The sequence below is a fragment of the Rhodococcus sp. FG69 genome (assembly GCF_057808915.1).
Window position 1 is genome coordinate 1 of sequence record NZ_JBMDIX010000002.1, and the last position, 115,343, is coordinate 115,343.

The window sequence follows — 115,343 nt, forward strand, 5'->3', positions numbered from 1 at the left end:
CCAGACAAACGACCCACCGGGGTCCGAGCCCCAGCCACGATCACCGACGTAGTCACTTTATTCCTCCACAGATTCTCGAAGATGTTGTGCTTGATTCAACGCGTGTCGACGGTGCCGTCCAACCCATCGGCCCAAACTGCTCGAGCATAGACACATTCAGCGCATGCGCGTTCACTCAGTGAACGCTTTCGCTTGTGCGCTCACCCCGAGCGCTCCGACAGTCATCTCCCGCAACACGGTTCGAGTGCTGCGCGATGGACTTCGGCCAGCACTGTAGGGCGTGGAGTTGATGAGGCCGAACACCGCGTGAGCCTTCGTCCTCGCATCGGAGTCACTCAGCGATTCGTCCGCGGCGCACAGTGTCGTCACCCACAACTCCACGTACTCGCGCTGCATACGCCGCACCTTGCGTCGCGCAGCATCGGGCAGGCTGTGCAAGTCACGGTCCTGGATCCGAATCAACGCCGGGGACCCGACAGCGAAGTCCAGATGAAATTCGATCAGATCGAACAACGCATCGAGGCCGGCCGGCCGCTGATCCACCACGCGCCTGCCGCCGTCGAGCAGAAAGACCGAAATCTCGACCAACAGCTCGGTCAGCACCGCTTCCTTGTTGGGAAAGTGGCGATACACCGCCGGACCACTGATTCCGACGGCTGCGCCCAAGTCTTCGAGTCGCACCGATGCGAATCCGCGTTCGGCGAACAGCGCTGCCGCTGCCGCCAATAATTGCGCTCGCCGTTCGGCTTTCCGCTGGTCTCGCAGAGTCCCCGATTTCGACTCCTGCACAGTCATCGCACTCCCCCTTCCGCACTCCACCCTGGACAACTCAGTTAATCATAGTTTACTATTTGCTGAGTTATTCCTCGTTAACTCAAATTCAGCTGATCCGCAGGATGAGACCGAAGGCGCGCATCACATGGCAATCGATACAACGGTCAACAGGGCAGCGCACGAGCACCTGACCCGCGACCTTTCCGCCCGGCTCGCTCGCGCCGCGCTCGGCGGTAGCGAGAAGTCGCGAGAGCGACACGTCGCCCGCGGCAAGCTCCTCCCGCGGGACCGGGTGAACGAACTGCTGGATCCGGGGAGTCCGTTCCTCGAGATTGCCCCGTTGGCAGCGAACGGTTTGTACGACGACGAATGCCCGGGGGCCGGAGTCATTGCCGGGATCGGCCGAGTCTCCGGACGCGAGTGCGTCATCGTCGCCAACGACGCCACCGTCAAGGGCGGCACCTACTACCCGATGACCGTCAAGAAGCACCTGCGCGCGCAAGAGATCGCGCTGCAGAACATGTTGCCGTGCATCTACCTCGTCGACTCGGGCGGTGCGTTCTTGCCGCGCCAGGACGAGGTTTTCCCTGACCGTGACCACTTCGGACGCATCTTCTACAACCAGGCGACGATGAGCGCCAAGGGAATTGCACAGATCGCGGCAGTGATGGGCTCGTGCACCGCAGGCGGCGCCTATGTTCCCGCGATGAGCGACGAGGCCATCATCGTCAAGGATCAGGGCACGATCTTCCTCGGCGGCCCGCCGCTGGTCAAAGCGGCCACCGGCGAAATCGTCACGGCCGAGGAACTCGGTGGCGGCGACCTGCACTCGAAGATCTCCGGCGTCACCGACCACCTCGCCGACGATGATCGCGACGCGCTGAAACGAGTCCGCACCATCGTCTCCACGCTCGGGCCGCGCAGTCCGCGGCCATGGGACGTCGTCGCGACTCGCGAACCCATTGCCGCGCAGACCGAGTTGTACGACGTCGTGCCGACCGACCCCCGCACCCCGTACGACGCTCGCGAGGTCATCACCCGCGTCGTCGACGGCGGCGAGTTCGACGAATTCAAAGCCGAGTACGGCAAGACTCTCGTCACGGGGTTCGCCCATGTACACGGGCACCCCGTCGGCATCATCGCCAACAACGGCGTCTTGTTCTCCGAATCGGCAATGAAGGGTGCGCATTTCATCGAACTGTGCGACAAGCGCAGCATCCCGCTGGTATTTCTGCAGAATCTGTCCGGCTTCATGGTCGGGCGAGACTACGAGGCCGGCGGGATCGCGAAGCACGGCGCCAAGATGGTCACCGCCGTCGCATGTGCCCGGGTACCGAAGATCACCATCGTGATCGGCGGTTCCTACGGGGCCGGCAACTACTCGATGTGCGGCCGCGCCTACTCCCCTAGGTTCCTGTTCATGTGGCCCAACGCCCGGATCTCCGTCATGGGCGGCGAACAGGCGGCGTCGGTGCTGGCCACCGTCCGCAGCGATCAGCAGGACGCCGCGGGCACACCCTGGTCGGACGAGGATCAGGAATCGTTCAAGGCCCCGATCCGCGAGCAGTACGAAACTCAGGGCAACCCCTACTATTCGACGGCTCGATTGTGGGACGACGGCATCATCGATCCCGCTGACACCAGACAGGTTCTCGGACTTGCCCTCTCCGCGTGCGCCAACGCGCCGCTCGAGCAGGTCTCCTACGGCGTTTTCAGAATGTGACTGACATGAATAAGCAGATCGACACCGTCCTGATCGCGAACCGTGGCGAGATCGCTGTGCGCGTGGCACGAACGCTGCGCCGCATGGGTATTCGGTCAGTTGCCGTCTACAGCGACGCCGATGCGGGCGCGCGCCACGTCGCCGAGGCCGACACCGCAGTCCGCCTGGGACCGGCCAACGCCCGCGACAGCTACCTGTCCATACCCAAGGTCATCGAGGCCGCACAGCGCACCGGAGCCCAGGCCATTCACCCGGGATACGGGTTCCTGTCCGAGAACGCCGAGTTCGCGGCTGCGTGCGCCGCTGCCGACATTGCCTTCCTCGGTCCACCGGCCCGGGCGATCGAGGTCATGGGTGACAAGATCGCAGCCAAGGCCGCCGTGTCCGAGTTCGGCGTTCCGGTCGTGCCGGGGATCTCGCGTCCGGGCCTGACCGACGCCGATCTCATCGCCGGCGCTGAAGACGTCGGGTTCCCTGTGCTCGTCAAACCGTCTGCAGGCGGCGGCGGCAAGGGTATGCGGCTGGTCGAACGAACCGAGGACCTCCCCTCAGCACTGGCGAGTGCACGTCGCGAAGCGGCATCCTCGTTCGGCGACGACACGCTCTTCCTCGAACGATTCGTGTTGCGTCCCCGCCACATCGAGGTTCAGATTCTGGCCGACGAGCACGGGAACGTCATCCACCTCGGCGAACGTGAATGCAGCCTGCAGCGACGCCACCAGAAGGTCATCGAGGAAGCTCCCTCACCTCTGCTCGACGAGGCGACCCGCGCGCGAATCGGTGCCGCGGCCTGCAACACGGCTCGCAGCGTCGACTATGCCGGCGCGGGAACAGTGGAGTTCATCGTCTCCGCCGACAGTCCGGACGAGTTCTTCTTCATGGAAATGAACACACGCCTGCAGGTCGAGCACCCCGTCACCGAGCTGGTGACCGGGCTCGACCTCGTCGAGTGGCAGGTCCGTGTCGCGGCGGGTGAAGCACTGACGATCGCTCAGGACGACATCACGCTCACCGGCCACGCGATCGAGGCTCGCGTGTACGCGGAGGATCCCGGCCGCGGGTTCCTGCCCACCGGCGGCACCGTCGTCGGACTTCGCGAACCCGTCGGCGACGGCATCCGCGTCGACTCCGGCCTAGCCGTCGGCACCGAGGTCGGCAGCAACTACGACCCGATGCTCTCGAAGGTCATCGCGTACGGCCCGGACCGTAGTAGCGCGTTGCGTACTCTCGACCGCGCCTTGTCGCAGACGGCAGTCCTCGGCGTCGTCACCAACATCGAATTCGCTCGTTTTCTGCTCGCCGACAACGATGTTCGGGCGGGACGGCTCGACACCGGTCTGCTCGATCGCCGAGTCGAGGACTTCACTGCATCGGCTGCCACCGACGAGGCGCTGATCGCGGCCGCCGCGGTCGAGTGGACTCAGACGTGGCAGAACGCGGGCAACGACATATGGGCGATGCCGTCGGGATGGCGTGTGGGCGCCCAGGCACCGTTCGTTCGCCGCCTCACCACCGGAGACAGGTCGGTGCACGTCGCCATTGTCGGAACACCCGACGCGGCGACGGTCGCGATCGACGATCAGACTACATGCACTCTTCACGCGCACACGACCGGCGACACGATCACCGTCGTCGTCGATGGCCGTCGCGAAACCATGACGTTCGCACGAAGCGATTCGGCAACCTGGATATCGAGTGCACAGGGAACGTGGCAACTGCGCACGGTTGCCGAGCCGAGTGTCCGCGACGACGACGCGCACTCGGGGGACGCCGAGATCCTCTCCCCCATGCCGGGTTCGGTTATCGCGGTCGGAACGAGCACCGGCGAGCTGATCACCGCAGGCACTGCGGTGATCGTCGTCGAGGCGATGAAGATGGAACACACACTCACCACCCCGATCGACGGCACCGTGGAACTAGTTGTCACAGTCGGAGATCAAGTCCGCGTCGACCAACTGCTGGCGCGAATCGTCCCCAAAGAAGACAAGGATCAGTCATGACCGATTACCTGTCGTCGGCGAACCTGCCCGATGAGTACCAGCAACTTGCCAAGTCGGTCGCCGATTTCGCGCGTACCGTCGTCGCACCGGTCTCTGCGAAGCACGACGAAGAGCACTCGTTCCCCTACGAGGTCGTGCGCGGTATGGCGGATATGGGCCTGTTCGGACTGCCGTTCCCCGAAGAGTACGGCGGCATGGGCGGTGACTACTTCGCCCTGTGCCTGGCGCTGGAGGAACTCGGTAAGGTCGATCAGAGTGTCGCGATGACCTTGGAGGCAGGGGTTTCGCTCGGCGCGATGCCGGTGTATCGCTTCGGCAACGACGCCCAGAAGCATGAGTGGCTTCCGAAGCTGACCTCGGGACAGGCTTTGGCCGCGTTCGGTTTGACCGAGCCCGGCGCCGGCAGCGATGCGGGGGGCACCAAGACCACCGCCAAGCGTGACGGCGGCGACTGGATCATCAACGGCAGCAAGCAGTTCATCACCAACTCGGGCACCGACATCACCGAGCTGGTGACCGTCACCGCAGTGACCGGCGTCGACGAGGCCACCGGCCGCAAGCAGATCTCGTCGATCCTGGTGCCCACCAATACTCCCGGCTTCGTTGCCGAACCGGCATACAACAAGGTCGGCTGGAACGCCTCCGACACACACCCGTTGAGCTTCACCGACGTACGGGTGCCGCAGGAGAACCTCCTCGGCCAAGAGGGCCGCGGATACGCGAACTTCCTGCACATCCTCGACGAAGGTCGTATCGCTATTGCGGCGGTTTCGGTCGGCGCTGCTCAGGGATGCGTGGACGAAAGCGTCAAGTACTCGAAGGAGCGCGAAGCTTTCGGTCATCCGATCGGCCACAATCAGGCGATCTCGTTCAAGATCGCCCGCATGGAAGCACGCGCACACACCGCCCGTACCGCGTACTACGACGCGGCGGCTCTCATGCTGGCAGGCAAGCCGTTCAAGAAGGCAGCATCCATCGCCAAACTCGTCGCCTCCGAAGCTGCGATGGACAACGCACGAGATGCGACGCAGATCCACGGCGGCTACGGATTCATGAACGAATACGTCGTCGCTCGGCACTACCGCGACAGCAAGATCCTCGAAATCGGCGAAGGCACAACCGAAGTCCAGCTGATGCTCATCGCGAGGAGCCTCGGACTATGACGGACAAGCGAATTCGTCAGCGCGGACTATGGTTCGAAGAGATGGAACTCGGCGCCATCTACGAGCATCGACCCGGACGCACCATCACCGAGGCGGACAACACACTGTTCACCACCCAGACCATGAACACCCAGGCACTGCATCTCGACGCCGCATACAGCGAGACGACGCAGTTCGGGCAGCGTCTGGTCAACTCGATGTTCACCGTATCCACGCTCGTCGGATTGTCGGTCGCGCAGCTGACGCAGGGAACCATCGTCGCCAATCTGGGTTTCTCCGAGGTCTCGTTCCCGAAGCCGCTCTTCCACGGAGACACCCTGTACGCCGAGACGCTGATCTCCGACAAACGCGAGTCCAAGTCCCGTCCCGGCGAGGGCATCGTGACGTTCACTCACACCGGGCGCAACCAGCACGGTGACGTCGTGGCTCTCGCAGTTCGCAAGACCTTGGTGCGGCTCCGTCCTGCTGGGGATCTGTCATGAGCTGGGTTCCGCCGGGACCGGCATGGCTGTTCTGTCCTGCCGACCGACCGGAGAGGTTCGAGAAGGCTGCGGCGCGCGCAGACGTCGTCATCCTCGATCTCGAGGACGGAGTCGCCGCCGCGGACAAGGCCGCCGCACGCGAAGCCCTCGTGTCGACGCCCTTGGACCCGGCCAGGACCGTCGTCAGGATCAATCCGCACGGGACGCCGGACTGGACGGCCGACCTCGAGGCGCTGGACCGCACCGACTACACCGTCGTCATGATGCCGAAGTGCGAATCGGCAGCACAGATCGCGGCGGTGGCACCACGCAAGGTGATCGCATTGTTCGAATCCCCCGCAGGCGCGGTCGAATGTCATGCTTCACTCGGGGCCGACAACGCTGTGGGTGCCATGTGGGGAGCCGAGGACCTTGTTGCGGCCATGGGCGGAAACTCGAGCAGATTCGCCGACGGTCGCTACCGCGCTGTGGCACAGCACGTCCGGTCGCAGACACTGTTGGCGGCGAAGGCACGAGGACTGTTCGCGCTCGATTCCGTTTTCCTCGACATCCCGAATCTCGACGGAGTGCGCGAGGAAGCGGACGACGCCGTGGCCGTGGGCTTCGACGGCAAAGTCGCCATCCACCCCAGCCACATCCCGGTCATTCGTCAGGCCTACGCCCCGACCGACGACGAGATCGAATGGGCCAACAGCGTGCTCGACGCAGTCTCGAACAACCGTGGGGTCTTCACGTTGCGTGGGCAGATGGTCGATGCCCCGGTCATCGCGCATGCGCGTCGCATCATCGCTCGCTGTGGTTGACTTCTCGTTGGCCGAAGGGGGTCCCCACACCCCGATCTAGGAGTGACGTGCACGCAACTGTCGGATGGACCGAGGACGGGCAGCAACGCTCGGCGCTGTGGCGTTCGGAGAACAACGCGCCGCCGCCGAAGGCCGTCCACATCATCGGCGACAACATCTCCGCCGATGTTGCCTACAAGCGCGCCTCGATCGGCGAATACCTGCTGTGGCGCGGCGATTTCAACAATGCACGCCAGCTGATGAAGGCGATCACCAGACGAGCCCAGCCTCGGGCTCGAAAGCCGGCGGCCTCGCCGGCAGAGGACTTTCACCTGCACCGTCAGGACCAGGCTCGGCGGGCGCGCATCCTCGGAATGCTGCTCGTCGAACTCGACGCGAACTACGTTCTCGACTACCCACGAGCGCCCGATGTGAGACTCGCAGCCACCGAGGCGTACGGCGAGTCCTCCGAGCCATCGCTGCTGTCGCTTCGAGAGCTGCTCAGCCTCATCGGCGCTCACGAATGGCGTCGCACAGGGGTACACATCCCCGCCCTCGACGCCACCATCGAACCACACTTCGGGGTCTTCTCGCCGCTGCGTGGTGAGTACGTACAGCTCGTCGCCGACACTCCTCTCCCCTCTGGAACCACCACGGCATTCGACATCGGTACCGGCACAGGCGTTCTTGCCGCAGTGCTGGCGAAGCGCGGCGTCGCCCACGTCGTTGCGACGGACAAGGACCCGCGCGCAATCGCCTGCGCCACTGCCAATCTCGAAAGATTGGGGTTCGCCGACCAGGTCGAGGTACAGCTCGCCGACATCTTTCCGGCCGGACGCGCCTCGCTGGTGGTGTGCAATCCGCCGTGGATTCCCACCAAGCCGACGTCGGGTATCGAACACGCCATCTACGACCCCGGCAGCCGCATGCTCCGAGCCTTCCTCGACCGCCTCGGCAAGCATCTCGAACCCGGCGGCGAAGCCTGGTTGGTGATCTCCGATCTGGCAGAACTCCTGGGGCTCGCCACACGGGACGATCTCTTGGCCGCAATCGACCGGGCAGGCCTGCTGGTGCTCGACAGAACGGACACATCGCCGACGCACCCTCGGGCGCGCGACGCCGACGACCTCTTCCACGCTGCGCGATCACGCGAGACCACGTCTCTGTGGCGGTTGGCTCCGCGCTGACGTATGTCCGATTTACCCCCCAGTTGTGCGCGGCCAAGGGCTCTGAACGCACAACTCGGGGGTAAATTGCTAGTCACGGTTGCTCATCGTCGGCGAACTCGAGTGCGCCCGATTGGGGATCTACTTGTCGGGTGGGTGACTCTGCGCCAGTGCGATTCGTCGGTCGCCAGTATGGTCGAAGAATGACTGTGCGAGCGGGTGTGGTGGTCACGGGAACTGAAGTCCTGGCCGGTCGGGTCACCGACAGGAACGGCCCGTGGGTGGCCCAGCGACTCCTGGAGATGGGAGTGGACGTTGCACACATCACGATCTGCGGTGACCGGCCCGCTGACCTGACCGCACAGCTTCGATTCCTCGCGGATCAGCGCGTCGACTTGATCGTCACTACCGGAGGCTTGGGCCCGACCGCTGACGATCTCACCGTGGAGACCGTCGCCGCTCTGTACGGCCGCGAACTGTACCTCGACGACGAACTCGAGCAGCGCATCCACGCAATCGTGCAGCGATGGCGAAGCCGGATGAGTTCTGCACCCGACTCCGAGCCTCTGCGGGCAGGTCTTCGCAAGCAGGCAATGGTTCCGGAAGGCGCCCACTCCATTCCGCCAACCGGAACCGCCCCCGGTGTCGCGATACCCGCCAGCGGCTCCGGGACGCTGCCCGTCGTCCTGATACTGCCCGGCCCGCCTCGCGAGCTGCAGGCGATGTGGCCGGAGGCACTCGACAGCGCGCCGGTCGCCGAAGTCTTGGCCCGACGTGCACAGATTCGTCAGAGCACCATACGCGCCTACGGGCTGTCCGAGGCCGACCTCGCTGCAACACTACGGACCGCAGAGCGCCAAATCACGGGATTCCGCGATCTCGCGATCACCACCTGTCTGCGGCTCGGAGAGCTCGAAATCGTGACCCGCTATGCAGAATCTGCGGCAATGACGTACAGGGATCTCGCAGATCTTATCGACAAACAGCATGGCTCGCAGGTGTTTTCGACCGACGGATCCACCATCGACGACATCGTCGCGACTCGGTTGGCCGGTCATCGAATCGCCACCGCGGAGTCGTGCACAGGTGGCATGATCGCCGCACGTCTCACCGACCGCGCAGGCTCGTCGGCGTATGTCATCGGGGCGGTGGTGTCTTACGCGAACGAGGCGAAGACGGGTCTTCTCGACGTCTCGGCCGAGATCATCGAAGAACACGGCGCCGTCAGCGAACCGGTGGCAGCACTGATGGCAGAAGGCGCACTGAGCAGACTGGGCGTCGACATCGCGGTATCGACCAGTGGCATCGCAGGGCCCGGGGGCGGCACCGAACTCAAACCGGTCGGCACTGTCTGCTTCGGAATCGCCTCTACCAACCGACCGACCGTCACCCGTACCCTCCGGCTCCCCGGCGACCGCGCAAGCGTGCGTGCGCTTTCCACCACCGCGGCGATGCACATGCTCGCCGATGCGTTGGGTCCTGCCCGATAGACGCAGGGCGCGCCGTGTGCCAGTCCAGCATCACGACGGCATGCCATCCGCGATTTACTCCCCAGTTGTGCGCCGCGAAGGGCTCGAGGCGCACAACTGGGGAGTAAATCCGCGAAAAGCGATCTGACCCGGACAGCAAAAATCCCCGCCCGGCGAACCGGACGGGGATCGAACGCTCCCCCGGCTGGACTCGAACCAGCAACCGTCCGAATAACAGCCACATGCGGGCTACTTCCGTGCATCCAGGTGGAGCCACTGTAGTGCCTCTGAGCAGCATAGATTATGCAGTCAGTACCACCCGAGTCCACTCCCGTGCGCACCCACTTGTGACAACTGTGTGACAAGCGTCCGAGACAGCGGGTCGACGAAGGGCGCGGTAAGCGACGTTTCCGCACAGCTGGTACGCGGTGTTCGTGAAGAATCGTCATGGCTTGCATCGGACGGCTTCGACGTCATCCGGTCGGGTTCGGCTGCGGTCGCCGAAAAGGCCAACGTCGACACGTTCCACTACACGGTGTGCGCACCCCAGACAGCGATCTTGAACCAGTCGAAAATCTCGTTGCTCGGCCTGGAGGACTACTACTGGGGCATGCCCGTCAGTACGGCAGCGGCTGTCGGTGCTCTCCGGCTGCGTCTTCGCCGGGGACGATCCGGTGTGTCGGGGCGTGGCGATCCCGCACCGGTTCTTCAAAATCGCGGCCTGGGAACAAGGTTCAAGCTCGCGGCGACTGGCTACGTCCTCGACCAGACACCCTCTTTGGGCCCGATCCTCACCCGGCCGGCCCGCGTCGACACTACGCGGTGACCAAGACCGACGCTTTCTACGAACGACCAGACCTGATCGACGCACAACAACGCGACACCGGGATCACCGTTCTTCCTGTTCCTCCGTCGCTTTGACGCCATCGGCCTCGGATTGAAGAGTGTGAACGGTCTCCTCGCTGTCGCCTGAGCATCTGAGTGCCATACCTTCTGCCAGTCGGGGTGCTGCGGTAGCGCAGAGATCGCAATCGTGCTGGTGTTCTTCAATTCTGTGTAACTCGTGGGGCTTACTGTCTACGGACAAAGGCGTGGAGGATCCGTAGTCGGTCATCGGTTTGCCGCAAGCTGGATCGCAGTGCCTGTTGCGGTCGCAGTCGTTGCTGGTGGTGGCGTCTCGCCGAGGAACGATTCGCGTGTGCGCTGCCGAAGGCCCCCAGCTGAGACGGTGCAGAATCCCGGCGGGCAACTTGATAGTGGTGACCAGCCGGCCTGCGACAGTCCCTTACCAATCACCACATGGAGGCGGCGCCTGGATCACGTCCCACTTCTGTCGTCGTCTCTGATGATTTCGTCCAGCCGATCCAAGATGGAAGCAAAATTCCGAAAGGTATCTTTTTCCGATTGAGGGCCACACAAACTGTTGCATAGCTTCATCTTCCTCAGATTCCAAATTATATTCATGCGACCATATCCAGCGTCCCTTTCTTTCTTCTCATACATTTCTTCGGTGAAAACTTTCTCTGGAAGTAGATTCTCGATTCCCTTTTCGCATTTTGCGTCCGCCACTTGCTTTATGGTCAAAATATGTACTGTGTCAAATATCTCGTCATTTTTATTGGCGTCGCAGTCGTACAAGAATACTATTTTTCTTCCCGCTAGTTCCGGGTTAGCGCGGAACATTTCGACCGCATGATCCAGCGCTGAATCGCCGGTGAACTTTCCACCCCCAACCAAAGAATCTGCTCCTATCCAATTGAAATATTCACTGAGATGTGGTTTGTCGAGCAGCATCGCCGCGGTCTGAAAATATTTCAAATCAGTCTCTCCGGCAACATAGAATATTGGACTTAAGCCAGATTCTACCTTTTCCTTCACAACAGCGGAAAATGCCTTGGTATCTTGAAACGCGTCTAATGCTTTAGCAAATTCGCCATACGATTCCGCCGCTATGGGTTCTCCCTTTGGTAGCTCTACGATGCGAAGTCCTGCTGCGGTGAACTCTCTTTCCATGCCTAATACGAAAAACGGTAATGGCTAGAGATGATAAATTGTATTTTTGGAAAGTACTTTATCATTTTGGGCAATGTTCGAAGTTGAAGGTCAATGTGCATGTGAGCATCGAGCTCGTCGATTACGACAACGCCCTCAACTTGACCTGGCCCCTGCCCCATTTCATCCGCGTATCGTAAAATCGTCCCGAATGCTGCAAGCATGGTCGCCTGACCGCCGGAGAGGCTGGTCAAGCCTCTCAGGATCTTTCCATCAGGCCCGGTACTGATCGCTACCTTCCGAGAATCCCGGTGACCTGTCCATACGAATCTCGCACTAGCGTCGTCCAGGATGGACTTTAGCAAATAATCTGACCAAATCAATGGTTTCTGGCTCTCAAGATATGGTTCGAAGTCTAACTGCACCGTTACCTGTGGCGTTTGTATACTCTTGTCTTCACCAGTATATTCTGCAGCTAGAACATTCAGACGCGAGTCCGTGATTACCCCCAGCAGCCATTGCGAGAAGGTGTTTATGCCGCGTTCTACATACATTCTCCGTCCTAGGTTATTCGAAAATTTTGGAGCTATATCAAACTCGTCAGCGTGTATCGAGCCGGTATTGAACCAGTGCGGATCTTCCGAGCGACTGGTAGGAAAGAAGGCGTAGACACCGGATTGGTATATTTTTGTGGCTCTTTCCGTGTCCATCTCTATCGCTTTAGAAGAGTCAGACCCGCCCCAAGCGATGCCCGCCTGCAAAGATTCGGGCAACATATCATTTAGATCTTGTTTTTCCACGACTCCGAAGTTTTCGTGATAGAAGTACTGACCATCCTCATCACTGAAGCGAAGAACCGACAGTCCGTATTTTTCGTTGAATGTTATCAGCGAACCGCCAACAATTCGAAAATAACTCTGTCCTCCACCTTCTTGATGGGTAAGAACGTCTCTGAAAGACTTACTAGCACCCTGCATCAGAGAATCCGCGATTACGGATAGTAAGTTTGTCTTTCCGCTTCCATTCTTTCCTACCATAATGTGTGGGATCGGATCGTCTTCTGAATCAAAACTGAACTCAAGGTGCAGGTCTTTGATTGGACCGTTATTTCTCATGAAAACTTCACGTAAGTACAAGTACCCTCCAATGCCGCTGCAATCAACTAAGGATGCATCCTCCCATCTATCCGAGAACCGCGCCCGGGCGCCGCTCGATTGTGGTTATCGCTCGTGAGCGTTAGCTTGCGAAGGGAGAACCCCGAGACCTTCGCCTCAGGTGATGGTGTCGGATGTCGACTACCCGAATCCGCATATCCGGCCGTGGCCCTCGAAACGAACGATCGAGTCGCAGATCGAGTCGCTCGACGAGTTCGCGGGTGCTGCCGACGGCGTAGTCGTCCACCCCACTGCATCCGCCCTGGAGGGCGTGCGCGTTCCAGCACGCCTGAAGGGGCATCCATTCGGTGCGGCGATGGCGAAGGGGCGCGGCACGCTCGAACTCGCCTATTTAAGCTTCGGCGTACTTCAGCCCTACCGGAACGACCCGCGCTACCGATTCCGCTAATGGGACTTCGGTGTCGACATGGGCATCGGCGATGAGGCCTACCTCGACGAGACCGAACTTGACCGCGACAAAGCTTCGCTGGGTCATCTTGGGTTTGCCTACGACCTTTCCGGCTACAACCACACTGACGTGAACACGCCGGTCGTGCGCCGCGTCGCTGACTTCTACGGCGATCTCGCCAAGCCCACCCCGGAGCACCAGCAACGCTGGAAGTCGAATCAGGTAGTCGACGAGGTCTGGAGCCGCACCCTGCGTGGTGGATGGCACAGATGGTCACCTGGGCCGATGGCATCGGGCCGCTCGACCATCTGTTCATCGAGCTCGAGAACCTCAACGCGCCCTGGACTGGAGCTTTTTGTGCCGCGCACTTCAAGCACACTGATCGACCGCAGGACTTCGGGTGGCTTCTGCGTCCGTCGAAGCGTGAATGGGACGAGTTCATCGCGCAGCTCGACAAGGTGTTGTCGGACAATATCCGCCACGACGGGCTAGATGCTGCGGGCCCCCCGCAAGGACAAGAATGACCAGAACCTCGGCTGACTCACCCGCCTCGCTGCTTTCCTGGAGGACAACAGCATCGACACAGCTGCAGTGAAGGACTTAATGCAGCCGCTGCGAGAGATCCGTCAGGCAAGACAGAAGCCGACTCACGTCCTGCGCACCAACATCACGGATAAGACATTCGTCCATCGCATATTGTGATCATTCACGAACTAGGCCTGTCCGAGAAGATTCAGAGTAGTGCCATTGAGACAAACCAGTACATCAGCTATCTACACGCCAAGCAGATTTAGCAGGCAACGTCTTACGACCCCACGGTCGGGCCGAATGCGGATGGCCAGACCATCGCCCGTGAAGCCAACCTCCGGTCCCAACGCATTGGGCTCTATGGGGACTGCCGGCGGCGTCGAACTGGTCTCGACCGCCGTCTCAGCCTCCGAGGTCGAGACTGCGGTCGAGCCCGTTGAGCCACACCCAGCCACCACCATCACCACTGCTACTGAAGCGGGTCCACGCCAGGACCCGACATCAGATTGGTAGGGCTTTCTCACAAGCGCACTATATGGACCACCAAAGCAGAGACGCCGACGAAACGAACCGCGAGGTATTAGCGATAGTCATCCAAACCCTACGAACGTCGATTCTCAGCTGGATCGATGCCGAGACTCACTGTCGTGAATAGAGCACCCAATGAACAACAAAAACCTCGTCGCCTCCATCGGCGCAATAGCTACACTCGCCCTCGGCGCCTGCTCCACTTCACCGACCTCGCCGACCGCGGAGACAACCCTAAGCACAGTGCCGACCACAACGAGCACAGCGCCTCAGACCACCCCGCCTACATCCCCAGCTCCGGCCCCGGTTGAACCCGCAGCACTGCCGGCACCGATCACATTCGAGTGCGGCGACTTCTCTCTCTACCAATCCGGAACTGCCCTGTACTCCGATGGAACGACCGGATACGAAGCCAGCTGCGACACTTACCAAGCGCCCGTCGAGAAAGTCCTCTGGTATTGCGACTACCCCGAGACCGCCGTCTACACAGACGGAACATCATCAGGGACGGACCCCGCGTGCATCCACGACGACGAACCCGTGAACCCCGGCGGCGGCTACCCATACATCGCCTCCGAGGACCGCAACGGCGACGGAGTCGTCAACGGCTACGAACGCTGCGGCCTCGCCTGCGGCGAAGAACCCACCAGCGGAGACATACAAACCGAACACGGCTGCGAAGAGGGTTACATCACCGGCGAGTTGTGCAATCGATACAACTGATACGACAGCCTCATCCGAGCCGCGTCAGCCTCGTAACGCCGATGCCCACTCCGCAAAGTAAGCCCGCAACATCGGCACCTCTACCGCCACAACAGGAATCATGCGGTCCGGGAATCGATTCAAACTGTCGAGCATCGACGCGAATATCAGGCGGTCGAACCCCCGGTCCACCTCGGCAGCGCGCGAGAGCAGGGTTGCCTGATCGAACCGAGTTCGCATCGCGTAGACATCGGCGAAGTCCCTCGCCTCGGCACGATCGAACAGTGCAACCAACTTCCGCCCCGCCAACTCTTCGGGCGCAAACGTCGGTCCCACAATGCTCGCCGTCGGCGCCATCCCCGGCACGGAATCCAGCGCGAGATCGACCAACAGATCCTCATCACCGTGAATCAGCAACCGACAGAATGTTTCTGCGTCCTGGATGCGTTCCACTCGCCAATTCCGCTCGGCGGCTGCCGCCTCGAACCCGTCGCGGGCCGCGCCTACAGCCCCACCCGCCGAGCTAGTGAAGAAGGCGAGATCCTGCGTCGGACGCGTTGTCAGGCTCTGCGCCACCAACCGCCCCACCCGCGAGAAGAAACCCCTCACTAGCAGGCAACGAGAAGAACAACCTCGCAACTCGGACCTGAAAGGCAGTGAGCACTCCCGCTCCGGTGTCGTTCACGACCTACGCGGAAGTGCATCGACGACAGATTCCCACGCCGCCCGAAGATCACGCGGCACAACCAACTCCGGCCACAGCTCCACGAGCAGCACGCCGTCGATGTACCGAACCACATCCTCCGGACGACCCTCGCGCAGCACGATCTCGTACAACCTGGCCCGCTCCACACGGTCCGACAACCGAAACTCCTGACCGGGAGAAGACCAGTTCAATTCCAGCGGCAACACCACGGTTGCCAATGCATCGGCAATCGGCAACCGCGGCAACGACGTCGGCACCCGATACACCCGACCACGAGCACCCGGCACATCCACGAACTGACCACGAGGCACAGCCGCTACATCGAAGCCAGCCTCCCCCAGCAGACGCTCGAGGGTCTCCAAAGACGGTGACTTGCGGCCGTTCTCGTAGGCGGACAATGTCGGACGTGACGTATGTGCCCGACGCGCGAGCTCACCCTGCGTCAAACCAGCAGCACGACGCGCACGCTCAACGAGCCCATGTCCAGCCATGAACCGCTACCTCCTCACAGCACTACGTATCCAATCGGATACCTTACCCCGCGGGAGCGAACTCTGCCCAGCATGTGACGCCAACTGGAATCCGAGTCCCAGTGGGGCCGCTCCATAAGATGAGTTCCGAACGAGTTGTGACAAGCCGGCGAGCACAGACCGCAGACCCCTAGGTCGCGCTTTTGAGCGGACCGGGGTGGACACCTGGCCGTCCGACTCCGCCAATAGTGTTCTGATACGAAAAAGACCCCCTGTCCCGCACAGGAGTGCAGTTCAGAGGGTCTATTGCGCTCCCCCGGCTGGACTCGAACCAGCAACCGTCCGATTAACAGTCGGAAGCTCTGCCAATTGAGCTACAGGGGATTACCTCGGTGGCTTCGCACTCTCGTGCGGGCCGAAAGAAACAATAGCGCACACCCCCATGGGAGTACCAAATCGCCCTGTCCCGGCGGTGTCAGGCAGGATGGAGGGACCGCGCCCAGCTTCACTGAGAGGACTTTCATGATTCGTTTGGTTCTGGCTGCCGGGGCAGCCTACGTACTCGGAGCCAAGGCGGGTCGTGGGCGCTACGAGCAGATCCGTAAGACCGCTTCGGCCGTCGCGGGTAGCCCGGCTACCCGGAAGGTCATCGAGGTGGGCAGGCAGAAGCTGTCGGACTCGCTGAACACGCAGCCGAAGCTCGAGCCGATGAAGCCGATCGACGAGGACACGCAGCTCTACATCCCGCAGGATCAGCTCCGCAAGCGCTAACCGGCCTCGGAAGCGTCCTCGACGTTGCCGATGGCCTGTTCGAGCAGGCTGCGCCGGTACTGTTCGAGCGCTATGACGTCGCCCAACAGCGCGTAGTACTCGTCTGGATTGACCTGCGGTGACATGCGCTGCATCTTGGACTTCAGCTCGGCCACCTGTTCGCCCACCCACACCTCCTGTAGACGCGCCAGTACGCCGCCGATGTATCGCGTCAGCGCAATGTCCGCCACCGGGATGTGCTCGACGGCCAATTCCATCACCAGCGACTTCACGACAGGTGTCTCCGCACGCTTGGCGACGGCGTCGACCCACTCGCCCCCGCCCAAGCCCGCGGCGGTGCCCCCTGCCGCCGTCACGGCCTGACTGACAGCCGCGTACGCGGGATGAGTGAACGTCTCCGGCGGCAACGAGTCGAACACCGAACCCGCGATCGCCGGATTCTGCAGAGCGGACTTGAGGGCCTCTCGCTGCGGCCACAACGACGGATCCGTCGGCTGCGGACGCACCGGACCGGCAGGCACCTCGGGCGTCGGGGCCTGACGCTTCTCGAATGGGACACGCTTTCCCTTGGCGTCACCGCCGCCGCGGGCATTCTTCTTCGCTTCGTCCCGCACGCGGGCAAGCACCATCGCCGTGTCGTCCCAGCCGGTCCACCCGGCGAGCTGACGTGCGTACTCGTCGCGCAGGGAAGCGTCCTTGATACGGGCGACGACCGGTACCGTCCGACGAAGCGCCTCGACACGTCCCTCGGGTGTGTCGAGATCATGTTCGCTCAGAAGCGATTTGACGACGAACGCGAACATCGGGGTGCGTCGCGCAACCAGATCACGGACGGCGCCGTCACCGGACTTCTGCCGCAGCTCACATGGATCCATACCGTCGGGCGCAACTGCAACGAAAGTCTGCCCGGCAATCTTCTGATCACCTTCGAACGCCTTCATGGCGGCGGCCTGCCCTGCAGCATCACCGTCGAAGGTGTAGATGACTTCGCCGCGAAAGTAGCTGTCGTCCATCATCAGTCGCCGCAGCATCGCGAGGTGATCTTCACCGAATGCCGTACCGCACGACGCGACCGCGGTCTTGACGCCGGCAAGGTGCATCGCCATGACGTCGGTGTATCCCTCGACGATGACGGCCTGATGCGACTTGGCGATGTCCTTGCGCGCGAGATCGAGCCCGAACAGCACCTGAGACTTCTTGTACAGCATGGTTTCCGGCGTGTTGATGTACTTGCCGGGCATGGTGTCGTCGTCGAAGAGCTTGCGCGCACCGAACCCGATGACGTCCCCGCTCTGGCTTCTGATCGGCCACACGAGCCTGCGCCGGAACCTGTCGATCGGGGTGCCGCGCTTGCCCGGCGTCGCCAGGCCTGCGTCGATGATCTCCTTGGCCTCGAAGCCACTGGAGAGCAGATGCTTGGTGAGGGTGTCCCAGCCGTCGGGCGCGTATCCGCAGCCGTACGTCAGCGCTGCTTGGCCGTCGAAGTTGCGTTCGGTGAGGTAGTCGCGGGCTGTCTGCGCGTCTGGTTCGCGTAGTCGGGCAGCGTAGAACTCCTGTGCTGCGGAGTTCGCCGCGATCAGCCGCGCTCGTGTCCCTCGGTCACGTTGGACCGATGGCCCTCCGCCCTCGTAGGTGATCGAGTAGTTCAATCGGTCCGCGAGTTGCTCGACGGCCTCGACGAAGGAAATGTGTTCGATCTTCTGGAGGAAGGAGTAGGCATCACCACCTTCGCCGCAGCCGAAGCAGTGAAAATGCCCATGGTTGGGGCGAACGTGGAACGACGGCGACTTCTCGTCGTGGAACGGGCACAGGCCCTTCATCGAGTCGCCGCCCGCGCGCTTGAGAGAGACGTAGTCACCGACGACGTCTTCGATCCGTGTGCGTTCGCGAATGGCGGCTATGTCGCGTTCAGGAATTCGGCCGGCCACACGGGCAGTCTAGTACCGCCCACAGACTCTGGAGAATCAGATCAGCCCCAGCTGGCTTGAGCCCCGAGACTGCGCTTGTCGATCAGTTCGAGCCTGCTTTCGGTGTACGACGCGATCTGATCGACCACCACCCGTGTCCGCTGCCCGTCGCTGTCGGCTCGATTCCAGGCCGGGACGAATATCGGGTCCAACTCCCCCGGCGCCGACCTCTGCAGCCACTCCGCAACCCGATGAATTCGGTCACGCTGGCGCTCCTGTCGGATCTTGTGTCCGGCGTCGGACATCACGTACCGCAGCGCCATCGTCTTGAGCAGCGCTACCTCTGCGGCGACGATCGGCGGGATCACCAGGTCGGCGTCATATCTGGCCAGAGGCTCGGTTCCCCATCGACTGCGGGTGCCGTTGATCGCAGCGGTCGCGAACCTGCCGACGAGCTCACTCGTCAGATGCTTGAGCGCGACCGATGCCGTCAGGGTGCCGTCGAACTGGCCCACAGTCGTCACGACGGGCATCCGCGACAACCGGTCTGCCGCTTCGATGAGTTCGTTGACATCGAGGCCACGAAACTCTCGGACACCGAGTTCGGCCAGCTCGCGTTGCTCGGTGGGGGCGCCGAGCGACCTGAGAGCGATGCGTCCGTCGATGACGCCGTCCTCGACATCGTGCACCGAGTACGCGACGTCGTCGGCCCAGTCCATCGACTGCGCTTCGAGGCATTTACGACGCTCGGGCGCACCGTCACGAACCCAGTCGAGGATTGCGGCATCGTCGTCGTAGGCGCCGAACTTGGCACCGGGCGACGGACGTTGCCACGGATACTTCGTCGCCGCGTCGAGTGAGGCACGCGTCAAGTTGAGTCCGACGCTTCGACCGTCGGAGTCGAGGATCTTCGGTTCGAGCCCGGTGAGGATGCGCAGGTTCTGGGCGTTGCCTTCGAATCCGCCGCAGTCGACCGCGACCTCGTCGAGGGCCCGTTCACCGTTGTGACCGTAGGGAGGGTGACCGATATCGTGTGCAAGCCCGGCGAGGTCGACGAGGTCCGGATCGCTGCCGATTCCCTCGGCGATGCTCCGGCCGATCTGCGCGACCTCGAGCGAATGCGTCAGCCGGGTACGCGGAGTGTCCCCGTCGCGGGGCCCGGTCACCTGTGTCTTGTCGGCCAGACGTCGGAGCGCCGCACAGTGCAGGACCCGCGCGCGATCTCGCGCGAAAGCGCTACGGTGCGACGCGTTTTCCTGCGCACTGTTCAGCCCAGCGGTCTTCGGCGCCTCGGTGACGAAGCGCTGGACGTCGTGATCGTTGTAGGTACCCAACGTCATTGGCCTGCCGTGTATGCGAAATCAGCGGTGAAATGCGTCAATTGATACCACAGGAGCGCGCCGGTTTCGCGTGCGATGCCGTGCGCCTGGGACTCACGCGTGTACACCGCAGGACCGGTGCGTGTCGGGGACGTCCATGCGTCCAATCCGGCATCCCGTGCCATGGTGCGCGTGCGCAACGAGTGCCACGGATCGGACACGAGCACCACCGACGACTTGCCTTGTGCACGTAGGGTTTCGCTGACCGCTTCGATACTCTCCAGTGTGTCCGATCCCTGTTCGACGGCGGTGATCTGATCAGCCGGCACGCCCTGTTCGATGAGGAACATCTTCCCGGACGCTGCCTCGGTGTACAGATCGCCTTCCTGCTTGCCTCCGACTGTCACGATCTCGGGAGCCACGCCCTCCTCGAACAACGACGCTGCCTGAGACAACCGCGCCTCGAACACCGACGACGGGGTTCCGGAGTACTGCGCGGCACCGAGGACGACGATTGCGTCAGCCGTCGTCTTGTCGTCGATTCGGGCGACGTGCCACACCCGGACCGCGGTCCCTCCGACGACCAACAATCCCATCAGTACGACGCCCACGACGAGTCGCGTCGTCCACCGACCGAGCGTGCCGAAGAAACCGAGCCGCGGAGGTTCGGGTTCGGAATAGTCGTACGAATCCCCATAAGGGTCGCCGTACGGATCGCGGTCGAGAGTCGGGTTCACCCCTCGAGTTTGCCAGTCCACCCGCGCGGCCGACGCTCGGGCGCGCGGGCAACCGTCACAACCACCCTCGTTCCTCCGCCACCCGGACTGCTTCGGCGCGGGTCGTGGTGCCTGTTTTCCCGATGGCAGCGGACAGATGATTGCGGACCGTGCCCTCGGACAGATGCAGTGCGGCGGCCAACCGAGCGGCCGTCCCACCTGCCGCCGCAGCCCGAAGAACTTCGTGCTCGCGCGCGGTCAGCGGCGAGATTCCCTCGGTCAGCGTCTCGGTCGCAAGCGTCGGATCGACGACGCGCAGGCCCATGTGAACCCGGCGGACCGCGTCGGCCAATTGTCTCGCCGGGGTGTCCTTGACCACGAACCCGTCGGCGCCGGCGTCGATCGCACGACGCAGGTACCCGGGCCGCCCGAACGTGGTGACGATCATCACCCGGCAGCTCGGTACGTGCTTTCGCAACTCGGCGGTCGCCGCGATTCCGTCCAGTCCCGGCATTTCGACGTCGAGCAACGCGACGTCGGGACGGTGTTCGAGGGCAGCGGCGACGACCTCGTCGCCTCGTCCCACTTCTGCGACGACCTCGAGATCGGACTCGAGGTCCAGGAGTGCAGCCAGCGCTCCACGGACGAGGGCCTGATCGTCGGCCAACAACAACTTGATGCTCATCGGCACTCCACCTCGACTGTGAATCCCCCGGTCCTCGATCGTCCGAGGGTCAGCGTTCCGTTCGCGGCTTTCACGCGTTCGGCGAGTCCTCGAAGACCGTTCCCACTCTCATCGATACAGCCGCCGTCGTCGATACTGCCGCCGTCGTCGGAAATCTCGATCCGTGAGGCTTCCACGTCGACACGACAATGCCGCGCACCACTGTGCCGAATCACGTTGGTGACGGCTTCGCGAAGGGTCCACCCGAACAATTCGCGGTTGCGCAGTGGGACCACATCTGCGTCGGACGGCAGATCGGCGTCGATTCCGGCGGATGCGAGAGCGGTGCGCGCGTTCCCGAGTTCGACGGCGACGTCGACCTTGCGTAGTCCACCGACCGTCGATCGAACATCGCTCAGGGCTTCGCGGGCCAGCGCTTCCACTTCACCGATCTCGACGGCCGCGCGCGCTGGGTCGATCTCGATCAGTCGACCCGCCAATTCGGCTTTGACGGTGATGACGGTGAGCGAGTGGCCGAGTATGTCGTGGACGTCACGGCTGACGCGCTCACGTTCGGCCACGATCGCGAGGTCGGCCAGCTGCTGACGCGCGACAGCGAGTTCGTGGTTGCGCTTGAACACCTGCGTGACGCCCCACGCTGCAACTGCACTGATCACGAGTTGAAAGGCGAAGAACGACCCCGGATCCCAGTCGGGAACGATACGGGGAACGACCTCGATCACCACGACGAGAACGGCCACCAAGACCCATGCCTGACGCGTCGGCAGGGTCATCATTGCAAGGACGGCAATGTAGATCGTCGCCCCGAACGACTGGCTCCCGATCATGACGGCCAGGACCACGATCAACGAACCCATCACGATCAATCCGAACCACGCCCAGCGAACGTCGACTCTTCGTCCTGATCGATTGGCGGTCCGGAATCCCCAGATGACGATGAGGAACGTGGCGCCGAACGCGACGACAGCCGCGGATCCGAGAACCCGTTGCCACAGATGCGGAAGTGCCAGCACCTCCCCGAGCGGATACGCGAGATAGAACAGCCAGATCAAACCGAAGACCCAGCCGAAGCGGAACATCCGACCGATCCCCTCGGATGCACTCACCTCGACTGGGGTCACGGTGCTCACGCTAGTACCCCCTTCACACACGCTTCGTATCGCGGCGGAACAGGACTGCAGCACCGGCGATGAACAACCCTGCCCACACCACGAGATTGATCACGGCGACGACAAGCGTGCCGAACGAGGGCTCGGTGAACGGCGCCCTCGCAACGGTCGCGAGACCGTACAGCGGGGTGAACTTGGCGATAGCGGCAAACCAGCCACTGTCCGCGAGTGGCACGAAGAGTCCACCGGCGAAGGCCAGCACAGCAAGAACGGGTCCGAGGATCTGCATGACGTTCTCCGACGGCAGCAGGTATCCCATGAACAATCCGAACGCCGCGAACACCGAACTTCCGAGCCAGGCGATGATGCCGCTGGATACCCAGACCCAGATCGGCATGTCCGCCCCGAAGCCGGCGGCGACGGCGAACACGACGAGCACCGACGCGAGACCCATCGTCATCGCGACGATCATCTTCGTCACGATGTACGCGACGGGTCGCAATGGCGTCAGGCGAAGTTGTCGACTCCACCCCTGGGCACGCTCGACCGACACCATCGCACCGCCACTGGTAGCGGCGAGCATTGCGCCGTAGACGGCCATGCTGATGGCGACGAACGCCGTCACGTTTCCCTGCGCGAATGCGTAGTTACCGGTGAAGTCGGACTGGGTTCCGAAGATCACGAAGAACACCGGTGGCATCACCAGGGTGAACACGACCGTCCGACGGTTGCGGACCAGCCTCTTGATCTCGAGGCCGAGGAAGGTCGGACTGAAGCCGCCGAGGGCGAGCGAGGTGCGGTTGTGCGTCAGCGTGGTCATTTGGTGCTCCCTACGAGATCTGCCGAACAGTCGGTGGTCAGAGCGAGGAACGCGTCTTCGAGGTTCTTGGACACGATTTCGAGATCCACTGCTCCGTTGTTCAGCAGATACCGCGCAACGGCGTCGGAGTCACGGCCGTGGACGATGACCCGTTCACCGCGCATCTCGACCTGGTCGACGCCCGGCAGTCGTAGCAGCGCGGAGGTATCGATGGATGGGGCCGTGGCGGTGACGGTACGGCCGGACGCAAGGTTCTTGACCTCCGCGGCGCTCCCGTCGGCGACGATCCGTCCGTGCCGCAGCAGCACGATGCGATCGGCATAGGCGTCGGCCTCATCCAGGTAATGCGTAGCGAACAGAACGGTTCGGCCGCCACGCGCGTCGTGCCTGATCGCGTTCCAGAAGTCGCGCCGACCTTCGACGTCCATTCCGGTGGTCGGTTCGTCGAGGATCAGTAGGTCCGGTTCCGGCAACAGTGCCAACGCGAACTTGAGCCGTTGCTGTTCACCGCCAGAGCACTTCGCGACACTCCGGTCTGCGATCGCGGTGATGCCTGCGCGCTCCATGACGCTCTCGACCGGCTGTGTGTGCGGAAACAGGGCGGCGGTGAGACGGATCGTCTCGCGGACGGTCAAGTCTCGAATGAGCCCGCCCGACTGCATGACCGCCGAGATCCGCCCAGCGCTGATCGCGTCGGCCGGTGCGGATCCGAACACCTGAGCCGTACCCGAATCGGGCTTGGCCAGCCCGAGCATCATGTCGATGGTCGTCGTCTTGCCCGCGCCGTTGGGCCCGAGGAAGGCCACCACCTCGCCGGGTTCGATCGTCAGGCTCACGTCGGCCACGGCCTGCACCGACCCGTAGGACTTGCTCAGGTGCTCCAGATGCACTGCTGCTGTCGTTGTCATGAGAAGAACTTTGCTACTCGGCCAGCTCCGCGACCTCGTCCGAGCGTCACGATTCCGCCATGACAAGTGTCATGGGGAGTGATCACCCCTCCCCTCTGCCGGTAGATTCAGTTCTCATGGCAGTCGATCAGGCGAAGCACGGTCCCGTTGTCTCCAGAGTCCAGCGATTGCTCGCCCTCGCTGCTCTCGTCGCGATTGTCGCTCTTGCGGCACTTTTCGGCGCCGCGGGGACTGCGACGGCCGAGCCCCCATCGCGACTGGCAGGCCAGATAACCGACAACGTCGAGGCCCTCGACGACGGACAGCTCGCCGACGTGCAGGCCGCGATCGACGATGTGTACAACGCGGATCGTATCCGTCTCTGGATCGTCTACGTCGCCGATTTCGACAACCTCGAACCAAGCGAATGGGCCGACGCCACCGCCCAGGCCAGCAGTTTCGGAGACAGGGACGCATTGCTAGCGGTAGCGACCGTCGACCGGTCGTACGCAACATGGGTGTCCAACGGTCTCACCGAAATCACTCAATCGGAGATCGACGAGCTGCAGACGGACAACATCGAACCGGCTCTGCGCGAGGAAGACTGGGCAGGCGCGGCGATCGTCACCGCCGGAACACTGGGCGACGCCTATGCATCCTCCGGGTCCAGCGGATCCAGTACCCCCTGGCTCATCGGCGCAGGGGCCGTTCTCGCCGCGGGCGGCGGGGCGGTCGTCTATTCGTCGCGACGCAACAAGGCGCGTCAGAAGGCCGGAATCGAAGCTGCGAACAGCATCGATCCCACGGACACCGCGTCACTCTCCGCCTTGCCGCTCGACATCTTGGATGCCCGCGCACACTCCATGCTCATCGAGACCGACAATGCAGTGCGGGCAAGCGAGGAAGAGCTGGCGATTGCTCGATCGGAATTCGGCGACACCACCGCAGCGCCGTTCATCACCGCATTCGACGAAGCCAAGAAGGCACTCGGCTCGGCGTTCCAAATTCGGCAACGTCTCGACGACGCCATCCCCGAGACGCCGGATCAACGCCGCGCGATGCTGATTCAGATCATCTCGTCCTGCGGGCGCGCTGATCACGAACTCGATTCGCGTGTAGCCGAATTCGAGTCGATGCGCGATCTCTTGATCAATGCCGATGCGAAGCTCGATTCCCTGACGCAGGCTGTCGTCGAACTGACGGTCCGAGTACCGGAGTCGGAGAAGATTCTGGCCCAGCTGCAGACCGAGTTCGCGGCGCCTGCGCTCGCATCGATCTCGTCGAACATCGAGATGGCCCGCGAGGACATCGAACTCGCCGAAAGCAACATCGCAGTGGGCCGTGACACCGCTGCCAAACCTGCCGGCCAGCAAGGGCAACTCGTCTCGGCTGTACGGACCGCCGAAAAGGCAGTCGACCAGGCCCGCGCGCTGCTCGACGGAGTCGACCACGCGCAGAACGACATACGCAATGCGATCGCGACGCTTCCCGCCGCAATCGAGGAGGTCCGCCGAGACCTCGCGAGCGCGGATTCGTTGGCCAGGCATGGCGGTAGCGAGCTGCAGAGTGCACGCGCGGCTGCCGAGCAAGCGCTACGCAACGCCGAGGCGTCACAATCGTCGGATCCGCTCGGGGCCTACACCCAGCTCGTGGCGGCCGATCAGCATCTCGACGAGGTGATCGAGGACGCCACCGAAGCGAAGACTCGAGACGACCTGCAGCGCGCGCGTCTCGCACGTGACCTCGGCGGTGCCCAGTCGCAGATCACCGCCGCGAGGGACTACATCTCGACCCGCCGCGGTGGCGTCGGCGCCGAGGCAAGGACACGTCTCGCAGAAGCAGAGCGTCACTTCGAGGCTGCCCGAAAACTCGAGTCCACCGATCCCGCACAGGCCCTGCAACACGCCCAGGCCGCGGCGGGGCTGGCCGCGCAGGCATCGCAGACCGCGCAGGCCGACGTTGCCAGCTGGGAGGATAGCCGTCGGCCGCGTGGAGGTAGAGGCTCCGGAGGTGGCGCTGCAGGCGCAGTCCTCGGCGGCATCCTGATCGACAGCATGCTGCGCGGTAGCCGTGGGGGTGGCTTCGGGGGCTTCGGAGGCGGTGGCGGCTTCGGTGGAGGCGGCTTCGGTGGAGGCGGCGGGGGCGGCTTCGGTGGCGGTGGGCGCTCGGGCGGCGGCCGGTTCTAGGCGCGCATTTGGCGACTGTCGCGTGCGTCCACGCGGTGGGTCGTATGCGGTACGACTCCCGAGCTCGTACGCAAGTGTGCGCCCTGCCCGGGCACCGAACGACCCGTTCGGTGCCCGGGTCGGGTGACCGAATGAGACATTCGCTCACCTCAAGGTGACCCAGATAGACATTCGCTCACCTCAAGGTGACCCAGATAGACATTCGCTCACGCCAAGTGACCGAAACAGACATTCGCACACTCAGAGTGACTCAAACAGACATTCGCTCACACCAAGTGACCGAAACAGACATTCGGTCACCGAAGAAACGGAGTGTCAGGCCCCCAACAACCGCTGCCCCAGGTATGCCTCGACCTGATCGAGTGCGACCCGCTCCTGGGCCATGCTGTCCCGCTCACGGATTGTGACGGCGTGGTCGTCGAGGGTGTCGAAGTCGACGGTGATGCAGAACGGCGTTCCGATTTCGTCCTGGCGACGGTAGCGGCGGCCGATTGCTCCGGCGTCGTCGAATTCGACGTTCCAGTACTGACGCAGCTGCTGCGCGAGATCCTTGGCCTTCGGCGTCAGATCGGCGTTGCGGGAGAGCGGCAGCACCGCGACCTTGACGGGAGCGAGGCGACGATCGAGCTTGAGCACGACGCGCTTGTCCACGCCGCCCTTGGCGTTCGGAGCCTCGTCCTCGGTGTACGCGTCGACGAGGAACGCCATGAGCGAACGCGTCAGACCGGCCGCCGGTTCGATGACATACGGGGTGTACCGCGTGTCGGTGGCCTGCTCGTAGTAGCTCAGATCCTGGCCGGAGGCCTTGGAGTGCACCGACAGGTCGTAATCGGTGCGGTTGGCGACGCCTTCGAGCTCGCCCCATTCGCTGCCCTGGAACCGGAAGCGGTACTCGATGTCGACGGTCCGCTTGGAGTAGTGCGACAGCTTTTCCTTGGCGTGCTCATACAGCCGCAGGTTCTCGGGGTCGATGCCGAGGTCGGTGTACCACTTCATGCGGTAGTCGATCCAGTACTGATGCCACTCGTCGTCTTCGCCGGGCTTGACGAAGAATTCCATCTCCATCTGCTCGAACTCACGCGTGCGGAAGATGAAGTTTCCGGGTGTGATCTCGTTGCGGAAGCTCTTGCCGATCTGGCCGATGCCGAACGGGGGCTTCTTGCGTGAGGTAGTGAGGACGTTCGCGAAGTTGACGAAGATGCCCTGTGCGGTCTCGGGGCGCAGGTAGTGCAGGCCCTCTTCGTTGTCGACCGGTCCGAGGAAGGTCTTTAGCAGGCCGGAGAATGCACGCGGCTCGGTCCACTGGCCGGGATCGCCGGTTTCGGGATCACGGATGTCGGCGAGACCGTTCTCGGGGGGACGGCCGTGCTTCTCCTCGTACGCCTCAAGAAGATGATCGGCGCGGTAGCGCTTGTGCGTGATGAGGGACTCGACGAGCGGGTCGCTGAAGGTTTCGACGTGGCCCGAGGCCTCCCACACCTGACGCGGCAGGATGACCGACGAGTCGAGCCCGACGGTGTCCTCGCGCGTGGTGATCATGTTGCGCCACCACTGCTTCTTGATGTTCTCCTTGAGCTCGACGCCCAGCGGGCCGTAGTCCCAGGCCGACTTGGTACCGCCGTAGATCTCGCCACAGGGGTAGACGAGCCCTCGACGCTTGGCGAGGTTTGCGACGGTTTCGACTTTGGACTTGGGTGCCACTGGCGGAGCTCTCCATCTTGGTGTCTTGCGAGGGGGACTTTGACAGGCAGAAGCCTATCGGTCGAGGCACATATAACCGAACGCTCCCCACCGCGTTTGACATGCACAGTCGTGCATATCAAAATGGAAGTGGTTTGCATTAACACTCACTGGACTAGTCTGGTGTCCGGACCCGAGCACTGACCGAAGGAGAAATCTGTTGGCAATCCTGGAGACAGACCCTTCACACCTCGGCGATGACCACGCTGTGATCCCCGGTCATGCGCACAATCCGTTCGCAGCTACCCCACCTGCGCCGGTTCCTCCGAAAGAGACGCTGACCGCCGCGGGCGACATTCTGCGCGCATTGGCGGCCCCGGTGCGGATCGCAATCGTTCTGCAATTACGTGAATCCGAGCGCTGCGTCCACGAACTGGTCGGTGCACTCGGGGTTACCCAGCCGTTGATCAGCCAGCATCTCCGCGTCCTGAAGGCCGCCGGAGTTGTTCAAGGCGAGCGCAACGGACGTGAAGTTCTCTACCGACTCGTCGACGACCACCTCGCTCACATCGTCGTCGACGCTGTCGCACATGCCGAGGAAGGCTGATTTCGTGACCGACAAGACCACGACCGACACCGTCCGCCCCCGTAAGCCAGTCGCAGTCGGAGTACGCGCAACCAAGCAGCGCAGTGCCATCTCGGACCTACTGGACAACATCGAGGAGTTCCGCTCTGCGCAGGACCTGCACGACGAACTTCGCCGCCGCGGCGAAGGTATCGGTCTCACCACCGTCTACCGCACGCTGCAGACGCTCGCGGATGCCGGCACTGTCGACGTGCTGCGGATCGACACGGGAGAATCGGTCTATCGGCGCTGCTCGTCCGGACACCATCACCATCTCGTCTGTCGGGACTGCGGTTACACCGTCGAGGTCGAAGGACCGACCGTCGAGACGTGGTCTCAGAGCGTCGCCGAGGACAACGGTTTCACCAACGTCAGTCACACCATAGAGATCTTCGGCACCTGCAGCGAGTGCAAAGCCAAATAGCTCAGGGCAGCAAGCCCTCGCGGGCCTTCTCCACTCCACCGAGCACCAGCACCAGCATCGTCATGAGCGCCTCGTCGTCAAGCCCACTTGCCGGAAATGTGTACCGCAACAATACATCTGCCGACTTCTCGTGGACGTTGACCGAGATCGACCCGAACTGCGAGTCCGCGTTCCGGTCGGCGACCTTCTTGTGCAATGCAGCCTTGAGCGGCCGATCCCACGCAAGAACAGCCGTCAGGGACAGCACTTCCAGGCCCGGCGAGAGAGCTACCGAACGCAGCGAACACAAAGCCCCGGCATAGTCGAACCCGAGCGAACCCTCCTCGCCGACCACCACGGTGGCGAACTGCGCGAGCGCCAATTCAGCGCGGGACTGCAACGACAACTGCTCACTCATACTTGACTCCACCGAATCTGCGATCTCTGGAGGCGAATTCGACGCATGCTTCCCACAGATCCCGGCGGTCGAAGTCCGGAAAAAGCTTCTTCTGAAACACGAACTCCGCGTAGGCGGATTGCCATAGCAGAAAATTCGACGTCCGCTGCTCCCCCGACGGACGCAGGAACAGATCGACGTCCGGCATGTCGGGTTCGTCGAGGTATTTGGCGACGGTCGCTTCGGTGATCTTCTCCGGATCGAGCTTGCCTGCGGCAACCAATCGAGCGATTTCCTTTGTCGCATCCGCGATTTCGGCTCGGCCACCATAGTTGACGCACATCGTCAGGGTCATGACGGTGTTCTTCTTCGTCAGCTCCTCTGCGACTTCGAGTTCCTTGATCACGCTGCGCCACAGACGGGGTCGACGCCCGGCCCATCGCACCCGGACACCCATCTCGTTCATCTCGTCCCGGCGGCGCCTGATGACGTCGCGATTGAATCCCATCAGGAACTTGACCTCGTCGGGACTGCGCTTCCAGTTCTCGGTGGAGAACGCATAGGCCGACAGCCACTTCACTCCGATGTCGATGCAGCCGCACACCGTGTCCATGAGTACCGCTTCACCGCGTTCGTGACCCGCTGTTCTCGGCATCCCACGGTCCTGCGCCCACCGACCGTTGCCATCCATGACCAAGGCCACGTGACGTGGAATCAACTCCGGTTGGAGAATCGGTGGCCGTGCGCCGGACGGGTGCGGATCCGGTGGGCGTACCGCCGACACCTCGTCAGGCCGAGTACGCGGTTCGCGTCGCAGAATCACGGTCTTCATCCTGCCCGACGGCAGTTACCGGAACCGAAGCAGGCTCGGGGAGATGCGGCGCGGTCCGCTCGATGAGCGGCAACGTACGCAGCTGTCGTTCCAGATGCCACTGCAGATGGGCGGCCACCAACCCACTCGCCTGACTGCGCACTGCAGTGGACGTGGTCTGTGTGTAGTCCCATTCGCCACGTTCGAGGGCAACCATCAGATCGAGTACCCCGGTCATCGGCGTCGCCGATCCCGGTGGTCTGCAGTGCACGCAGACCGATCCGCCCGCAGCGACGTGGAATGCGCGATGCGGTCCGGGCGCTGCGCACCGAGCGCACTCCGTCAAGGACGGCGCCCACCCGGAGAAACCCATGGCGCGGAGCAGGAATGCGTCGAGAATCAGCTCCGGAGGACGTGCACGGTCACCGAGAGCACGCAATGCCCCGACGGTCAGCTGATGCAGCCGTTTGGCGGGCGCATGTTCTTCTCCTGCCAACCGTTCCGCAGTTTCGAGAATTGCGCATCCGGTGGTGTAGCAGCCGTAGTCGGTGACGATGTCACCACCGAACGCGTTGACGGTATGCACCTGCGTGACGATGTCGAGGTTGCGTCCGGGGTGGAGAAGAACGTCGACGTGAGCGAACGGCTCGAGCCTGGCACCGAACTTGGATTTGGTGCGGCGCACTCCCTTGGCGACGGCTCTGACGATGCCGTTGTCTCGGGTCAGGAGCGTGACAATACGGTCGGCCTCACCCAGCTTGTGCTGGCGCAGCACGACTGCGTTGTCCCGGTATAGCCTCACGCGTTCCAGTCTCCCACGTCATGGCTCCGGAAGACCTGCGCCACTCGCACCCGACGGGCACCGAACGTCAGAAGCCCAGCTTGCCCATCTGCTTGGGGTCCGTCTGCCAATCCTTGGCGATCTTGACGTGCAGATCCAGGTAGATGCGCGTGCCCAGCAGCTTCTCGATCTGCAACCGCGATGCGGTGCCGACCTCCTTGAGCCGCGATCCACCCTTGCCGATGACGATGGCCTTCTGGCTGGAACGTTCGACGTAGAGAATCGCGTGCACGTCGAGCATGTTGTCGTGGCCCTCGCGCGGTGTGACCTCCTCGATCACCACGGCCAAGGAGTGTGGCAGCTCGTCGCGGACGCCTTCGAGCGCCGCCTCGCGGATCAGTTCGGCCATCAGGATTTCTTCAGGCTCGTCGGTGAGCTCACCGTCCGGATAGAACGCCGGCCCTGGCGGAAGTTCCGACGCGAGCAGCTCGACGAGCTTCTCCACCTGCTCCCCCGACGCCGCCGACACCGGGATGACATGACTGTTCTCGCCGAGGAGCTTCGACAGCGACATGAGCTGCTGCACGACGCGTTCTTTCTTGACCTTGTCGATCTTGGTGATGATGCCGATCAACGTGGTCTTGGGCGCGATGTGCCGCACCTGCTCCAGAATCCAGCGGTCGCCCGGTCCGATCTTCTCGTCCGCCGGAATGCAGAGGCCGATGATGTCGACTTCGGAGTACGTGTCTTGCACCAGGTCGTTGAGCCGCTGCCCCAGCAGCGTTCTCGGGCGGTGCAATCCGGGCGTGTCGACGAGAATGAGCTGCGCGTTCTCGCGGTGGACGATGCCTCGAATCGTGTGACGCGTCGTTTGGGGGCGCGACGATGTGATGGCGATCTTGGAGCCGACGAGTGCATTGGTGAGTGTCGACTTTCCGGTGTTCGGCCGTCCGACGAAACAGACGAATCCGGATCGAAAAGTGTTCTCGCTCGAATCAGTCATCGAGCACCTCCCAGCTCTCCCTGCCGCGTCGGGCCGGGATGGTCGTCGTGGTATCGCCGGCACTACCGCGCATCGGCGTCCTGTGTCTGTGTGTCCTGCTCGTCGTCGGCATCTTCCGGGGTGGGCACTCGTTCCACCAGTACCGTCGTGACGCGCACGCGGCCCTTCTGATCCGACCCACCTTCACCGACGAGTATCAATCCGTGCGACTCGACGCGTGAACCAGGCAGCGGCACACGACCCAGTTCGTAGCCGAGCAGTCCGCCGACCGTGTCGACGTCCTCGGATTCGATGTCGATACCGAACAACTCGCCGACATCCTCCAACGGAACACGGGACGACACACGGTACCGCCCGTCGCCGAGCTCCTCGATAGGTGCTACCTCGTCCGAGTCGTACTCGTCGGCGATTTCCCCGACGATCTCTTCGAGGACGTCTTCGATGGTCACCAGCCCTGCCGTGCCGCCGTATTCGTCGACGAGAATCGCCATGTGGTTTCGGTCCAGCTGCATCTCGGACAGCAGAGAGTCGAGAGCCTTCGAGTCCGGTACGAACACCGCAGGACGCATCACCTGCTCGACACGGACACCCCGACCGCCGTCGGTCGAGTAATACGTTTGCTGGACAAGGTCTTTCAGGTAGACGACACCGACGATATCGTCGACGTTCTCCCCGATCACCGGGATACGCGAGTGCCCACTGCGGACCGCAAGCGAGGTAGCTTGCCCGGCAGACTTGTCGGACTCGATCCACACCATCTCGGGTCTGGGCACCATCACCTCACGCGCAGAGGTGTCACCGAGTTCGAAGACGGACTGGATCATTCGACGCTCGTCATCGGCGACCACTCCGCGTTCACGCGCCATGTCGACCAGTTCACGGAGTTCGATCTCGGACGCGAACGGTCCGTTGCGAAAGCCGCGCCCCGGAGTGATCGCGTTGCCGATCAGAATGAGCAATCGGCTGACCGGTCCGAGAATCCAACCGAGTGCCCGCAGCGCAAACGCCGTGGACAACGCTATCGAGTACGCGTGCTGCCTGCCGAGCGTTCGCGGACCGACGCCCACTGCGATGTAGCTGACCAGCACCATCACGATCGCGGTGACCGCGAGCGCAAGATTGTCCGACAGCAGATCCATCATCCCGCCGGCGAGCAGAACCGTTGCCGCAATCTCGCACAGAATGCGGAGCAGTACCGTCAGGTTCACGTAACGAGGCCGGTCCGCGACCAAGTTCAGCAGTCCGACGGCACCTGGTCGTTCGTCCTTGACCATGTCCTCGATGCGCGCACGTGAGACCGTGTTGAGGGCCGAATCGATGGCCGCGAACAGACCGGCAAGGGGCACCAGGACCACGGCGGAGACGATGAGTGCGGGCGCACTGCTCACAGGTTGTCGTCCCGGGCGAATCCGGTCTTGCCGAGCAGCCTGTTGTCTCGCGCGGCCTGCAGCTCGGCTTCCTCGGCGCGACGCAGATCCTCGTACCATTCTTCGAGGATGCGGTTCTGCAGACCGAACATCTCCTTCTCTTCGTCCGGCTCCGCATGGTCGTAGCCGAGGAGGTGGAGCACGCCGTGAACGGTCAGCAACGCCAGCTCGTGCTCGAGCGGATGGCCAGCCGCTGCCGCCTGATCTGCCGCAAACGAGGGGCACAGCACGATGTCACCGAGCATCGACGGGCCGGGCTCCGGGGCGTCGGGACGACCACCGGGCTCGAGCTCGTCCATCGGAAACGACATGACGTCCGTCGGCCCTGGCAGATCCATCCAGCGCATGTGCAGATCGGCCATCGTGGCCGAGTCGACGAGCACCATCGACAGTTCGGCGGCAGGATGGACGTCCATGCTCGCGATCGCGAATCGGGCCACGCTCACGAGTTCCGACTCGGAGACATCCATCCCCGATTCGTTGGACACCTCGATACTCATCTACCGCTCATTCTCTCTTTCGCACACAATTTCGCTTCAGTGGACACGGTGAGTCTATCGGCGAGCGGACCGTGGCCCACCCGAGCGTCGCGCAGCACGGTTTTCGATCGGCCCGTCGCCCCCACGCGTCGACTCGAACCGCTCGTAGGCGTCGACGATCTCCGAGACCAACTGGTGCCGCACCACATCGCTGCTGGTCAAATGCGCGAAATGGATATCTTCGACCTCGGTCAGGATTTCGGTCGCGGCGCGCAGACCCGAACGCGCACCTCCGGGTAGGTCGACCTGGGTGACATCGCCGGTCACGACGATCTTGGCGCCGAAACCGAGCCTGGTCAGAAACATCTTCATCTGCTCGGCAGTCGTATTCTGCGCTTCGTCGAGAATGATGAATGCGTCGTTGAGGGTGCGACCACGCATGTAGGCCAAGGGCGCTACCTCGATGACTCCCGCCTGCATGAGCTTGGGGATCGACTCGACGTCCATCATGTCGTGCAGTGCGTCGTGCAGCGGCCGAAGGTAGGGATCGATCTTCTCGTGCAGGGTCCCCGGGAGGAATCCGAGGCGCTCCCCGGCTTCGACGGCCGGTCTGGTGAGGATGATGCGGCTGACCTGCTTGGCCTGCAAAGCCTGCACTGCTTTCGCCATCGCAAGGTAGGTCTTGCCGGTACCGGCGGGACCGATTCCGAACACGATGGTGTTGGCGTCGATGGCATCGACGTAGCGCTTCTGGTTGAGAGTCTTCGGCCGAATGGTCTTGCCGCGACGCGACAGAATGTCCAGGCTCAGCACGTCTGCGGGCGATTCGGATACACCCTCGGTGAGCATCGCGACGGTACGCCGGACTGCGTCGGGAGAAAGCGGCTGTGCACGCTTCACAACGGCTGCCAGCTCGGAAATCACGCGCTCCGCCAGGGCAACATCGGCGACCTTGCCGGACAGAGTCACTGCGTTTCCCCGAACGTGGATGTCCGCGCTCAGCATCTGCTCCAGAGTCCGCAGATTCTCGTCCGACGCTCCGAGGAGCGGCAGCACCGCTTCGGGGGCCAATTCCATGCTTGACCGAACCTGACGTTCGGCAGGAAATTCGCTGTGTTCAGTCACGTGGTGGCCAATGCCTACTTTCGGGTGTCGCTGATGAAGGTGCCGATCTGATACGGACGTACTGATTAAAGTTTAACGCTCCGCAAGACCAGCGCATTCCAATTATTCCAGCACCGCGGCGAGCGTCTGCTTCCAGCACTCGCTCCCCGGCTGCAGGAACGCGAAGTGGTCCTCGCCGTCCACGATGGACAATCGTGCGTCGTCCCCGGCTTCGACTGCCGCCTCGACGTAGCGCTCGCTGTGCGAGGCCGCGACCTGCGCATCGGCCGCACCGTGGATGCAGTGCACCGGAATGCCAGTCGGCAACCGATGCAGCGGTGACGCGGAGCGATAGAGTTCCGGCGCTTGTTCGTAGCTCACACCGAGCAGTGCCTGCACTGCCGGGTTGACCGATTTGTTCGACGGCCCGACGGTCAGATCGAGCACTCCTGCCTGGGACACCACCCTCGACGGCCGAATGTCGGGCTCTTCCCGTCCTGCCAGCCAGACCGCGAGCTGGCCGCCTGCCGAGTGCCCGACGATCCGGACGTCGCCGCGATCGAGACGAAACGGCGAATTCTCCTGCACGACACCGCCGACGGCGTCCACAGCGTCGGATACGTCGCAGCTCACCTCCGGCCACGTTCCACCGGCACCGACTCGGCGGTATTCGATGTTCCATGCGGCGAACCCGGCTCGGGCGAACTCGATCGCGTACTGAGTTCCGAGATTGAGCGCGTATCGACCACTCCAGAATCCACCATGGATGACAACGACAACCGGAACGGGCACCGACGCAGCAGTTTCCGGGAGATACAGATGTCCGAACTGTTCGGAGTGCTCGCCGTAGGCAATTCGGATTCGATTCACTCGGGCGATCCGGAATCGAGCGGTGCCTGCGCCCACCGGTCGGTGATCGCACCGATCGCTCCAAGCGCGACAGCTGCTGCCGTCGATGTACGTAAGACTGTGGGCCCCAACATCACCGCTGTCGCACCTGCATCGGTCAGCCTGACGATTTCTTTGTCGTCGATCCCACCTTCGGGACCGACGACGAGCAACGCCTCCGACACATCACGGAACGGCAGCGAGGAGAACTCGGCAGTAGCGGCTTCGTGCAGCACCGCGACGATGCCGCCCCGAGCTACGACCGAGCGGACCAGTTCGACTACCCCTGCGGTGTCGTGCAGGTCGAGCACATCCGGAACGAAGGGGCGTCGAGACTGCTTCGACGCGGCCACCGCGACGGCTCGCCAACGGGTGACACCCTTGACGGCTTTCGCGCCCTCCCACCGGGCTACACACCGCGCGGACTGCCACGGAACGATCGAGTCGATGCCGGCTTCGGTAGCCAGTTCGACCGACAGTTCCGAGCGATCCGCCTTGGGCAGCGCCTGAACCAGACCGACGGTCGGGGCAGGTCGGGAAGCCTCGGATCGAGACGTCACCGCCATTTCCAGACGATCACGCTCGACCGATGTCACGACCGTATCCGCGAGTCCACCGGCGCCGTCGGACAACAGAATGCGCTCACCGACGCGTATTCGGCGCACCGTGGCAGCGTGGTGGCCCTCCTTGCCGTCGAGAACGGCTGTGCCGCCGACGTCGGGCAACGGGGTCAAGTAGAAGACGGTTGCCGCCATCGTCAGCGACCGCTGAACGCTTCCCGCAGCCTGGAGAACAACCCGCCGCTGTGCTGCGACCCGGTCGTCACCACTTCGGCTGCGTCACGATCGCGGAGCCGTTTGAGATCTTCGAGGAGCTGGCTCTGCTTGCTGTCGAGCCGTGACGGGACGACCACCTCGAGGTGTGCGTGCAGATCGCCGCGGACTCCGGAGCGCAGCTTCGGCATTCCGTGTCCTCGCAGCACAGCGACTGCCCCTGGCTGGGTTCCCTGGTCGATGGTGATGTCCGTTGGGCCGTCGATGATGGCGTCCACCGACACCGAGGTTCCCAGTGCCGCGTCGACCATCGGTACGCGGATGGTGCAATGCAGGTCGTCGCCGTCACGAACGAAGACCTCGTGCTGCTGCTCGACGATTTCGACGTACAAGTCTCCTGCAGGTCCTCCTCCGGGGCCGACTTCGCCCTGCGATGCAAGCCGGATACGCATCCCGTTGCTCACACCTACCGGAACCTTGACCGAGATGTCACGACGTGATCGCACACGGCCGTCGCCCGCGCACTTGCGGCACGGATCGGGGATGGTTTCGCCGGCACCGCGGCACGTCGGGCACGGCCGAGACGTCATGACCTGGCCGAGGAACGAACGCTGCACCGACTGGACCTCGCCGGCGCCGCCGCAGGTCTCACAACGAACGGGCTTAGAGTCACCGTTGGTACCCGAACCCGTGCACAGGTCGCACAAGATCGCGGTGTCGACGGTGATGTGCTTGGTGACGCCCGATGCGCACTCGTCGAGTGTCAGTTTCGTGCGCAGCAACGAGTCAGCTCCGGGCTGGACGCGACCACGAGGTCCGCGACCTCCGCCGCCGCCACTGCCGCCGAAGAAGGCCTCGAACACGTCACCGAGACCGCCACCGAAACCGGCTCCGCCGAACCCTCCGCCTCCGCCCCCACCCTGCTGGAGTGGGTCTCCGCCGAGGTCGACGATGCGACGCTTCTCCGGATCGGACAGCACCTCGTACGCGGTCGAGATTTCCTTGAACCGAGCCTGAGCGGCCTCGTCCGGGTTCACATCGGGGTGAAGTTCGCGAGCGAGCTTCCGATAGGCGCGCTTGATCTCCTGGTCGGTGGCCTTCTGACCGACTCCGAGCGTTCCGTAATAATCCCGTGCCACGTAAGTCTCTTTCGTCATGTAGTTCTCTTGGATCAGTTACTCGCCGCCCGCACCCCCATTGTGCGCGGCAGCGTGGAAGTCCTCAGCGTTCGGCGAGGACCTCGCCGATGTATCTCGCAACGGCCGCGACCGATGCAATTGTTCCTGGATAGTCCATCCGAGTGGGGCCCAGCACACCCATTCCTCCCAGCACCATGCCAGCCGAACCGTAGCCGGTGGAAATCACCGAGGTACCGCGCATCTCCTCGACCTGGGTTTCCTCGCCGATCCGCACCGTAACCGTCCGCGTGTCCTGCGTCACAGCAAGTAGTTTCAGCACCACGACCTGCTCTTCCAGAGCTTCGAGTACCGCGCGAAGCGAGCCCGGGAAACCTGCATCGCCGGCGAAGTCGGCCGCATTGCGGGTGAGATTCGCCGTCCCCCCGAGAACCAATCTCTCTTCGGGATGTTCGACGAGTGATTCGATCAACACGGTGGCCGACCTGATCATCGCGTCGCGCAGCGAGGCCGGTGCGTTCTCTGCCAGCTCGGCGACCGCAGCCGACGCCGCCGCCAAGCGCTTTCCTTCCAACGCGCCGCCGAGTAGGCGACGCAGCTGAGCTAGCTCGTCGTCGTCGATGACATCGCCGAGCTCGACGATCCGTTGGTCGACTCTTCCCGAATCGGTGATGAGAACCATCAGCAACCTGGCAGGGGTGAGCGCAACAATCTCCAGGTGCCGCACCGAAGACACCGACAGAGTCGGATATTGGACGACGGCAACCTGGCGAGTCAACTGCGCCAGCAGGCGCACCCCACGCCGGAGCACATCGTCGAGGTCGACCCCGTTCTCGAGGAATTCGAGAATCGCGCGACGCTCCGCAGGCGACAGCGGCTTCACATCGGCGATGCGATCGACGAACTGTCGGTAGCCCTTGTCCGTCGGAACACGTCCCGAGCTGGTGTGCGGCTGGGCGATGTATCCCTCGGCTTCGAGGACTGCCATGTCGTTTCGCACGGTGGCGCTGGATACACCGAGATTGTGGCGCTCAACCAGGGCACGTGAGCCGACAGGTTCCTGAGTGGAGACGTAGTCGGCGACGATGGCACGCAGTACTTCGAATCGTCTGTCGTCGGTGCTCGACACTTTCCACCCTCCGATCAGGTCTTGTTCGCGTAGCTCGTCGCTCGAGTCTAGTAGCCGCAGACACCTCGGCGCTCCAAGGCCTTACTGTGGTGCGGTGGCCTACTCGACTTCGACGACGTTCATCGCATGATCTTCAAAGGCGTGCGCGACGGCAAGCCGTACCCCGAGCACGGGCTTTCCCTGCGCGACTGGTCCAAGATCCCGCCTCGCCAACTTCGACTGGACGAGATCGTGACGACGACGAAAGTCCTCGAATTGGATCGACTGTTGTCCGAGGATTCGACGTTCTACGGCGATCTGTTCCCGCATGCCGTGCACTACCGCGGTGTGGTGTACCTCGAGGACGGGTTACACCGAGCCGTCCGGGCGGCGCTGCGGAACCGAACCGTGCTGCATGCCCGGGTGTTCGATTACGACCTGCTCGGGGCCTGAACAGTCCCGGGGAACGGACCTCACGCGGCAATGGTCCGGACCACGGCGTCGGCGAGCAGCCGTCCACGGTCGGTGAGCACGTAGCTGCCACCCTCGACCGCCATCAGACCGTCCGCGACGACCTGTTCAGCGGCCAGACGCTCAGCGGGCGCGAGGACATCTGCGGGCAACCCGGTCCTGAGCCGGATCTTGAGCATGAGCTCTTCGAGGTGGCGGTCCTCGGCGGTGAGCAGTTCGCTCCCCGCCACTGGCAAGACACCGGACGCCAATTGTTCCGAGTAGCGAGCCGGGTGCTTGACGTTCCAGAAGCGGGTGCCGCCGATGTGACTGTGGGCACCGGGACCAGCGCCCCACCAGTCGCCGCCGTCCCAGTATCCGACGTTGTGCTTGCATTCGGCGTCAGCGCCGGTGGCCCAGTTGGATACCTCGTACCAGTGCAGACCGGCGCCGGACAACACCGAATCGATGCGCTCGTACCGGCTGGCGAGCACGTCGTCGTCGGGCATGGGTAGTTCTCCTCGACGCACCTTGCGCGCCATGGCGGTCCCGTCCTCGACGATGAGCGCATACGCGGACACGTGATCGACACCGGCATCGAGCACGGACTCCAGCGAGGAATCCAGGTCGGCGTCGCGCTCGCCGGGTGTGCCGTAGATGAGGTCGAGGTTGACGTGGTCGAATCCGGCGCGGCGCGCTTCCTTCGCTGCTTCGACTGCGCGTCCAGGAGTGTGCGTGCGATCGAGCACTGCCAGCACGTGTGGAGCCGCCGACTGCATACCGAGGGACACTCTGGTGAACCCCCCGGCGCGAAGTCGTTCGAAGAATTCGGGCGACGTCGACTCGGGGTTGGATTCGGTAGTGACCTCGCCGCCGCTGGTCAGACCGAAACTCCCCCGCACCGCGGCCAGCACGTCGGACAGGCCGTCGCCGCCGAGCAACGACGGTGTCCCACCACCGACGAACACGGTGTCGGCCGTCGGGACCATCCCGGTTCGTTCGGTCATGAGCGACGCCGCCGCGTCGAGTTCACGACGAAGACCTTCCAGCCACGACTCGGGCGAGGCGGAGGTTCCCAGTTCGCCGGCGGTGTAGGTGTTGAAATCGCAGTATCCGCACCGGGTCGCACAGAACGGAACGTGGACGTAGATGCCGAACGGGCGCCGACCCACCCCGTCGAACGCCTCGTCGGGCAGTTCGAGTGCGACAGCGGGTGCAGCGAGAAGATTCACCGACCCAGTCTCCCAGAAACGCCGACACCCCCGTTCCACGCACACGTCGAAAGAACTTTTGTCGGCGCTGCCAGCCTATTTACCGAAAATTCGGGGTAAATAGGTCGCCCGTGGACGGACCAGGGGCGATGTCGTGGCACAATGGGCGCGTGACTGACTTCGGGATACGGCTCGTGGCGCGACGCCATGTCGATCTCAAGCGTGTCTGCAGTTCGTCGTGTCGATGCCGAATGAGCGTTGCAGGCCGGATGAGCGTATAGCCGAGCTGTACGCCGGCCCGCTCCACCGCGATTTCTCTTCAGCACCACGTCAGAACCAATCGGTCCGTCCGGAACATGCGTGAACGGACAGTCGTACGACTGTCTCGAGCCGCCCGGAAAGAGCACAGATCCAGGAGCACATCGATGTCGTCGACCACCGACGCTGCCACGCCCGAGGCGTCGTCCACGCCTGCACGCGTTGCCCCACGGGAGCGCACTCCGCGCCCCACCAAGCGGCGCGCCGAGGGGCAGTGGGCTCTCGGATACCGCGAACCGCTCAACCCGAACGAACAGTCCAAGAAGGACGACAACCCGCTCAACGTTCGCGCCCGCATCGAGAACATCTACTCGAAGCAGGGTTTCGACAGCATCGACAAGAGCGACCTACGTGGTCGGTTCCGGTGGTGGGGGCTCTACACCCAGCGCGAGCAGGGATACGACGGCACCTTCACCGGTGACGAGAACATCGACCTGCTCGAGGCCAAGTACTTCATGATGCGCATCCGGTGCGATGCGGGTGCGCTCAACCTCGAGCAGGTCCGAACGCTAGCCGGAATCTCCCAGGAGTTCGCCCGGGACACAGCGGACCTGTCGGACCGGGAAAACGTCCAGTACCACTGGATCGAGGTCGAGAACGTACCGGAGATCTGGCGTCGCATCGAGGCAGTCGGACTGAAGACGACCGAAGCGTGCGGGGACTGCCCGCGCGTCGTGCTCGGCTCTCCCCTCGCCGGTGAAGCCGTCGACGAAGTCCTCGACCCGACTTCCGCCATCGACGAGATCGTCGAGCGCTACATCGGCAAGCCCGAGTACTCCAACCTCCCCCGCAAGTTCAAGACTGCGATCTCGGGCCTGCAGGACGTAGTGCACGAAATCAACGACTGTGCCTTCATCGGCGTCGACCACCCCGAGCACGGCCCCGGACTCGACCTGTGGGTCGGCGGCGGGCTCTCGACCAACCCGATGCTCGCACAGCGAGTCGGTGTCTGGGTACCGCTCGAGGACGTGCCGGACGTATGGGAAGGCGTCGTCTCGATCTTCCGCGACTACGGCTACCGCCGCCTTCGCACCAAGGCCCGCCTCAAGTTCCTGATCAAGGACTGGGGTATCGAGAAGTTCCGGCAGGTACTCGAGGACGAATACCTGCACCGCAAACTGATCGACGGACCTGCCCCGGAGAAGCCGACGCGTCCGCGCGACCACGTCGGAATCCAGAAGCTCAAGAACGGCCTCAACGCCGTCGGAGTCGCCCCCATCGCCGGCCGCATCTCCGGCACCATCATGGCCCAGATCGCCGACGCGGCCGAGAAGGCCGGCTCTGACCGCATTCGCTTCACCCCATACCAGAAGCTCATCGTGCTCGACGTTCCCGACGACAAGCTCGAAGAGCTCATCTCCGATCTCGACGCTCTCGGACTGCCTGCTCGACCCTCGCATTGGCGCAAGAACCTGATGGCGTGCAGCGGAATCGAGTTCTGCAAGTTGTCGTTCGCCGAAACCCGAAAGCGCTCACAGGTTCTCGTACCCGACCTGGAGGAGCGGCTGGCTGACATCAACACCCAGCTCGATGTTCCGGTCACCATCAACATCAACGGTTGCCCCAACTCGTGCGCGCGTTCGCAGATCGCCGACATCGGATTCAAAGGCCAACTCGTCGACGACGGCGACGGGAATCAAGTGGAGGGTTTCCAGGTTCACCTGGGAGGCAGCCTCGGCCTGGACAGTGCGTTCGGCCGAAAGCTGCGCCAGCACAAGGTGAACAGCACCGAGTTGGGTGACTACATCGAGCGAGTGGTGCGCAATTTCGTCAAGAACAAGGACGAGGACGAGCGGTTCGCGCAGTGGGCCGTACGAGCAGACGAGGCGGATTTGCGATGAGCACACCGATATCTTCGACACGCATGGACTTGTCGGTCGACGAGCTGAAGGCGATCGCCGAGAGCGGCGCCCGTGAACTCGACGGTGCCGACGCGACCGCGTTGATGGAGTGGACCGAGCGACAGTTCGGCAAGAACTACATCGTCGCGTCCAATATGCAGGACGGGGTCCTGGTTCACCTTGCAACGCAGGTGCACCCGGGGGTCGACGTCCTGTTCCTCGACACCGGCTACCACTTCGCCGAGACCATCGGCACACGTGATGCAGTCGAGGCCGTGTACGGCGTCAACGTCATCAACGCCCGCGCCGAACTGAGCGTCGCGCAGCAGGATTCCATCGAGGGCAAGGACCTGTTCGCGCGTGAACCCAATCGCTGCTGCGCCATGCGCAAGGTTGCGCCGCTGAAAAAGGAACTGGCCAACTACAGCGCGTGGGTCACCGGCATCCGACGCGTCGAAGCCCCCACTCGCGCGAACGCGCCACTCATCTCCTTCGACGACGCGTTCGGGCTCGTGAAGATCAATCCGATCGCAGCGTGGTCGGACGAGGACATGCAGCGGTACATCGACGAGCACTCCATCCTCGTCAATCCGCTCGTCGACGAGGGATATCCATCGATCGGGTGCGCACCGTGCACCGTCAAACCCGCCCCCGGCGCCGACCCGCGTAGCGGTCGGTGGGCCGGCAAGGCCAAGACCGAATGTGGGTTGCACGCGTCATGACATCGATTTCGACAACACTGGGCACGACCGCCGAACTCACGCAGCGCCCGCTGCTCGACAGCGAACGCTTCGATACGCTCGACGCACTCGAGTCGGAGGCCATTCACATCTTCCGTGAGGTCGCCGGCGAGTTCGAGCGACCGGTCATCTTGTTCTCCGGCGGCAAAGACTCCACGGTTCTGTTGCATTTGGCGATCAAAGCGTTCTGGCCGGCGCCGCTGCCGTTCACACTCCTGCACGTCGATACCGGACACAATCTGCAGGAAGTGCTGGACTTCCGCGACTACGTCGTCGCGAAGTACAACCTGCGTCTGCACGTCGCGAAAGTCGAGGACTACCTCGCGGACGGACGCCTGACCGAACGTCCCGACGGCATCCGCAACCCGCTTCAGACCGTGCCACTGCTCGACGCCATCGCCGAGAACCGCTTCGACGCGGTCTTCGGCGGTGCGCGTCGCGACGAGGAACGCGCCCGAGCCAAGGAGCGAATTTTCTCGCTGCGCAACGCATTCGGCCAGTGGGACCCCAAGAAGCAACGACCGGAACTCTGGAACCTGTACAACGGCAAGCATTCGCCGGGTGAACAGGTCCGGGTGTTTCCGCTCAGCAACTTCACCGAACTCGACATCTGGCGCTACATCGCCCGGGAAAACGTCGAACTGGCGAGCATCTACTACGCCCACCAGCGTCCCGTCTACCAGCGCGACGGCATGTGGATGACACCCGGCATATGGGGTGGACCGTCCGAAGCCGAAGAGCTGCAGACACTCTCGGTGCGGTACCGCACGGTCGGCGACGGCTCCACCACCGGAGCCGTCCTGTCCGACGCAGCCGACAACGAGGCGATCCTCGCCGAGGTCGCCGCATCCAGGCTCACCGAACGTGGAGCCACGCGCGGCGACGACCGCGTCTCCGAGGCTGCCATGGAAGACCGCAAACGCGAAGGATACTTCTGATGAGCAACGCCACGGCCGGTCTATCTGGTCATTCCGCAGGCACCCAGCTGCTGCGCCTCGCCACCGCCGGCAGCGTCGACGACGGCAAGTCCACCCTCGTCGGCCGCCTGCTGTACGACACGAAATCCGTACTCGCCGACCAGATCGACGCCGTCACACGTGCATCCGTCGACCGCGGCCTGAGCACACCCGACCTGTCGCTGCTCGTCGACGGGCTGCGGGCCGAACGCGAGCAGGGCATCACCATCGACGTGGCGTACCGCTACTTCGCCACGCCTGCTCGCTCGTTCGTCCTGGCCGACACCCCCGGGCATGTGCAGTACACCCGCAACACGGTCTCCGGCGCCTCGACGGCTCAGCTCGTCATCCTCCTGGTGGACGCCCGCAAAGGTGTCATCACGCAGACACGAAGGCACGCGGCGGTTCTCGCGCTGCTCGGTGTGCCCAAGCTGGTGCTGGCGGTCAACAAGATCGACCTCGTCGAGGACCCGGCTCAGGTGTTCGCAGACATTTCTGCCGAATTCAACTCGCTCACCTCGTCCCTCGGCTGGGCCACCGAAGACGTCATCGAAATTCCGGTGTCGGCGCTGCACGGTGACAACGTCGCTGTTCGTTCGACGAACACGCCGTACTACGACGGCCCGACGCTGATCGAGCACCTCGAGTCGGTACCCGTGGACGCCGAACCGCATCGTGTCGGACTTCGATTCCCGGTCCAGTACGTGATCCGGCCCCGCACTGCAGAATTCCCCGACTACCGCGGCTACGCGGGACAGGTCGCAGCTGGAACCGTCTCCCCCGGGGACGAGGTTCTCGTGCTGCCGTCGGGGACGCGGACGACCGTCGAGCGCATCGACACCGCGGACGGGGAACTGGCAACGGCCAACGCCGGCCGCAGCGTCACCTTGATCCTCGCCGACGACGTCGACGTCTCCCGCGGTGACACCATCGTCTCGCCCCATGATGCGCCGGAACCCATCGGCGAATTCGACGCGACGGTGTGCTGGCTCGCCGAAAAGCCGCTACGGCCGGGGGCTCGCTTGTTGCTCAAGCACGGCACACGAACCACTCAGGCCATCGTCGGCTCGCTCGTGGAAAAGTTCGACGAGCAGAACCTCACCGCGGAACCTTCCCCGGAGTCGTTGGAGCTCAACGACATCGGCCGCATCTCCGTTCGCGTCGCCGAGCCGATCGTTGCCGACGACTACGCCGTCAACCGCCACACCGGCAGTTTCCTCCTGATCGATCCGGCCGGCGGAAACACACTGGCCGCCGGACTGGTCGGCGATGCACTGTCGGCGGTGGAACTCGGTACACCGCAACCTGCATGAAGGCGACGTCCGTGCGATCCGGCACCCTGATCGCCGTCGCCCACGGTAGCCGCGACCCTCGGTCGAAGCTCACCGTGCACGCGATCATCGAGCGAATTCGATTGCGGCGCCCGGATCTGGACGTGCGGGTTGCATTTCTCGACCTCACGGCTCCGAGCGTCGAATCCGTTGTCGACGACGTCGCCGCCGAGGGGATCCGGTACGCAACCGTCGTTCCATTGTTGCTGGGCAGCGCGTTTCACGCCCGAGTGGATCTCCCGGGTGTGCTCGACGCCGCGCGCGTCAGGCATCCCCAGTTGATTCTCCGGCAAGCCGAGGTACTGGGCGACGATCGACGCATGGTGGCTGCAATGCGCTCGAGAATTGTCGACGCGGGAATCGACGCAACCGATTCCACCGTGGGTATCGCGGTTGCCGCCGTCGGCTCCTCACACGGGCCGGCGAACCAGCGCTCGCGTGCACTCGCTCAGCGCGTTCTGCACGGTACGTCGTGGCGAGCGGCGGTCACATGCTTTGCGACCGCGCAGGACCCACGACCGGATCGGGCACTTGCCTGTCTGGAAGAGGCCGGTGCACGCACGATCGTGATCGCCCCGTGGTTCCTCGCCCCCGGCCTACTGACCGATCGTGTGTTCGCCGAGTTCAGTACCCTCTGTCGCGACGCCATCGCGGCAGACGTGCTGCGCGATCATCCGTTCGTCGCGGACGTCGTGTCGAGCCGATACGACGCCGCCAACGACCTCACCGTGCGGGGACGGGCCACGTCCGAGCGATCGGCGTGATTCAGCCGAGGATCGTCGAGTCTTCTTCGGTGCGACGGTAGGTGTACAACGTCGTGACCGCGCAGACCACAGTCGCGGCGATCAAGACCTGTGGCCCGGTGATCGCCAAGCTCATGACTCCGCCGATCACCGCGCCGGCGGCAAAACCCGCATAGAGCAAGAAGTATCCGAGCCAGTCCCTCACCGAACCGCCACTGATGTGCCGCTCCATGCCCTGACCCATCTTGACGAGAGTTCCGGTCACATAGCTCAGCGGAATGGACACCTCACCGTTCTTCACGAACGACGTGTTGAGCGCGCCCATCGCGAACGAGATGAACAGGATAGGAACGAACTGCACTTGCGGCGCGCTCCACCCGCTCATGATCACGTCGACGACCGACGCGATCGCCAGTGTGATCGTGGTCAGCACTGTCGCGCCGTGAGGGTGATCATTCCAGAGGTGACGGCGACACAAAGACGCGATCACCACCCCGGCAACGAAAGTCAGAATGAGAAGTATGGCCGCTGCTGCCATCGCGTTCTCACCGCGAAAGAACCCGACTGCAGCACGCTCGGTATTGCCGGTCATGAAGGTGACAAAGTAGCCTGCCGTATTGGTGAACGCGGCGGCGCCGACGAGACCTGCGAGTCCGGCCAGGATCCAGGACAATCGGGCTTCGGAATCGAACACGGATGGCATAGTGTCCGACGATAGAGAACCGGCAGGCATTCGTCTCCGTGTAATCGGTCACGACGGTGCAGGTTGATCCACCTGGGTCACAGTCTTTTTGCGATCACAGTCTCCGGTGCCGACCGCGTCGAAGAACGCCACCGGTCCGGAGACCTTTACCCGAACCCTCTCCCCTTCTTCACATATTTCGGTACCGCGCACCCACGCAGTCGACCTCGCGCCGGAGGTGAGGTGTTCGAGCGTTTGCAGGGATTGAGGTCCTGCGAAGACTGTCTCCACGATCACGAAATCGCCATCCGAATCGGCAATCGGCGTGAGCTGCTCCGGCCGGACGAGCACGCGGCCACTGCCGGATGCCACGCCTGTCACCGGGATGGTCCCGAATACCGTCTCGGCGGCCATTCCAATCCCCAGCCCCTCCACCATCATCGCTTCGCCGACGAATGCACCGACGGCCTCCGAACTCGGGCGATGGTAGAGCTCGTGCGGCGTACCTGTCTGTGCCGTGGATCCGTCGAGCAGAACCGTGACGCGGTCGGCCGTGGTCATCGCCTCGGTACGGTCGTGTGTCACCAGAATCGACGGAGTTCCACTGCTGTGCAACAGCTCTCGCACTTCACGTCGAAGGCCCGAACGTAGGCCGGCATCCAGGGACGCGAACGGTTCGTCCATCAGCACCACGGAAGGGTTCGGAGCCAGTGCACGCGCGAGTGCCACACGCTGCTGCTGCCCTCCGGACAGCTCGCGCGGATCGACGTCGATCGCATCGGGCAATCCGACGAGTTCGAGCATGGCTTCCACGCGGGAGCGGCGCCGGGCACGGTCACCCCGACGCTTGTGCGGCAACGAATTCACCAAACCGAATCCGACGTTCTCACCCACGCTCAGGTGCGGGAACAGTCCGCCTTCCTGTGGCATCAGTCCGATTCGTCTGTGTTCGGGCGGGACGTGCGTCGACGGTGGTGCCGCCAACACGGTCCCCGCCAGCGTGATGGAGCCGCGATCGATGCGATGCAGACCGGCCAACGAACGGAGCAGCGTTGTCTTACCGCACCCCGATGGACCGAGGACTGCGAGCATTTCGCCCGCCTCGAGGTCCAGATCGAGATCGAACAGTACTTCGCGCCTGCCGTAGGACGCGCCGAGTCCGCGTACCGAAAGCTCGCTCACAGGTTCTCCTTTCGGATCGATCGTTCGCCTCGACGACGGATCGCCCGATCGAGAACGAACGTCGGGACTGCCGACACTACGATCAGGGCGAAAGCGTAGGGAGCCGCTTCGCCGTACTTGAATACCTGCGTCGTCGACCACAGTTCGGTCGCCAGGGTGTCGACCCCGCGAGGACGAAGAAGCAACGTGGCAGGCAGTTCCTTGGCGACGGTCAGGAACACCAGTGCCCCGCCCGCCGCAATTCCGGGCACTGCGATGGGCAACGTCACACGGATGTCCGTTCGAGTGCGCGTGCTTCCCAGCGTGCGCGAGACATCCTCGAGCACAACGGGTGAGGCGTGGATCGCCGCTCTGGTCGACCCGACCGCCAACGGAAGGAACAGAACCACATAGGCCAGGACGAGCAGAGTTGCAGTTTGATAGATCGATGGGAGAAGCCGTATTCCGATGAATACGACCGCAAGTCCGACGGTGATTCCAGGCAGACCGTGCGCAATATAGGTCGACAGTTCCGCAGCCCGTGCCACCGGCGATGTCGACCGAGCGGCGTACAGCGCGACGGGGAGCGCGAGGATCACCACGGCGAGTGCCGCTAGCGCCGAGTACCGCAGCGTCGCGAGGGTCGTGTCGATGACGTCGACCCAATCGATGGTGAATCTAAACGACCGAACCAGCCACCGTACGAGACCCAGGATCGGCACCGCCACCGCCGTCGCCAGCAACGTGGAGACCATCAGCAGGGCCGGAAGCGTCCAGCGTCCTAGCTCGACCGACTCGGCTGCGCGAGGTGAGCCGGAGCCGATACGCGCAGTTGCTCCCCGACGAGTACGCCGCTCGGCCAGAGTCAGAACGAGTGCCATCAGTACGAGCACGAGACCGAGGATCGATGCGGCGGTCCTGTCCAGACCGCCGCGGTAAGCGCTGTAGATCCCCAGCGTGAACGCGTCGTACCGCATCAGTGCGACGGCACCGAAATCGCTGATGGTGTACAGCGAAGCGAGCAGTACGCCCGCGGCCGCCGACGGTAGTACATACCGAAGTTCCACGGTCAATGCAGTACGCAGTGCGCCTCGCCCCAGCGTCCGGGACACTTCCGCTCGCCCCGGGTCTGCCGCGGCAAACGCGGCGGCGACGGGCAACATCACGAGCGGAAAGCACGACATGGACAGCACGAGGGCAGCCCCGAAGAAGCCTGCAAGCGACGGGAATTCCGCAATCCAGACGTATCCCGAGACGTAGGAAGGGATCGCCAGTGGCGCGCAGAGCGCGACCGCGAAGAACCGGCGACCCGGAAGATTCGTCCGCGTCACCAACCATGCTGCGAGAATTCCCAGGATCAGGCATGCGATTGCGACGACCGAGGTCAGTGCAGCCGTACGCAGCGCGAGGTCGAGTGTTCGCCGACGAAACAGCAGAGTCGACGCTTTGCCCACTCCGCCCTCGAACGATCGAAGTGCGAGATAGACCAGGGGCGTCAGCGCACCGAGAGCAACGATCGACGCGGCCGCCGCGAGTATCGGGCGGCCGCGGTGGAGATACGTCAAGCTAGATCATTCCGACCTCGGTGAGCAACGCCTGAGTCTGCTCGAGCGATGCCAGCTGGCCCAGATCGATGTCGGATGCGCCCAGATCGGCGAGCGGCGGAAGGTCGTAGCTCGATGTGACTCCGTCGATCACGGGGTACTCGGCGGTTTCGTCGGCGAAGTAGGCCTGCGATTCCGCGGACAGGAGTTCGCGTACGAAATCCTGCGCCGCTTCCTGATTGGTCGACGTCGCGAGAACACCTGCGCCTGCGACGTTCACCAGCGCGCCAGGGTCACCCGGTGCAAAGTAGTGCAGTTCGATCGGTGCCGCGTCGCCGTTCTCGGCCTTGAACGGGTACCAGTAATAGTGGTTGGTCAGCCCGGTGGCCACCTGTCCGTCGTTCACTGCGGTCATCAGCGGGCCGTTGCCCTCGAAGGCAACCGGTTCGTTCGCGAGGAATCCGTCCAACCACTGACGGGCTCCGTCTTCCCCACGCTGCACGCGCAGTGCGGTGACGAATGCCTGGAACGATGCGTTGGTCGGTGCGTAGCCGATCTGTCCGCGCCAGCGCGGATCCAACAGCCCGTCGATGCCGGTCGGCAGGTCGGACGCGGTGACGATGTCGGAGTTGTACGCCAGGACCCTCGCGCGCGCGGATGTCGCGACCCAGGTGCCGTCGGCGCCGCGATACTGCTCGGGCACGAGTTGGAGGATGTCCTGCGGCAATGGTGCCAATGCTCCCGCCTCGTCCAACGCGCCGAGCGCGCCGGCGTCCTGGCCGTAGAAGACATCGGCGGGCGACGCATCGCCCTCTTCGAGGATCTTCGCGGCTTGCGCGTTGGTGTTGCCGGAGTAGTCGACTTCGATGTTTCCGCCGATACGAGAGATCAATGGATCGACGAGGTCCTCGTCGCGTCCCGAGTAGACGACGACCGACTCGGTGCTCGTCCCGCTGGTCTGCGCACCCGGGTCAGACTCCTCGGGCGACGAACTACACCCCACCAATCCGACAGCAACAGTTGCGCTGATGGACAGCAGCGCCAAACGATGAACGCGACCCATGATTCTCCCTGAAATCTAGCGACAAAAACGACATACCGGGAGAAACATACACCGTTAGGCCAGCCTCAGCTAGCTTGCCCCGCTGCCGCTGTCTCGGCGTCGGGAACGCCGCCGCTTGCGGCCACCTTCGGGATTCGGGTGGCCCGCACATAGACCGACTCCCCTGTTTCGAGCTGCAGCGCCTCGCTGTCACCCCGGGTTATCTGAGCCGTGAACGCCTCACCCGTAGCCGAGTTCTTCAACTCGACCTTGACCTCGAACCCGAGGTGCACGACGCGCTCGACGACCGCGCGCGTGACCCCGGCAGATTCCGCAGTACCGGTCGCCTGCGCGAGCGCCATGCTCGGATCCCGGCCCACCCGAATGTCGTGGGGGCGTACCAGCATCCCGTTCAACTTCGAGACCTGCCCGAGAAACGACATCACGAAGTCGGTTTCCGGACGGTCGTACAGATCCTCCGGCGTGCCGACCTGTTCGATCCTGCCCTTGTTCAACACCGCGATGCGGTCCGCGACGTCGAGGGCCTCCTCCTGGTCGTGTGTGACGAGAACCGTTGTCACATGGACCTCGTCGTGCAGCCGACGTAGCCACGTCCGCAGGTCCTCACGGACCTTCGCGTCGAGCGCACCGAACGGCTCGTCGAGAAGCAACACCTGCGGGTCGACCGCCAGCGCGCGCGCGAGCGCCATCCGCTGTCGTTGGCCGCCGGACAGTTGAGCCGGGAACCTGTTCTGGAACCCCGCCAGGCCGACGATCTCGAGCAGTTCGTCGACCTTGCGCTTGATCTCCGCCTTCGGGCGCTTCCTGATCTTCAGCCCGAACGCCACGTTGTCGCGGACGCTGAGGTGCTTGAACGCGGCGTAGTGCTGGAACACGAACCCGATCTCACGACGCTGAGGGCTGATCCAGGTGACGTCCTGTCCACCCAGAATCACCTGACCCGAATCGAGCTGCTCCAGACCCGCGATCGATCGCAGCAGCGTCGACTTTCCCGAGCCACTCGGACCGAGCAGTGCAGTCAGCGACCCCTTGGGGATGTCGATGCTGACGTCGTCGAGAGCGGCGAAGTCGCCGTAGTTCTTCTTGCCGCCGACTACGGAGATCTCGATCTGGTCGGCCTTCGGTGCAGTCATTACTTCGTCCTCTTCTTGTCGAGGGTAGTCATCAGAAGCAGCACGATGACGGCGATGAACATGAGCAGAGTCGACGCCGCGTAGGCACCCTGCGGGTTGAAGTCCTCGTACCGCGAGTTGACCAGGAGTGTCAGGGTCTGCGAGATGCCGGGCAGGTTGGTCGACACCATGATCACGGCACCGAATTCACCGAGTGAACGGGCCACCGTCAACACGATTCCGTAGGTCAATCCCCACCGGATCGCCGGAAGAGTGATGCGCCAGAACGTTTGTAGCGACGACGCGCCCAGCGTCGATGCCGCCTCTTCCTGCTCCTCCCCGATCTCGTACAGAACCGGCTCGACCTCGCGCACCACGAACGGAAGGGTCACGAATATCGTCGCGATGACCATGCCGGGAAGCGCGAAGATGATCTTGAACCCGAGGCTTTCGATTCCACCGAACCACCCGTTCGCGCCCCACAGCAGGATCAGGGCGACACCGGTGACGATGGGTGACACCGCGAACGGAAGGTCGACTATGGACTCGAGTATCCCCTTGCCTCGAAAACGCCCGCGCACCAACGCCAACGCCGTGATGACTCCGAACACGACGTTGATCGGCACCACGATAGCCACGATGAGCAACGACAGCTGCAGTGCGGATTGCGCCGCAGGCGTCGTAATGAGACCCCAGAACTCGACGAACCCGTTCTCGAAGGTTCGGTACAGAATCGCGCCGAGTGGAAAGAGAACGAGCGCCGCAAGATAGAGGAGGGCAATCGTGCGGAGCGACAGTTTGATCGGGACAGCGATCTTCATCGGTTTTGCTCCTCTCGCCGAGCGAGGCGGTTTCCGACGATGCGGAGTACAAACAGTACGACGAAAGCAAGCGCGAGAAGAACCACCGAGATGGCTGCTGCGTCGACCGGTCGGTCGTATTCGATCAGCTCGCGAATGTACTGCGACGCGATTTGCGTTTCCCCGGGAATGTTGCCGCCGATCAACACGACGGATCCGAACTCACCGATCGCGCGAGCGAAGGCGAGTCCGGTCCCGCTGAGCACCGAGGGCAACAGGACCGGTAGCACGATCGTGCGGAAGATCGTCCAGTTGTTCGCACCGAGCGACGCAGCTGCCTCCTCGACCTCCCGATCCAGTTCGATCAGCACCGGCTGCACAGCCCGCACGACGAACGGGAGCGTGACGAACAGCAGTGCCACGACCACAGCGGGCTTGGTGGCGTTGAACACCAGGCCGATCGGGCTCGCTGGGCCATAGAGCGAGAGCAGCACGAGGCTGGCGACGATGGTGGGGAGCGCGAACGGAAGGTCGATCAGAGCGTTGACGAATTTCTTACCGGGAAACTCGTCGCGCACCAACACCCAGGCGATCAAAGTACCGAACACGAGGTTGACGACGGCGGCCGCCGCGGAGACCTCGAGTGTGACCTTGAACGTCGCGATCGCACGGTTCGTGGTGATGGCATCCCAGAAGCCGGCCAGGCCGTCGTCGAACGACTTGACGGTCAGGGCGGCGAGCGGCAGCAGAACGATGATGCTCAACCACAGGACCGCGACACCGAGGCCCAGCGGACCGACCGAGCCCGGGCCTCTGAACTTCCTGCCCTTCCGCGGTGCGGGATCTGCACTTGTCGTCGACATCGGTGTTACTCGGTGCTCTCTTTGTATATCGCCGTGATGGCACCGTTGTCGCCGAAGAGTTCCGTGTCCACCGACTCCCAGCCACCGAGATCGTCGATCGTGCGGAGCGTCTCAGGGGTGAAGAACTTGTCGGAGAACTCGGCGGCGATCTCGGGATCGACCGGTCGGAAGCCTGCCTCGGCCCAGATGCGCTGCCCCTCCTCGGCGTAGATGAAGTCGTTGAGCGCGTTGGCCTTCTCCAGCTGTGAACTCGTGTTGACGACGGCGACGGGGTTGTCGATTCGGAACGTGTCGGCGACGTCGATGTGCTCGACCTTCTCTCCCCGCTCCTCGATCAGGAGAGCCTCGTTCTCGTAGCTGAGGAGCACGTCACCCTGGCCCTGCAGGAACGCTTCCGTTGCGGCGCGGCCGGACTCGGGCTGGACCGGGAAGTGTCCGGATACGAGCTGCTGAACATAATCCAGCCCGGCCTGCTTGTCCTGGCCGCCGTTGCTCTTCGCCGCGTACGGCGCGAGGAGATTCCACTTCGCCGATCCTGAGCTGAGTGGGCTCGGACTGATGACCTGGACATCCGGCTTCAGTAGATCGTCCCAGGTCTGAATGTTCTTCGGGTTACCTTCGCGCACAACGAGCGTGACGACCGACCCGAAAGGCACTCCGCCGTAGGCATTCTCGTTCCATGCCTCGTCGACGATGCCGGCCTTGACCAGACGCGTCACGTCGGGCTCGACCGAGAAGTTGACGATATCGGCAGGGGCGCCGTCGGCGACCTTGCGCGACTGGTTTCCCGAGGCGGCGTAGTCGGCGTTGATGGCCGTGTCCTTGCCGCCTTCGGTGGCGGCGAACGCGGGTCCGATCAGGTCCCAGCCGTTCTTCGGCACGGCGTACCCGACCAGAGTGAGTGCGGTTCCGTCGCTCGACCCGCCGTCGCCTCCGACGACGTCGCTCGATCCACCTCCGCAAGCAGCCAGCACCAGCGTCCCTACGGCCGCGAATGTGGTGAGCAGGTATCGAGAGTTGCGCTTCATCGAGACAAGCCTTTCATCGAATGATCGTCACGAGGACGGTGCGGACAGAACCGCACAACGAAGACAGAGAAGAGGGGTGATCACGGCGTGGAGCGGCCCGACTCGACGTGGGGCGCTACCGGCGACGGCGAAACTCGACGCGGCGCACACGGATGTGGGCACGAGAAACTACCGAATCGAACCGGCGCTCAGAATGAGGATCGACAACAGTCGATGTCGGCGACCGCGAGCATGCCGACTGCGATCAACGCCAATTCATGGCGGACCCGGTACACGGCAGCGGCAGACACGGACAGAAATCTAGCAGAGGAACCCGGCGGACTCTAATTGTGCACAGCGACTACGAAGTCACCTGGTCAGAAACCATGCGAGCACGACGAGCACGAGCAATGCGATCAGGGCGAGAGTGACCCTCGACTTCGGCATCAGTGACCTTCCGTTATCGGCGAGTCGGGTGCGGCGGGCACCGCATCCATCTCGGACGGCCTATCGCGGCCGAGCAGGTGAAGAATCGTGGCGAGCACACCGTCGACTATCCGCGCCAACCCGAAGGCCGCGGGTACGACCACGAGAAGAACCACGATCGACTGCGGCACGAACGGCAAACCGGTGATCCAGAGTTCGATCCCGTCCCACCACCTGGCTATCGCGTGCACAGGCTCCACCATAGAGGGGTCGCGCCCGCACGCTTCACTCCCTGCCACTTCCGGTGCGCCACGCCGAGAACAGCCAGCGGTGGACGACAGGGACCGCGAAGTCGATGATTGGCGTATGACGGCATTCGAAGAGCAGTCGACGGTAGTGCCCGTGCGTGATGATTCGATACCACGGCCAGGGGCGCTGGGAGGGGAGGAACTGGCCGGGCAGGGAGCTCTGGAAAGCACGGACGCGCCCGTGTCCTCGGTAATTTCCTATCGCAGCTCGTTCCCACCCATCGACGACTATGCCTTTCTGTCCGACTGCGAGACGACGTGCCTCATCGCCCGCAACGGGTCCGTCGAGTGGATGTGTGTCCCACGACCCGACTCGCCCAGCGTTTTCGGCGCAGTCCTCGACCGAAGTGCCGGGCACTTTCGCGTCGGACCGTACGGGCAGTCCGTTCCCGCCGCCCGCCGATACCTGCCGGGTGGGCTGATCATCGAGACGACGTGGCAGACCGAGACCGGATGGCTGATCATCCGAGACGCACTGGTGATGGGACCGTGGCACAACACCGATCAGCGGTCCCGCACCCACAAGCGGGCCCCTACGGATTGGGACGCCGAGCACATCCTGCTCAGAACGATCAAGTGTGTCAACGGCACCGTCGAGCTCGAGATGAGTTGCGAGCCCGCGTTCGACTATCACCGGGCTCCCGCTCGATGGGAGTACACCGGCAAGGTCTACGAGGAGGCTACGGCCACCTGTGAGGCCAGTTCCGTAGGCGACCAGCCGACCCTGAAACTGACCAGCAATCTTCGACTCGGCATCGAGGGGCGCGAAGCACGAGCCCGCACTCGGATGACCGAGGGAGACAACGTCTTCATTGCGTTGTCGTGGTCGGATCTGCCGGCACCGCAAACGTTCGACGAGGCTGCCGAGAAGATGTGGCGTACCTCCGAGTGCTGGCGACAGTGGATCACGATCGGGCGCTTCCCTGATCATCCGTGGCGTGGCTACCTGCAGCGCAGTGCGCTGGCGTTGAAAGGCCTGACCTACGCACCGACCGGAGCGCTACTGGCGGCGTCGACGACATCTCTTCCGGAAACTCCCGGTGGAGAACGTAACTGGGACTACCGCTACGCGTGGGTCCGCGATTCGACGTTCGCACTGTGGGGCCTGTACACGCTGGGTCTCGACCGAGAGGCCAACGACTTCTTCTCGTTCATGTCGGATGTCTCGATGACCGAGGACGGGCGCGCGAATCCACTGCAGGTGATGTACGGAATCGGCGGCGAGAAGACGCTGGAGGAAAGCGAACTGTCGCACCTGTCCGGCTACGACGGCGCCAAGCCCGTACGCATCGGAAACGGCGCGTACAACCAGGAGCAGCACGACATCTGGGGCACCATGCTCGACTCCGTGTACCTACACGTCAAGTCACGCGAGCACGTCCCCGAGTCGCTGTGGCCGCTGCTCAAGCGGCAGGTCGAGGAAGCGATTGCCAACTGGCGCAAACCCGACCGCGGCATCTGGGAAGTACGCGGCGAACCGCAGCATTTCACCTCCTCCAAGGTCATGTGCTGGGTCGCACTCGATCGCGGAGCGAAGCTCGCGGCAATCCACGGAGAGACGGAATACGCGAATCAATGGAACGAGATCGCCGACGAGATCAAGGAGGACATTCTCGAGCACGGCGTCGACGAACGTGGCGTCCTGACGCAGCGATACGGGCACGAATCACTCGATGCCTCGCTGCTTCTCGTGCCGCTGCTTCGATTCCTACCTGCCGACGATCCGCGGGTTCGAGCCACCGTGCTGGCGATCGCCGACGAATTGACCGTCGACGGCCTCGTCCTGCGCTACATGGTCGACACCACCGACGACGGCCTCGAAGGTGAAGAAGGAACGTTCACGATCTGTTCCTTCTGGCTGGTATCGGCGCTCGTCGAGATCGGCGAACTCCCCCGCGCCAAGCATCTGTGCGAACGCCTTCTCGGCTACGCCAGCCCACTCAAGCTCTACGCGGAAGAGATCGACGCCCGAACCGGTCGGCACCTCGGGAACTTCCCACAGGCGTTCACCCATCTGGCTTTGATCAACGCAGTCGTGCACGTTATCCGCGCCGAAGAATCTCAGGCGGCTGGACACTTCCAGCCCGCGCACACCAACTGAGAAGTCAGGGTCGGTGTTCGAGCTGATCGGCCCACTCGGCCATCAGCTCGGACACCGTCGCCTCGCGGGTGCGGAGGTGCCCGGTGCCAGCCCACATGGACAGCGCAGCCGGATCGCCTGCTTTGCCTGCCTCGGCCCGCATCGGCGCGGTCAGATAATGCACGTCCGGATACGCGAGCGGCGCATCCTCCGAGTTGTCGCGCATGAACTCGTTGACGATCCCTCTCGCCGGCCGACCCGAGAAAGCACGTGTGACAGCGGTTTCCGGCGTCGACGTCAGTTGTTCGCGGTGAACCTGCCTTGTCCCAGCTTCCGAAGTGTTCAGAAACGCGGTTCCGAGTTGCGCTGCGTGCGCTGCTCCGGATTCCAGCAGCGGCGCGATGTCGGTGCCATCCATCAGTCCACCGGCTGCGATTCTCGGCAGCTCCGACACTGCGCGGACAGCCGCCAGCACATCGGCGAGGGGCGCTTCCGGGGACGAACCGTCGAAACTCCCCCGGTGGCCACCCGCTTCGGGCCCTTGCACGACGAGAGCGTCGACGCCGTTGGCATCGGCTTCGATGGCCTCTGCGGCCGAGGTGACGGTGCACCACACTTCGGTACCGACCTCCTGCAGTGCGGCTACTTCAGCGGCACTGAATGTTCCGAATGTGCTGGACACGAGCGGCACCGGGTTGTCGACGAGCCAGCGGAACTTCTCGGGATAGAAGTCGTCGCGGCGTGGCAGAACCCCGGGCTCGACGTTGAATTTGTCGAGCCACGGAGTGATGTGTCGGACGTAGGCCTCGACGTCAGCACCCGTCGGATCGTCGGGCAGGAAGAGGTTGACGCCGAACAGAACCTCGCGCATCTCCGCCACCTGGGCGGCGAATCTGTCGATATCGAGGAGTGCACCGGCAAGCATGCCGAGTCCGCCGGACCGAGAGACCGCAATCGCCATCTCGGGCGTCGACGGTCCCCCCGCCATCGGTGCGCTGATGATCGGGACCGACAGTGCCCCAAGGATTCGCGACGTCATGTTCCTCCCCTGTGAGTGCTACTTCTTCGGCTTGTCCGTCGACGACTCGGACGACAGCGCAGCGACGAACGCCTCCTGCGGCACCTCGACGCGGCCGATGGTCTTCATCCGCTTCTTGCCTTCCTTCTGCTTCTCGAGCAGCTTGCGCTTACGGCTGATATCGCCGCCGTAGCACTTCGCCAAGACGTCCTTGCGGATTGCCCTGATGTTCTCGCGCGCGATGATGCGTGATCCGATTGCGGCCTGGATCGGCACCTCGAACTGCTGGCGAGGGATCAGTTCCTTGAGCTTGGTCGTCATCTTGTTGCCGTATGCGGCAGCAGCGTCCTTGTGCACGATCGCCGAGAATGCGTCCACCGCCTCACCCTGGAGCAAGATGTCGACCTTGACCAGCGCTGCACTCTGCTCGCCGATCTCCTCGTAGTCGAGGCTCGCGTACCCACGGGTGCGCGACTTCAGGATGTCGAAGAAATCGAAGATGATCTCGGCCATCGGGATGGTGTAGCGCAGCTCGACACGTGTCTCGGACAGATAGTCCATTCCGCCGAGCTCGCCGCGCCTGCCCTGGCACAGCTCCATGATCGAACCGATGAACTCGCTCGGCGAGATGATCGTGCACTTCACCATCGGCTCGTACACGTCACGCACCTTGCCCTCGGGCCAGTACGACGGGTTGGTGACGATGTGCTCGGTCTTGTCTTCCATCTCGACGCGGTAGACGACGTTCGGCGAGGTGGAGATGAGATCGAGGTTGAACTCGCGCTCGAGACGCTCACGCGTGATCTCCATGTGCAGCAGTCCGAGGAAGCCGCAGCGGAACCCGAAGCCGAGAGCCACCGAGGTTTCAGGTTCGTAGGTGAGCGCCGCGTCGTTGAGCTGAAGCTTCTCGAGCGCGTCGCGCAGATCGGGGTAGTCGGAGCCATCGAGCGGGTACAGCCCGGAATAGACCATCGGACGAGGTTCGCGGTACCCGGTGAGCGGCTCGGTTGCGCCCTTGCGGAAGGTGGTGACGGTGTCACCGACCTTCGACTGACGCACATCCTTGACACCGGTGATGAGGTACCCCACCTCACCGACACCGAGGCCCTTGGTCGGCTTCGGATCGGGCGAGACGATACCGACTTCGAGCAACTCGTGCGTCGAGCCGGTCGACATCATCGTGACCTTCTCGCGCGGGTTGAGGGCGCCGTCGACGACTCGTACGTAGGTGACGACACCGCGGTAGGTGTCGTAGACGGAGTCGAAGATCATCGCGCGGGCCGGACCGTCGGGATTGCCGACGGGCGCCGGAACGAGCTTGACGACCTCGTTGAGGAGCTCCTCGACACCGACACCGGTCTTGCCGGAGACCCGCAGCACGTCGTCGGCCTCGCAACCGATGATGTGGGCGATCTCGGCGGCGTACCGATCGGGATCCGCGGCAGGTAGATCGATCTTGTTCAGGACCGGGATGATCGTCAGCTCTTTGTCGAGGGCGAGGTAGAGGTTCGCCAAAGTCTGCGCCTCGATCCCCTGCGCAGCGTCGACGAGCAGCACCGCACCCTCGCACGCCTCGAGCGCACGCGAGACCTCGTAGGTGAAGTCGACGTGGCCGGGGGTGTCGATGAGGTGCAGGACGAATTCCTCGCCGTCGACCACCCAGGGCAGCCGAACGTTCTGCGCCTTGATCGTGATGCCGCGTTCGCGTTCGATGTCCATGCGGTCGAGGTATTGAGCCCGCATGGACCGATCGTCGACGACGCCCGTGAGCTGCAACATCCGATCTGCCAGCGTCGACTTGCCGTGGTCGATGTGGGCGATGATGCAGAAGTTCCTGATCCGGGAGGGATCGGTGAACGTCGTGTCGGCGAAGCTGGGCACTCGTATCCTTTGCTGGCGTTTGCAGGAGATATCCGGACCCATCGTCCCACGTCCGGCGGTCGACGAGTTCCGCGGGCTGCTGTCTAAACTCGACTCCCATGGCTGGCAACTGGAGCAAATTCACCAAGGAACTCGGCAACATCGCACTCCGCGAGGGCCCGAGACTGTTTCGGCAGTTGCAGAGTTCGGGTGCTCTGCAAAAAGGTAAGGACGCGATCACCAGCAAGATGAGCGGCGCGCCGACCGTCGAGCCAGGCCGCCCGGTCGCGTCGCACACCGTGCCGACCGCCCAGCGAGCTCGAGCAGTCGACTACTCCCCCGATCTGGACGGCAAGGCCGATCCCGGCGAGATCGTGTGGACGTGGGTGGCGTACGAGGAGGACGCCAGCCAGGGCAAGGACCGGCCCGTCCTGGTCGTGGGGCGTGACGGGAACACGCTGCTAGGGCTGATGCTGTCGAGCCAGGACAAGCGCGACGGCGACCCCGACTGGGTGTCGATCGGGTCCGGATCCTGGGACGCCGAGGGGCGCCCCAGCTGGATCAGGCTCGACCGCGTTCTCGACGTCCCCGAAACCGGTATTCGTCGTGAAGGTGCAATTCTCGCCAAGACGAAGTTCGACGTCGTCGCGTCACGGCTCCGCTCCGACTACAGCTGGTCCTAGGAGTCCAGTCGGTTGTATCGCCCGAACACCCCGCGGTAAGTGAGCGCACCGAGCGCCCCGCCGATCAGCGGGAAGACGATGAACAACCACACCTGGCCGAGCGCCCCCGGCTGCCACGGGGCGACGGCAAGGCTTCGTGCGGGATTGACGGACGTGTTGTCGATCGGAATCGACACGAGGTGGATCACCGCGAGGGTGAATCCGATCGACACACCGGCCAGAGGAACATCGGAAATCTGATCGGTGGAGGCGAGGACCACGAACACGAGCAACGCGGTGAGCAACACCTCGATCACGATGGCGGCACCGATCCCGTAGCCGTTCTCGAGCACGCCGCCGAATGGACCCTTGATCGCCGACGGGCTGTGCTGACCCCAACCGTTGCCACCGAGCCCGTTCACGGCGCGGTCGTACGACGGCAGCGAATTGGCCACCGAAAGAGAACGGCGCCCGCTGCAAGGCCGCCGATCAGCTGGGCGACTATGTAGAGACCGGCTTTCCCGGCGGACAACCTACCGAGCAGCGCCTGCCCGACGGTCACCGCCGGGTTGACGTGGCATCCGGAGATCGGCCCGATCGCGTACACGAGAAACAGCAGCGTCAGGCCGAAGGCCAGCGCCACCCCGAGATTGCCGACCTTGTCGCCGGCGAACACCGCCGTGCCGACTGCGGTGAACACCAGAACGAATGTTCCTATCGCTTCTGCGACGTACTTCTTCGTGTCCGAGATGACTTCCGGTTCCACGTACTCCTGTGCCGTCGACATGTGCCCACCTCTGCTGAGAAGGTCCGATGAAACCTGCCGAGCAGTACGTTACGCCAGACGTGTGATCTCTACCACAACATCGAGGGCGGTCGATCCGCCGCCCGAGAAGATGCCCTTCAGCGGCGGAACGTCGGCGTAGTCACGGCCGAGCCCGACCGACACGTGCTGCTCGTTGACGGCGATCGCGTTGGTCGGGTCGTAGCCCCACCATGCGCCCGTCCAGGCCTCGATCCATGCGTGGCTCTGACCCTCGACGGATGCGCCGATGGTCGCCTGTTTCTTGGGATGCAAGTATCCGGACACATAGCGACTCGGGATGCCGATGCTGCGCAGCAGAAGGAGCGTCAGGTGCGCGTAGTCCTGGCAGACGCCCTTCTTTTCCGACCATGCCTCGACCGCAGAGGTGTGCACACCGGTCGTGCCGGGGACGTAGGACATCTCCTGGTTCACCCAGTTGGAAATCTCCACTACCGATTCCTGTGGCGGAAGCCCTTTGGACAGCTTCTTGGCTATTGCCGAGAGTTGCCGGTTCTTGGGTACGTACTCGGTGTTGTCGAGGACTTCGTTGAAGCGGTCGATGACGGGTTCGCTGGCCAGTTCCTCCCACGACGCCTTCTCCTCCGGCGGAGAGAACGGATCGGTCTCGACGACGGACGACCCCGTGACCTCGAGTTCGGTGTGGGGAGCGTGCAGATCGAATGCCGTGACGGCGGTTCCCCAGTAGTCGGTGTAGCGATAGCTTCTGGTGACCGGATTCGTCTCGACGCGATTGAGAATCACGTTCTGCCGGTTGTCACTTCGCGGAGTCAGTCGCGCTTCGTTGTACGACGACGTCACCGGCGCGTCGTACTGATAGCCCGTGGTGTGGACAACGCGCATACGCCAGCTCACAATTCACCTTCCAGTTGATCTTCGTACGCGCCGGATCCGGCGTCGGTCCATGCAACCCAGGGCGCTGCGTGGAAGTACTGCTTGGAAATCGCTTCGCCGAGGTCTCTACATGTCTCCTGCAGTGCGAGCAACCTCTCCTGCAGATCGTCCAACAACGCACCGGGACGCAAGAATTCGAGCTCACTGCGCGCGCGGCCCAGCAATCGTTGCGCTTCGGCACGTGCACCCACACGGCTGTTCGGCTGGTGATCGAGTTGGTCCAGCGACCGCTCTGCCTCACTCAATGCATAGAACACCGACCGAGGGAACAACCTGTCCAACAACATGAATTCGAGCACTCGTTGCGCATCGAGGGCACCGCGATACGTACGTAGATAGGTATCGTGCGCGCCTGCGGAACGAAGCACCGTGACCCACGCAGGTGACGACGGCCTGTCCCCCGCGCGCGAGAGCAACAGCCGGACGGTCATGTCGATTCGCTCGACGGACCGACCGAGGATGAGGAATCGGTAGCCGTCGTCGTGGCTGAGTGTCGAATCTGCGAGACCCGCGAACATCGCTGCTCGTTCCTCGATGTAGCTGAAGAACTCGTGCGGCCCGGTTCGTTTGGACGAACGGATGCGGTCGGTCAGGCCGTTGTAAGTGGTGTTGAGGCACTCCCACATCTCACTCGACGTGACTTCCCGTGCACCGCGGGCATTCTCACGAGCACTGGAGAGTGAGTCGACGATCGACCCACTTCCGTCCCGACTGAACGCGACCAACTCGGTCAACGACCACACGTCGAGCGACACATCCGGCTCGTGCTTGAACCCGAGGACTCGAAGCAGGACCCGCGAGATGTGGTCGGGGTCGACGGTGGCGTCCTCGAGAAGTTGATGAACGGTGACGTCGAGGATCCGTGCCGTGTCGTCGGCACGTTCGACGTATCGCCCGATCCAATAGAGCGACTCTGCGTTCCGCGCGAGCATCTAGTGTCCAGCGCCATTCACTTGCTGCTGCTGTTGCTGTTGCTGTTGCTGATCCATCGTCAGTTCCGGTCCCTGTTCTGCCATCGGGGCCTCGGGTGGCTCGCTGACGATCTCCTCGCCCGTGAGTTCCTGCTCTTCCTGAGATGTGCGGGTGGCGAGCACCCACGTGTCCTTGCTGCCGCCGCCCTGACTCGAATTGACCACGAGCGAACCCTCAGGAAGCGCAACACGTGTCAAACCGCCGGGCAGCACCCACACGTCCTCACCGTCGTTGACCGCGAACGGGCGCAAGTCGACGTGCCGCGGAACCAGTCGGCCGCCGATCTTCGTCGGCACCGTCGAGAGCTGCACGACCGGCTGGGCGATCCATCCTCGGGGATCCGCCCTGATCTTCTTGCTGATGGTCGCCAGTTCCTTCGGGGACGCGTCGGGCCCGAAGACGATGCCGTAACCACCGGAACCTTCGACGGGTTTGATCACCAGTTCGTCGACTCGGTCGAGTACTTCCTCGCACTCCTCGTCGAGCCAGCACCGGAACGTGTCGACGTTCGCCAGCAGCGGCTTCTCGCCCAGGTAGTAATCGATGATCGTCGGCACATAGGTGTAGACCAGCTTGTCGTCGCCGACCCCGTTGCCGACTGCGCTGGAAATCACAACATTGCCCGCTCGCGCAGCATTGACGAGTCCCGCCACGCCGAGCACCGAGTCCGGACGGAATTGCATCGGATCGAGGTAGTCGTCGTCGATACGTCGATAGATGACGTCGACCTGACGCTCGCCCTCGGTAGTACGCATGTAGACGATGTTGTCGCGGCAAAACAAGTCTCGACCTTCGACGAGTTCGACGCCCATCAGTCGTGCCAACAACGAATGCTCGAAGTACGCCGAGTTCGCAACGCCCGGGGTGAGGACGACGACGGTCGGATCGGCCTCGTTCAGTGCTGCGGATGCGCGCAGTGCGCGAAGCAGATGCGAGGCGTAGTCGCCGACCGCACGCACTCGGTGCGTGGCGAAGAGATCAGGGAACACACGCGCCATCGTCCGACGGTTCTCCATGACGTACGACACACCGGACGGCGACCGGAGGTTGTCCTCGAGCACCCGGAAGGTGCCCTGGGCGTCTCGGACGAGGTCGATTCCGGCTACGTGAATTCGGACTCCGTTGGGCGGGACGATCCCGATGGCTGCGCGGTGAAAATGCTCACACGAGGTCACCAAACGCTTCGGGACTACACCGTCACGCAGGATCTCCTGGTCTCCGTAGATGTCGGCGAGAAACATCTCGAGCGCCTTGACACGCTGCTTGATTCCGCGCTCGAGGCGTGACCATTCGCCGGCAGCGATGACACGCGGCACCTGGTCGAGCGGGAACGGCCGCTCCTGCCCCGACAGCGAGAACGTGATGCCTTGATCGATGAACGCGCGGCCGAGCGCGTCCGAACGTGCGTCGAGGTCGGCCGAGCTGGACGGCTCGAGCGCCGAGTGGATTCCCTTGTACGGAGTACGAGTCTTGCCGTCCGCGTCGAACATCTCGTCGAAGGCCAGACCGTACTTTCCGACGTCGGAGTACCCGCTGAATACACCGTCGACGACCGGCTTCTCGCGAGCCGGCGACTTCGGTTTACTGATTTTGGCCTTCTCTTGGGCAGTGGCTGCAGATCGCGGGCTCATCTGCGTCATGTTGCTACAGAGACAGGAGATAAGCGCGCTGGACGCGTTAATTTCTGGAAAAGGACAACAGATTGCCCCCGTGTCAGGCCGGCGGCCGAGGCAGGCATACTTGGATCACGCGCGGGCGGAATTGGGTTCTGCCGCCGGTGCTGGTATTCTCGATCTTCGGCGCTGGGCTGTATAGCTCGGCCGCAGACTTCGGGCATTCCAGCATGGATCGCCCTGACCGGAATACCGACGAAGACAGAAGGATTTTACGCGTGGCCAACATCAAGTCCCAGAAGAAGCGGATTCTCACCAACGAGCGCAACCGTCTGCGCAACCAGTCGGTGAAGTCGTCACTGCGGACGATCATTCGCTCCTTCCGTGCCGCTGAGTCCGCAGGTGACAAGGAGAAGGCGTCCGCCATCCTCGTTACCGCAGGTCGCCAGCTGGACAAGGCAGCCAGCAAGGGTGTCATCCACAAGAACCAGGCAGCCAACAAGAAGTCGGCACTGTCGTTGGCAGTCAACAAGCTCTGATTTTCACGCAGTACGCAGAACCCGCTCGGGATTGCCGAGCGGGTTTTTTGCGTTCCTCAACGCACTACCAGCCTGTGTTCCCGTCTTACCGGTTGCTCAGCGCGGCAACGACTGACACCGCGTTCTCGACCGCGTAGTCGGCATCGGCAGCCTGCCCTTTCACGTCTGCATTGAGCTGCGAGACGATCTGCAGTGCCTCCCCGATGGACTGGCCGTTCCATCCGCGGGCCTGTGCTTGCGCCTTCTTGATCTTCCATGGCGGCATCCCGAGTTCACTCGCCATTCGGAACGGGTCACCGCGGCCTGCCGAGCCGACGAGTGCAATGGTGCGAACTGCGTCGGCCAGCGCGTCGGCCAGGAGCACATGCGGGACGCCTCGGTGCATCGCCCAACGCAGAGCTTCCAATGCTCCGGGCACATCCCCCACCACCGCCTTCTCGGCGACGTCGAACCCGGACACCTCGGCCTTGCCCGAGTAGTAGCGTCGGACTGCGTCGACGTCGACCTTGCCCGCCGTATCCGCCACCAACTGCGAACAGGCTGCGGCCAGCTCGCGAAGTTCGGAACCCACGGCCTCCACGACCGCCTCCACGACGTCTCCGCTGACCCGCACGTCGGCTGCACTGAATTCACGCTTGACGAAATCTGCGCGTTCGGCCGCTTTGGTCAACTTGGCGCATTCGTGCGTGACGGCGCCTGCCTTCTGTAGAGCGCCGACCATCGCCTTCGCTCGCCCACCGCCGGAGTGCATGATGACCAGCACCGCTCCCTCGGGCGGATCCGACGCGGCATCGAGGACCAGTGCCACCGCATCCTTGCCTGCTTCTGCAGCCGCTTCGAGAACGACCACACGGTCCTCCGCGAACAGCGATGGGCTCAGTAGCTCGAGAAGCTCCGGCGCACTGGCATCGCCGGCACGAAGCTTGGTAACCGGTAGATCGTCACCCTCCGGTGCAGCAGCTCGAACTCGCGCGACGATCGACGCCACAGCACGATCCATCAGCAGTTCTTCGTCGCCGAGGACGAGGTGCACAGACTCCACCGGATTGTTCGCATTCACGCTGACGATCGTGCCATGCCGGTCCGACGGGTTCGTACACGCCACTTCGCGTCACAGGATCGAGGACGCAACCCACATCACAAGTACTGCTACGACCGTTCCACCCAGTACCCACCGGTAGACGCGGAGCCGTAACAACAGCAGCATCGCCGCTGTGACAACCGAGACCGTCAGGGCCCCTGCAACTCCACTTGGCATCACGACACCCGCGCCCGGCAGTGACGCCGACCACCGCGACACCGCAACGAGCCACCACAGCGGCGCCGACGCCAATTCGAGTACGAGCGAGGCAAGCCAGCCCGCCCACGGTGCGAACACGGCTGCGACGACACCGACAACGGTGATCGGCGCAACCGTCGGAGCCACCGCAATATTGGCGAGAATTCCCACCACAGAAAAGGTTCCCGTCATTCCCGCCACTATCGGCGCGGTCACCGCGTGCGCTGCAGCGGCGACGGCAACGACTTCGGCAGGCGCGCGGCCCCAACCGTGCGCACGCAGCCAGTCGACCCACACCGGCGCCACCACGACAAGGCCCGCGGTGGCGGCCACCGACAGTGCGAAGCCGAAGTCGACCGACAGCTCGGGCCAGCAAGCCAGAAGGCCCAGCACGGCAGTGGACAGGGCCGGGACTGCCTGACGTCGACGACCTGTGACGAGCGCGAGCAGTCCGATGCCGCCCATCACCGCCGCACGCAGCACGCTCGGGGACGGCCTGGCAACGACGACGAACGCCAGGAGCACTAGCCCGCACAGCACTACCGTCGAGCGTGGTCCGATCGCAATGGCACGGGTCAGCAACAGGACTGCGCCGAGGACGATTGCGAAATTCGCCCCGGAGACCGCCGTCAGGTGGGTCAGTCCCGCTGCACGAAAGTCGGACTCCAGGTCTTCCGGCAATGCAGACACGTCACCGACCACGAGACCCGGAAGCAACCCTGCCTGATCGACCGGCAGCGCATCCGATGCCGCTGCCGCAAGCGACGTTCTCACTGCTGCAGCTGTTCTCGTCACCGGTCCAGGTGCGTCGACGCGCAGCGGAGGTCCGTCTACCCGAACGACAGCGAGCGTGAGGTCCTGTCTGTCGGGTGGCGAGAGTCGCCCCCGCAGGACGACGGTCTGCCCGGGGACCAGGTGCTGCCACTCGGTTGCCGGGGCCAACACCGACACTCGTCCACCGAGCTCGATCGGTATCCCCGCGATATCGACCTGAACCAGCTCGGCCCGGACGGACACCGTCGGAGGCCCGGGCGAGCGCAGTCGGCGTGGATCCTCGCGCACCACGACCGCAGCGCTCACCCAAGCCCGTTCATCGGCGGCGTCGACCACGGGGCTCGTCTCGAATTCCCAGGCATGCAGGGCGGCCGCACCCGAGTAGCATCCACCGATCACTGCCATCGTGATCAGTCCGATGCCGCTGCGCCCCAGGTGCGCTCGCCAGTACAGCACTGCGACACACAGACAAACCCACGCCACTGCGAGGACGATGACAACGACGGATCCGCCCAGAATCCCGCAGATCGTGGCGCCCCACCCGGCGAGCGCGCACGGAACCAGCCGCACGTCGTGCGGGCGGATCAGTGGTTCGTTCACACCGTGACCTGGCCTCTGAGTTTTTCGAGGCGCACCGGGCCGATACCGTCCACCTCCGCCAACTGCCCGACGTCCTTGAACGCGCCGTTCGCCTCCCGCCAGGCGATGATGCTCGCTGCCGTCACCGGTCCGACGCCGTCCAACGCGTCGAGTTCGGCCACCGTCGCGGTATTGAGATTCACTGTGCCCCCTGCACTGCCATCCCCTGCAGCGCCCGTTGCTCCGGTAGCCGAAGTCGAGGCACTTCCCGGTGCAGAATCCTGCACCGTCCCACTGATGATCGGCCTCCCCTCCGGCGGTGGCGCACCGACCACGATCTGGTCACCGTCCGCGAGCTTGGCCGCCAAGTTCAGCGCCAACACATCCGCGCCGTCGAGTGGTCCACCTGCGGCCTCGAGAGCATCGGCGACGCGTGAGCCGGCCGGAAGGTTCACCAGACCCGAGGATGCAACCAGACCCACCACACTGACCACGATGGTCGACGGCGGAGCTGCAGTCCCGGAGGGTGCGACCTCGACCTCCGAAATGGGTTGCACGATCGGCAGAGTCGGCACTGGCGCAACGACCGGCGCATCGCGCAGCATTGCGTACCCGGCCACGATCAGGACGGTCACTCCGACGCCACACAGCGCGAGCATCCCGGTTCGGCCGGGGTCGAGACGGGCACCGCGCCATCGCTCCGGGAGGTGGGCCGAGAGCGCCGATTCGCGCTGCTCGTCCTGCCTCAGCCAGTCCGGTGTCAGGTTTGCGTCGACGTCGCGTGGACTGCGATCGAGCGCTCCAGGAGAACCAGGTCCGACCGGAGTGGAGTCTCGCGAGATCGGCTGCGTTCGAGGACTTGCCATACCCGCGACGGTATCGACGGCACTGGTCTCCGACGGGACGACACCGCAGCTGGAGGATTGCCCTGTGGATAACCACCGAGGCTGTGGACAACGCGGCTCGACCGTGCCGAGTCAGCGCTCCGGACAGACGACGACTCCCACTGCCCCGGGGCCGACATGAGCGCCGAGAACGGCCCCGAAAGGCACCACCGAAAGATCGCTGACCTCGGGAATTCGGCGTGCCAACAGGGTAGCGACAGCGTCGGCACGCTCGGGGCACTGCATATGGTGCACGGTGAGCGCAACCCTGCCTTTTCCAGCGACCCGGTGGGCGGCGTCGACGAGTTTGCCGAGCGCCTTCGTCGACGTTCGCGCCTTCTCGCCCAGCACCAGCTTGCCTTCGCTCACATGCAGCACCGGCTTCATGGCCAGTGCTGTACCGACCAGCGCGGCCGCCGCTCCGATACGACCTCCCCGGCGCAAGTGATCGAGCCGGTCCACCACGATGAAACTGCGACTCCGGTGGGCCACTGCCACGGCATCGTCGTATACGGAGTCGATGCTCTCGCCGCGGGCGGCCGCTCGGGCGGCGGCTAGGACCGCGTAGCCGAGGCCCATCCCGGCCGACGCGGAATCGATCACGCGGACTCGCTCACCCAATCCGGCTGCCGCCTGACGAGCTGCCTCCCAGGTACTGGAGAGACCACGCGAAATGTGCACGGCCACAACGCCTGCGCCGTCACTTCGTTCCAGCGCGTCACGGTAGAGACCGGTCAACTCCCCCGGCGATGCTCCCGCTGTCGTGACAGGACCATGTGCCGCAAAGTTCTCCGGGATCGGATCGAGACCCTCACGTAGGTCGATTCCGTCGACGAACACATGCAAGGGAGCCACGGTGATCCCCGCGCCGTGGGCGAGCTCTGCACCCAGACATGCCGACGAATCGGTCACGACCGCTACTGTCACCCGCGCTGCCCCTCTTCGCGTACAACCGTTCTCAGTTGGGCAAGCATCGCGTCTGCGACGGCGACGTGAGCCTCCCAACCCCAGTGGATTCCGTCGGGGTTGGCCTGGTCGGAGAAGATGTTCTCGCGCACTGCGTCCGCCAGATCGACCAGTGGCACACCACTCTTCGCACCCCATTGCCGCAGAGCCCTCTCAGCGGCGGGTCGGCCGGCATGGACCTTGCCGTACGCATCGCTACGATGCACCGAGGGCAACGTTCCGATGATCGGCAGTTCCGGTCGAACATACGCCAGCGCGGCTCGCGCCTGCTCCAGGTAGTCGACGCTCAGCTTCGGCGGCAGCGCCACCGGCCAGCCGAGATGCGCGAACCTCGGTTGTACCCATTGGTATCCGGCACGCACAACCCGGCGGAGAGCCGGCGGACGGACGTACCGAATCTGTTCCCGGAGCGCCGTCGGCAGCGGCGACGGCAACGAATCCATCCCGCCGACACCGAAGATCACTGCGCCTGCCTTCGGGATCGCCGCCCACACGCGCGGATCCTGCGTCAGCGCCCACCACGCGTCGCGACTGGTCCAGCCGATGCGTGCCACCAGCTCGACCGTCCATCCCAGCTCTGCCGCAACGAGATTGGGCCAGATGCGCGGATCGTCGACCGGAAGACCGCCCTTCGGCCCGTAATAGCTCAGCGAATCCGCCACAACCAGAAGCACTGGCGGTGCCTCGGCGTCGACGGCGCGAACCTGGTAATCGTCAGAGGACGTCACTGGCCACTCTCGCGGACGCGTTCCAGACATCGAGACGCCAGCCGAGCGCGTCACCCTCGCCGTGACTGCTCAGCTGTACCCAGCTGGTGTTCGACAGTCCACCGAGCACGGGCCACCGATCCACTGGAAGATCGAGCAGAGCGGCGCTCAATGCGGCGATCAGGCCTCCGTGGGCGACGAGGACGATCGGCGCGCTCGCACCGTCAGCTCCCCACTGCATCTCGGAGTCGAGCAGTTCGCGGACCACCGGCACGCTCCGACGAGCGACGTCGACGCGACTCTCGCCCCCCGGAGGCGCGACGGTGGCGTCGGCTCGCCATGCCGACCGTGCGCCGGGCAGGAGGTCGTCGACGTCGTGATGCGTCAAACCTTGCCAGTCGCCCAGATGAGTTTCACGAAGCCGTTGATCGACGTCGACGGCAACCCCGCTCGCGTCACCCAACGCGGTGGCCGTGTCGAGAGCGCGTCGGAGATCCGAGGACACGATGCGCATCGGCGAGCGCGTCGCAAGCAGTTCAGCTGCGGACTTGGCCTGTGTTCTGCCCAGTTCGGTCAGGTCGGTGTCGAGTTGACCCTGCATGCGCTCGGTCGCGTTGTACTCGGTCTGGCCGTGCCGCAGCAGAATCAACTGCCGCTTGACCGGTGTCACTGCTCCGATTCCACCGAGTCGCCCGCTACTTCAGCAGCAGGCCGCTCGCCGAGTCCGGGAACCTCGATGCTCGGGCAGTCCTTCCACAGGCGCTCCAACGCGTAGAAGTTTCGCTCGTCGTTGTGCTGGACGTGGACGACGACGTCGATGTAGTCGAGAAGCGCCCACCGTCCTTCACGAGTCCCTTCCTTGCGGACCGGCTTGAAGCCCTCCTCGCGCAGCTTGTCCTCGATGTTCTCGACGATCGCGCTGACCTGCCGTTCGTTGGGTGCCGACGCGATGACGAAGCAGTCGGTGATGACCAACTGCTCTGAGACGTCGAGGACCACGACGTCGGTCGCCAGCTTGTCGTCGGCCGCGAGGGCCGCGATTCGCGCGATGGAGGTGGCCTGATCGGTTGCAGTCACTTAGCTAATCTCCCCATGTGTAGAGCCTGATTGTGTCGAGCCTGGTTGTGCCTGGTCTGTCGGGTGCATCTTCTGTGGCGATGGCTCCGACATCGTGACGGAGCCGTCGAGGCGTTGTTCGCCTCTCGGTCGGTAGAGATTTCTCTTGGAGATGTACTGGACCACGCCGTCGGGGACGAGGTACCACACGGGCCGGTTTTCGCTCGCCCGCAGCCTGCATTCGGTCGAGGAGATCGCCAGCGCGGGGATCTCGATCAGTGTCAGCGCGTCCGGTGGTAGGTCCTGGAGGTGATCGGCGAGATGTTCGACTCCCAGTTCGAAGCCCGGCCGCGACACCCCGACGAATTTCGCGAGATCGAACAGCTCCTCCCAGTTCTGCCAGGTCAGGATACTCTCGAGCGCGTCCGCGCCGGTGATGAAGTACAGCTCGGCGGCCGGGTGCTGCTCGCGGAGGTCGCGAAGGGTGTCCACCGTGTACGTCAGTTTCTCGCGGTCGACATCGACGCGACTGACCGAGAATCGAGGGTTGGACGCGGTGGCGATGACCGTCATGAGGTAACGGTCCTCGGCCGGGCTGACGACCTTGCCCTCCTTCTGCCAAGGCGTCCCGGTCGGGACGAAGATGACCTCGTCGAGACCGAAGGTGTTGGCGACCTCGCTGGCGGCGACGAGGTGGCCGTGATGGATCGGATCGAACGTTCCGCCCATCACTCCCAGCTTGCGGACCGCCACAGGTTGTTGTTGCACGATTGTCGAGCTTACTTCGCGGGACCAGGACTACAGATCACACCGGCAGTAGCCGCGAGACGATGTCGCCCAACTGCCCGGCGGAACGGCACTCGTACATGCTGATGACGTCGCTGTAGACGGTGGTTGCGGAGTCTCCCGAACCCCACTGACCCTTCGGTTCCGGGTTTAGCCAGTACGCGTGCTTGGCCACCGCAACCGTGCGCGCCAGCGCCGCCACTTTCGGGTCCCGGTAGTTGGTGCGGGCGTCGCCGAGTACCAGTACCGAGGTCCTCGCAGTCACGGCCTGGGCGTACTTGTCGTCGAAGGTCTCGAACGCATTTCCATAGTCGGAGTGCCCGTCGTAGGTGATCAGCTCCGACTCTCGAACGACGCGCGACATCGCCGCGCCGAGATCGGATCCCGAATCGAAGAATCGCGTCACCTCGTCGGTGGAGTCGATGAAGGCGAAGATGCGAACGCGTGAGAACTGCTCTCGCAGCGCATGGACCAGGAGCAGGGTGAAGTGGCTGAACCCTGCGACCGACCCCGACACATCGCACAGAACCACGAGCTCCGGGCGGGCTTTCCTCGGTTTACGCTGCACCAGGTCGATGGGCACGCCGCCCGTGGACATGGATTTCCGCAGTGTGCGTCGAAGATCGATCGAGCCCGACCTGCTCCGCTTACGCCTCGCGGCGAGCCTGCTCGCGAGTAGTCGCGCCAGTGGCGACACGCTGCGTCGCAGAGCCACCATCTCGGTATCCGACGCGCGCAGAAAGTCGACGTCCTCGGCGAGCTTCGGAACGCCGTAGCTCGCGACGCGTTCACGGCCGAGCTGCTCTGCGGCGCGGCGGCGTGTTTCCTTCTCCACCATCTTGCGCAGATCTGCGATCCGCTGCGCGGCGGTACGCTTGGCGACCTCGTCCTCGTACGCGCCCGACGACCGGTCCGAACCGTTTTCCGCGTTTCCCAGTAGTCCTTGCAGGATCTTGCTCAGCAACGTATCCGGGGCGACATCGCGCAATGCCTGATACGCCGAGAAAGACGGCCCGTTAGTCGACTTGTATTGGCCGAGCTCCTCGACCATCTGCGCGGCCAGCATCTCGGTCAGCTCGAGTGCATCGGGACTGCCGTCGACGAGAAGATCGGTGATCAGCTCTCGCAGGGCGGTGAAGTCGATCGTGCCGTCGGGCATCCTCGGCAGTGCAGTGTCGATCTGTCCGGACTCCCGCTGTCCGGTTGCCGCCGGAAACCACAGGTCGAACAGCGCATCGAACGTGTCGCGGTGCGTCGGTCTGCGTAGGAGCGAGCACGCCAGTCCTTCGCGAAGGGCTTCGCGATCGAGGAGGTCGAGCACGGCGAGAACACGCCCTGCGTCGACCGTTTCGGACGGTCCGACGGCAATGCCGCGCGCCCGAAGCGCCTCGACGAAGTCGACGAGATGGCCGGACAATCCGTACGGGGACAACATGTCAGTTCAGCCGGAGCTCGGCTGCGGCCTTGTCCTGGTCGGACTGATGCTTGAGCACCACTCCCAGCGTGGCACGGACTGCGTCGTCGTCCAGGGTGTCCATCCCGAGCGCAAGCAGGGTCCGGCCCCAGTCGATGGTTTCGGCGACCGACGGCACTTTCTTGAGCTGCATTGCACGCATGACGCGCACGGTGCGGACCAGCTGCTCCGCGATTGCCTCCGGCAGCTCCGGCACCCGACTGGCCAGAATTCTCCGTTCGAGTTCGGCATCCGGAAAGTCGAGATGCAGGAACAGGCAGCGACGTTTGAGTGCTTCGGACAGTTCGCGAGTGGCGTTCGAGGTCAGAACCGTGAACGGCTTGCGGGTCGCGGTGATCGTGCCGAGCTCGGGAATGGTGACAGCGAAGTCGCTCAGCACCTCGAGCAGCAAACCCTCGATCTCGACGTCGGCCTTGTCGGTCTCGTCGATCAGCAACACCGTGGGATCCTCGCGGCGGATCGCCTGCAACAACGGCCTCGCGAGCAGGAATTCCTCCGAGAACACATCGAGCTTGGTGGAGTCCCAGTCCTGGTGTCCTGCGGAACTCGATTGAATTCGCAGGATTTGCTTGGCGTGATTCCACTCGTACAGGGCACGTGCCTCGTCGACGCCCTCGTAGCACTGCAGCCGAATCAGTTCCGCGCCCGCCGTCTGGGCGACGGCTCTGGCCAGTTCGGTCTTTCCGACACCCGCCGGCCCCTCGATGAGCAGCGGCTTACCGAGCCGATCGGCAAGAAACACCGACGTCGCCGTGGCCTTGTTCGCGAGGTAGCCGGTCTCGGCAAGTCGGGACACGACGTCATCGACGCTGCCGAACAGCGGCGGTGTCGTCGGTAATGCTCGATCCACGTTTTTCTCCTGCTTTAGTTACGTACTTCGATGCCTCACACCGCGCGTGTGTGGCCCTCGCCCCAGACAGTCCACTTCGTCGAGGTCAGTTCGGGTAGGCCCATAGGCCCTCGGGCGTGGAGCTTCTGCGTGGAAATACCGATTTCGGCTCCGAAACCGAACTGTTCTCCATCGGTGAATGCCGTCGAGGCGTTGACCATGACCGCCGCGGCATCGACACGAGTGGTGAACTCGCGGGCGGCACGAAGATCCGCCGTCACGATCGCCTCGGTGTGCCCGGTGCCGTAGGCGTCGATGTGCGCGATTGCATCGTCGATTCCGTCGACGACCTTCAGCGCGACGTCGAGCGACAAGTACTCCTCCGCCCAATCCTTGTCGGTGGCGGGCACCAGGCCTGGCAGGTCTCCGTGGACGACGACGCTGTGTGCCTGGAACGCCTGTAACAGCTGTGGCACCGCTGTCTCGGCCACAGCGGCATCGACGAGGATCGTTTCGGCGGCGTTGCAGACACTGACCCGACGAGTCTTGGAGTTGAGAATGATCTTCTCGGCCATCTCGAGGTCGGCTTCCGAATGGACGTAGATGTGGCAATTCCCGACGCCGGTCTCGATCGTCGGGACGGTGGCATCACGAACGACCGCGTCGATGAGTCCGGCGCCACCCCGCGGGATCACGACGTCGACAAGGCCGCGTGCCTGGATCAAATGTGTGACGGATGACCGATCGGCACTGTCGAGCAACTGAACTGCGTCGAGCGGCAGACCACTCGCCACGAGAGACTGCTGGATCGCATCGACGAGAGCGGCATTGGACAGCGCAGCCGACTTCGACCCGCGAAGCAACGCCGCGTTGCCGGACTTGAATGCGAGCCCGAATGCGTCGACCGTCACGTTCGGGCGTGCTTCGTAGACCATCCCGACCACTCCGAGCGGCACTCGAAGTTGACGGATTTGAAGACCGTTGGGCAGCGTCGACCCGCGAACTACCTCTCCGATCGGATCCGGCAGTCCCGCGACCTGCCGGAGCCCCGCGGCGATGCCGTCGATCCTCGCCCCGGTCAGGCGCAATCTGTCGAGTAACCCCTCGTCCGTTCCAGCCTCGCGCGCAGCCTCGACGTCGGCTTCGTTGGCGGCGAGCACCTGCGGGCCTGCTGCGAGAAGAGCATCCGCAGCAGCATGCAAGGCCGCGTTCTTCTCCGCCGCGGTCAACAGCGCAAGAGCACGCGACGCAACTCTGCCGCGCCTGGCAGCGGCATGGACCTTCTCGCGCTGGTCCACCTGCTGCGAGGTCGAATCAGTGGTCACGGGTACAGCAGTCATGCTTCACACACTAACCGGCGACGCGTCTCGACCTTCGTCGGGAATGACGACACTGCTCGAGTGGTTGTCGCCAGCGAACCCTTCTGGATTCGACACCTTCACTTCCGACGACAGAGGAGATCTCTTGACCGCGCTGTTCGAACCCCTGACTCTGCGCAGCATCACGTTTCCGAACAGAGTGTGGATGTCGCCGATGTGCCAGTACTCCGCAGACACCGAGGGTGAGGGAGTGGGCGCCCCACACGATTGGCACCGAACACATCTGGTGAGCCGTGCGATCGGCGGCGCCGGGCTCATTCTCACCGAGGCCGCCGCAGTGAGTCCAGAAGGACGGATCAGCCCGGCCGACCTCGGGATCTGGAACGACACTCAGGAACAGGCGTTCGCCGACATCGTTGCGCGTATCGAGGCGTACGGATCGGTACCGGGCATTCAACTCGCGCATGCCGGACGTAAGGCGTCGACCTCGGCTCCGTGGGTAGGCGGAAAGTCCATTCCGGCCACCGAGCCGCTCGGCTGGGAAACCGTCGGCCCGTCTGCGGTCGCCTTCGGTGACTACGCGACGCCACGGGAAGCGACCAGAGACGACATCGAGCAGATCGTGCGCGATTTCGTCGCTGCGGCAGAGCGCTCGTTGCGTGCCGGCTTCAAGGTCGTCGAGATCCACGCAGCACATGGTTACCTCGTTCACCAGTTCCTCTCCCCCGCAAGCAATCAGCGCACCGACGAGTACGGCGGCGATTTCACGGGCCGGACTCGTCTTCTCATCGAGATCGTCGACGCTGTCCGGAAGGTCTGGCCGGCCGAACTCCCACTGTTCGTCCGCGTATCGGCGACGGATTGGCTGGACGAGGACATCGAGGGTCTCGACGCACCGAGTTGGACAGCCGACCAGACGGTCGCGCTGGTTCAGCTTCTCGAAGATCACGGCGTCGATCTGATCGACGTGTCCACCGGTGGAAATGTTCGAGCGAAGATTCCTGTCGGACCTGGGTATCAAGTTCCGTTCGCCCAACGGATCCAGAACGAGACGACGGTTCCTGCTGCGGCGGTCGGAATGATCACCGAGCCCAAGCAGGCAGAGGAGATCGTCTCGTCGGGTGTTGCGGTAGCCGTGCTGCTCGCCCGAGAACTTCTCCGTGACCCGTACTGGCCGAGACGTGCAGCACGGGAACTCGGAGCAGAGATCACCCCGGCCGTTGCCCCGCAGTACGAGCGGGCGTTCTGAGCGAGCGACGGCAACCCTCGAACGCTCGGTGAAGCCACGGCTCCACCCGTCACGATCTCGTGAAGGCGGGGCCAGGGCACTAGTGCACAGTGGCCGGCTGTCGCGGCACTCGATCTCTGAATGCGCGTGCGTAGTTCGGAGGGTGCCGCAGCGGCACGGCGAGTTCTCGTGCCGCTCGCTGACCCCAGTACGGATCACGCAGCAACTCCCGAGCCAAGAACACGGCGTCGGCCTGTCCCGATTCCACTATGGAGTTCGCCTGCGCTGGGTCCGTGATCAATCCGACTGCGGCGGTGGGCATTCCGGTTCTGCTGCGCACCTCCGCCGCGAATCGCACCTGATATCCAGGCCCGACGGGTATGCGCGCGTCGGGCACTATGCCTCCGGTCGAGACGTCGAACAGGTCGACGCCATGGCTGGACAACACGTCCGCCAAGGCCACGGTGTCCTCCACCGTCCAGCCAGGACGGGCGTCGTCCGTATCGCCGGCAAGCCAATCGGTTGCCGAGACACGGAAGAACAATGGGCGGTTGCCAGGCCACACTCGCCGAACCGCATCGACGACTTCGACGGCGAACCGCATGCGATTGGTGAGTGATCCTCCGTATTCATCGGTACGCCGATTCGAGGATGGCGACAGAAACTGATGAATCAGATATCCGTGCGCGCCATGAAGTTCGAGGACGTCGAAACCCGCGGCAGCTGCGCGACTCGCACTGGCTGCGAAGGACTCCACGATGTCGCCGATCTGGCGTCTCGTGAGCGCAACAGGCTCAGGCAACTCGCCGAAGGCTTCCGGACTCGGAGCGACCGTCTGCCACTTACTTTCCACGAAATCGCCTGAATTCCACGGCCGTCCTGTCGACGCCTTGCGTCCGGCGTGAACGAGTTGAATTCCAACCGCGGTTCCCTGCGCGTGCAAGAACTCGATGATTCGGCGGTGCGAGCGCGCCTGCGCATCGTTCCACAGGCCGAGGTCGAATTCGCTGCTGCGTCCGTCTGGTGTCACGGCCGTCGCCTCGATCATCGCCAGTCCCACACCGCCGACCGCGCGAGCCGCGAAGTGCTGAAAGTGCCAGTCGGTCGCTGCACCTGCACTCTCCCCCTCCGGATCGGCCGCGAACTGCATCATCGGCGACATCCAGATTCGGTTCTGCATAGTCGAATCGCGCAGAGTGATCGAGTCGAACAGGCCGGTCACGACGGCACGGCCGATCGAATGTCGGCGCCGAGGAACGCCTGTGCGTTGGCCGCGAGCACCGACCGCTCGAGTCCGGACCGGTCGACGAAGGTCGCGATGTCCGACTCTGCCATGTCGAACGGATAGTCCGTACCGCACACGATCCTGCTCTCGGCTGCATGCTCACGCAGCAACCCGAGCGCAGCGTCATCGTGAGTGACCGTGTCGAAGTAGGGCGCACGAAACAGCTCTCTCGGTGACGTCGCGCTCGCCGTGCGCACGTCGGGACGAGCCTCCCACGCGTGCGCCCAACGGCCCAGAAGCGATGGAGCGCATCCACCGCCGTGAACGAAGCACAGGCGCAGATCCGGCAGTTCCTCGAGAACACCGCCGAGGATGCTCGACGCGACCGCGGTAGCCGTTTCCACGGGGTTGCCGATGAGGTTCGCGAGGTAGTAGCTGGCCCATTCCGGCTGTGGCAGCTGCATCGGATGGACGAGCACCGCCATCCGATGAGTCGATGCCGACCGCACGATCGAACGCAGCACACCGACATCGAGCGAACCTCCCCGCACGATGGGAGGAATTGCGATACCCACCAATACGTTCTGTGCAGCGAGCGTACGGATCTGACGATCCGCAGCGTCGGGATCGTCGAGTCGCACGGTTCCAAGTCCGGAAAGTCTTCCCGCCGAGTCCGATACCACTTCCGTGAGGGCAGCGTTGTAGGAGCTCGTGTACTCCTCCGCAGAAACGTCGGCAGCCGTCGCGAACGCAAAGGGCGGCGGCGACAGTGCACGAATGTCGATTCCGAACCGGTCCATGTCGGCCAGTACAGCGGTGACGTCGCTCATGGCTTCGGTCCGAATGGATAGGGGGATGTCCCCCAGGAAGAGTTCACCGTCGCGGTCTTGCATGGCGCCGAACGGCGAGCCGGGCGGGAGCCCGAACAGCTCTTCCGGCAACCAGTGGGCGTGGATGTCGAACAGACCTGTGGTCACGATCCCACCACCGGAAGTGCATCGTTGTCCGAGTCGAGATGCTCGACCGTGGTGAAGATCAACTCGCCGGTGCCCACGTTCTCGATGTCGTGCAGTAGAAACTCGCCCGCAGCGAAGTGGAAATGACGAGTTTCACCCGCGGAGTACGAGACGTCTCGCGTAGTGCCGTCGAAGGTGTGTTGCCGGGAAGTGCCGGCGTTCACCGCTGTCCAGAAGTAGTCGAGTACGTGACGGTGTGCGTGCCAGCGCTCACCGGGCGCAAGCCGAATCTCCCACACTCGAACCCGGTCGTTCTGGCTCAGCAGAGTCGAACCCACCTCGCCGTCGTATTCGTGGGCACCGAACTCGGCCCGCAGTTCGTCGGACCATCCGTCGAAGTTCTCCGCAACGAGAGTCCCTGCCAATGGCAGGTCGCTGAGGAAATTGTTGGTAGTCATCGCATTTCCTTTCTAACGATCGCGTCTCTAGCGACCGGGCCCGTACAGGCCGAATCGAAGGTCCTTGTCCCCTGGCGTCCAGGTGTTGGTGAATTGCGATCTCTCGCCCATTGCCTTCACCCTCGCCAACAGATTGCTGCTCAGTTCCAGTTGCCCAGGCTCCCACTTCTCGAGCGCTTCGACGATGTTCCCGGCAGACGCCGAGAGCGCGTCGCTGAGCGCCCACGCGTCAGCTGCTGCCTTGGCGGTTCCGGCCGCCGCGTGCGGCCTGGCCCCGCACGCCGCATCCCCGATCAGTGCGACACGTCCACTGGCCATCTTGGATGCGCGCGAGTCCCACACGACCTGAATGAACGGAGCCTCGGTCGAGGTGACGACCTCGGCAGCGGCAGGTGCGAGCAGCCTCGACGCGGCATCGCGCATCTCCTCGACGTACCGATCCTGGACCTGGTGGGGATGGACGGACACCTTTCCCTGAAACCCTCGCTTGTCGGTGAGCATCTCATCGAGATCGGGGCCTTCCGGAACGTTGCGATACCAGACGTAGTTCATCAACCGATCGCCGACAGCAGTTCCTCGCGCGCTTGGAATGGGGTACATCGTGATTTGCGAGTTCTGCACGATGTTGTAGGTGATCGAGTTGTGCAGCAGCTGGGCCGTCTCCGATGTCAACATGGCTTCGTCCACCGTGCCCCGCCACCCGATGTACCCCGAATACTCGAGCGTCACATCGGGGTCGATTCGTGAGCGGTTGGCAGATGTGACCCCATCGGCGATCACGACCAGATCTGCATGGACCTGTGTGCCGCTGACGAATCGAACGGTGACCGAGTCCTCGTCCTGATCGAAACCGCAGGCGAATTCACCGAGGTGGTAGCGCTCGCGTCCGAAGTCCGCCAGCAACGCCCGATAGAAGGTGCCCCAGGATGTGTGCGACCACGACCGGGCATCACGGTCGACGATCCGATTGTCGTCCTCGATGTACTGGACCCAGTCGGTGGTGGTGCTCACGTCCTCCGGCCGCTGCGAACTTCGCTCACGGAACCACCGAAGGGTGTCGGGCTGGAGAACGATGCCGCCACCGCGTCCGTCCAGATCGGACGGCGTCCGCTCGAAGACGTCGACCTCGAAGCCGAGGTCTCGAAGAAGGAGCGCTGCAGTCAGTCCGCCGATGGATCCTCCGACGACAACTGCTTTCGAACCTGCGTAAACGTTCATGCCGACGTTCCTTTCACTGACGTGGGTGCCGGCACGGTGTCGGCGGGAGCATGGTGTTCGGGATCGGTCGGCAGGGCCGCGTCACGGGTTTCCGGCGCGAAGTACAACCCGACGAGAGCGATCACTCCGGTGGACGCGAGAACGGCCGTCGCAATGCCCAGGTTGCCGCCGAACCACGAAGTCGCGATGACTCCCGCTACCAGCGGTCCGGCCGCAGTGATGTAGCGACCGATACTGTTGGCCAACGCGATTCCGCTTGCTCGCATACTCGGGGAGAACATTTCGGGCCCGTACACGAAGTTGCCCGACAGTGCTCCGAACAACCCGAAGCCGACGATCGGGATGACGAACAGGTAGGTCGTGTAGGTGTGCTCGAACGGGAAGAGGTAGGCGATGCTCAGACCCGAGATCACGAAGCTCACCATGAAGGACTTTCGTCGACCGATTGCATCGGCGAGAAACCCCCACGTGGCGTAGCCGAGAATTCCACCTGCGTTGAACAACATGGAGGAAATTGCCACACGATGGTTGGCGATGTCGGTGGACAGCGATTCCGCCGAGGCCATGTTGCGGATGATCTGTGGATACCACGTGGAGACGCTCCAGAACGCCAGCAGCGACCCGGTTGCGAGCGCGGTGCAGATCAGTGTTGCGCGAAGGTGCGGTGGGGACAGCAAGCGCCGCAGGACGAACTGATCTTCGGGTCGCCGCATCGCGCTGCCCTTACGCTTCTTGCGGGTTGCGATGACGGTCTTGATCTCTTCGGGTTCTGGAACATATCTACGCAGGAACCACACCAGGAAAGCGGGTACGACGGCCAGTACCAACATGAATCGCCAGCCTTGGCTACTGAGCAGGCTGTAAGCCAGAGCCGCGATGAAGAATCCACCTGCGTAGCCCGACATCATCACTCCGCAGGCCCGAGCACGGTACTTGTTCTTCCATACTTCTGCTACCAGGGCGGCACCCACGGGGGCTTCCACTCCTGAGCCGAGGCCGGCGATGAATCGCAGTATGCCGAGCTGCCACCACGTGTCGGCGAACGCTGCGAGCGCGGTGAAGAGCGCATAGGTCAGAATGCCGATCGACAGAACCCGCACTCGACCGAAGTAGTCGGCAAGCACTCCGAAAAGGATTCCGCCGGTCGCCCATCCGGCGAGAAACAACGCGACGGTCATACCGCCGTAGAGGCCGATGTGTCCTGCGTCGACACTGATTCCGGAGTTCGGAAGCAACTCTGTCATCGCCGGCCCCAGCACCAGTGCGTACAGGCTTCCGGCGAAGCCGTCGAGCGCCCAGCCCATGGTGGTCCCGAACAGGACGAGCCATTGCACTCTGGTTATTTCCTGGCGCCAACCATCGGCGCTCGGCTTTTCATCGATCGATGTCACGGTATGTCCAATCGTGAGGAGGAGTGATGTTCCGGCGCCGTCAGTTCAGGCGGCCGGGTGTGTCGGATCCGTACCAGTCGACATCACTGTCTGCGGTACGGACGACGATCGTCTTGATCCAGGTGAAGTCGTCGAACGACTCTGTGCCCGCGTCTTTTCCGGCTCCCGATTCTTTGACCCCACCCCAGGGCAACGACGGCTCGAGGCGGTGGTGGTCGTTGACCCAGACCATCCCTGATTCGATGGACTCGGCGACGCGGTGCGCTCGACCGATGTCGCGCGTCCAGACGCCCGCACCGAGGCCGAAGGGGTTGTCGTTCGCCATCTCGATCGCCTCCTCCTCCGTATCGAAGGGCACGACGACCGCGACTGGTCCGAAAATCTCCTCCTGGGCGACACGCATCGAATTGGTGGCGTCGGCAAGGACGGTAGGCCGAACGAAGAAGCCGTCGCGCAGGCTCCCCGGCAGGTCGGGAACATCTCCACCCGCAACCAACCTTGTTCCCTCGGAACGGCCGATTTCGATGTAGTCCAGTACCTTCCGGCGCTGTCGGTCGCTGATCATCGGTCCCATCTGCGTGCGGACATCAGCGGGGTCACCGATTCGAATCGACTCGGCTCGGCGAGCGAGGGCGTCGACGAACGCGTCGTAGCTGCCGCGCTGAACAAGAAATCGTGCTCCTGCAACACACGATTGTCCCGAGGCCACGAACGCGGCGAATGCAGCACCTTCCGCCGCAGCGACCGGGTCGTAGTCGTCGAACACGATGACCGGAGTCTTCCCACCCAGTTCGGCAGTGATTCGCGCGAACCGAACTGCGGTGGCCGCCGCAGCAGAACGGCCGGCCTCCGTTCCACCGGTGAGGGTTATCTTCGCGACATCTTCGTGCTCGGTCAGTCGGATACCGGCCTCTCGCCCACCGGTGACCACGTTGACCACTCCCGCCGGAACCCCTGCGTCGGTGAGTATTCGAGCGATCGCGAGAGTGGTGAGGGGCGTGAGCTCCGAAGGCTTGATCACGACGGTGTTCCCGGTCGCCAATGCGGCCGAAAGGCTTCGGGCCAGGATGAGTGCGGGGTGGTTGAACGGGGTGATGATTCCGCAGACACCGAGTGGCGCTCGCTTCTGATAGGTCAGGTACGGCCCGTCACTGGGCAGAACCGAGTCACGCTGCGATGACAGGAGACCCGCGTTGTACCGAAACCACTCCGGCACCCTGGACAGCTGGGCACGCGTTTCGGTGATGGGCCGGCCGTTGTTCTGCGTCTCGAGGGTGAACAACGACTCGCTCGCTGCTTCGAGGGCATCTGCAGCGCGGAGTAGAACCCGTGCCCTCTCCGTCCGGCTCGTACGCGGCCACGGACCCGACTCGAATGCGATTCGCGCCGCAGCGACCGCCACATCCACGTCCACGCCGTTCCCGTCGGGCACCGTCGCGATCGGTTTGCCCGTGGCCGGGTTGACGACGGTCGACGTCGCACCGCTGGCGGCATGTACGTCTTTCCCGTCGATGTACATCGAATGTTCGGTCATGTCACGCTCGTTTCGTACTCGCTGGAAGTTCCGGTCTGGCGAAGTGTCGCTGTCGGGGTCATCGCCGCTGGGAACAATCTTGCGATCTGCATCACACCACGGCTATGTTTGCGCAAACACAAAATGTTCGACTTCATGGCGATCAACACATATCGAGAACTGGCGGTTACACCCCGCATGACACCCGACGACGAGCTGTCCGAGCTGCGACGCTGGCTTGACCGCGTGCGATCCATCACCCAGACCGTGGTGACTGCGCAACCGCTGACCGGTGTCCTGAACTTGATCGCGGAGAGCGCATCATCGCTGATGGGCTACGAGTTCTGCGGAGTACTAGTTCCGAACAGCTCGCGACGTGTTCTCACCATCGAGGGCGCGAGCGGCCTGTCGACGGATTACGTATCGCAGGTCAACGCCGATCGGCCGGTCCGACTCGATCAGGATCCGAGCGTCGAGGCCCCGTCGAGCACAGCATTTCGTACAGGCGCTCCGGTGGCCATTGCGGACACCGACGCCGAGCCGCAATTCGCGCCGTGGGGAGGCGTTGCGAGGGAGCAGGGATATCGAGCGATGATCTCGGTTCCGCTGCTGGACTCGGACCACGTCGCCATCGGAACTCTCAATTGCTACCGCAAGAACGTGCACGTCTTCACCCCACACGAGGTCTCGCTGCTGACCCTCCTGGCCGATCACGCCTCGATCGCGTTGACCACGGCGAGCCTTCGTTCGGCCGAGGCGCGACAGATGGACGAACTCGTGGTGCTCAATCACGAGCTCCACCAGCAACGTGACCTATTGCAGAAATCCGAGGACATCCACCGACGGCTGACCGAGATCGCGCTGCGCGGCGGCGGCGTCGACGGTATCGCGGCAGCGCTGTCGATCCTGATCTCCCGACCGATCGTGATCGAGGATGTGCACGGTGCGATCATCGGCCGCTCCACCACCGCTGCGACGTTCCCCGACGACCGTGCCAGTGCACACCCCGTCGACCTCGATCGACCAGGGAACTTCGGCTACCACTCCGTTCGGTTGGCCGAATCCGAAGTTGCACGGATCTGGATCGCCCCTGGCCCCTCGAAGCTCACGTCCATCGACGACCGAGCGATCGAGCATGCAGCCCTGGTGACCTCGCTCGAAATTCTGCGGACTCGAACTGCCGACGAGGTTCGATGGCGACTCCATGGCGAAGTGGTCAACGACCTGCTCAGCGGGGAACCGTCAGCTACCGGCACCATCGTCGAGCGCGCGGAACGTCTCGGTCACGACCTCACCAGGAAGCACTCGATGGTGGTCGTCTCCCTATCCGGCATCGAGTCAGCGGACGTCGACAGCGGCCTACGGCAGTCACTTCGCTCGATACACCGTTGGGCCGAAAGTCTTCATCCGCTGCCACTCGCTGCCATCCACCACGACCGGATCGTCGTACTCGTTCCGGAGGCGGAGAGCGATGTTCCACAGACCTCCGAGACGATTCGGTCCCTGGCCGGATCCAGCCGGACCGCCTCCACAGCAACCGCAGTGACCGTAGGACCCTGCCTCTCCGTTCAGTCCTATGTCCGGGCGTACCGCACCGCGGCCGGAGCTCTGGACACCATGAGGCTCACGAGCCGCACCGACGTCTCGGTTTCGCTCGAAGACCTCGGCCTTGTCGGACTGCTCCTTCAGCTCGACGACACCGAACAGCTCCTTCGGTTCGGCGATCGCACTCTCGGTCCGGTTCGTGCGCACGACAACACGCGGGGCACCGAACTGATCACCACGCTGCGTGCGTATTTCGCGAACGGCATGCTCACTGGGGCCACCGCCCGCACTCTCCACGTCCACGCGAACACCGTCGCGCAACGACTTCGACGAATCCAAACGCTGACCGATCTTGATCTTGCTCGTCCCGATCAGGCGATGGAGGTCGCAGTTGCGTTGACGGTCAGCGACATCGGCACTGCCGCGGTCGACCGGGTGTAACTATCGAAATGTTCGATGGTGAGCACCAAAATTTATCGTTGGACACGATTGCCGAGCCGCGGGAAAGTGATCTAGACCACCTACCAGCGGAGGCATCATGTTCACCGACATCTTCTACAGATTCACCAACACGTCGGACGACGATCGCACGTGCATAGGAACAGCCACTCCGGCTGTGCTCGGACATGCGGTCGCGTGGGGTGCATCGGCCGACATCTTCGAGGGATGCGGACCGGAATCTGCTCGGTGAAGAACGAAACATGCGATCGTTGGCGGCGTGGACGAACGTCAACTCGAATACTTCGTGGCAGTGGCCGAGGAACTGAGTTTCACCCGCGCGGCGGCAAAGCTCTTCGTCGTTCAATCGACGGTATCGGCCAGCATTCGAGCGCTGGAGCACAGTCTCGATGCTCGCCTGTTGCAACGCACGAGCAAGAGCGTGAATCTCACCGAAGCCGGACGCGCGTTCCTCCCCGAAGCAAAGGCCGCGCTCGACGTACTCGGGCGTGCTCGCGCGACCGTGCGCGACACGGACGCCGGACTGCGAGGGGCATTACGAGTAGGAACGCTGAGCGGAATGACGGCACTGAACAGTGCCGCCATGGCACAACGTTTCGCACAGCTGCACCCGCAGGTGAGCCTCTATCTGGAAACCTCGCCGAGTGGTTCCTCCGGCCTGCTCGAGAAGGTGCGAAACGCCACGCTCGACGTCGCCTTCGTCAGTGTGGCTTCCCCGTCGGACGCACTAGGGGTCGAGCCGAGGTCGCTGCGGACTCTCCCGCTACATGTGCTGCTGCCGCCCGGCCACCGGCTTTCGACTCGAAAGTCGGTACGACTGTCCGACATCGCCTCCGACCCGTTCGTCGACATGCCGGTCGGATTCGGAATTCGAACCCTCCTCGACGACGCGTTTCGGCGCGCACGATTGACCAGGTCGATCTCCGTGCAGGCCGCCGATCTGACTACGATTCCCGACTTCGTCGCCGCTGGTCTCGGTACCGCCGTGGTCCCGGACATGAGCAGGTCGGAAGAGTTGGGATTGACCTCGACTGCTATCGCGGGCGCGACCTTGACATGGACCCTGTCAGCGGTTGTTCGAGCCGGAGCGGATACCTCGCGGGCAACGCGGGCGTTGTTGGAGCTGGCTCCAACTTTCCTGTCGGACAGACCCGTCTACTGATTCGCAACGAACCCGAGTTTCTTGTCCACGACGTTGCGCAGTTCCTCGGATACTGCGTAGCGCTCGAAATTGGCGACGAACAACTCTGCGAGGCGGTCACGCCAACCCGCCGCGTCGCCGCTCATGTGCGGGGTGAGGACGAGGTTGGGAGCGGTCCAGAGCGGATTGTCCACGGGAAGTGGTTCCTCCTCGAAGACGTCGAGCGCGGCCCCTGCGACGTGACCCGACCGCAGACCGTCGAGAAGCGCTTCGGTGTCGAGCAACTCACCCCTGCCCACGTTGATCAGGCGTACTCCGGGTTTGGCCGCAGCGATGACCGATGTGTCGACGACCCCACGCGTCTGGTCGGTCAACGGTGCAACGAGTATCAGGTAGTCGACGTCGGCGACGACCTGTTCGAGATCCGAACTCGCGTGCACGACGCCGAAGTCCGCGTCACCGGTGCGCCCGGTCCGACCGACGCCTGCAACCGAAATCCCGACGGCAGACAACAGCCGCGCGATCTCACGCCCGATCGCTCCGGTTCCCACGATCATCGCCTTCGCGGTGTCGAGGCGATCGGTCTCGCGATGCGTCCACTTTCGTTGCCGCTGAAGCTCCGCCGACGTGGCAGAGTCCTTCGCAAACGCGAGTATCTGCGCAAGGACGAACTCCGCTATCGGTCGGTCGAAGATCCCGCGCGAATTGGTCACCACCACATCGGAATCGACGAGTTCGTCGAACATCAGCGAATCCACACCGGCGGCAGCGATATGGATCCACTTCAGCGAATCGCATCGATCCCACACCTGCTTCACCGCGGGCGAGAAGAAGTCCCACAGCAGCAGCACATCGGCTCCCGGAACCGCATCCCCGAGGGTGTCCGCCGTGGCGTACCGAACTTCTGCCACAGCGGACACCGAGTCCATCCCCGCGGGGAGGTTGTCGGCGTGAAGGACGACGACAACCAGTCTGTCTCCCACTACTTCTTGTACCCCACGAGTTCCACGCCGGTCGCGGCGACTTCGTCGTCGTTGTCACCCGGGCATTGCGTTCCGCGCAGCGATCGGCCTGCGGTCTCCGGCATCAACAGGATGGGGACGAACGCAATGGCCGCGGCGATCATCATGTACCAACCCGGGATGAGATTGGAACCGGTCCGATCGATGAGGAACGTCAGAATCAGCGGCGCTGTGCCACCGAAAAGCGATGTGGACACGTTGTAGCCGATCGCGAACGCGCCGTATCGAACCTGCGTCGGGAACAACGCCGGCAGAGTCGACGACACACACGAGCACATGATCACGAGCAGAATGCCGAGGCCGAGCAGGCCGATCGATTGGCCGACGAGCCCGGTATTGATGATCAGCAGGAACAGCGGCACGCTGAACACGAAGTACCCGACGCACGCCGCGAGCAGCAGCGGCTTTCGTCCGATTCGGTCCGACAGCGCGCCGATCGGATTGATGATCGCCATCATGATCAACATGATGATCACGAGAGTGAAGTTGGATTGAGTCGTGCTGTGTCCCAACGTGTCACTGAGATAGGACGGCAGGAACGTCAACACGGTGTAGTACGCGATGTTCAACAGCAGAACGAATCCCATCAGGATGAGAATCCGCTGCCAGTAGGTCATCGTCGTCTTGAGCGACGCGATGGCGCCACCTGCCGCACCCTCGGACACCGTCTCGCCGTCGGCCTTTGCCTCGGAGAACACCGGCGAATCCTCGAGTCTGGTACGCAACCACAGCGCGACTATGCCGAGCGGGAGCGTGAGCAGGAACGGAATTCGCCAGCCCCACGCCTCCATCGTGTCGTCGCCGAGCCCGAGGTTGAGCAGTGTGCACAGCGTTGCGCCTGCGACAGTGCCTGCAAGCGTACCGAATTCGAGGAACGAACCGAAGAACCCGCGACGCTTGTCCGGTGCGTATTCCGCCATGAACACTGCTGCGCCACCGTACTCGCCACCGGTTGAGAATCCCTGTACAAGGCGACAGACGAGAAGCAGGATCGGCGCCAGAATTCCGATCGTGTCGAACGTCGGCAGAATGCCGATCGTTGCCGTCGCGATGGACATCATGGTGACGGTGAGGACGAGAACCTTCTGGCGACCGATCCGGTCACCGAGCGGTCCGAGCACAATTCCGCCGATCGGCCTGATGATGAACGACGCCGCGAGCACTGCGAATGTCGACAGCAGACTCGCTCCCCCGTCCTCGGACGGGAAGAAGTTCGCCGCGATGTACACCGCCAGGTAGCCGTACACGGCGTAGTCGAACCACTCGACTGCGTTTCCGAGGGCCGAACCCCCGATCGCACGATGGAGGACCTTGGTTTCTTCTGCGTTCAACTCTTGGGTGTTCGGCGCATAACCGGTGGTCGATCCGCCTGAACCTGTACTACTGAACCCACTGCTGGATGATTCTGACACGGTCCAATACCTCTCGCTTTGGAACTAACATGGAGCGTCGGTTTGGTACTTCGCAGCGCTTCACATTACGGAAGCGGCGACGCGACTGGGCGCACTACCCCCGGATTTCCGACATAACTGCTGGTAACGCAACGATTCTCGATGCGAGCAGCGCGTACGCTCGTGCGCTGTCACACAATTGCTGCACCGACACGGATTCGTCGGGTTGATGAGCCTGTGTCTCGATCTCTCCGGGACCGAGCACGACGGTCTCTATACCCAAGTCACGCACTACGAAACCACCGTCACAGGACGCGGTCCATACATCGGTACCGCGAAAGCCGACTGCATCGGTCACCGCAGTCACCGCGGCGGCGATAATATCGGAATTCTCGCTGGTCAGAAAGCCAGGCATCTCCATCGAAACGTCCACGGCCACTTCGATGCCGTCGCCGACGATGCCTGCGTTCTCGATGTCTCTCTGCAGCCGCGACGCAACGACACGCGCGTCCTCACCTGGCAGGAGGCGCCTGTCGACGGTAATCACGCATCGATCCGGCACCATGGACGTTCCCGTGCCACCGTCGATGGTGCCGATGTTCCATGTCGCGGGCCCGAGTGCAGGGTGTGCCTGCGCTTTCAACTCCTCGCCCATCGAGTCGATCAGCCCGACGATGCGTGCGGCCGCCGATACTGCATTGCGCCCGTTACTGGGTCGTCCGGCATGCGCGGAGCGCCCGGAGACAGTGATCTCGAGATTCGCTGCGCCCCGACATCCGGTGATGGTCACCAGATCGGTCGGCTCAGCGACGATGCAATGCGTGTACCGCCTGGTGTGTTGACCGGCCACGAACGCTCGAATCCCGAGTCCGGTGTCCTCTTCGTCGACGAGGCACGCCAGTGACACCGGCGAACGCGACAGTGTTCCTGATCTTTTCAGTGCAGCCATCGCAACGACGACCGCAGCGATCCCGCCCTTCATGTCGCACGCGCCCCGCCCGTACAGCCGTCCCTCGCGTACCACTGCGTCGAACGGATCGGTGCTCCAGCCGCCCCCCGCGGGAACGACGTCGGAGTGCCCGAGAAAGAGCACCCCGGCTTCTTCCGCTCCGCCAACTGAAACAACGACATTCGGGCGTCCAGGCGAAACCTCGTCGATCTCGATGTCGAAGCCGAGTTGCCTGCATCGATCGACGAGAACCATCGCGACCGATTCCTCGGTGGCGCCCGGATTCTCTCCGCCCGCGTCGATGAGTGCCGATGCCAGATCGACGATGTCCTCGGAGTCGATCTCGTCGAGCAATCGTTGTTCGGCCTCGATCATCGAGTCGGATCGCTCGACAGCATGGTGCTCGCGCGATCCACCGCCGCGGCAAGCCTTTTGACACCCTCGTCGATCCGCTCAGGAGTCGAAGAGGCAAAGCACAGCCGCAGAGAATCGTGGAACTTCCCACCGACGGACAGAGCGGGGCCGGGAATGTATGCAACACCCTCGGCCAAAGCGATTTCGAACAGATCTTGCGTCGATACCGCGGCTGCGTCGCCGCGCAGCGTCGCCCACAGGAAGAAGCCGCCCTCCGGGTCGGTCGTCTCGATGCGGTCGCCGAAGTACTTCTCCAGACTGCGCTGCATTGCAATTTTGCGTGGCCGGTACACCGCGGCAAGCGACTGCAGGTGGGTGTCGAGGTGACCCCGCCGGATGAACTCGGCGATCATGCGCTGGTTCGGCAGATTGGTGCACGTGTCCATCGCCTGCTTGGCGTTGATCAGCAGCTGTCGCGCTTCGGGAGCCGCGTCGACCCAGCCGACGCGCAAGCCGGGGGCGATCATCTTGGAGAACGTGCGGACGGAGAACACGAGCGGATCGTTCGGGCTCAGCGCGTTGAAGCTCGGGATGTGCTCGCCTTCGAATCGCAGGAGCCCGTACGGGTCGTCGTCGAGGATCACCGATCCCCACCTGTGCGCGAGTTCGAGGAGCAGCGAGCGCCTGGCCTGGGACATCGTAGTGCCGGAAGGATTCTGGAAATTGGGGATGACGTAGATCATCTTCGGCAGGCGACCCGCTTGCTCGACCAGTTCCGGCAGGGCCTCCACGATGAGGCCGTCGGAATCCATCGGTGCTTCGAGGACGTCGCCGCCGTAACTGAGCACGGTGGCGGTTCCGTTTGTGTACGTGGGGCTTTCGACGATGACGAGATCACCGGGATCGACGAACAGCTTGCAGGCGAGGTCGAGACCCTGCATGCCTCCCGAGGTGATGACGAGTCGGTCCTCCGAGGTCGGCTCGCCGACCGAGTCGAGGTAGCCGAGCAAGGCGTCGAGCAGGCCGGGGTCACCCTCGGTGGCGGCATAGTCCATGGCGTCCGCGGTCATGACCTTCGACGCGATCTCGGAAAATGCTGCCGCGGGAACGGTTTCCGCAGCAGGAGAGCCCATCGCGAACCGGACGATGTCGTGCTTCTGAGCTGCGAGGAGCGAGGTCGACGAGTCGATCACGGACCCCACCAGCTTGTCGGTGCGCAGAGCCCACGGAATGGTGGTGGCGATCATGTCTCACTCCTTCGTCAGTAGTTGGCGCGGGTAGTCGGTGAATGTCTCCACCCCGCTGTCGGTCACGCGCACGGCCTCGGACACCTCGTATCCGTAGTCGTCCATCCACATTCCGCCGATGATGTGGAAAGTCATGTTCTCGGCCAGCACCGTGTCGTCGTCCGTCCTGATGCTGACCGTGCGCTCACCCCAGTCCGGTGCATAGGCTATTCCGATGGAATAGCCTATGCGAGAGGGCTTGTGCAGTCCGTGACGCGCGAGGCTGACATTCCACACCTGCGCGAGCTCGGTCGTGGTGATCCCGGGTCGCACGGTATCGAGCACTTCGTTCAGCGCGTCGCCGGTCGACTGCGCGAGATAGTCCAGGCGCTTGCTCGGCTTTCCCAGCACCACCGTCCGTGCCATCGGTACGTGGTATCTCCGAAACACTCCGGCCAGCTCGACGACTGTGGTCTCACCTGCGATGAAGACTTGATCGGACCAGGTCAGGTGAGGAGTGTCGGCACCTGCACCAGTGGGCAGCATCGGGACGATAGCCGGGTGATCTCCGCCGAAGTCGGCCGTTCCCTTGACCTGAGCATTCATGATTGCCGCCGCAGCATCGCACTGACGGCCGCCCGCCACGATCGAGTCGTAGGCCGCCGACATCGCTGATCCGCACACCTGGGCCGCGCCACGCATCAGGTCGATTTCCGCGGGTGACTTGACCACGCGTACCCAGTTGATCAGCTCGTAGGAATCGGTGAAGTCGTACTCGGGCAGAGACTTGACGAGCGCTTCGAACGCCTTGGGACTGAAGTAGTACGAGTCCATCTCGAGTCCGACCTGACCGTGCGAGAAGTTGTTCACCACACCGAGTTCGCGAAGCCTCCCCGCGACCCACACGAACGGATGAGTGTCCTTGCGCTGCACGAACGTTTCCGGATATCCGAACGTCTGCTCCTGCGGCAACCACGATGTCCGGAAGGCTCCGTTGGCGTCCATCTCCCTGGCGAAGAAGAACAATTCCCCTTCCACCGGAACGTAGAGCATCTGCGGGGTATAGAACGACAGCGCGTTGTAGCCCAGCAGGTAGTACAGGTTCGAGGGGTCGGTGACGATCAACGCGGTCAAGTTCTGCGACGCCATGCGCGCCCGGACCTTGGCGAGACGGGTGGAGTACTCCTCGTCGGTGAACGTGATGGGTGTGCTGTTCGGCAGATCTGCGTACTCGGCAAGACCTGGCGCGTGATCCCGGCCGACCGCGCTGGTGAGTTCGGCGGCGTAATACTCGTTCTCGTTCACTGGTACCCCCTCTCGAGCATCGCGGGAGGCGTTCAGCGGCCCGTGAGCATTTTGCAGATTGTTGACAATCAGGCTAATTGCCTGTGGAGGGTCCTGCAAGAGATGTCGTGTTACTTCTTCGTTGCGGGCGCTTCGCGCCCTGGCTATACGCGCACGGGGGCGTCGGCGCCCTCTTCTGCTTGATCGTGCATTGCCTGTGTCAGATCGTGGATCGCAGTGTCCATGTGCTCGTGCAGCCCAGCCTCCAGCGCGGCCCAATCGTCGCCAAGGAGCAAGTCGACCAGCAATTGATGCTCCTCCACGAGCGCCTCCGGTCGGTAGTACGCCGTCTCGAGATTCGCCATGCAGATACGGGCTTCGGCCGCGAGCGTGGCATACATCCTCGACATTCGACTGTTCGTGGTCGCTGCCACCAACGCGGTATGAAACGCAAGATCACGCTCGGCGAGTCCCAGCCAGTCCGCCTTGTCGATGAACGGCTGCATCTGGTCGACGATGGCCGAGAGCTGCGCCGCGGTTGCCTTCAAGACCGCGACCTCGCCCCGCACCAGCGTCCACGCAGCGCCGACCTCGATCGCAGCCCGCGCGTCGTAGATCTCCGCCACGTCGTCACTGCTGAGCTCGACGACGAAAACGCCACGGTTCCGGTAGCTGACCAGCAGCCCTTCCTGATTGAGGCGCTGCAATGCCTCGCGAACCGGACCTCGCGAAATCTCCAGTTCGGCAGCGACATTCGCTTCGTTGATCTGCTCGCCTGGCGCGTACGAGCCGTCGATGATCCGATCGCGAATCTGATCCGCTATGACCATCGAAGTATTTCGAGCGTTGATCGGCGTCAATCTTCGAGAACCGGACACTGGTATTCCTCCTGTTGGGACTGCTAGGGCTGCTAGGAGCGGGGAACAGCAAAGTACTTGTATTCGAGGAACTCGTCGATTCCGACCTTTCCGCCCTCACGACCGAGCCCGGACTGCTTGACCCCGCCGAACGGGGCAGCGGGATTCGACACGAGACCGGTGTTCAAGCCGACCATCCCGACTTCCAACCGCTCCCCCATCCTGAGCGCTCGATCGATGTCCTGAGTGAACACGTATCCGACCAGCCCCCACTCGGTGTCGTTCGCGAGCGAGATGACCTCGTCCTCCGTGTCGTACGGCACTACGGCGGCAACCGGGCCGAAGATCTCCGTCGACATCAGTTCCGACGCCGAATCCACGGAGTCGAGCACAGTCGGCGGGTAGAAGTAGCCGGGGCCGGAGTTCTCCGTGCCCCCTACTACTGCGCGGGCTCCCCTGCCGAGTGCATCGTCGATGAGACGCTGAACCTTGGCGCGTCCGTCCTGGTCGATGAGAGGGCCGACCTCCACTCCGTCCGCACTACCTGCGCCGACCTTCAACGCTCCCATCTTCGCTCCGAGCTTGTCCGCGAATTCGGCTGCGAGTGGCCGGTATACGAAGAATCTGTTCGCTGCAGTACAGGCCTCGCCCATGTTGCGCATTTTCGCAACCATCGCTCCGTCGACGGCGCGATCGACGTCTGCACCCTCGGCAACGATGAACGGTGCATTGCCACCGAGCTCCATCGACGTGCGCATCACGGTAGGCGCGGCCTGAGCCAGCAAGATCCTGCCCACCTCCGTCGAACCCGTGAAGCTGATCTTGCGGGCGGATCCGCTCGACATCCACGAACCGACCACTCCTGCCGCGTCCGTGGTGGGAACCACGTTGACCACACCGTCGGGAACCCCTGCCTCGACGAGTATGTCGGCCAGCGCGAGAGCCGTCAGTGGTGTCTGCTCCGCCGGCTTGAACACCACGGTGCATCCTGCCGCCAGTGCAGGCCCGATCTTGCGGGTTCCCATTGCAAGCGGAAAGTTCCACGGCGTCACCAGAATGCACGGGCCGACCGGCGCGCGGGTAACGATGATCCGATTCTTGCCGTCACCGGTCAGCGTGTGATCCCCGGATATCCGCACTGCTTCCTCGGAGAACCATCGAAAGAACTCGGCGCCGTACGCCACCTCACCCCGCGCATCCGCGAGCGGTTTGCCCATTTCGGCGGTGATGATCGCGGCAAGTTCCTCGGTGCGCTCGATTATCAATTCGAAAGCGCGCCTCAGAACAACGCTGCGTTCGCGCGGTGCTGTGGCGGCCCACGACGCCTGTGCCTGGGCAGCAGCCGCCATCGCAGCTTCGGCGTCGACGACGCCACCGTCGGCGACGTCGGTGATGACCTCCCCAGTCGCAGGGTCGAGAACATCGAACGTCTTGCCCCCGTGGGCCGCACGCCAACTGCCGCCTATGAACAGGCCCGTGGGTGAGCCGAACTCGGTGCGGGTCGATTCGGTGCGGGTCGATGTAGTGGTCATGTGTCCCTCCGTGTGGTCGATGGGGCCTGCGGCCCAGTGCTCGATGGGGCCTGCGGCCCAGTGGCATGGTTGAGTGCACCAGAGGACACCTGGGCGTGCCACTGGGGATTCGGATCGAGCACATGCGCCAGATGCGTCGACGCCGCGGAGCTGTGATCGCCGGTCAGTTCGCGGACCTGCATATGGCAGCTGAAACCGTCGGTGAGAATCGGACGGTCCCCAGCGCGTCGGACTGCCGGTGCGAGCGCCTGTTCGGCGACCTTCATGCTGATCTCGAAGTGCTCGGGTTCGAACCCGAAGTTACCCGCCACCCCGCAGCACCCCGTGGCCTCGTCGACCGCGGAAATGCCAGCCGCTGCAAGAGCTTTGCGTTGTGTTGCTTCGCCGAAGACGGCGTATTCGTGGCAGTGCGTCTGCACGGTGACTTCGGCCGGGACCTGTGCGGACGGCGTCCATCCACTTGCCGCCTGGTCGATGACCGCCGCCGCAAAGCTCTGTATTCGTGCCGCGACCCGTCGAGCCGCATCGGTGTTCACCAACTCCGGCAGGTCCTTCTTCAACGCCGCGGCACAACTCGGCTCGGTCACGACGATCGGCCGGTCCGTACCGTCGTCCAGCTTCTCGGCGGTCCGCGCCAACTGCTTCTTCGCCGTCGCCAATTGGCCGGTGGAGATCCAGGTCAGGCCGCAGCACATGTCGCTGCGGCATTCCGCAGTTCGCCCTCCGTCCGCCAATACCCGCACCGCAGCACCGACGACCTCGGGCCGGAAACCCTTGGTGAACGAGTCCACGAACAATACGACGTCCCCGCCCGGCGTCGACCCGGCACTCTGCGCACGCAATTCCCTCCGCGAGGCGAAGCGAGGAAGCGACCGCTCGGTGGTCAACCCGCCCAACCTGGCTGCGAGTCTGCCGGTTCGCGGCGTGAGCGCCCTGTTCAACAAAGGGGCGATCCGTGACGTCAGCTTCAACCACCGGGGCAGCCAACCGAGCGAGTAGTGCGCCATCGGGCGGATCCTGCCCGCGTAGTGATGATCGAGGAACTCTGCCTTGTACGTGGCCATGTCGACTCCGACCGGGCAGTCCGACGAGCATGCCTTGCACGACAGACACAGGTCGAGCGAGGCCTTGACGTCCTCCGAGGCCCAACCATCGGCGACGGTCGTGGAGGTTCGCACCATATCCTGCAGGACTCGAGCTCTCCCTCGCGTCGAATCCTTCTCGTCGCCGGTGGCCCGGTAACTCGGGCACATCACCCCACCGCTACTCGATCGGCAGCGGCCGACGCCGACGCATGCCTGGGTGGCGTGCACGAACGGATCCAGGTCCACCCCGGACCCCACCTGATGCAGCTCGAACGTCGTCTTCCACTTTCGGTCTGGAACACCCTGCAGTGCCAGGTCGTTCATCATGGGAGCCGGATCGGTGATGCTTCCCGGGTTGAGCAGTGCCGCCGGGTCCCAGATCCGCTTGAACCTCGCGAAGGCATTTAGCATCGTTGGGGAATACATTATGGGCAACAGCTCGGATCGGGCTCGGCCGTCACCGTGTTCGCCGGACAACGAACCACCGTGCCGGACGACGAGTTCGGCCGCGTCACGAAGAAAGGCCTGCATGATCCCGCGTCCGCGTTCGGTGCGCTGATCGAACGTGATCCGCACGTGCATACACCCGGCTCCGAAGTGGCCGTACATCACTCCAGTCAGCGAGTGAGCGGCGAGAAGGTCACGAAAGTCGGCCAGGTAGGCAGCCAGATTCTGCGGTGCGACGGCGGAATCCTCCCAACCGGGCCAGGATTCGCCACCCCCGACCAACCGTGTCGAGAGTCCTGCACCGTCTTCGCGCACACGCCACAAAGACTTGCGTTCGGTGGGATCGGCGACAACACGACCGTCTTTCAGCCTCCCCGACTCCTTCAGGCGCGCCAGCAGCCGCTCGGCCTTGTCCTCCACCTCCGCGGGGTCGTCGCCGTCGAGATCGACGTACAGCCACGCATTCCCAGCCGGAAGGCCACGGACCGAGTCGATTCCGCGACGAGCCTGCATGGTCTCGACGATCTTCTCGTCGATGCCCTCGACCGCGGCCGGCGAGAACTCGAGGATCGTCATGACATCCTGCGCAGCTTCGACGACGTCGGAATAGCCGAGGCTGAGCAACAGGGCAGCCTTCGGCACCGGCACGAGTGCGACGGTCGCTGCCACGACGATCGCACACGTACCCTCGCTTCCCACCAAGGCCCGGGCGACGTCGAACCCGTTCTCCGGGAGAAGATTCGACAGATGGAATCCGGACACCTGACGCGGGATGAGGCCGAGTTCGAGGCGAAAGTCCGCCATGTTGTCCGCCACGAGTGCTGCCAAGTCGGCGCCGATGCGGGCCGCGGCGTCCACGGCGTCGGAATCGCTCGGATCCACCGCGTCGATACCGGAGCGCGTCGCCCGTAACAGATGACCGTCCGCAGTCACGATATCCAATGCGATGGTGTGATCTGCCGTGCGGCCGTATCGCACCGAGTGATTGCCGCACGCGTCGTTGCCGATCGCGCCACCGACCGTTGCACGCGTCTTGCTCGACGGATCCGGCGCATAGGTCAACTGACCGTTTGTTGCAGTCGATACGGCCGCCGCGAGCTCGGAGATGACAATTCCTGGCTGCACGACCGCCGACTTCTCGGATGCGTCGACCGAGATCACCTTGTTCATGTAGCGCGAGAAGTCGAGTACGACGCCTGCACCGATCGCGTTGCCTGCCATCGAGGTTCCGCCCCCGCGACTCACTACCGTCATGCCTGTCCGGGCGCACGCCTTCACCGTGATTCGAACGTCGTCCACGGTGCGCGGAAACACGACGGCCGACGGCGGAACCCGATAATTCGACGCATCGTACGAGTACTCGGCGAGCCGTCGTGGCGAGTCGTCGACCTCGATGCCCGCCCCACGCAGCAGGTCGAGGACGGTCACAATGCTCGCTTCAGTGTGCGCCCGATGGCGTCCAGGCCCTCCGCGACCTCGTCGTCCGTGACCACCAGAGCCGGAATCACGCGAACGACGTTGCCGAGAGCACCGCAGGTCAGCAGCAACAAGCCCTCCGAAATGGCGGTCTGCTGTACGCGTGCAGCGGCGGCAGCGTCGGGCTTGCCGTTCTCGTCGACGAATTCGAGGGCCTGCATGAGGCCCAGGCCGCGGGCGTCGCCGATAGCCGAATACTGCTCCTTCAACGCCTTCAGCCCGTCGAGCAGAACAGCACCCTGCGTGGCTGCGTTCTCCACCAACCCCTCATCCCGTACAACGTCGAGGGTGGCGACCGCGGCGGCTGCCGCTACGGCGTTGCCTCCGTAGGTTCCGCCTTGCGAGCCTGGCCATGCCTTGGACATCAGTTCGGTCGACGCGGCGATCGCAGAGATCGGGAACCCGGACGCGAGCCCCTTCGCGGTGATGACGATGTCGGGCCTCGCGGTCGAATGCTCGTGTCCCCAGAACTTTCCGGTGCGGCCGACGCCTGCTTGGACCTCGTCGACGATGAGCACTATGCCATGCTCGTCCGCGCGACGCCGAAGACCTTCCAGGAATTTCGGCGGAGTCGGGAGGTAACCACCGTCGCCGAGGACGGGTTCGATGATGAGCGCGGCAGTATCGGCGGGGCTGGAAATCGTTGCCAACAAGTAGTCGAGTTCCTGCAGCGCGAACGCGACCGCGGTGTCCAGGTCCCAGCCGTACCGGAACGCGTACGGGAACGGTGCGATGTGGACGCCACCCATGATCGGCGAGAACCCGGAACGAAACTTGGTCCCCGCGGTCGTCAGCGACGCTGCGGCGACAGTGCGTCCGTGAAAGCCACCGTGAAACGCGACGATATTGGGGCGACCGGTGGCCATGCGTGCGAGCCGGATCGACGCCTCCACGGCCTCGGACCCGGAGTTGGCGTAGAAGACGCTGTCGAGGCCGCTCGGGAGGAAGTCACCGAGCTTCTCGGTGAGCTCGAGAAGCGGTGTGTGCATGACGGTCGTGTACTGCGCGTGGATGATCTTGCCGACCTGCTCGCGAGCCGCTTCCACGACTCGGGGGTGGCAGTGGCCCGTGCTGGTGACGCCGATGCCCGTCGTGAAGTCGAGGTATCGGTTTCCGTCGGTGCCATATATCCAGCTACCGGCGGCGTAGTCGACGACAACCGGGGTGGCTTGCTTGAGTGCAGGGCTGAGGTGTGTGCGAGTCGACGCTGTCATGGGAGTCATCGTTATCGAGGGCGTGCAGATTGTCAACAATCTGCAACAAACGATTCCCGTCCCTTAGGGTCGGGACATGGCAGTAACACGGGTAGCCGTTCTCGGCAGCATCAACATGGACCTGACAACCCACACCGCGCGGTTGCCTCGACCGGGCGAAACCGTGCTCGGCGACAGCTTCGAGAACTCGCAGGGAGGAAAGGGTGCGAACCAGGCGCTCGCTGCTGCCCGATCCGGAGCCACGACGACCTTCCTCGGAGCCGTGGGCGACGACGCCTTCGCCGAGGAACTGCTTCGCACTCTCACCGATTCGGGAGTCGACGTGCAGTTCACCCGCCGCACGACGGGCCCCAGCGGAATAGCCGCCATCGCCGTGGATGCGGCCGGCGAAAACACCATCGTCGTGGTCGCCGGGGCCAACGGCGCGATGCGTGACCTCACGGACGCCGAACGCGCAGTCATCGCAGACGCGGACATCATGCTGTGCCAATTGGAAATTCCGGTCGATACCGTCCTCGCCGGCGCAGCCCACGCACGCGCGAACGGCACTCTCGTCGTACTGAATCCATCACCCGTCCAGAAGCTGCCCGACGCCCTCGTCGACGCCGTCGATCTCCTCATCGTCAACGAAGGCGAAGCGGCAGCGATCGGCAGCGACGTCGTCGACCGCATTCCGTATGTCGTGACCACTCTCGGTGCGGCGGGTGCTCGCTACCGAGGACCGCAGTCCTCGGCCGACGTCGCTGCTCCCACAGTCGACGCGGTCGATACGACCGGAGCAGGCGACGCGTTTGCGGGTGCGTTGGCGGCGAAATGGTCCACCGGTGCCGAAGCGGCGGTCCGCTGGGCCTGTGCCGCAGGCGCATTCGCAGCCACCCGGCGCGGCGCTGGATCTTCTTCCGGGGTCAGGAACGACATAGAATCTCTGCTTGCCTGATCGCGTCCACTGCCGGGGCCGACCTTCGATACGGTGTGTCGATGACGCTCTCGCCTCGGGTACCCGACCTCGCCGCACTGGACGTCATGGTGTCGGTAGCGAGGCTCGGCAGCATGAGCGCCGCTGGACGTGAGCACGGTCTGAGTCAGCAGGCGGTCAGCGCGCGAGTACGCGCAGCCGAGCGCGACATCGGACTTCGCGTATTCGCGCGTACCAACACGGGCGTGGGGCTCACGCCCGAGGGTGTCGCCGTACTCGAATGGGCCGAGAACGTCCTCAACGCTGCACAGGAATTCGCCACCGGCGTCGATTCGCTCCTTCGGGAAGACATCGCACACCTGACGGTCGCTTCGAGCATGACCGTTGCCGAGCACCTCGTCCCCGGCTGGATCGTGCTGATGCGGACTCGCCACCCGGGCGTCCGAACCCAGATGCGGTTGATGAACTCTGCCGAAGCAGCGCAGCACGTGCTCGACGGGCGCGCGGACATCGGATTCGTCGAGGGACCGGACATCCCGAGCGGACTCGGCATTCGCGTCATCGCCACGGACGAGCTCGTCGTCGTGACCGGTCCTGACCATCCGTGGGCAACAACCGCATCCGTCACCGTGGAGGAACTGGCGTCGACTGCGCTCGTGCAGCGCGAATCCGGCTCGGGTACCAGAACAACCTTCGAGAACATCGTCCACCCGACCGAACCACCCCTGTTGGAGCTGGAGTCGGTGACCGCGATCAAGTCCGCGGTCGTGACGGCCGGTGCGCCGAGCGTCCTGTCGTCGCTGGCAGTGGAAGACGATATCCGAGACGGACGGTTGGTCCGTATCGAAGTCGTCGGCGTGTCGATGCCTCGTCAACTCCGCGCGATCTGGAATCAGCAGGAGCAGCTGCGCGGTCCGAGTCGGGATTTCCTCGACATCGCTGTCTCTCGACGCACATAGGCGACGTCAGATCACGCCCGCAAGAGCGAAGCCCGCAGCGCACGCCCCGACCGACACCACGAGCGTGCTGACGACATTGATCAATGCAAGGGAATGCTTGCCGGACTGTACGAGGCGGACCGTCTCGACGCTCGCCGTACTGAACGTCGTGTACCCACCACAGAACCCTGTTCCGATCACCGTCTGCACGTCAGTCGAACCGTTGTGCAGCACAACGAGTCCCGCGAGAAATCCGAGCAGCAGCGATCCGGTGACGTTGATGCCTACGGTCCCCCACGGAAACACCGTGTTCTTCAGCTTCGATTTGACGAACGAGTCGATCACGAACCGGCTGACCGCTCCGAGCGCGCCCGCGACTGCGAGGAGGACGACGATCATCGAGCGGTCCCGGTCCGGCGGGCACCGACAACGATGCCTGCCCACGCCGCCAGCGCACCGAGCGCGACGGTCGACGTCGTGTACGCGAGGGCCGTCGTCCAATGACCGTCCCTGGTGAGCAGTACCGTCTCCAACGCGAACGTGCTGTACGTGGTGAAAGCACCGCAGAACCCCGTGCCGGCAAGCAACCGAGCCCGTCGGCGCGCGCCGACATCGGGTCCGCGTCGCATCAGGTTTTCGAGCACCAAACCCAGCAGAAATGCACCGACCAGGTTGACCAGGAACGTCGCGACGGGCCAGTCCGGACTGCGAAAGGGGACGGCCACTTCGACGCCGTACCGGGCCAGGGTCCCGACGACTCCGCCGGCGAACACCAAAGCCACCGCCGATGGTTGCAGATGTAGTGGCCTGGTCGGGCTGCCGATCATTGCAAGGTCGTCGACGTCCGGGTCCATCGGCAACTCGGCGAACGGATCGCCGGCGTTGGGTCTATCGGCCATGTCGCCTCTCCGCTCAGGTGTGCTCTCGGACAGGCTAGCGGTCCGCACGGAGCCGTCGGTGTCGGAGGTATGCGGCACCATGGACCCCATGACCACCGCATCCGAAACTCCAGCAGACCTGCGCACCGACGCCGAGCGCCTGCTCCGCGAACTTGCAGGCCCGGATGCCCTCCTGCGGGAAGATCAGTGGATCGCCATCGAGGCCCTCGTCGTGCACCGCAGACGCGCCTTGGTGGTCCAACGCACCGGTTGGGGAAAGTCGGCGGTGTACTTCATCGCCGCGAAGTTGCTCCGGCAGCAGGGCCTCGGCCCCACCGTCATCGTGTCGCCGCTGCTTGCTCTGATGCGGAACCAGGTCGCCGCCGCCGAACGAGCGGGTGTCAAGGCAGCAACCATCAACTCCGGCAACATGACGGAATGGGAGGACGTGCACGCAGATGTGGCGGCAGGGCGGCTCGATGTCCTTCTCGTCAGCCCGGAGCGGCTGAACAATCCTGACTTCCGCGACCAGGTACTCCCGTCTCTCGCAGGCGACGCCGGGCTGGTCGTGGTCGACGAAGCGCACTGCGTGTCGGACTGGGGTCACGACTTTCGTCCGGACTACCGGCGTATACGAACGCTCATTTCCGAGTTGCGCGAAGGGATCCCAGTCCTTGCGACCACCGCAACGGCCAACGATCGTGTGGTGTCGGACGTCGCAGCTCAACTCGGCGTCGGCGGCGGCGACACACTCGTGCTCCGCGGCGGCCTCGAACGAGAGTCGCTGCACCTGTCGGTGGTGAAGATCGAGAACTCCACCGAACGCGCGGCGTGGCTGGCTTCCCACCTCGCGCAACTTCCCGGATCGGGAATCATCTAAACGTTGACCGTCTCGGCGGCACGTGACCTCGCGAGCTTGCTGTCGGACCAGGGTCTCGCGGTCTCGGCCTACACCGGCCAGACCGACACGACCGAGCGCGAATCCCTCGAGGCCGACCTGCTGAACAATGATGTGAAGGCCCTGGTCGCGACGTCTGCGCTCGGCATGGGGTTCGACAAGCCGGACCTGGGTTTCGTCGTGCACATGGGGGCGCCGTCGTCCCCCATCTCGTACTACCAGCAGGTCGGCCGTGCAGGTCGTGCGACCGAACGCGCCGAAGTGATCCTTCTCCCCGGTCACGAGGACAGGCAGATCTGGAGCTACTTCGCCTCCGTGGCATTCCCGCGTGAGCATGTCGTCCGTCAGGTCATCGACAACCTGGACCCGGTGAAGCCGCAGTCGACGCCGGCTCTGGAACCTCTGGTCGATCTCAATCGAAGCCGCCTCGAAATGGTGCTGAAAGTCCTCGACGTCGATGGGGCCGTTCAGCGTGTGCGTGGCGGATGGATCTCGACGGGTCAGCCTTGGACCTACGATGCCGACCGTTACGAGCGCCTCGAGCAAGCCAGAGACGCGGAACAGCAGGCGATGCTCGACTATCAGCGAACCGAGGGTTGCAGGATGGAATTCCTCCGTCGGCAGCTGGACGATCCGAACCTCGGCGACGGAAGAGCCGAGTGTGGCCGGTGCGACAATTGCACAGGGCAGTCTTACTCTTCGCAGGTCGACGCGACTGCGGTCGAAAACGCGAAAGCCAGACTGGACCGCCCCGGCCTGGACCTTCCGCCGCGTAAACAGTGGCCGAGCGGGATGAAGAAGCTCGGAGTCTCGCTCTCGGGGAAAATTACCGACGGTCCCGAACCAGGACGGGTCCTAGGGCGGCTCACCGACCTCGGATGGGGTGGCCGTCTACGTGCCGTGCTCGACGGCCCCGACGGTCCGGCGCCATCGGCCCTGGTCGACGGCTGTATCGCCGTGCTCGCGTCGTGGGACTGGAAGGCTCGGCCGACAGCTGTGCTCGCCATGGAGTCGGACTCGCACCCTGCGTTGGTCCAGTCGGTAGCGGGTGAACTTGCGCGGATCGGCAAGCTGACCGACCTGGGCGTGCTTCGACACAGGCCGGACCACCCGCGTGTGACGGCCGCCAACTCGGCGTTCAGGGTGGCCGGCCTCGTCGCCTCGTGGGACGTACCGGATCTGACCAGCACAGATGGCCCGGTGTTGCTCGTCGACCTGACAACCGACACCGGCTGGACATTCACCTGCGCCGCGGCTGCGCTCAGGGGCGCAGGGGCAGACGCGGTGCTTCCGTTTGCCCTGGCCACCCCCAAGTAGCGCGTCATCCGTCAGTTCGCACCCCCCAGAAGGGCGACGCTCGACGTTAAGTCCACACTGTCCTTCGGGAACCGAACCGTCACCTACACCGCCGAATCGATCGCGCTTTTACCACACAACAACAATTTGTGACCAGCGTCACAATCACCCTGTCACCTGCGCAAGCGCGGGGGTTTCGGCAACCAATCTCGGAAGCTACGTGAAAAGCCCTGCCCACCTTGTTACGTTTGTATTACCTATGAAGCCTGCACAGCTAAGAGCGACCACAGTCACTACGCCGGACGCAGTGATTTTTCGTAGCCCCAAGATTTCCGACGGAGTCCGGCTCTGGGAAATCGCAAGAGATTCGAGAGTGCTCGATCTGAACTCGAGTTACTCGTACATATTGTGGTGCAGAGATTTTGCGGCCACATCCGTCGTCTCCGACGTCGACGGACGAGCAGTTGGTTTCGTCACCGGCTACATCCGGCAAGACTCCCCCACAACGTTTTTCGTGTGGCAGGTTGCGGTCGATGCCGATCAACGAGGCAAAGGCCTCGCCGGACGGATGTTGAACGAACTACTCGATCGCCTTACCCCGCAGGGCATCACACATTTGGAAACGACGATCAGCCCGGACAACGAAGCGTCCATCGCACTGTTCACGGCCCTCGCCCGAACACGAGGAACCGATATCGAAAAGTCAGATTTGTTCGCGCCGAACGATTTCCCTGATAGCCACGAGGCAGAAGAGCTCTACACAGTAGGCCCAGCCGCCGTGCGCACAGACGAAAGGAACACGCAGAACATGACCGAAAAGACGAAAACCACAGAGAAGCCCGACATCTTCGAAACCGTCGAGTCCGCCGTCCGTAGCTACAGCCGCCAGTGGCCGGCAGTATTCACGACCGCGAAGAACTCCACCATCGTCGACGAAACCGGTCGCGAGTACCTCGACTTCTTCGGCGGCGCGGGTGCGCTGAACTACGGACACAACAACCAGATCCTCAAGGACGCACTCGTCGACTACATCCAGAGCGACGGCATCACCCATGGGCTGGACATGTCCACGGTCGCCAAGCGTGAATTCCTCGAGTCGTTCAAGAAGAACATTCTCGATCCGCGCGGCCTGAACTACAAGGTTCAGTTCCCCGGCCCCACCGGCACGAACACTGTCGAAGCCGCACTGAAGCTCGCTCGCAAGGTGACCGGTCGCGAAGCGATCATCAACTTCACCAACGCATTCCACGGCATGACACTCGGTGCGTTGTCGGTTACCGGCAACTCGATGAAGCGAGCTGGCGCCGGAATTCCGCTGGTACACACCACACCGATGCCATACGACAACTACTTCGGCGGTGTCACCGAGGACTTCCAGTGGTTCGAACGTGTCCTCGACGACTCGGGCAGCGGATTCAACCGTCCGGCCGCAGTGATCGTGGAGACCATTCAGGGAGAAGGCGGCATCAACGTTGCACGCCCGGAATGGTTGCGCGCCTTGGCCGAGCTGTGCTCGCGCCGCGACATCCTGCTGATCGTCGACGACGTCCAGATGGGCTGTGGCCGCACCGGTCAGTTCTTCTCCTTCGAGGAAGCCGGGATCGTCCCCGATATCGTCACGCTGTCGAAGTCGATCGGTGGCTACGGCATGCCGATGGCGCTCACTTTGTTCAAGCCCGAGCTCGACGCCTGGTCCCCGGGCGAGCACAACGGAACCTTCCGCGGATTCAACCCGTCGTTCGTCACTGCGAAGACTGCGATCGACACCTACTGGTCCGACGACAAGTTCGAGAAGGAGGTCCTCGCCAAGGGCGAGCACATCCAGGACCGCTTCATCAAGCTCTGCGCCAAGTTCGATGGAGTATCGACACGAGGACGCGGCATGGTTCAGGCTCTGGTCTTCGACGAGCCCGAGATGGCAGGCAAGGTTGCGGCCCTCTGCTACGGCGAGGCACTGCTCGTCGAAACCGCAGGACCGTCCGACGAGGTCGTCAAGCTGCTTCCGCCGCTGACGACGACCATCGAAGAACTCGATCGTGGACTGGACATCATCGAAGTCGCGACAGCTAAAGTGTGCTCCTGAGCCACTTCTCGTACGCCTGAGACAACGCCAGCCGAAGGGATCAGAACATGATCGTACGTACCACCGAAGAAATCACCGGAACCGACCGCGACATCAGCAGCGAGGACGGAAACTGGCGCAGCAAGCGCATCATCCTCGGCGGCGACAAAGTCGGCTTCTCGTTCCACGAGACCACGATCAAGGCCGGCACGGTGAACAACTTTCACTATGCCAACCACATCGAAGCCGTGTGGCTCATCGAGGGTGAAGGCACACTCACCGATCGTGAGACGGGTGAGACCTACGAGCTCGCCGCTGGGTCCATGTACCTACTCAACGGCAACGAGCGCCACACCGTCGAACCTCGTACACAGATGCGCATGCTGTGCGTCTTCAACCCACCCGTGGTGGGCAACGAGACCCACGACGAGAACGGTGTCTACCCCCTCGTCGAGGTACCTGCTTAAAGCCCGCAGGCTCTTCGCGTATCTCTTCACCTCCGCCCCGCCCGAACGCTACAACCGTCGGCCCCGAACAGGACCGAAAGTCGATGACAGCGATCGAGCGGGGCGGAGCTGTACCTACTCCCGTGATGCGCTCGGTATCGGGCGCTAATCTGGAGTGCGTGGCTTCACTCGTTCCTTCCGACCTGGCCTCGGCGCATCTGACTGCCATTTCGCGGTTGCTCGAGGGCAAGCGAGTTGCGGTCGTATCCGGCGCCGGGATGTCCACCGATTCCGGAATTCCCGACTATCGCGGGCCGGACTCACCCCCACGCAACCCGATGACCTATCAGCAGTTCGTCGGCGACGACGAGTTCCGCCGCCACTATTGGGCCCGCAACCACGTCGGCTGGCGTCATATGGACGCAGCGCGTCCGAACGATGGCCATCGTGCTCTCGCCGCTCTCGAGCGCCGAGGCATTGTCTCGGGGATCATCACCCAGAACGTCGACATGCTGCATACCAAGGCCGGGAGCAAGCAGGTGATCGACCTCCACGGCGTGTATGCCCGCGTTCGATGCCTCGACTGCCAACAGTTGGTGTCACGCTTCACGCTGGCTCGGCGTCTCGACGCGAAGAACCCGGGATTTCTCGACAGTGTCGCCCCCTCCGAGGGGGTGGAGATCGCGCCGGACGCCGATGCGATCATCACCGACACGGCGCACTTTCACATGGTCGACTGCGAACGCTGCGGAGGGATACTCAAACCGGACATCGTCTATTTCGGTGAGAGCGTGCCCAAGCCCCGTGTGGCGCAAGCCTTCGACCTGGTGGACAGCTCGGATGCGCTTCTGGTGGTGGGATCGTCGTTGACCGTCATGTCCGGGCTACGGTTCGTCCGTCGGGCGGCAAAAGCCGCAATGCCGATCGTCGTCGTGAATCGCGGCCCTACCAGGGGCGACGAATTCGCGTCCATCACAACCCACGCGGGCTGCTCGGAGACGCTGGCCGCGCTGGTGGAAGCGCTGCCTCCCCTTCACTAGACCTCGTTCACACCGAAATCTCGACCTCGTCCTCCACCCGCAGCCTGCCCGGTAGCAGCGTGAACGCGGCAATCGCCCCGAGGAAGGCGCTCCCCGCAGCTGCGACCGAGGACACATGCATGCCGTGGACGAAAGCCGCTTTGGACTCGGCGACGAATGTCGTCAGCGTCTCCTCGGCGTTCTGCTTCTGCTCCGCCATGACATCGGCAGGAATTCGATCCGCTTGCGGCAACGCGGCACGTGCTGTCAGCGCCTCCGCTGACCGGCCCGCGAATTCGAGTGCGCCGCCGATGGATTCACTCGCGTCGGCGGATACCAGCGGAGTGACCTGGACCTCCGTCGGCAGCTGAGACACGATCTGCGAAGGCTGATCCAGCGCGGATGCGACGTCGTTGGGGGTCGCGGCGCCCAAGTCCGCGCGGAACGCCACCGCCAGCAGCGACCCGAGCACCGCCACACCGAGCGCACCTGCGACCTGCCGGACCGTGTTGTTGACGGCCGATCCGGCTCCGGCTTTGTCCCGTGGAACTGCCCCCATGATCGCGTTCGTCGCCGGAGTCATCGTCAATCCCATGCCAGAGCCGAGCACGAACATCTGGACTTCGACGACCCACTGGGGTGTTGTCTCCCCTACCAGTCCGTAGGACAGCATCGCCAGCGCGAAGAGGGTAAGCCCGCTGCCGGCGACGTACCGGGCACCGAACCGATCGGACAGCTTGGCGGCTTGACTGGCCGAAATCATGACGCCCGCGGCGACCGCGATCAGTGCAACACCCGCGGCGAGCGGGGTGTAGCCACGAATGGCCTGCAGATAGTAAGCCAGGTAGAAGGTGGCACCCATCAACGAAAAGAACACAAGGGCAATCGAAATGGTGCCCGCAGAGAACTGTCGATTCTTGAACAACGTCACGTCGATCGTCGGGTGCGCGCTTCGACGCTCCAGTACGACGAACAGGGTCAACAAGATCAGCCCGAGGACGATGGCACCCAACGACCGCCACTGGAACCAGTCATTGGTGTTGCCGCCCTCGATTATCCCGAAGACGAGCGTGACCAGGGCCACGATGGACAGAACCACTCCGAACGGGTCGATCTTGCCTGGATTCGGATCCTTCGACTCGGGAACCAGTACGACGATCAATGCAACACCGATGATGACGATCGGAACGTTGACGAGGAAAACCGATCCCCACCAGAAGAATTCGAGCAGAGCTCCACCGGTGATCGGACCGAGCGCAATCGCAATTCCCGACGCCGCTGCCCAGATCCCGATTGCCTTCGGGCGTTCGTCCGGTTCGAACACGTTCTGAATGATCGACAGTGTCTGCGGCTGAACTGCCGCCGCGCCGATACCCATGAGCGCCCGGTAGACGATGAGCTCGGTCGCGCTGTCGGCCGTCGAGCACAGCGCCGACGTGATGCCGAACAACACCATTCCGATAACGAGGGTCCGTTTGCGTCCGATTCGGTCACCGGTCACACCCCACACGATCAACAGTCCTGCGAACACGACCGCGTAGCTGTCCACCGCCCACTGCATCGCGCTCTGCGACGCATCGAGGTCGGACTGAATAGTCTTCAGCGCGACGTTGAGGATGGTGTTGTCGAGGATGACGACCAGAAGGCACACCACCATGACCGCGAGGATGAGCCACCGCCGCCGAAACACTGCGTCCGCGTCGGTCGAGAGTTCGGTCCGGTCCATAGCGCGCTCCTAGATCACCTTCGGTGCACACCATCGAACTGTCGATTCACGTGCAGCGCAACACCTACGAGCGAAAACGAACCGCTTTGTCCGGTATGGGTGGAAATCTAGCTCTCGACCGAGACCAGGTCGTCGGCGTGTACGACGGGACGCTGCAACTCCGGTGACAGGTCGGAGCTGGACTTGCCGAGCATTCCGGTCAGCTCGGAGGCGTCGTACGCGGCGACGCCACGAGCGACGACGACACCGTCGGGATCGCGCAGCGCCACGACATCGCCTCCGTAGAAGCGCCCGGAGATTCCGGTGATTCCCGCAGACAACAACGAGCGCCGACCACCGACCACTGCGGTGACCGCACCCGCGTCCAGATACAGATCGCCCTGTACATCGGCGGCGTGGCGAACCCAGAATCGTCGTGAGGACAGCCGTATCGGTCGACCGGCGAAGGCCGTTCCGACTTGCGCCGTCGTCAACGCGACGTCGATGTCCGCGGCCGCTGCGAGCAGGACCGGGACACCGGCGTCCGCAGCCAGGCGCGCAGCGGACAGTTTGGACGCCATTCCGCCGGTTCCGAGGGCTCCCCCGGCCCCGGCGACGACTCCGTCGAGGTCTTCCGGGCTGTTCACCTCGGGAACGAGCACGGCGTCACCCTTGCGCGGATCACCGTCGTAGAGACCGTCGACGTCGGACAGAAGTACCAGGGCCTCGGCCCCCGCGAGGTGCGCGACGAGCGCGGCCAGTCGATCGTTGTCACCGAAGCGGATCTCGGCGGTGGCCACCGTGTCGTTCTCGTTGACCACGGCGACCGCGCCGAGGGACCGCAACCGGTCGAGGGTGCGTTGCGCATTGCGATGATTGGTGCGACGAGCGATGTCCTCGGCCGTGAGGAGCACCTGTCCGACGGTGCGTCCGTACCGTGCGAACGACGTCCCCCACGCGTGTGCAAGTGCGAGCTGCCCGACGCTGGCGGCAGCCTGTTTCGTCGCCAGATCCCGTGGCCGCTTGGTCAGTCCCAATGGGGCGATACCAGCGCCGATAGCCCCGGAGGACACCACGATCACGTCGGTACCTGCCCGCATCCTGGCCTCGACGGCATCGGCAAGAAGATCGAGGCGTCCGACGTCGAGACCACCGACGAGTGAGGTCAACGCAGAGGAGCCGATCTTGACCACGATCCGCTTGGCATCGGCGATGGTCGACCTGGTCGCCGATACCCCTACTGAAGAATCGGATTCAGCAGTCACGTCCACTCACTCTTCGGTGTCGAGTCCACGGCGGACTCGACGAGCATGCTTGCGTTCCTCTGCACCGATGCGCTCGACCTGATCGAGTCGAATGTCGGTGCCGCGTCCCGTACGGGTGATCTCCACGCCGGCGGTCGTCTGTGGCTCCCAGTCGAACGACACGTCGCCGATGGTCACGGATGCGCCCGGCTGAGCTCCCAGCTTGATGAGAGCGTCCTCGACGCCGAGGCGCGCCAGACGGTCCGCGAGGTAACCGACCGCTTCGTCGTTGCTGAACTGTGTCTGGCGCACCCACCGTTCCGGCCTGGTGCCCAACACCACGAATCCGCCCGGCACATCGGGATCCTTGATGACCTGGAAGCCCTCTTCGTTGCGTGCAACGGGCCGCAGGACAGGTCGACGCGGTTCTGCCGGCGGGTGGGCGACGCGGTAGTCCTCGACCATCTTGCCGAGGGCGTAGATCAGCGGCTTCAGGCCTTCGTGACTCACAGCGGAGATCGTGAAGACCGGCCAACCGCGAGCTTCGAACTCGGGCGTGACCATCTCGGCCAACTCGGCAGCTTCGGGGATGTCCGCCTTGTTGAGTACGACGATCCGCGGACGGTCGGCGAGGTCACCCAGGCTTGCATCACCCAGCATCGCAGGCTTGTAGGCTGCGAGCTCGGCTTCGAGCGCGTCGACGTCGGAGACCGGGTCGCGGCCCGGATCCAGTGTGGCGCAGTCGACTACGTGAGCCAGGACCGCAGTTCGTTCGAGGTGCCGCAGAAAGTCGAGACCGAGTCCTTTGCCTTGGCTCGCACCGGGAATCAGGCCCGGGACGTCGGCCACGGTGTACGTCGTATCGCCGCTGGAGACGACGCCCAGGTTCGGCACAAGCGTGGTGAACGGGTAATCCGCGATCTTCGGCTTGGCGGCAGACAACACCGACACCAACGAAGACTTGCCTGCGGACGGGAATCCGACGAGACCGATATCGGCAACAGACTTGAGTTCGAGCACCAAATCGCGCTCGATGCCCTCCTCGCCGAGCAAGGCGAATCCAGGCGCACGACGAGCCTTCGACGCCAGCGCTGCGTTGCCCAGTCCGCCACGACCTCCTGGTGCAGCGTCGAACCGGGTGCCCTCGCCGATCATGTCCGCGAGGATGCGTCCGTCCTTGTCCAGGACGACCGTGCCGTCAGGGACCTTGAGGATCAGATCCTCACCGTTGGCCCCCTCCCGGTTCCCGCCCATTCCCTGGGTTCCGTTGCTCGCCTTGGCATGCGAATGGAAGTGGAAATCGAGAAGCGTGTGGACGCTGCTGTCGACGACGAACACGACGCCGCCGCCCTGACCGCCGTTGCCTCCGTCGGGGCCGCCGAGCGGTTTGAACTTCTCGCGATGAACCGAAGAGCAGCCGTTGCCGCCTTTACCGGCACTGACATGCAGTACCACGCGGTCGATGAATCGTGACATAGCTGCCTTCGATCCTTCCTCGGTCGTTCTTACCGACCGAAATGTTCGATGCCCTAGGAAAGACGATAAGGGCGGACCCGGGTTGAATGACCCTGGTCCGCCCTTGTCGACTGGCTTGGGCGCGTCGTCTCGTGGTCGGACTTCTCCGGCCTCTGATCGACGCAGATGATGCAGTGTAGGACTAGACCTCGACTGCGACCGGAACGATGTTCACGGTCTTGCGTCCACGCTTGGCGCCGAACTCGACTGCTCCTGCAGAGAGAGCGAACAGCGTGTCGTCGCCGCCACGGCCGACGTTGACGCCGGGGTGGAAGTGAGTGCCGCGCTGACGAACCAGGATCTCGCCTGCGCTGACCGTCTGGCCGCCGAAACGCTTCACGCCGAGGCGCTGAGCATTTGAGTCGCGACCGTTACGGGAGCTTGATGCACCCTTCTTATGTGCCATGTGCGTACCCTCCTCGGGTAAGAAGAACGCCAGCTCCGCGAGCAAAACCGGCTGTGAGAGAACTGCTACTTGATACCGGTGACCTTGAGGACAGTCAGCTTCTGCCTGTGTCCCTGACGCTTGTGGTAGCCGGTCTTGTTCTTGAACTTGTGGATGCGGATCTTCGGGCCCTTGGTGTGCTCGACGATCTCACCGGCGACCGAGATCTTCGCCAGCTTGTCTGCATCTGTGGTCAGGTCGGATCCATCAACGACGAGGACCGGAGCAAGCGAGACAGCAGTGCCGGGCGCTCCCTCGATCTTCTCGACCTTGACGAGGTCACCAACAGCGACCTTGTACTGCTTTCCGCCGGTCTTGACGATCGCGTACGTTGCCATCGGAGGGCTACCCCTTGCTTCTTCGAACTTGCTCGCGCTGCCCACGGCAACACGACTGGTCTGATCTTGCATTGTTTCTTGCTACCGGGTGTGAACGTCTGCGCACTCGAACAAGACCGCGAACGGACTCGAGGCATAGCAGAACACTGTCACCGGGAGCGACTTATCAAGGTTACGGCAGACGGGCGGCCATGGTCAAACCGCCCGTCTCCGAACCCCTACGCGTCGACCGGAGGGCCTGCCGGTCGTGCTGCGGCACGACGTCGGCGAGGCTTGGCCACTGGCGCCTCTTGGACAGCCTCAGCACTGTCCACCTGCGTGAATGCTGGAGCAGTCACCGGCGTCGGCGCCGACTCGTCGGCGTCCGTGCCGGCTTCCGAGGTGGCCGGAACCACGAACACGGTTCCGGCATCGGGCGCTTCTGCTGCGGGCGCCGCCGCCTTCCTTGCTACACGCCTACCGCGTCTCGCCTTCACGACGGGCTCAGGGGGATCTTCCGACGCTGCAGAACCTGACACCGCATCGGACCTCGTGGAGTCGGGTGGCGTGGAGTCGGGTGGCGTGGAGTCCTGAGGCGCGTCGCCTACCGGGTTCGCAGGAACCTCTGTAGCAGCATCCGTAGGGGCGTCCACAACGACATCCACAGGAACCTCCACCGCGGCTTCCACCGCGGCAGCTGCAGGGGTCGCCGCAGCAGGCCTGGAGGCCTTACGACGCCCACTCCTACCTCCGCGACGGGCCGGAACCTCGCTCGACTCGGTTGCAGACGCCGTGTCGGCAGGTGCAGAGGACGAGTCGGTCGAGTTCTGCTCGTGTGAGTCCTGCGGGCTGTTGCCCTGAGCAGCAGCAACCTCCGACGCACCGATGATCCGCGGAGTCGACTGCGTCGCGGCGTCGGCACCGTTGTCGACTGCACCGTTATCGATGACACCGTTGTCG

At 63.5% G+C, this 115,343-nt stretch carries 107 protein-coding genes, 1 tRNA gene and 3 pseudogenes (1 of these 111 running past the window's edge); 34 read left to right on the forward strand and 77 right to left on the reverse strand.

Annotation, left to right across the window (positions count from 1 at the left end):
- Positions 1-171: 171 nt before the first annotated feature.
- Entirely contained in the window at positions 172-795 is a 624-nt protein-coding gene (locus tag ACODSO_RS02425) for an SACE_7040 family transcriptional regulator (RefSeq protein ID WP_489034777.1), read from the reverse strand.
- 124 nt (positions 796-919) lie between these two features.
- On the opposite strand from ACODSO_RS02425, the gene ACODSO_RS02430 reads away from it, so the two are divergent.
- From ACODSO_RS02430 to ACODSO_RS02465, 8 genes are all read left to right on the forward strand, one after another.
- A complete protein-coding gene (locus tag ACODSO_RS02430; RefSeq protein WP_489034779.1) occupies positions 920-2,497 on the forward strand; it encodes a carboxyl transferase domain-containing protein in 1,578 nt (525 codons plus the stop codon).
- 5 nt (positions 2,498-2,502) lie between these two features.
- Complete coding sequence (locus ACODSO_RS02435; protein WP_489034781.1) at positions 2,503-4,497, forward strand: acetyl/propionyl/methylcrotonyl-CoA carboxylase subunit alpha; 1,995 nt, start codon at positions 2,503-2,505, stop codon at positions 4,495-4,497.
- Positions 4,494-5,660 (forward strand): acyl-CoA dehydrogenase family protein, encoded by a 1,167-nt coding sequence (locus ACODSO_RS02440; protein WP_489034783.1) that lies wholly within the window; start codon positions 4,494-4,496, stop codon positions 5,658-5,660. The genes ACODSO_RS02435 and ACODSO_RS02440 overlap by 4 nt, the downstream gene beginning before the upstream one ends.
- Positions 5,657-6,142, forward strand: coding sequence for a MaoC family dehydratase (locus ACODSO_RS02445; protein WP_489034784.1), 486 nt, complete (start codon positions 5,657-5,659; stop codon positions 6,140-6,142). Before ACODSO_RS02440 ends, ACODSO_RS02445 begins: the two co-directional genes overlap by 4 nt.
- Positions 6,139-6,945 (forward strand): HpcH/HpaI aldolase/citrate lyase family protein, encoded by an 807-nt coding sequence (locus ACODSO_RS02450; RefSeq protein ID WP_489034785.1) that lies wholly within the window; start codon positions 6,139-6,141, stop codon positions 6,943-6,945. The genes ACODSO_RS02445 and ACODSO_RS02450 overlap by 4 nt, the downstream gene beginning before the upstream one ends.
- A gap of 47 nt (positions 6,946-6,992) precedes the next feature.
- On the forward strand, positions 6,993-8,111 hold the full coding sequence (locus tag ACODSO_RS02455; RefSeq protein ID WP_489034787.1) for a methyltransferase: 1,119 nt from the start codon (positions 6,993-6,995) through the stop codon (positions 8,109-8,111).
- 182 nt (positions 8,112-8,293) lie between these two features.
- A complete protein-coding gene (locus ACODSO_RS02460; RefSeq protein WP_489034788.1) occupies positions 8,294-9,580 on the forward strand; it encodes a competence/damage-inducible protein A in 1,287 nt (428 codons plus the stop codon).
- A 337-nt stretch (positions 9,581-9,917) separates the two neighbouring features.
- A complete protein-coding gene (locus ACODSO_RS02465; protein WP_489034790.1) occupies positions 9,918-10,385 on the forward strand; it encodes a hypothetical protein in 468 nt (155 codons plus the stop codon).
- A gap of 491 nt (positions 10,386-10,876) precedes the next feature.
- Here the strand turns inward: ACODSO_RS02465 and ACODSO_RS02470 are convergent, their stop codons facing one another.
- The 3 genes from ACODSO_RS02470 to ACODSO_RS02480 form a co-directional block, all read right to left on the reverse strand.
- A complete protein-coding gene (locus tag ACODSO_RS02470; protein ID WP_489034792.1) occupies positions 10,877-11,572 on the reverse strand; it encodes a hypothetical protein in 696 nt (231 codons plus the stop codon).
- A gap of 2 nt (positions 11,573-11,574) precedes the next feature.
- Complete coding sequence (locus ACODSO_RS02475) at positions 11,575-12,666, reverse strand: AAA family ATPase (protein ID WP_489034794.1); 1,092 nt, start codon at positions 12,664-12,666, stop codon at positions 11,575-11,577.
- Between the two features lie 391 nt (positions 12,667-13,057).
- On the reverse strand, positions 13,058-13,381 hold the full coding sequence (locus tag ACODSO_RS02480) for a hypothetical protein (RefSeq protein ID WP_489034796.1): 324 nt from the start codon (positions 13,379-13,381) through the stop codon (positions 13,058-13,060).
- A gap of 2 nt (positions 13,382-13,383) precedes the next feature.
- On the opposite strand from ACODSO_RS02480, the gene ACODSO_RS02485 reads away from it, so the two are divergent.
- Positions 13,384-13,638: a hypothetical protein gene (locus ACODSO_RS02485; protein ID WP_489034798.1), complete on the forward strand. Its 255-nt coding sequence runs from the start codon at positions 13,384-13,386 to the stop codon at positions 13,636-13,638.
- A 775-nt stretch (positions 13,639-14,413) separates the two neighbouring features.
- On the forward strand, positions 14,414-14,893 hold the full coding sequence (locus ACODSO_RS02490; RefSeq protein WP_489034800.1) for a hypothetical protein: 480 nt from the start codon (positions 14,414-14,416) through the stop codon (positions 14,891-14,893).
- Between the two features lie 24 nt (positions 14,894-14,917).
- Here ACODSO_RS02490 and ACODSO_RS02495 read toward each other — a convergent pair whose 3' ends face one another.
- The 3 genes from ACODSO_RS02495 to ACODSO_RS02505 form a co-directional block, all read right to left on the reverse strand.
- On the reverse strand, positions 14,918-15,448 hold the full coding sequence (locus ACODSO_RS02495) for a nucleotidyl transferase AbiEii/AbiGii toxin family protein (RefSeq protein ID WP_489034801.1): 531 nt from the start codon (positions 15,446-15,448) through the stop codon (positions 14,918-14,920).
- Between the two features lie 105 nt (positions 15,449-15,553).
- Complete coding sequence (locus ACODSO_RS02500) at positions 15,554-16,069, reverse strand: helix-turn-helix transcriptional regulator (RefSeq protein ID WP_489034803.1); 516 nt, start codon at positions 16,067-16,069, stop codon at positions 15,554-15,556.
- Positions 16,070-16,359: 290 nt separating this feature from the next.
- A tRNA-Asn gene (locus tag ACODSO_RS02505) sits at positions 16,360-16,432 on the reverse strand.
- A 138-nt stretch (positions 16,433-16,570) separates the two neighbouring features.
- Here ACODSO_RS02505 and ACODSO_RS02510 point away from each other — a divergent pair.
- The gene (locus ACODSO_RS02510) at positions 16,571-16,819 is read left to right on the forward strand and encodes a hypothetical protein (protein WP_068378814.1); all 249 of its coding nucleotides are present in this window, start codon (positions 16,571-16,573) and stop codon (positions 16,817-16,819) included.
- On the opposite strand, the gene dnaG is transcribed toward ACODSO_RS02510, so the two are convergent.
- From dnaG to ACODSO_RS02545, 7 genes are read right to left on the reverse strand one after another with little or no spacing between them, the layout of a single operon-like run.
- Positions 16,816-18,747 (reverse strand): DNA primase, encoded by a 1,932-nt coding sequence (gene dnaG / locus ACODSO_RS02515; RefSeq protein WP_068378811.1) that lies wholly within the window; start codon positions 18,745-18,747, stop codon positions 16,816-16,818. The two genes, ACODSO_RS02510 and dnaG, sit on opposite strands and share 4 nt — an antisense overlap.
- Before the next feature lie 41 nt (positions 18,748-18,788).
- The gene (locus ACODSO_RS02520; RefSeq protein ID WP_489034805.1) at positions 18,789-20,066 is read right to left on the reverse strand and encodes a deoxyguanosinetriphosphate triphosphohydrolase; all 1,278 of its coding nucleotides are present in this window, start codon (positions 20,064-20,066) and stop codon (positions 18,789-18,791) included.
- On the reverse strand, positions 20,063-20,782 hold the full coding sequence (locus tag ACODSO_RS02525) for a YdcF family protein (RefSeq protein ID WP_489034806.1): 720 nt from the start codon (positions 20,780-20,782) through the stop codon (positions 20,063-20,065). Before ACODSO_RS02525 ends, ACODSO_RS02520 begins: the two co-directional genes overlap by 4 nt.
- Before the next feature lie 55 nt (positions 20,783-20,837).
- Positions 20,838-21,446 carry a response regulator gene (locus tag ACODSO_RS02530; RefSeq protein WP_489034808.1) on the reverse strand — a complete coding sequence of 203 codons (609 nt, stop codon included), beginning with the start codon at positions 21,444-21,446 and terminating at the stop codon, positions 20,838-20,840.
- Complete coding sequence (locus ACODSO_RS02535) at positions 21,443-22,576, reverse strand: sensor histidine kinase (protein WP_489034809.1); 1,134 nt, start codon at positions 22,574-22,576, stop codon at positions 21,443-21,445. Before ACODSO_RS02535 ends, ACODSO_RS02530 begins: the two co-directional genes overlap by 4 nt.
- A gap of 13 nt (positions 22,577-22,589) precedes the next feature.
- Positions 22,590-23,375 (reverse strand): ABC transporter permease, encoded by a 786-nt coding sequence (locus ACODSO_RS02540; RefSeq protein WP_489034811.1) that lies wholly within the window; start codon positions 23,373-23,375, stop codon positions 22,590-22,592.
- Entirely contained in the window at positions 23,372-24,283 is a 912-nt protein-coding gene (locus ACODSO_RS02545) for an ABC transporter ATP-binding protein (protein WP_489034813.1), read from the reverse strand. Before ACODSO_RS02545 ends, ACODSO_RS02540 begins: the two co-directional genes overlap by 4 nt.
- A gap of 116 nt (positions 24,284-24,399) precedes the next feature.
- On the opposite strand from ACODSO_RS02545, the gene ACODSO_RS02550 reads away from it, so the two are divergent.
- On the forward strand, positions 24,400-26,448 hold the full coding sequence (locus ACODSO_RS02550; protein WP_489034814.1) for a TPM domain-containing protein: 2,049 nt from the start codon (positions 24,400-24,402) through the stop codon (positions 26,446-26,448).
- A 315-nt stretch (positions 26,449-26,763) separates the two neighbouring features.
- Here the strand turns inward: ACODSO_RS02550 and ACODSO_RS02555 are convergent, their stop codons facing one another.
- Entirely contained in the window at positions 26,764-28,149 is a 1,386-nt protein-coding gene (locus ACODSO_RS02555) for a glycine--tRNA ligase (protein WP_489034816.1), read from the reverse strand.
- 247 nt (positions 28,150-28,396) lie between these two features.
- Between ACODSO_RS02555 and ACODSO_RS02560 the strand changes: the two genes are divergently transcribed.
- On the forward strand, positions 28,397-28,735 hold the full coding sequence (locus tag ACODSO_RS02560; protein ID WP_489035101.1) for an ArsR/SmtB family transcription factor: 339 nt from the start codon (positions 28,397-28,399) through the stop codon (positions 28,733-28,735).
- Positions 28,736-28,739: 4 nt separating this feature from the next.
- Positions 28,740-29,177 carry a Fur family transcriptional regulator gene (locus ACODSO_RS02565; protein WP_489034818.1) on the forward strand — a complete coding sequence of 146 codons (438 nt, stop codon included), beginning with the start codon at positions 28,740-28,742 and terminating at the stop codon, positions 29,175-29,177.
- A 1-nt stretch (position 29,178) separates the two neighbouring features.
- On the opposite strand, the gene ACODSO_RS02570 is transcribed toward ACODSO_RS02565, so the two are convergent.
- The 11 genes from ACODSO_RS02570 to hrcA all read right to left on the reverse strand — a co-directional run bounded on the left by ACODSO_RS02570 (position 29,179) and on the right by hrcA (position 39,084).
- Positions 29,179-29,574, reverse strand: coding sequence for a hypothetical protein (locus ACODSO_RS02570; RefSeq protein ID WP_489034819.1), 396 nt, complete (start codon positions 29,572-29,574; stop codon positions 29,179-29,181).
- Positions 29,567-30,385 carry an isoprenyl transferase gene (locus ACODSO_RS02575; RefSeq protein ID WP_489034820.1) on the reverse strand — a complete coding sequence of 273 codons (819 nt, stop codon included), beginning with the start codon at positions 30,383-30,385 and terminating at the stop codon, positions 29,567-29,569. The genes ACODSO_RS02570 and ACODSO_RS02575 overlap by 8 nt, the downstream gene beginning before the upstream one ends.
- On the reverse strand, positions 30,342-31,166 hold the full coding sequence (gene recO, locus ACODSO_RS02580) for a DNA repair protein RecO (RefSeq protein ID WP_489034821.1): 825 nt from the start codon (positions 31,164-31,166) through the stop codon (positions 30,342-30,344). The genes ACODSO_RS02575 and recO overlap by 44 nt, the downstream gene beginning before the upstream one ends.
- A 67-nt stretch (positions 31,167-31,233) precedes the next feature.
- Positions 31,234-32,148 carry a GTPase Era gene (gene era / locus ACODSO_RS02585; protein ID WP_489034823.1) on the reverse strand — a complete coding sequence of 305 codons (915 nt, stop codon included), beginning with the start codon at positions 32,146-32,148 and terminating at the stop codon, positions 31,234-31,236.
- Positions 32,149-32,210: 62 nt separating this feature from the next.
- Positions 32,211-33,536 carry a hemolysin family protein gene (locus tag ACODSO_RS02590; RefSeq protein ID WP_489034825.1) on the reverse strand — a complete coding sequence of 442 codons (1,326 nt, stop codon included), beginning with the start codon at positions 33,534-33,536 and terminating at the stop codon, positions 32,211-32,213.
- Positions 33,533-34,075, reverse strand: coding sequence for an rRNA maturation RNase YbeY (gene ybeY, locus ACODSO_RS02595; protein WP_068378768.1), 543 nt, complete (start codon positions 34,073-34,075; stop codon positions 33,533-33,535). Before ybeY ends, ACODSO_RS02590 begins: the two co-directional genes overlap by 4 nt.
- A 54-nt stretch (positions 34,076-34,129) precedes the next feature.
- Positions 34,130-35,131, reverse strand: coding sequence for a PhoH family protein (locus ACODSO_RS02600; protein WP_231912683.1), 1,002 nt, complete (start codon positions 35,129-35,131; stop codon positions 34,130-34,132).
- A gap of 150 nt (positions 35,132-35,281) precedes the next feature.
- On the reverse strand, positions 35,282-36,028 hold the full coding sequence (locus ACODSO_RS02605; RefSeq protein ID WP_489034827.1) for an alpha/beta hydrolase family protein: 747 nt from the start codon (positions 36,026-36,028) through the stop codon (positions 35,282-35,284).
- Positions 36,025-36,801 (reverse strand): 16S rRNA (uracil(1498)-N(3))-methyltransferase, encoded by a 777-nt coding sequence (locus ACODSO_RS02610; RefSeq protein WP_489034829.1) that lies wholly within the window; start codon positions 36,799-36,801, stop codon positions 36,025-36,027. The genes ACODSO_RS02605 and ACODSO_RS02610 overlap by 4 nt, the downstream gene beginning before the upstream one ends.
- Positions 36,802-36,803: 2 nt before the next feature.
- Positions 36,804-37,958 carry a molecular chaperone DnaJ gene (gene dnaJ / locus ACODSO_RS02615; RefSeq protein WP_068378760.1) on the reverse strand — a complete coding sequence of 385 codons (1,155 nt, stop codon included), beginning with the start codon at positions 37,956-37,958 and terminating at the stop codon, positions 36,804-36,806.
- A gap of 82 nt (positions 37,959-38,040) precedes the next feature.
- On the reverse strand, positions 38,041-39,084 hold the full coding sequence (gene hrcA, locus ACODSO_RS02620) for a heat-inducible transcriptional repressor HrcA (RefSeq protein ID WP_068378756.1): 1,044 nt from the start codon (positions 39,082-39,084) through the stop codon (positions 38,041-38,043).
- A 126-nt stretch (positions 39,085-39,210) separates the two neighbouring features.
- Between hrcA and ACODSO_RS02625 the strand changes: the two genes are divergently transcribed.
- The gene (locus ACODSO_RS02625; RefSeq protein WP_068378754.1) at positions 39,211-39,516 is read left to right on the forward strand and encodes a type II toxin-antitoxin system VapB family antitoxin; all 306 of its coding nucleotides are present in this window, start codon (positions 39,211-39,213) and stop codon (positions 39,514-39,516) included.
- 20 nt (positions 39,517-39,536) lie between these two features.
- On the opposite strand, the gene hemW is transcribed toward ACODSO_RS02625, so the two are convergent.
- The gene (hemW, locus tag ACODSO_RS02630) at positions 39,537-40,745 is read right to left on the reverse strand and encodes a radical SAM family heme chaperone HemW (RefSeq protein WP_489034831.1); all 1,209 of its coding nucleotides are present in this window, start codon (positions 40,743-40,745) and stop codon (positions 39,537-39,539) included.
- A 404-nt stretch (positions 40,746-41,149) separates the two neighbouring features.
- Between hemW and ACODSO_RS02635 the strand changes: the two genes are divergently transcribed.
- The 5 genes from ACODSO_RS02635 to ACODSO_RS02655 are packed head-to-tail and all read left to right on the forward strand — an operon-like array spanning position 41,150 to position 46,674.
- Positions 41,150-42,883: a nitrite/sulfite reductase gene (locus tag ACODSO_RS02635; protein WP_489034832.1), complete on the forward strand. Its 1,734-nt coding sequence runs from the start codon at positions 41,150-41,152 to the stop codon at positions 42,881-42,883.
- 23 nt (positions 42,884-42,906) lie between these two features.
- Positions 42,907-43,605, forward strand: a complete 699-nt coding sequence (locus ACODSO_RS02640; RefSeq protein ID WP_156520548.1) for a phosphoadenylyl-sulfate reductase — start codon at positions 42,907-42,909, stop codon at positions 43,603-43,605.
- On the forward strand, positions 43,602-44,561 hold the full coding sequence (gene cysD, locus ACODSO_RS02645; RefSeq protein WP_489034834.1) for a sulfate adenylyltransferase subunit CysD: 960 nt from the start codon (positions 43,602-43,604) through the stop codon (positions 44,559-44,561). The genes ACODSO_RS02640 and cysD overlap by 4 nt, the downstream gene beginning before the upstream one ends.
- Positions 44,561-45,892: a sulfate adenylyltransferase subunit 1 gene (locus ACODSO_RS02650; protein WP_489034835.1), complete on the forward strand. Its 1,332-nt coding sequence runs from the start codon at positions 44,561-44,563 to the stop codon at positions 45,890-45,892. Before cysD ends, ACODSO_RS02650 begins: the two co-directional genes overlap by 1 nt.
- A complete protein-coding gene (locus ACODSO_RS02655; protein WP_489034836.1) occupies positions 45,889-46,674 on the forward strand; it encodes a sirohydrochlorin chelatase in 786 nt (261 codons plus the stop codon). Before ACODSO_RS02650 ends, ACODSO_RS02655 begins: the two co-directional genes overlap by 4 nt.
- A gap of 1 nt (position 46,675) precedes the next feature.
- On the opposite strand, the gene ACODSO_RS02660 is transcribed toward ACODSO_RS02655, so the two are convergent.
- From ACODSO_RS02660 to ACODSO_RS02705, 10 genes are all read right to left on the reverse strand, one after another.
- Entirely contained in the window at positions 46,676-47,356 is a 681-nt protein-coding gene (locus ACODSO_RS02660; protein WP_068378727.1) for a YoaK family protein, read from the reverse strand.
- A 48-nt stretch (positions 47,357-47,404) separates the two neighbouring features.
- Positions 47,405-48,517, reverse strand: coding sequence for an ABC transporter ATP-binding protein (locus tag ACODSO_RS02665; RefSeq protein WP_489034838.1), 1,113 nt, complete (start codon positions 48,515-48,517; stop codon positions 47,405-47,407).
- On the reverse strand, positions 48,514-50,061 hold the full coding sequence (locus ACODSO_RS02670) for an ABC transporter permease (protein ID WP_489034840.1): 1,548 nt from the start codon (positions 50,059-50,061) through the stop codon (positions 48,514-48,516). Before ACODSO_RS02670 ends, ACODSO_RS02665 begins: the two co-directional genes overlap by 4 nt.
- Position 50,062: 1 nt before the next feature.
- Positions 50,063-51,103 carry an iron ABC transporter substrate-binding protein gene (locus ACODSO_RS02675; protein ID WP_489034842.1) on the reverse strand — a complete coding sequence of 347 codons (1,041 nt, stop codon included), beginning with the start codon at positions 51,101-51,103 and terminating at the stop codon, positions 50,063-50,065.
- Positions 51,104-51,168: 65 nt separating this feature from the next.
- On the reverse strand, positions 51,169-52,236 hold the full coding sequence (locus tag ACODSO_RS02680) for a sulfate/molybdate ABC transporter ATP-binding protein (RefSeq protein ID WP_489034844.1): 1,068 nt from the start codon (positions 52,234-52,236) through the stop codon (positions 51,169-51,171).
- Positions 52,236-53,036: a sulfate ABC transporter permease subunit CysW gene (gene cysW / locus ACODSO_RS02685; RefSeq protein WP_489034846.1), complete on the reverse strand. Its 801-nt coding sequence runs from the start codon at positions 53,034-53,036 to the stop codon at positions 52,236-52,238. The genes ACODSO_RS02680 and cysW overlap by 1 nt, the downstream gene beginning before the upstream one ends.
- Positions 53,033-53,878 (reverse strand): sulfate ABC transporter permease subunit CysT, encoded by an 846-nt coding sequence (cysT, locus tag ACODSO_RS02690; RefSeq protein ID WP_489034848.1) that lies wholly within the window; start codon positions 53,876-53,878, stop codon positions 53,033-53,035. The genes cysW and cysT overlap by 4 nt, the downstream gene beginning before the upstream one ends.
- A 5-nt stretch (positions 53,879-53,883) precedes the next feature.
- On the reverse strand, positions 53,884-54,906 hold the full coding sequence (locus tag ACODSO_RS02695; protein ID WP_489034850.1) for a sulfate ABC transporter substrate-binding protein: 1,023 nt from the start codon (positions 54,904-54,906) through the stop codon (positions 53,884-53,886).
- A 188-nt stretch (positions 54,907-55,094) separates the two neighbouring features.
- A complete protein-coding gene (locus tag ACODSO_RS02700; protein WP_489034851.1) occupies positions 55,095-55,196 on the reverse strand; it encodes an Ms4533A family Cys-rich leader peptide in 102 nt (33 codons plus the stop codon).
- A 135-nt stretch (positions 55,197-55,331) separates the two neighbouring features.
- Positions 55,332-55,562, reverse strand: coding sequence for a hypothetical protein (locus ACODSO_RS02705; RefSeq protein ID WP_231912675.1), 231 nt, complete (start codon positions 55,560-55,562; stop codon positions 55,332-55,334).
- Between the two features lie 115 nt (positions 55,563-55,677).
- Between ACODSO_RS02705 and ACODSO_RS02710 the strand changes: the two genes are divergently transcribed.
- The gene (locus tag ACODSO_RS02710) at positions 55,678-57,720 is read left to right on the forward strand and encodes a glycoside hydrolase family 15 protein (RefSeq protein ID WP_489034853.1); all 2,043 of its coding nucleotides are present in this window, start codon (positions 55,678-55,680) and stop codon (positions 57,718-57,720) included.
- Between the two features lie 4 nt (positions 57,721-57,724).
- On the opposite strand, the gene ACODSO_RS02715 is transcribed toward ACODSO_RS02710, so the two are convergent.
- Positions 57,725-58,738 (reverse strand): nitronate monooxygenase, encoded by a 1,014-nt coding sequence (locus tag ACODSO_RS02715; protein WP_489034855.1) that lies wholly within the window; start codon positions 58,736-58,738, stop codon positions 57,725-57,727.
- 18 nt (positions 58,739-58,756) lie between these two features.
- On the reverse strand, positions 58,757-60,640 hold the full coding sequence (lepA, locus tag ACODSO_RS02720; protein WP_489034857.1) for a translation elongation factor 4: 1,884 nt from the start codon (positions 60,638-60,640) through the stop codon (positions 58,757-58,759).
- Positions 60,641-60,696: 56 nt separating this feature from the next.
- On the opposite strand from lepA, the gene ACODSO_RS02725 reads away from it, so the two are divergent.
- On the forward strand, positions 60,697-61,260 hold the full coding sequence (locus ACODSO_RS02725; RefSeq protein ID WP_489034859.1) for a type II toxin-antitoxin system PemK/MazF family toxin: 564 nt from the start codon (positions 60,697-60,699) through the stop codon (positions 61,258-61,260).
- On the opposite strand, the pseudogene ACODSO_RS02730 reads toward ACODSO_RS02725, so the two are convergent.
- The 4 genes and pseudogenes from ACODSO_RS02730 to ACODSO_RS02745 form a co-directional block, all read right to left on the reverse strand.
- Positions 61,257-62,026: pseudogene (locus ACODSO_RS02730) on the reverse strand (aquaporin). The gene ACODSO_RS02725 and the pseudogene ACODSO_RS02730 overlap by 4 nt on opposite strands.
- Before the next feature lie 48 nt (positions 62,027-62,074).
- Complete coding sequence (locus ACODSO_RS02735; RefSeq protein WP_068378690.1) at positions 62,075-62,905, reverse strand: transglutaminase family protein; 831 nt, start codon at positions 62,903-62,905, stop codon at positions 62,075-62,077.
- 8 nt (positions 62,906-62,913) lie between these two features.
- A complete protein-coding gene (locus ACODSO_RS02740; RefSeq protein ID WP_068378688.1) occupies positions 62,914-63,888 on the reverse strand; it encodes an alpha-E domain-containing protein in 975 nt (324 codons plus the stop codon).
- Positions 63,889-65,418 carry a circularly permuted type 2 ATP-grasp protein gene (locus ACODSO_RS02745; RefSeq protein ID WP_489035102.1) on the reverse strand — a complete coding sequence of 510 codons (1,530 nt, stop codon included), beginning with the start codon at positions 65,416-65,418 and terminating at the stop codon, positions 63,889-63,891. It abuts the gene before it with no gap.
- 401 nt (positions 65,419-65,819) lie between these two features.
- On the opposite strand from ACODSO_RS02745, the gene rpsT reads away from it, so the two are divergent.
- Positions 65,820-66,080 carry a 30S ribosomal protein S20 gene (gene rpsT, locus ACODSO_RS02750; protein ID WP_068378685.1) on the forward strand — a complete coding sequence of 87 codons (261 nt, stop codon included), beginning with the start codon at positions 65,820-65,822 and terminating at the stop codon, positions 66,078-66,080.
- An 85-nt stretch (positions 66,081-66,165) separates the two neighbouring features.
- Here the strand turns inward: rpsT and holA are convergent, their stop codons facing one another.
- The 11 genes from holA to ACODSO_RS02805 all read right to left on the reverse strand — a co-directional run bounded on the left by holA (position 66,166) and on the right by ACODSO_RS02805 (position 76,754).
- Positions 66,166-67,140 carry a DNA polymerase III subunit delta gene (gene holA, locus ACODSO_RS02755; RefSeq protein WP_489034861.1) on the reverse strand — a complete coding sequence of 325 codons (975 nt, stop codon included), beginning with the start codon at positions 67,138-67,140 and terminating at the stop codon, positions 66,166-66,168.
- A gap of 51 nt (positions 67,141-67,191) precedes the next feature.
- Positions 67,192-68,733, reverse strand: coding sequence for a ComEC/Rec2 family competence protein (locus ACODSO_RS02760; protein ID WP_489034862.1), 1,542 nt, complete (start codon positions 68,731-68,733; stop codon positions 67,192-67,194).
- Positions 68,730-69,578 (reverse strand): ComEA family DNA-binding protein, encoded by an 849-nt coding sequence (locus ACODSO_RS02765; protein ID WP_489034864.1) that lies wholly within the window; start codon positions 69,576-69,578, stop codon positions 68,730-68,732. Before ACODSO_RS02765 ends, ACODSO_RS02760 begins: the two co-directional genes overlap by 4 nt.
- Before the next feature lie 111 nt (positions 69,579-69,689).
- Entirely contained in the window at positions 69,690-70,523 is an 834-nt protein-coding gene (locus ACODSO_RS02770; RefSeq protein WP_489034866.1) for a DegV family protein, read from the reverse strand.
- Positions 70,520-71,290, reverse strand: coding sequence for a diglucosylglycerate octanoyltransferase (gene octT / locus ACODSO_RS02775; protein WP_489034868.1), 771 nt, complete (start codon positions 71,288-71,290; stop codon positions 70,520-70,522). Before octT ends, ACODSO_RS02770 begins: the two co-directional genes overlap by 4 nt.
- Entirely contained in the window at positions 71,277-71,948 is a 672-nt protein-coding gene (locus tag ACODSO_RS02780) for a histidine phosphatase family protein (RefSeq protein ID WP_489035103.1), read from the reverse strand. The genes octT and ACODSO_RS02780 overlap by 14 nt, the downstream gene beginning before the upstream one ends.
- Complete coding sequence (gene rsfS / locus ACODSO_RS02785) at positions 71,936-72,346, reverse strand: ribosome silencing factor (protein ID WP_489034869.1); 411 nt, start codon at positions 72,344-72,346, stop codon at positions 71,936-71,938. Before rsfS ends, ACODSO_RS02780 begins: the two co-directional genes overlap by 13 nt.
- Complete coding sequence (nadD, locus tag ACODSO_RS02790) at positions 72,347-73,054, reverse strand: nicotinate-nucleotide adenylyltransferase (protein ID WP_489035104.1); 708 nt, start codon at positions 73,052-73,054, stop codon at positions 72,347-72,349.
- A gap of 76 nt (positions 73,055-73,130) precedes the next feature.
- Positions 73,131-74,546 carry a vWA domain-containing protein gene (locus tag ACODSO_RS02795; protein ID WP_489034871.1) on the reverse strand — a complete coding sequence of 472 codons (1,416 nt, stop codon included), beginning with the start codon at positions 74,544-74,546 and terminating at the stop codon, positions 73,131-73,133.
- A gap of 1 nt (position 74,547) precedes the next feature.
- Positions 74,548-75,435 (reverse strand): AAA family ATPase, encoded by an 888-nt coding sequence (locus ACODSO_RS02800; RefSeq protein WP_068378665.1) that lies wholly within the window; start codon positions 75,433-75,435, stop codon positions 74,548-74,550.
- 35 nt (positions 75,436-75,470) lie between these two features.
- Positions 75,471-76,754, reverse strand: a complete 1,284-nt coding sequence (locus ACODSO_RS02805) for a glutamate-5-semialdehyde dehydrogenase (protein ID WP_489034872.1) — start codon at positions 76,752-76,754, stop codon at positions 75,471-75,473.
- A 124-nt stretch (positions 76,755-76,878) separates the two neighbouring features.
- Here ACODSO_RS02805 and ACODSO_RS02810 point away from each other — a divergent pair, with 124 nt between their 5' ends.
- Complete coding sequence (locus ACODSO_RS02810) at positions 76,879-77,982, forward strand: NADH:flavin oxidoreductase/NADH oxidase (RefSeq protein ID WP_489035105.1); 1,104 nt, start codon at positions 76,879-76,881, stop codon at positions 77,980-77,982.
- A gap of 79 nt (positions 77,983-78,061) precedes the next feature.
- Here the strand turns inward: ACODSO_RS02810 and ACODSO_RS02815 are convergent, their stop codons facing one another.
- Genes ACODSO_RS02815 through ACODSO_RS02840 form a run of 6 tightly spaced genes read right to left on the reverse strand, consistent with a single transcriptional unit; the run spans position 78,062 to position 84,743 of the window.
- Positions 78,062-79,183 carry an NADH:flavin oxidoreductase/NADH oxidase gene (locus ACODSO_RS02815; protein ID WP_489034874.1) on the reverse strand — a complete coding sequence of 374 codons (1,122 nt, stop codon included), beginning with the start codon at positions 79,181-79,183 and terminating at the stop codon, positions 78,062-78,064.
- Positions 79,180-80,163 (reverse strand): amidohydrolase family protein, encoded by a 984-nt coding sequence (locus tag ACODSO_RS02820; RefSeq protein ID WP_489034875.1) that lies wholly within the window; start codon positions 80,161-80,163, stop codon positions 79,180-79,182. The genes ACODSO_RS02815 and ACODSO_RS02820 overlap by 4 nt, the downstream gene beginning before the upstream one ends.
- Complete coding sequence (locus tag ACODSO_RS02825; protein ID WP_068378659.1) at positions 80,160-80,600, reverse strand: cupin domain-containing protein; 441 nt, start codon at positions 80,598-80,600, stop codon at positions 80,160-80,162. The genes ACODSO_RS02820 and ACODSO_RS02825 overlap by 4 nt, the downstream gene beginning before the upstream one ends.
- A gap of 27 nt (positions 80,601-80,627) precedes the next feature.
- A complete protein-coding gene (locus tag ACODSO_RS02830; protein WP_489034876.1) occupies positions 80,628-81,818 on the reverse strand; it encodes an FAD binding domain-containing protein in 1,191 nt (396 codons plus the stop codon).
- Positions 81,815-83,209 (reverse strand): MFS transporter, encoded by a 1,395-nt coding sequence (locus tag ACODSO_RS02835; protein WP_489034877.1) that lies wholly within the window; start codon positions 83,207-83,209, stop codon positions 81,815-81,817. The genes ACODSO_RS02830 and ACODSO_RS02835 overlap by 4 nt, the downstream gene beginning before the upstream one ends.
- A gap of 40 nt (positions 83,210-83,249) precedes the next feature.
- Positions 83,250-84,743, reverse strand: a complete 1,494-nt coding sequence (locus ACODSO_RS02840; RefSeq protein WP_489034879.1) for an aldehyde dehydrogenase — start codon at positions 84,741-84,743, stop codon at positions 83,250-83,252.
- A 135-nt stretch (positions 84,744-84,878) separates the two neighbouring features.
- On the opposite strand from ACODSO_RS02840, the gene ACODSO_RS02845 reads away from it, so the two are divergent.
- The 3 genes from ACODSO_RS02845 (at position 84,879) to ACODSO_RS02855 (ending at position 87,888) form a co-directional block, all read left to right on the forward strand.
- Entirely contained in the window at positions 84,879-86,708 is a 1,830-nt protein-coding gene (locus ACODSO_RS02845; protein WP_489034881.1) for a helix-turn-helix domain-containing protein, read from the forward strand.
- Positions 86,709-86,805: 97 nt separating this feature from the next.
- The gene (locus ACODSO_RS02850) at positions 86,806-86,958 is read left to right on the forward strand and encodes a hypothetical protein (protein ID WP_156520545.1); all 153 of its coding nucleotides are present in this window, start codon (positions 86,806-86,808) and stop codon (positions 86,956-86,958) included.
- Between the two features lie 27 nt (positions 86,959-86,985).
- Positions 86,986-87,888: a LysR family transcriptional regulator gene (locus ACODSO_RS02855; RefSeq protein WP_489034884.1), complete on the forward strand. Its 903-nt coding sequence runs from the start codon at positions 86,986-86,988 to the stop codon at positions 87,886-87,888.
- Here the strand turns inward: ACODSO_RS02855 and ACODSO_RS02860 are convergent.
- The 9 genes from ACODSO_RS02860 to ACODSO_RS02900 form a co-directional block, all read right to left on the reverse strand.
- Entirely contained in the window at positions 87,882-88,850 is a 969-nt protein-coding gene (locus tag ACODSO_RS02860) for a D-2-hydroxyacid dehydrogenase (RefSeq protein ID WP_489034886.1), read from the reverse strand. The two genes, ACODSO_RS02855 and ACODSO_RS02860, sit on opposite strands and share 7 nt — an antisense overlap.
- Positions 88,850-90,301: an MFS transporter gene (locus ACODSO_RS02865; protein WP_489034888.1), complete on the reverse strand. Its 1,452-nt coding sequence runs from the start codon at positions 90,299-90,301 to the stop codon at positions 88,850-88,852. The genes ACODSO_RS02860 and ACODSO_RS02865 overlap by 1 nt, the downstream gene beginning before the upstream one ends.
- 94 nt (positions 90,302-90,395) lie before the next feature.
- Positions 90,396-91,604, reverse strand: a complete 1,209-nt coding sequence (locus ACODSO_RS02870; RefSeq protein WP_489034890.1) for a M20 family metallopeptidase — start codon at positions 91,602-91,604, stop codon at positions 90,396-90,398.
- Complete coding sequence (locus tag ACODSO_RS02875; protein WP_489034892.1) at positions 91,601-92,830, reverse strand: aminotransferase-like domain-containing protein; 1,230 nt, start codon at positions 92,828-92,830, stop codon at positions 91,601-91,603. The genes ACODSO_RS02870 and ACODSO_RS02875 overlap by 4 nt, the downstream gene beginning before the upstream one ends.
- A 3-nt stretch (positions 92,831-92,833) precedes the next feature.
- A complete protein-coding gene (locus ACODSO_RS02880) occupies positions 92,834-94,030 on the reverse strand; it encodes a M24 family metallopeptidase (RefSeq protein ID WP_489035106.1) in 1,197 nt (398 codons plus the stop codon).
- A 227-nt stretch (positions 94,031-94,257) separates the two neighbouring features.
- Positions 94,258-94,971, reverse strand: a complete 714-nt coding sequence (locus ACODSO_RS02885; protein WP_489034894.1) for a GntR family transcriptional regulator — start codon at positions 94,969-94,971, stop codon at positions 94,258-94,260.
- 32 nt (positions 94,972-95,003) lie between these two features.
- Positions 95,004-96,482: an NAD-dependent succinate-semialdehyde dehydrogenase gene (locus ACODSO_RS02890; protein WP_489034896.1), complete on the reverse strand. Its 1,479-nt coding sequence runs from the start codon at positions 96,480-96,482 to the stop codon at positions 95,004-95,006.
- Positions 96,479-99,442 carry an FAD-binding and (Fe-S)-binding domain-containing protein gene (locus ACODSO_RS02895; protein WP_489034898.1) on the reverse strand — a complete coding sequence of 988 codons (2,964 nt, stop codon included), beginning with the start codon at positions 99,440-99,442 and terminating at the stop codon, positions 96,479-96,481. The genes ACODSO_RS02890 and ACODSO_RS02895 overlap by 4 nt, the downstream gene beginning before the upstream one ends.
- Positions 99,439-100,704: an aspartate aminotransferase family protein gene (locus ACODSO_RS02900; RefSeq protein WP_489034899.1), complete on the reverse strand. Its 1,266-nt coding sequence runs from the start codon at positions 100,702-100,704 to the stop codon at positions 99,439-99,441. Before ACODSO_RS02900 ends, ACODSO_RS02895 begins: the two co-directional genes overlap by 4 nt.
- 76 nt (positions 100,705-100,780) lie before the next feature.
- On the opposite strand from ACODSO_RS02900, the gene ACODSO_RS02905 reads away from it, so the two are divergent.
- Both ACODSO_RS02905 and ACODSO_RS02910 read left to right on the forward strand, forming a co-directional pair.
- On the forward strand, positions 100,781-101,641 hold the full coding sequence (locus ACODSO_RS02905; protein ID WP_489034901.1) for a ribokinase: 861 nt from the start codon (positions 100,781-100,783) through the stop codon (positions 101,639-101,641).
- A 41-nt stretch (positions 101,642-101,682) separates the two neighbouring features.
- Positions 101,683-102,579 (forward strand): LysR family transcriptional regulator, encoded by an 897-nt coding sequence (locus ACODSO_RS02910; protein ID WP_489034902.1) that lies wholly within the window; start codon positions 101,683-101,685, stop codon positions 102,577-102,579.
- A gap of 6 nt (positions 102,580-102,585) precedes the next feature.
- Here ACODSO_RS02910 and crcB (ACODSO_RS02915) read toward each other — a convergent pair whose 3' ends face one another.
- Both crcB (ACODSO_RS02915) and crcB (ACODSO_RS02920) read right to left on the reverse strand, forming a co-directional pair.
- Positions 102,586-102,957, reverse strand: a complete 372-nt coding sequence (gene crcB / locus ACODSO_RS02915; RefSeq protein ID WP_489034904.1) for a fluoride efflux transporter CrcB — start codon at positions 102,955-102,957, stop codon at positions 102,586-102,588.
- Positions 102,954-103,457: a fluoride efflux transporter CrcB gene (gene crcB / locus ACODSO_RS02920; protein ID WP_489034905.1), complete on the reverse strand. Its 504-nt coding sequence runs from the start codon at positions 103,455-103,457 to the stop codon at positions 102,954-102,956. Before crcB (ACODSO_RS02920) ends, crcB (ACODSO_RS02915) begins: the two co-directional genes overlap by 4 nt.
- Before the next feature lie 88 nt (positions 103,458-103,545).
- Between crcB (ACODSO_RS02920) and ACODSO_RS02925 the strand changes: the two are divergent.
- The 5 genes and pseudogenes from ACODSO_RS02925 to ACODSO_RS02945 all read left to right on the forward strand — a co-directional run bounded on the left by ACODSO_RS02925 (position 103,546) and on the right by ACODSO_RS02945 (position 109,178).
- Positions 103,546-105,651: pseudogene (locus tag ACODSO_RS02925) on the forward strand (RecQ family ATP-dependent DNA helicase).
- Positions 105,652-105,889: 238 nt separating this feature from the next.
- A pseudogene (ectA, locus tag ACODSO_RS02930) lies at positions 105,890-106,390 on the forward strand (diaminobutyrate acetyltransferase); the annotation flags it as partial.
- A gap of 48 nt (positions 106,391-106,438) precedes the next feature.
- A complete protein-coding gene (ectB, locus tag ACODSO_RS02935) occupies positions 106,439-107,713 on the forward strand; it encodes a diaminobutyrate--2-oxoglutarate transaminase (RefSeq protein WP_489035107.1) in 1,275 nt (424 codons plus the stop codon).
- 47 nt (positions 107,714-107,760) lie between these two features.
- Positions 107,761-108,159 carry an ectoine synthase gene (locus tag ACODSO_RS02940; protein ID WP_489034907.1) on the forward strand — a complete coding sequence of 133 codons (399 nt, stop codon included), beginning with the start codon at positions 107,761-107,763 and terminating at the stop codon, positions 108,157-108,159.
- A gap of 158 nt (positions 108,160-108,317) precedes the next feature.
- The gene (locus ACODSO_RS02945) at positions 108,318-109,178 is read left to right on the forward strand and encodes an NAD-dependent protein deacetylase (protein WP_489034908.1); all 861 of its coding nucleotides are present in this window, start codon (positions 108,318-108,320) and stop codon (positions 109,176-109,178) included.
- A gap of 7 nt (positions 109,179-109,185) precedes the next feature.
- On the opposite strand, the gene ACODSO_RS02950 is transcribed toward ACODSO_RS02945, so the two are convergent.
- The 6 genes from ACODSO_RS02950 to ACODSO_RS02975 form a co-directional block, all read right to left on the reverse strand.
- On the reverse strand, positions 109,186-110,883 hold the full coding sequence (locus ACODSO_RS02950) for an MFS transporter (RefSeq protein ID WP_489034909.1): 1,698 nt from the start codon (positions 110,881-110,883) through the stop codon (positions 109,186-109,188).
- A 107-nt stretch (positions 110,884-110,990) separates the two neighbouring features.
- Positions 110,991-112,127, reverse strand: a complete 1,137-nt coding sequence (proB, locus tag ACODSO_RS02955; protein ID WP_489034910.1) for a glutamate 5-kinase — start codon at positions 112,125-112,127, stop codon at positions 110,991-110,993.
- Between the two features lie 6 nt (positions 112,128-112,133).
- Entirely contained in the window at positions 112,134-113,582 is a 1,449-nt protein-coding gene (obgE, locus tag ACODSO_RS02960; protein ID WP_068378604.1) for a GTPase ObgE, read from the reverse strand.
- A gap of 181 nt (positions 113,583-113,763) precedes the next feature.
- Positions 113,764-114,027, reverse strand: a complete 264-nt coding sequence (rpmA, locus tag ACODSO_RS02965; protein WP_068378603.1) for a 50S ribosomal protein L27 — start codon at positions 114,025-114,027, stop codon at positions 113,764-113,766.
- A gap of 65 nt (positions 114,028-114,092) precedes the next feature.
- The gene (gene rplU, locus ACODSO_RS02970; RefSeq protein ID WP_032394581.1) at positions 114,093-114,404 is read right to left on the reverse strand and encodes a 50S ribosomal protein L21; all 312 of its coding nucleotides are present in this window, start codon (positions 114,402-114,404) and stop codon (positions 114,093-114,095) included.
- 218 nt (positions 114,405-114,622) lie between these two features.
- A protein-coding gene (locus ACODSO_RS02975; protein ID WP_489034914.1) for a translation initiation factor IF-2 N-terminal domain-containing protein crosses the window boundary here: on the reverse strand, positions 114,623-115,343 show its 3' end. 2,984 nt of this gene lie beyond the right edge of the window; 721 of the gene's 3,705 nt are visible here — the last part of the coding sequence; the start codon falls outside the window, past its right edge; it ends in the stop codon at positions 114,623-114,625.

Excerpts from the sequence above, each read along its gene's own strand:
- ACODSO_RS02425 (WP_489034777.1), bottom strand. The coding sequence starts at position 795 with ATGACTGTGCAGGAGTCGAAATCGGGGACTCTGCGAGACCAGCGGAAA.
- ACODSO_RS02430 (WP_489034779.1), top strand. The coding sequence starts at position 920 with ATGGCAATCGATACAACGGTCAACAGGGCAGCGCACGAGCACCTGACC.
- ACODSO_RS02435 (WP_489034781.1), top strand. The coding sequence starts at position 2,503 with ATGAATAAGCAGATCGACACCGTCCTGATCGCGAACCGTGGCGAGATC.
- ACODSO_RS02440 (WP_489034783.1), top strand. The coding sequence starts at position 4,494 with ATGACCGATTACCTGTCGTCGGCGAACCTGCCCGATGAGTACCAGCAA.
- ACODSO_RS02445 (WP_489034784.1), top strand. The coding sequence starts at position 5,657 with ATGACGGACAAGCGAATTCGTCAGCGCGGACTATGGTTCGAAGAGATG.
- ACODSO_RS02450 (WP_489034785.1), top strand. The coding sequence starts at position 6,139 with ATGAGCTGGGTTCCGCCGGGACCGGCATGGCTGTTCTGTCCTGCCGAC.
- ACODSO_RS02460 (WP_489034788.1), top strand. The coding sequence starts at position 8,294 with ATGACTGTGCGAGCGGGTGTGGTGGTCACGGGAACTGAAGTCCTGGCC.
- ACODSO_RS02470 (WP_489034792.1), bottom strand. The coding sequence starts at position 11,572 with ATGGAAAGAGAGTTCACCGCAGCAGGACTTCGCATCGTAGAGCTACCA.
- ACODSO_RS02475 (WP_489034794.1), bottom strand. The coding sequence starts at position 12,666 with ATGAGAAATAACGGTCCAATCAAAGACCTGCACCTTGAGTTCAGTTTT.
- ACODSO_RS02485 (WP_489034798.1), top strand. The coding sequence starts at position 13,384 with ATGGTCACCTGGGCCGATGGCATCGGGCCGCTCGACCATCTGTTCATC.
- ACODSO_RS02500 (WP_489034803.1), bottom strand. The coding sequence starts at position 16,069 with ATGGCTGGACATGGGCTCGTTGAGCGTGCGCGTCGTGCTGCTGGTTTG.
- ACODSO_RS02510 (WP_068378814.1), top strand. The coding sequence starts at position 16,571 with ATGATTCGTTTGGTTCTGGCTGCCGGGGCAGCCTACGTACTCGGAGCC.
- ACODSO_RS02520 (WP_489034805.1), bottom strand. The coding sequence starts at position 20,066 with ATGACGTTGGGTACCTACAACGATCACGACGTCCAGCGCTTCGTCACC.
- ACODSO_RS02530 (WP_489034808.1), bottom strand. The coding sequence starts at position 21,446 with ATGAGCATCAAGTTGTTGTTGGCCGACGATCAGGCCCTCGTCCGTGGA.
- ACODSO_RS02540 (WP_489034811.1), bottom strand. The coding sequence starts at position 23,375 with ATGACCACGCTGACGCACAACCGCACCTCGCTCGCCCTCGGCGGCTTC.
- ACODSO_RS02545 (WP_489034813.1), bottom strand. The coding sequence starts at position 24,283 with ATGACAACGACAGCAGCAGTGCATCTGGAGCACCTGAGCAAGTCCTAC.
- ACODSO_RS02550 (WP_489034814.1), top strand. The coding sequence starts at position 24,400 with ATGGCAGTCGATCAGGCGAAGCACGGTCCCGTTGTCTCCAGAGTCCAG.
- ACODSO_RS02570 (WP_489034819.1), bottom strand. The coding sequence starts at position 29,574 with ATGAGTGAGCAGTTGTCGTTGCAGTCCCGCGCTGAATTGGCGCTCGCG.
- ACODSO_RS02575 (WP_489034820.1), bottom strand. The coding sequence starts at position 30,385 with ATGAAGACCGTGATTCTGCGACGCGAACCGCGTACTCGGCCTGACGAG.
- era (WP_489034823.1), bottom strand. The coding sequence starts at position 32,148 with ATGACTGATTCGAGCGAGAACACTTTTCGATCCGGATTCGTCTGTTTC.
- ybeY (WP_068378768.1), bottom strand. The coding sequence starts at position 34,075 with ATGAGTATCGAGGTGTCCAACGAATCGGGGATGGATGTCTCCGAGTCG.
- ACODSO_RS02600 (WP_231912683.1), bottom strand. The coding sequence starts at position 35,131 with ATGGAATTGGCCCCCGAAGCGGTGCTGCCGCTCCTCGGAGCGTCGGAC.
- ACODSO_RS02610 (WP_489034829.1), bottom strand. The coding sequence starts at position 36,801 with ATGGCGGCAACCGTCTTCTACTTGACCCCGTTGCCCGACGTCGGCGGC.
- ACODSO_RS02625 (WP_068378754.1), top strand. The coding sequence starts at position 39,211 with ATGATCTTCAAAGGCGTGCGCGACGGCAAGCCGTACCCCGAGCACGGG.
- ACODSO_RS02635 (WP_489034832.1), top strand. The coding sequence starts at position 41,150 with ATGTCGTCGACCACCGACGCTGCCACGCCCGAGGCGTCGTCCACGCCT.
- ACODSO_RS02640 (WP_156520548.1), top strand. The coding sequence starts at position 42,907 with ATGGACTTGTCGGTCGACGAGCTGAAGGCGATCGCCGAGAGCGGCGCC.
- cysD (WP_489034834.1), top strand. The coding sequence starts at position 43,602 with ATGACATCGATTTCGACAACACTGGGCACGACCGCCGAACTCACGCAG.
- ACODSO_RS02650 (WP_489034835.1), top strand. The coding sequence starts at position 44,561 with ATGAGCAACGCCACGGCCGGTCTATCTGGTCATTCCGCAGGCACCCAG.
- ACODSO_RS02655 (WP_489034836.1), top strand. The coding sequence starts at position 45,889 with ATGAAGGCGACGTCCGTGCGATCCGGCACCCTGATCGCCGTCGCCCAC.
- ACODSO_RS02660 (WP_068378727.1), bottom strand. The coding sequence starts at position 47,356 with ATGCCATCCGTGTTCGATTCCGAAGCCCGATTGTCCTGGATCCTGGCC.
- ACODSO_RS02675 (WP_489034842.1), bottom strand. The coding sequence starts at position 51,103 with ATGGGTCGCGTTCATCGTTTGGCGCTGCTGTCCATCAGCGCAACTGTT.
- ACODSO_RS02680 (WP_489034844.1), bottom strand. The coding sequence starts at position 52,236 with ATGACTGCACCGAAGGCCGACCAGATCGAGATCTCCGTAGTCGGCGGC.
- cysW (WP_489034846.1), bottom strand. The coding sequence starts at position 53,036 with ATGAAGATCGCTGTCCCGATCAAACTGTCGCTCCGCACGATTGCCCTC.
- cysT (WP_489034848.1), bottom strand. The coding sequence starts at position 53,878 with ATGTCGACGACAAGTGCAGATCCCGCACCGCGGAAGGGCAGGAAGTTC.
- ACODSO_RS02695 (WP_489034850.1), bottom strand. The coding sequence starts at position 54,906 with ATGAAGCGCAACTCTCGATACCTGCTCACCACATTCGCGGCCGTAGGG.
- ACODSO_RS02710 (WP_489034853.1), top strand. The coding sequence starts at position 55,678 with ATGACGGCATTCGAAGAGCAGTCGACGGTAGTGCCCGTGCGTGATGAT.
- ACODSO_RS02715 (WP_489034855.1), bottom strand. The coding sequence starts at position 58,738 with ATGACGTCGCGAATCCTTGGGGCACTGTCGGTCCCGATCATCAGCGCA.
- lepA (WP_489034857.1), bottom strand. The coding sequence starts at position 60,640 with ATGGGTCCGGATATCTCCTGCAAACGCCAGCAAAGGATACGAGTGCCC.
- ACODSO_RS02725 (WP_489034859.1), top strand. The coding sequence starts at position 60,697 with ATGGCTGGCAACTGGAGCAAATTCACCAAGGAACTCGGCAACATCGCA.
- ACODSO_RS02735 (WP_068378690.1), bottom strand. The coding sequence starts at position 62,905 with ATGCGCGTTGTCCACACCACGGGCTATCAGTACGACGCGCCGGTGACG.
- ACODSO_RS02740 (WP_068378688.1), bottom strand. The coding sequence starts at position 63,888 with ATGCTCGCGCGGAACGCAGAGTCGCTCTATTGGATCGGGCGATACGTC.
- ACODSO_RS02745 (WP_489035102.1), bottom strand. The coding sequence starts at position 65,418 with ATGTTCGACGCGGACGGCAAGACTCGTACTCCGTACAAGGGAATCCAC.
- ACODSO_RS02765 (WP_489034864.1), bottom strand. The coding sequence starts at position 69,578 with ATGGCAAGTCCTCGAACGCAGCCGATCTCGCGAGACTCCACTCCGGTC.
- nadD (WP_489035104.1), bottom strand. The coding sequence starts at position 73,054 with ATGGGCGGAACGTTCGATCCGATCCATCACGGCCACCTCGTCGCCGCC.
- ACODSO_RS02795 (WP_489034871.1), bottom strand. The coding sequence starts at position 74,546 with ATGTTGTCCCCGTACGGATTGTCCGGCCATCTCGTCGACTTCGTCGAG.
- ACODSO_RS02805 (WP_489034872.1), bottom strand. The coding sequence starts at position 76,754 with ATGACTGCTGTACCCGTGACCACTGATTCGACCTCGCAGCAGGTGGAC.
- ACODSO_RS02825 (WP_068378659.1), bottom strand. The coding sequence starts at position 80,600 with ATGACTACCAACAATTTCCTCAGCGACCTGCCATTGGCAGGGACTCTC.
- ACODSO_RS02830 (WP_489034876.1), bottom strand. The coding sequence starts at position 81,818 with ATGAACGTTTACGCAGGTTCGAAAGCAGTTGTCGTCGGAGGATCCATC.
- ACODSO_RS02840 (WP_489034879.1), bottom strand. The coding sequence starts at position 84,743 with ATGACCGAACATTCGATGTACATCGACGGGAAAGACGTACATGCCGCC.
- ACODSO_RS02845 (WP_489034881.1), top strand. The coding sequence starts at position 84,879 with ATGGCGATCAACACATATCGAGAACTGGCGGTTACACCCCGCATGACA.
- ACODSO_RS02850 (WP_156520545.1), top strand. The coding sequence starts at position 86,806 with ATGTTCACCGACATCTTCTACAGATTCACCAACACGTCGGACGACGAT.
- ACODSO_RS02870 (WP_489034890.1), bottom strand. The coding sequence starts at position 91,604 with ATGATCGAGGCCGAACAACGATTGCTCGACGAGATCGACTCCGAGGAC.
- ACODSO_RS02875 (WP_489034892.1), bottom strand. The coding sequence starts at position 92,830 with ATGATCGCCACCACCATTCCGTGGGCTCTGCGCACCGACAAGCTGGTG.
- ACODSO_RS02890 (WP_489034896.1), bottom strand. The coding sequence starts at position 96,482 with ATGACCACTACATCGACCCGCACCGAATCGACCCGCACCGAGTTCGGC.
- ACODSO_RS02900 (WP_489034899.1), bottom strand. The coding sequence starts at position 100,704 with ATGACAGCGTCGACTCGCACACACCTCAGCCCTGCACTCAAGCAAGCC.
- ACODSO_RS02905 (WP_489034901.1), top strand. The coding sequence starts at position 100,781 with ATGGCAGTAACACGGGTAGCCGTTCTCGGCAGCATCAACATGGACCTG.
- ACODSO_RS02910 (WP_489034902.1), top strand. The coding sequence starts at position 101,683 with ATGACGCTCTCGCCTCGGGTACCCGACCTCGCCGCACTGGACGTCATG.
- crcB (WP_489034904.1), bottom strand. The coding sequence starts at position 102,957 with ATGATCGTCGTCCTCCTCGCAGTCGCGGGCGCGCTCGGAGCGGTCAGC.
- crcB (WP_489034905.1), bottom strand. The coding sequence starts at position 103,457 with ATGGCCGATAGACCCAACGCCGGCGATCCGTTCGCCGAGTTGCCGATG.
- ectB (WP_489035107.1), top strand. The coding sequence starts at position 106,439 with ATGACCGAAAAGACGAAAACCACAGAGAAGCCCGACATCTTCGAAACC.
- ACODSO_RS02940 (WP_489034907.1), top strand. The coding sequence starts at position 107,761 with ATGATCGTACGTACCACCGAAGAAATCACCGGAACCGACCGCGACATC.
- ACODSO_RS02950 (WP_489034909.1), bottom strand. The coding sequence starts at position 110,883 with ATGGACCGGACCGAACTCTCGACCGACGCGGACGCAGTGTTTCGGCGG.
- obgE (WP_068378604.1), bottom strand. The coding sequence starts at position 113,582 with ATGTCACGATTCATCGACCGCGTGGTACTGCATGTCAGTGCCGGTAAA.
- rpmA (WP_068378603.1), bottom strand. The coding sequence starts at position 114,027 with ATGGCACATAAGAAGGGTGCATCAAGCTCCCGTAACGGTCGCGACTCA.
- rplU (WP_032394581.1), bottom strand. The coding sequence starts at position 114,404 with ATGGCAACGTACGCGATCGTCAAGACCGGCGGAAAGCAGTACAAGGTC.